The organism is Bradyrhizobium sp. USDA 3364 (assembly GCF_054056355.1).
In genome coordinates this window covers 904804-1020146 of record NZ_JBSRYG010000002.1, presented here as the reverse complement: position 1 = coordinate 1020146, position 115343 = coordinate 904804, and the positions used below count along the sequence as shown (strand labels likewise).

Sequence of the window (115343 nt, the reverse complement as noted above, 5' to 3'; positions counted from 1 at the left end):
CTCGACGGTGTGACCTATGAAGCTTCCAGCACCTCCGGCGGCCTTGGCACGTTGGCAAGGATGCTGGAGGGCAAGGTACGCACCATGAACTACCGCACCATTCGTTATCCCGGCCACCAGGTGATCATTAAGGCGCTGCTGAGCGACCTGAATCTGAAGAACCGCCGCGATGTGCTGAAGGATCTGTTCGAAAACCCGCTACTCGCAACCATGCAGGATGTGGTCGTCATCTTCGTCACGGTCTGCGGGTGGCAGGACGAGCGTTATGTGCGGGAAACCTATGCAAACAAGATCTATGCCGGAGTTGTTGCGGGGTGCAAACTGAGCGCCATTCAGATCACGACCGCGGCTGGCATTTCCGCCGTCTTCGACCTTCGGCGCAGGAGAGGCTGTTAGCAAAGGGCTTTGTCCGCCAGGAGGAGATCCCTTTGTCGGACTTCGTCAGCAATCGGTTCGGTCAGGTTTACAATCTGGACGCGGTACCAGCGAGGCAATCCCGATGAGGCATTCGCGTGTCGTCAGCTCCGTTACGGGCGCGCCGCTAAGTCGCCGGGCGCTCCGCTTTGTTTCCGCAGCAGCGGCCAAAGAGCTACTTAGGCTCAGTAGGTGCCGGCTTTTTGCTCAGTAGGTGCCAGCTTTTCCTATTGGACGCCGCCTTGTACGGTCACTTTAAATGCTTCTACCGAGAACTCCGTACTCGACGGTGATGACGCACCGTTGCCGGACGAGCAATACCTGCACCTTTGCCACTATGCAGAAGGCGGTGCGAGATCGCAGCGTTTTAAGATCAAGCGCGCTACGAGCAATCGAGCAGGTCTCCGACCAGATGCTTCGGGGCACCGACATTCGAGGCCTCCAACAGATCGCAACCTCAACCTTTGTGGCTGCGCTTGGAACTCCAGCTTGCCCTATGCAGGAGCGCCTGGACCGATCGGATCAGCGATTACTTCGGCAGCTTTCAGAAGCTGACGCAGGAACTGGGTGCGCGCAGGTTCAAAACAGACGTGCGGCGGTTGGGACTATTGTTCACACCGAGGGGCTCAGCTTCAAAGAGCGCTTCTGCCGGCCGAGCAGGATCGCCGCGACATCGCTCTGTAAAAAGGAGACGCTGAAATTCCCACGAAGGCGGGATTGACGCATTGCGCCTGATTCTTCGACGGGACGAGGATCAAAATCAATATGGCTTCCGCGGCTGGGGGCGAGAGGGTAACGGCTCCAAGCATCGACGCTCTTCGGCTAATGGAAGAAAATGATCGTCATCGCAGCGTCGCGCCACGATCAGCTCAAACGCAAAGGTTATCGATGGCCCCATCAATGGCAAGCGCTTTACCCTCTACGTCCAGAATGTGCTGGTCCCCACCCTGGCAAAGGACGAGATCGTCATTCTTGACAACCTCGGCAGTCACAAGGGCAAACCTGCCACGGTGCGATCCGTGCTATCGGACCGCATTTGCTCGTCGTCCCGCCCTACAGCACGGATCACTATCCGATCGAGAAGGTCTTCGCCAAGCTCAGACAGCTACTCCGAGCGGCGGAGCCTCGCGAGGTCGAGGCAAGCTGGCGGAGGTCGGCGAACTCCTCGATCTCTCCTCAAAACAGGAATACGCAAATTATATCACTCAGGCTATGTTTGCGTATAGGAATATCATACTCTCAGACTACGAGGTCGGCTGCTCGCCGACCGCGACACGGGCGACACTGCGCCGACCGTTGACGCTGACAGGCACCTCCCCCTCAACCATCGTACGATGAACGACGCGAGGTTGGTCGCCGTAATCCATAGCCGCATAGTGCATCGTGGCGCGGTTGTCCCAGATAGCAACATCACCCTGCTTCCAATTCCAGCGCACAGTATTTTCTGGCGCAATGATATGGGACTCAAATAGATCGAACAGCCTCTGGCCGTCATACTTCCGAACGTCAACAAAGTATTCCCAATAAGAGCCGAGCAACAGCGTGCGCTCGCCGGTCTCGGGGTGGACACGTACGACGGGATGTTCGGTCTCGAACCTCGCCCCAATAGTGGCATCATCATAAAGATTCTTATCGGCTTCGCTAGGGCGGGCAAATATGACCACGCTGTGAACAGCCCAGAGGTCATCGGCAAGCCGTTGCAGCGGTCGCGGCAAGTCCAGATATGCGGTTGCGGTGTTCGACCACATCGTGTCGCCACCAAGTGGCGGTATCACAACGCCCCGCAGCACCGAAATCTTGGGATAGGCATGTCGGCACGACCAATCCATGTGCCAAATGTCGGCCCGGAAAGGTGGGCGTACGGAAGCAATCTCGAGGGTCGAGATCGTTCCCTTGTTAGCACCATAAGTCGGGTTCGACGCGAGCTTCCCAAAACGCTTAGCAAAGCGCTCCTGCTCGACGTCGTCAAGATGACCTTGGTCGCGGAAGAAGATGACCTTGTGCTCAAGCAGCAGGCCGTTTATCGTAGTTATGATCTCGTCCGGCAGATCGCCCGATAGCTTGATGTTCCTGATTTCTGCGCCGATGCGCGCCGCGCGTTTGACGACATCGGTACGCGGAATGGAATTATCGATTAATACCCTTTCACTCATTGTGGCAGTCTCCAAGATTGCGGTTTCTTTTTTCGCCTGACAAAGCTATTTGTTGTCACAAGAAAAGCATTGAAGGAATTGTCGGACAAGTCAGGCCCCCCGCCCCTCGTTAGGCGCTTAATTCATGTCGCCTTCGTTTGCTAATGGCCAATGTTACATGTTTCAATTGCCACCACACCTACCTCTCCTGGTGGGCCGATCTCACCTGATCGATGTCGGCACCGTCTCACAACCGGAAGGTAGTCTCTATAGACCACGCGCGTGTTGGAAGAGGAATGAACAGAGGGATGTTGGAGGTCTGGGGTCAATCCTTCCATCTTTTTGAGGCTGGATCGTGGTCGAGTAGCTCAGCCATTTGGCTTTCGCCCTCACAAATCCGGGCATTCCCCTTTCCTGCACCCCAGCCCTTCCCAAGAGTAACCCGCGTCACATCCGAGCCTGCGCCCATGTGCCAGTGATGCCTGGAGTTGGCAGGCGGAAGCGGGCCGTGAGGGTCTCGAACTCCAGCAAACCCATGCGCCGACTTTTCTGACTGCGCCATCTCAGACAACGCGGCCAAGTCCGACGCACTTGGCGGTAGAGAAGCCGCTGACCGCTGGATAATTGTGCGGCCTGCCATGGTAGCCGTAGTGCCCGTGCAGCACAGCGGCGAAGCTAACGATCGGTAAACGAGCGGATGAGCATCCGAGAGCGCTGGACGACATTGCCCGCGACCTAAACGTCGATAGTTCGGGGGCGGATCGCGTACTACGGGCAATACATGCGCTCGGCGTTATATCCGATGGCCCGCTACATCAACCAGACAATCTGGTTGTAACGAAAGTACAAGCGCTTCCGCCATCGGTTGGGGCGCGCTCGCATCTTCCTGGAGAAGATCGCTCGCGGTAACCACAGACTCTTTGCTCACCGGCAACTCGGTATTGGCGGCAAGCTTGTCTGATGGGAGCCGGGTAAGCTGAGAGCCTCCCGCCAAGGTCCTGCGGTAGGCCGGAGGTGAAATCCCTCCGGCCTACTCACCCGACGGTGCCGGTCCTAGCCAAAGGGCAAGACCGATACGGGACGGTGCTGGATCTACGTTCGGGACGACCAGCCGTTTGGCGGCACGGACCCGGCAGCAGCGATGTTCTACTACTCACGCGACCGCAAGGGCGAGCATCCGCAGCGGCATCTGGCCCGGTATCCCGGCATCCTTCTGGCCGACGCCTATGACGGGTACAACCAGCTCTATCTGGTCGGGCGCCAGCCCGGGCCGATCCGGACTCGATGCATCACGGCTACTACGGTACTCGGCGCGCAGGTACACGATGCCCATTGCACGCCTGAAGCGCAAGAACACTTCAAAGTGGTGACGAGAGGGACCTTACTGACGTGCGTAGTCATGCCGCTCGAGCGGACAGTGCTGATGCCGGCGTCCAATTTCGGCAGAAGTTCGTCCAGCCGATAAGCCGGCTGAACGGCGACGATATCGGTCATGCTGAACAATCTGCAGATAATTCAAGGCCCAATGAGTCGACGGCTGGCTCTGTTTCAAGACCAAACGTCGATACTACGATGCTCGAGAGAAGCCACAGCGTATCAGGTCTTCAACGATTCAAGAGTCAACGACGCCAGTATGGTTCGGTCGGTTGCGCGTCAGTTTGGATGGAAAGACGTTCAACTTGTCGACGACGATTTCGGCCGGTCCGGCAGCGGGGCCGTCAGAATGGCGTCTAGAGAAACTACTTGGGCGTTCTTCTCTACGATCGTGCGGACACTCATCATGTCGTGGATCATCAGTGGTTCTGTGTATTGTTGGTGCCAGCAAGCCGATCCTACTTAGTACCTTATCGATAAACCACAAAGAGTCCGCCAGCTATGGTGCGAGGCGCGCCTGCGGACGGCTGTGCTGGCAATCAACTCACACGCGTTGTGCATGCCATGCTGCAGACCGAAACCGCAGGCTCTCCGGCTGCCGCCTTCGGAAGGTCTCCGCGATCATTTGTAGTATAGAGTTCCAAGCCTCGGGGGAGACCTGACTCGGGATATCATGTCTCCCAGTCCAATAGTTGACATACAGCTCCTCGCTCATGGACACCGCTTCAGTAACAGCGAGATAGACACAACTTCCGAAGCCGGGATATTGGTTGAGGAGCGCCTCGTAGGTTCCCATCTGCCCCATGAGTGTGGTACGCGCCCGTCGTATGGCAGGTGCCATGTCTCGTATGCGATTTTCGATCTCGAGTTGAAAGGGATCCGTCTCGAGATCTGCGAGCACCTGCGCTATTGTGAAGAACCCGCGAGGCCGCAAGATTCGCATGCTCTCGCGAAGCGCTTCGCTAGCGTTCGTCAGATGGAACGACGTGCTGTAGCAAACCCAATCTATCGAATCATCGGCCAGCTTCGTACATTCTCCCGACGCATTTATCCAATGTACGGCTGGATAAGTCGGACCTAGCCTTTGCCCGACCGCAACCATTTGACTCTCAGGTTCGACGGCATAGCCTGAAAGTCCCATGTCAGCTAGGACATAGGCAATCGCGCCCGTACCCGCGCCAATATCCCCGAAGACCGGATTTTCGGTCAGGTGCTTCACCTGATCAACAAGCATCTGAAGCAGTCGACGTGAATAGGGCGGGAAAGCAGGATAGAACTCGGCTATCTCAGAAAAGCTTCCAAACGACGGCGTATTAGCAGCTTGCATCATCTTCTCCATCTCGTTGATCGTCGTTAGGGGGCAGCGGACGCACCAAACTTCGAGTTGTTGTTACGTACGCCCTACCTTTGCAAAGAGTACCGTGGCTGACCTAAGCGCGCCCGATTGCGACATGCGACGAGCCGAAGCATCGACGAGAGTGTTCGCAATTTTACGTCATGATGCTGTTGCATGCCGATCTCTTTGCTGGTGACGGTTTGACCGCGCGCCGCCTATCGAACAGTTAGTTGGCGTCCTTTGTTATCGAGATCAATCACCAGCGTTGGTAGTTGATCTCAGAGGCCGGCGTAACCACGCGTTTGGCTGGTTCTATTCTGCAGACTTCATGGCGCGCAAATTCCCCATGCCTTCCGTTCCACGCGTCAGTCATCACACTGCGCAGCACTTACTTTACGGATTGTATCCGGCGGGACGTGGAGCCGGATCGCTCCCGGTGACGTCTCGGTACCTGCGTCGTCCCCATTGGAATCGACACCATCCCTCCGACACCTCATCCAGCGAACTGATATCCGTCGGTCCACCCCAATCCCGAACGAGGTCCTCATTCCAGGTATTCAGCCACGCTGGATTAAAAATTGTCTCTGAGTAACGAACGCCGTGATCCGGTAGAAGAGTTAGAACATTCTGCGAGAGTTCCTGAGCTGCGAGCCACTCCGCAACTGCAAGAGCAGCGCCACTAGATGGCCCAACAAGCATCCCGGTGCGTCGATGGAAATCGTGGACCTTTTGCACCATTTTCGGCACCGGCATCCAATGGACCTCATCGCAAAGCTTGAAGTTTACATTGCCCATGGGAATTCCTGCTCCCATCGCCAAAATATTCTCAAACGTTTCCCTGCACATCTTGCTAATCCGGCTAGCTTGGGCGCCAAAAATCACGCTTCTATTGTGATCGACAGCAACCACCCTCAACCGCGGATTCTCGCGTTGCAAGACAGACGCGATTCCAAAAAGTGAGCCGCCGCTGCCGACCGTGCCAACGATCACATCGATCTTTGGTTGTGAAAGGAGAACTCGCTCGGCGATTGGCCTATAAGAGAATGAATTCAACGGATTTGTATACTGTTGCGGCCAAAAGCTATCGGGAACCGTAGAGCGCAACTCGGCCAGGACCTCTAGGCGGGCTTGCTGAATTCCACCCTCGCAGTTCATGCTGGCGCGAACTGTATGCAGAACCGCGCCCAAATTCTCCAATCGCCAGCGAACGATTTCGGAGATTGGACCGGTAACCAGCGTGAGGCGCAGGTCATACAAGGAACACACGATAGATAAAGCTAAAGCAAACGTGCCAGAACTACTTTCAATTACGTGTCCGCCGGAGCACAATTGTCCGCTAGCCAGAGCGGAATCTAGAATGCACTTCGCCGGAGTGAATTTCATAAGATCGAACTTTGCAACGATGAGGTTGTGCGCGACCTGTACGAACGTTGGGAAGGAAAGCGATTCGACGATATTTGGGATGAACGACTTTGTAGGTGGATTCATGCTTCGCTTTCCTTTCTCTATCGGACGAGATAGCCAGATAGCAGAATTCCCAGCCTGCAATCATTTTGCTCGTTTCGTCCTGTTTGGCGCCGATGTTTATTGCGATGTGAGCCAAGCCAGGCAGGATCACGATGGTGTGACCTGTCGTGACTCATGCTCTTTCGTAGCCTCGCTATAGCGGTTTCCCCAGACTTGCCGATACACCTCCCGCGGCCTCAAGAAATCAAAACTTGTGCCACTTGGGCACTTGGGGCTGAGGAAAATAACTTCGTTTCGTCTGGCAGAGCTAGACAGTCGATTGGCTCCGTCCCCAAATCGGACTGCCTTCACGCGCTGCTGTCGGGCCGCCTTTTCTTTGCAAAGCTCCTCAATATCGGCGCTGAGCTGCATAGAGCTGGTCCCGGTTGTCTGAACAGAATCTCCGCGTCGAATAAGTGGAGGCTCTGCCGGGGTTAGGCCGCCATGCGGATTGGCAGCGGGTTGAAGTAGGCTTGATCCGGTGTGCCGCCGTCAAGGCTCGAATGTGGACGTCGGGCATTGTAAAAGTCCAGGTATCGGCCGATCGAGGCGCGGGCGTCGGACACGCTGTCGTAGGCCCGCAGATAAACCTCCTCGTATTTGACGCTGCGCCACAATCGCTCAACGAACACGTTGTCCCGCCAAGCTCCTTTACCGTCCATGCTGATGGCGATGCCGTTGCTGGCGAGCACGCCGGTGAAGGCCGAGCCGGTGAACTGCGAGCCCTGATCCGTGTTGAAGATTTCAGGTCTGCCGTGACGCGCCAAAGCGTCCTCCAGTGTCTCGACACAGAACGCCGCCTCCATCGTGATCGAGAGCCGCCACGACAGAACCCGGCGGGTCGCCCAGTCCAGCACGACAGCGAGATACACGATGCCGCGCGCCATCGGGATGTAGGTGATATCCATTGCCCAGACCTGGTTCGGGCGCGTGATCTCCACGCCGCGCAGCAGATACGGATAGATCTTGTGCCCGGGCTCAGGTTTGGTGGTGCGCGGACGACGGTACAGCGCCTCTATCCCCATCCGCCGCATGAGCGTTTTGACATGCCGGCGGCCGACCTTGCACCCCTCGGCAGCCAGCAGGCCTCGCAACATTCGCGAACCGGCGAAAGGGAACTCCAGATGCAGCCGATCAAGCCGTCGCATTGTCGCGAGATCGTCGGGCGACACCGGGCGCGGCAGATAATAGACGCTGCTACGGCTGATCTTCAAAACTTCCGCCTGCCTGGTGATCGACAGATCGTGCTCACGGTCGATCATCGCTTTGCGCTCAGCAATCCCGCCTTGGTGAGCGCTCCTTCTAAAAAATCGTTCTCCAGCGTCAGTTCTCCGATCTTAGCGTGCAGCGACTTCACGTCGATCGCAGGCACGGCGGGCGCGGCGCTGCCAGGTCCAAAAACTCCGGAAGCTCCACCCTCCAGCTGGGCTTTCCATGCCGTAATCTGATTGGGGTGAACGTCAAAGTGCTCGGCCAGTTGAGCTATCGTTCGGTCGCCCTTGACAGCGTCCAGCGCCACCTTCGCCTTGAAAGCCGGTGTGTGGTTCCGGCGTGCGCGTCTCGTCATCGTCTCTCCTGATTCGCGGGACAATCTTGCCCGCCGTCAGGCAGAAACTCCACTTATCGCCCTGTTCAGATTTACGGAGCCGGCTCTCCCGCGTCGATGCCCTCCGTTCAGACGGCGTAGCCATGCACGTCAACAAAGTTCATGCCGTCTTCACAATCGGTCGCGTCGCAAACGACCTCGGCGAAGAACTGGCTCTGGGATGTGGCTAACGGAATGGACAGAGGATGGCGTCACCTGGTTTTATGGCACAGGTGACGATGGTGTCATGGCGTTCACCGACTTCGGCATCGAAAACCTGATGGAACTCATCAGGATACCCAAGGAAAACTCCGAACGCTTCAAGCGGTGAAGTCCGGTGGGTTCACTCTCCGCGGCATAGCTCGGATGGATAAGTTGAACAGTGATACGGACCGTATCTAGCCGGAATGGCCGCGCCGCGTTGTCGGGCTTCGGACCTCGCCGTCCACAACCGGACACGGCTGGCCCACGGTCCGTCTTTATTCCTTCTGGAGCAGGAGACGGCCTGATGCTCAGGGTCGATGGTGAGACTTGCCGACCCTGAATTGACGACTAGGAAGGCGCAGATGGCGCTGGCACGCTCGTTGCTTCTGGGATGCAGCAGGTGAGAAGGCACGCAAACAGGTAAAGATGAGCAAGGCTATCGTTCCCTTTTGCCCATGCGACCCGCTTCCGACAGAGACACGAGTCCGCATACGCGCCACGTTTGGCAATGGCTTTGGAAGGCAAAATGGTGCTGCGCATGGAGTGTGACCGTCAACTAGGAAATCAAGATTGTCCATGAGAATGAATCGATCTACATCCCCATGCATCGGGTGGAAATTCCCGGCAGGATCCTGCTGGAATTGATCGATGTGCAGACCGGCAGCTATCCCGGCGAAGATGATATCGTCAGGATCGAGTCGGATAGTGTGATAGATTATCGGCCGGGCCATCGTAGTTGTCTGCGGCGGAGTGAGGCATTGGGCTTGTTCTTGGCTCTCGCGCCGACAAGCCAAATGGGGTTCTGAAACGGTACGCATCGATAGAATGTTCTGAATGTCGAATATTTTGAAACTGCTGCAACGCCTGAACGGCCGCAAGAAGCCTGCCGCGACGGTCATGGCCGAAGCTGAGGCTGCATTGCCAGAGCACACAACGTCGGGTCGCATCGGCGCAACTGAAAGCTCGCCGCCGCCGTCTGAAAGAGCGGACGAGACGCCAGAGGTGTTGAGCTTCGCGCGTAGCGGCTCAGGCGTACAGTTCTTCAAGAGCGGGTTCGCTTCTCAAGAGCCTTGGGGCGTATGGACTATCGACTCTCAATCCCGGCTTCAGAGTCCGGCTCGCCAGCATGAGAGCGCTGAATTGTGGATGCACTTCCAAGTTTTCACGCGGCCGAAGGGGCGGCCGAGCGGCTTTCGCCTCAAGTTCAATGGACGAGATATCGGTGAATCTTCGCTTAACCATGGAAAATGGGGCGAGGTCTACGAGAGGACATTTGAAGTGCCAGCCGAAGTGATGGATGAGGCGGTGGCTAACGTCGAGCTCGAGGTTCTGCGCCAGCGTGCACCAAACGAGGGTTCCCCAAAGGATATTCGCCTACTTGGGATTGGCCTGCAGTCTGCGAAGCGGACAACATGCAACAGTTCGGATGATTACCGAGCAGCGTTCTGAGGGGAGGGGCACATGGGCGGCGCGATTAGAAATTTGTATGATATCACCCAATTCTTCAGCGTCTTTGTTGAAACAGGCACCAATCTCGGACATACGACTGCTTTTGTTGCAAAGCACTTCGCCAAAGTTCATACGATCGAGCTTTCGCGATCTCTTCATGAAGACACAAAGAGGAAATTGTCACATATCCGAAACATTGATTTCATTCATGGAGATTCTGCGGAGGTGCTTCGTGATCTATGTGCTACGATCGAGGAGCCGGCCGTTTTCTATCTTGATGCACACTGGTCCGGCGGCGTGACGGCTCATGGTGATGAGGAAGTCCCATTATACCACGAACTGGCGTCCATTGCTCGTCGTCCGTTCTGCGATCTCATTATCGTTGATGATTACAGGCTCTTTGGCAAGAAAGGTAAGACGGGCACAATTGGACACGTCCAATATCCACCTATCGAGTTTGATTGGCGAAATATTACCGTTAAGGGGTGCCTTGAATTCTTCCCTGAGACCCAATTTTGTCGGGAATTCGTAGTCCGTGACGATCGCCTTTTCTTATTGAAGCGCCAGCAGAACGATCCGCGCACACCAATCACCTTACAGGATCTAGGTGTTTAGTCCCAAGCTTTGATGGTGCATTCTTGTCTCACGATTCGAAGGATGCACTATGGGCAGGTTTTACAGGCTGCGCCACCACGACGGATGCAGTCCGTCGGGCAATACAAAGTGGTCTGACCTTGCCCCACAGGCTTAATCCAGTTTGAAGTTCGCTCTGGCCCAAGACGAGGACCAGAGCATGAAGCGCAGCCGCTTTTCGGAAGAGCAGATCATCGGGATTCTGAAGGAGCACGAGGTCGGGGTTTCGGTTGCCGATCTGTGCCGCAAGCACGGCGTCAGCGACGCCAGCATCTACAAATGGAAGGCCAAGTTCGGCGGGCTGGAGGTGTCAGAGGCCAAGCGGCTGAAGACGCTGGAGGACGAGAACACACGGCTGAAGCGGTTGCTGGCTGATGCCATGTTGGACAACGCGGCGCTCAAGGACCTCGTGGGAAAGAAATGGTGACGCCCGCGGGAAAGCGGAAAGCTGTCGCCCATCTGCGGGAAGCATTCGGGATGAGCGAACGACGGGCGTGTAAAGCCATCGGCTGCTGCCGCATGACCATGAGATATCGGACGACCCGGGCGGACGACGCCGGCCTTCGCCAGCGCATGAAGGCGATCGCCCAGGAGCGCCGCCGCTTCGGCTATCGGCGCCTGCACGTGCTGCTCAAGGGCTATCTGATCAACCACAAGAAGCTGTTCCGGCTTTACCGGGAGGAGAAGCTTGCAGTGCGCCGCCGTGGCGGCCGCAAGCGGGCAATCGGGACCCGAGCCCCGATGACGGTGCCGATGGCGCCGAATGACCGCTGGTCGCTCGACTTCGTATCGGATCAGCTCACGGACGGCCGCCGCTTCCGCATCCTGACCGTGGTCGATGACTGCACCCGCGAGTGCCTGGCGCTGGTGGCTGATACCTCGCTCTCGGGCAGCCGGGTGGCGCGGGAACTGGACCGGCTGATGAACGAGCGTGGCAAGCCGAAAATGGTGGTCAGCGACAACGGCAGCGAGCTGACCAGCAACGCCATCCTGACATGGGCCGATCAGAGCCGTGTCGCATGGCACTACATCGCGCCGGGCAAGCCCATGCAGAATGCCTTCATCGAGAGCTTCAACGGTCGGCTGCGGGATGAGTTGCTGAACGTGACGCTGTTCTCGTCGCTGGCCCAGGCTCGCGTCGCACTCGGATGCTGGCGGCCGATTACAACGATGCACGACCACACTCGCAGCTCGGATGGAAGACGCCCTCCGAGTTCGCCTTCACCTGCCACCCGCGCCGGGACCTCGCGCTGCGCTATGCCGAGAGCTCCGCGCCAGCTCCCGTCACTACCACCGCCCAACCGGGCAAATCCAACTGCCAGCGCGAACTCAGGACTGGATAAAACTTGGGGGCAAGGTCAGGTCAAGAGAGCTGAGAGCACTCGCCAAGCGTTACGGATCAACCAGAAGACTGTCGCGAAGTGGAAGCAGCGCGAGACCGTCGCCGATCGTTCGACAGACCCCAAGGAAGCCAAGTCGACAGTCCTTTCCATCGAGGAGAAGGCGATCATCGTCGCTTTCCGGCGGCATACGCTGTTGCCTCAAGGCTTATCCGATCGGCCATTTCCACATCGATATCGCCGAGCTCCAGACTGCCGAAGGCAAGCTCTACCGTAAGCGTAGCTCTGCGGCCCTTTTGAATGGCGCTTGACGCCTATTTTGTTCGCGTGGCGCGTCGCCGCGGTATCCATGTGTCGGACAACGCGTTGACGGCGGCTTCGAGCGCCTTCCGGTCGACGACGTTGGGATTGAACCGCTCCGGGTCCCAGAGGCGCATGTGTTCGTGCTCGGGAGGGCCGGGATCGCTGATGGCGGCGAGGTATTCGGCAAATCCTCCGGCAGCTGACCACGGTTGGCTCTGCGCTCGGCCGTCCTCTTCTCGCAGGTTCTGGGATTGACGCGATCCTCGGCTGCTTCGAGGACCATGACGGCCTCTTCGATGTCCTCCAGAACAAGCTGCAGCTGATCAGCGTCCAGCTTTTCCGATGACCGACCGAACTGCGCATCTTTTGCAAGCTTGAGCAACCGCTCGAGCCTGGCGCAGCGATCCAGTAGAGCCGCGGCAAAGACGCGCAACTCGGCCGGATCGCTCGGCAGCTCATCAGGCAAATCACTCATTGGCCCAAGTCTGCCATGCTTCGCGCCACGAGGCAGCGAAGATTTGTATCTTTACGCAAGCGCTTTCGGCTGCGGGGTCCGAAGCGCGTGCATCTGCGTCCAATCCATGCCGGCCACCAATGCTGACAGCTGGGCTGCATTCATCCGCATCACACCGGCCACGATGGGGGGCCATTTGAAGCTGCTGCCATCGAGCCGCTTCCAGTACATCACAAGGCCGCTGCCGTCCCAGACGACAATCTTCACTCGATCGGCGCGCTTCGCACGGAACACCACCGCCACGCCCTTCATCGGGTCATGGCCCAGCGTCTCCTTCGCCAGCAGCGCGAAGCCTTCCGCTCCTTCCTGAAGTCGACAGGCTGCGTCGCCACGTAGATCTTAAGGCTCGCGTGTGGCGTCAGCATGAACGTGTCCGTCGGAGCGCAATGAACACATCGCTCAATACAGCAAGGCCAGGCGCCCCGCGCACCTCCACGCGCGCGCCCTGGAACTCAACCGTCACAACGGCGGCTTCCGGCGACCCGGAGGGGTCTGCGGCCGCAGGCAACGCCGTTTCCGACATCACCGGCACGAACGACAGCGTGTCCGCCGACGCCGGCAGTGCCAATTGGCCCAAACGCGCCCGGCGCCGCCAGTCATGCACCTGCTGGGGCCGGCAGCCATGACGACGGGCGACGTCTGTGACAATCGCCCCCGGCTCGAGGCTTTCCGCCGCAATCTGCGCCTTCAAATCATCCGGCCAGCGCTTGCGACCTGCGCCTGCGAACACTTCAATACGCGGCGACAACGGTCGTCTTATGTCGTCAGAATGGTCGTCCATTGTGAGCACCCTTTCAGAAGATGACTCTTCTAACGGTGCTCTCAAGACTCCGCACAAACAATCCAAAGGGCCTCGGCGCTACGCTTACGCTCTACCTCTATGTCGCAATCGATCGCACCAGTAAGTTTGCCTTCGTGCACTGGTCGAGAAGACAGGAAGAACTTCATCCTCGGAATAGGGCCTGTCATTGCGACGGCTCTTGAAGCTTTGGTCCCGCCGCCCGAGACGTTCAGATCCGGGCAAGACTTTTGCGGCCCGGATCGGCTTGACTCCTTTACAAAAGTCGACGGGCGGGAAACAGAGAAATGGGGCGTACCTTGCGCATGGGCGAACGGATTTTACGTCGACTTTTGATTGTTGTGTGTTCGGCCGTCGTACGTTGGGCGAACCACTCCTCACGCGCGGCATAGCTTTCTAAGTTTCAGGTCCAGCTACCGATGCCTAAGGACTGCTGAGCGAGCACACAGCGCGCGGACCAAATATCGGAGGAGGCGCTCGCGCTACTGGTCTGCTTCCCACCTAGTACCTCTGCACGCTGATTTTGACCGATCGAACTCTGGATCAGAGTAGATCCGGCAGTTGGTCGGGATCAACGAGCAGTTCGATGCTGCGGGATGTCCTGGGTTGCCTTCGGATGAAGCCGGCCCGCTCGAGCGTCAGCACCATTTGGTGAACCGATGGTGGGCTGACGCGGAAGTATTCCTGCATGTCGGTTTTGGCCGGCGACCGGCGGTGCAACCGCGTGTACAGGTGGATGTAGGCCAGATGTGGGCCCTGCTTGGCGGTGAAGGTTTTTCCCGAGCGGCTCACGTCGGCCATCCGATTCAACTGTGATCTGTGCCTCAACGCGAGGAGGCACGGATGAATGTACGCTATCGGGTCGAACTGAGCCAAAGCGAGCGCGCGGAACTGATGCAGCTTACGTGCGGCGGCAGCCGGCGGCGCGCAAGCTCAAGCGAGCCCAGATCCTGCTGGCAGCGGACGCCGGCCTCAGTGACGAGGACATCGCCACAAGTGTCGGGGTTAGCGGCTCGATGGTCTACCGGACCAAGCGGCGCTTTGTCGAAGGCGACCTGGAGCGGGCGCTGAGCGAAGAGCCGCGTCCCGGAGCAGAGCGCAAGCTCAGCGGCAAGAAGAAGCCCTGCTGGTGGCGACCGCCTACTCGAATCCACCGCCCGGCCGCGCCCGTTGGACGCTGGAGCGGTTGGCGGACGAAATGGTCAAATGACCACGCATGAGGACCTGTCGGGCGAGACGGGGCACCGCCGTCTGGCCGAGAGCGATCTCAAGCCGTGGCGCAAGGACATGTGGTGCATTCCCTAGGTCGATGCCGACTATGTCGCCCGTATGGAGGATGTGCTCGATCTCTACGCCGAAGCGCCCGATCCGAAACGACCGGTGGTCTGCTTCGACGGGAGCCCGATCCAGCTCATCGGCGAAGTGCGCCAGCCGATCTCACCCAAGCCAGGCCAGCTCGAACGCTACAACCGCGAGTACCGGCGCAACGGCAACGCGAACCTGTTCGTGATGTTGGATGTGCACCGGCCCTGGCGCAAAGGTCACCGAACGGCGTGCCGCAGAAGGACTTCGCCGCCTGCATACGCGAGCTCACCGACCTGCACTATCCCCACGCGCCGAACGCATTCGCGTGGTGCTCGACAACCTGTCGACCCATTCGCCCGGCACGCTCTACCAGACCTACGCACCCGCCGAAGCACGACGCATTCTGCGCCGGTCGGAGTTCCACTACGTCCCCAAGCATGCCAGCTGGCTCAACATGGTTAAGATCGAGATCGGCGTCCTGGCCCGCCAATGCCTCGACCGACGCATCGACAGCCACGCCCGGCTCGCCGCCGAAACCGCGGCCTGGCAGAAGCGGCGCAATGCCGAACGCGCCCGCATCAAATGGAAGTTCACAACCAAAAAAGCCCGCGCCAAAATGGGCCGCGCCTCCCCCAAAACCCGCTGCCAAATTAGGCCGAGCTCAAAGAGTCAAAACCTCCGTGATGAGGTACTAGAGGAACTGCTCCAGTGGGCGACGGAGCCCGTTTCATGCGCGATTGTAACCATGTCCTGGGTAGCCCTTTGCGAATCCCCTCCGCTGCTGTACTCCTGCCTCCTTCGCATTTGTAGGCTCATGCAGCTCGCGATTGAGACTCAGGGGGAGCACGTCATTCAATTGAAGGATGACCTTCGATGGGTTTTCCGCCTGCTGTCATCGGTCCGCATTCACAGAGTCCATTGGATCACCAGGAAAAGGTTGCGTCCAATTAGCAAATTTCAATTTTCCGAAGCGGAGATCCGCACTATCCTTCACCGCCAGTGGATGGTGGAGGCCTCGGATGTTGGATGCGGCTACCACGCACTGATACGCGCAGTGCTTGACGAGGTCTGCAGGAATCTCTCACCATACCAAACTGGTGTTCGCGCCTATGTTGCTTCGAAAATGTTGGAAGCAGCCGCTAGGCAATCCGAGCGGCATCGAAGTTCGCGTTCGCAGGATTTAGGAAGAGTACATCATTTTCATTTCGCTCTTGCGTGAGCGATTATATTGCGATACTATATATACTAGGTATCCGTTGGTCGAAAATGCCCGGCGGATCCGGGAACGGAAGTCGAACTGATCCTGTAACTTTCGGGAGAATGCCCTTGCGCTCTCCCAAGAGCGCAAACGATTTCATATCACGTACAAGTTGCCCGAAACGTTCATGACGTGAGCAAGCGATACGTGCAGAAGGCGTGCCGAATGCGCAATCATGACCCTCGGGGATCCGTACAAGCAGATTGCGCGCATAGGCCATATTCATGTCATCAGCCACCCGATTGCCAGCACGGTTGTTTGCCGACCGCTTTGTACACCCTGCACTTGAGCGTCCAAGGGTGCGATCTGTCGTAGTTCTGCATTCAATGCGGTTCTAAGCAGAGCATCGTTCAGGAATTCCCTCGCTGCGGCGCTCTACATTGCCCGAGTCGATCCTAGGCTTGATGTTAGGATTTATCGTCCCGCTGCATTTCGCGTGCAAACCTGCGCAACGCAGGGCTTTTTTGTGCACTTTTGCTGCTCCTTTTGGAGCGCCGTCTGGTCAAGCGCTTTGCGTTTGTTTGCCGCGCCGGAATCTGGCCACACTCGGGCGCCGGTCCGAGTTTCCCGTCATCGAAGACGATCCGTACGACAATCCGGTCGTTTATCTGTCGCGCCCCCGAAGGGGTTGTGCCAGCGTTGGGGACGACATGCTTCGTCACCAAGCCCCGGGACTTGAACATGTCTTGACCCTCGGATTCCATGAGAGTATACTCGGTATATCTTAATGCTTAGCATCGTCGCCATTGCAAGTTGAAAGGGCAACACATGAACGCCTCTCAAATATCTCCGGACTCTGGACAATGGTCCATGCTGTCGCTTGCAGATGAGGATCCATTTCCCGCTTACGAAGAGTTGCGAAAGCGTGGTGAGATCGTCTGGGATCCCGGAATGAATTGCTGGCTCGCGTTGAGCTATGGCGTGTGCAGAGCAATCGAAACGGATGAGCAGAACTATCGAATTCTGCCTACCGATGCACCTCGTTGGACGTTTGAGATTAAAGGCGACATTCCTGAAAATCCCGTCCAGATTGGTTACGTTGTCGGAGACGAGCATGTGCGTATGCGGCAGTTTTACTTGAAATTTCTGAGCCCAGCGCTCATGCCGAAGTATCGAGTGGAACACGTCGTACCAGTCATAAACCACCTGATTGATCTCTTTGTAAAACGGGGTAGCGCGGAGCTTGCATCCGAGCTTGCCCTCGAAGTGCCGAATCGGGTGATGGGTTCACTCTTTGGACTTTGTTGGAAAGACGAAGAGCTCATGGCCGAGATTTCGCGGCTGCACGACGACATCGTTCCTTGTATTGGCAGGAAGTACGCCGACGAGGATTTGAACCGGAAGGCAAAGCTTGCGTCCGCCAAGCTGAATGAAATTTATCGACCCCTAGTGGCTAAACGAAAGGAAGAACGCGGCTCCGATTTTATTAGTCAGGTCTGGACCTGCGCTCAGGAGGAATACGGTCAAGACGTTAGCGAAGACCATGTGCTTGCCCTCGTAAGAGAATTGGAGCTTGGCGCGGCCGACACGACGTCGAACGCGGTTGCCAATGCGATTTACTTATTCCTGTCTGACCCCGTCATGCACAAAGCCGTGTCGGAGGATCAAGGCGCCACTCTCAACCTATTTGTCGAAGAGGTATTGCGCCTCCTCGGATCGGTTCAGTGGCGGTTCCGAAAGGCCAATCGGGATGTCTTCATTGGGGGGGTGACAATCAAAAGTGACGACGTGATCTGTCTCCTGCACGCAGCTGCGAATCGTGATCCAGAGCACTATGCGTGCCCGCACACGATGGACTTGCAAAGGAAGCCGCCGACTGACCACCTGGCCTTCAACGTCGGGCCGCGTATCTGCTTGGGCATGCACCTCGCGCGACTCATGATACGTGAAACGTTGAAGACGCTATTCACCCGTCTTCCGAATGTGCGTTTGGATCAAGGCAAGGAACCCCCGAGATTCCGCGCTTTCTCGCACCGCTCGTTCGGGCCATTGCATGTGAAATTCTAAGGAATTCGAACTTATGAGATTGATAGTGCAAGACCAACTGGGTGAGACAATCGAACTGAATGATGTCTCAGCGCCAACACTAATGATCGCTATTCGAGATGCAGGCCTTGATCTGACGGCGCAGTGCGGTGGATGCGCATCGTGTGGAACTTGCCATGTATACGTTGACGACTTTTGGGCCGCAAAGCTCAAGCCGAGAAGTGAAACCGAAGACGAGATGCTGGACGTGGTGGAGGGCCGCCAAGAGAACTCCCGGCTTTCTTGCCAGATTGAGCTGACAAGAGAGCTAGACGGTTTAACTGTGACGTTGGCGCCTGGCTCCGGTTTTGCCTGAGGTAGCGCAGGCGGAGAAATGCGCCAGCGACGCTCGGCGCGACGACTGTATAGCTTTCACTACGAAAGGCTGGCGGATGGGGGACGCATGGCATCTACGACTACGAGATCTCACCTCTCTGAACTCGAACCTAAATCCCCATCGCTGGCTGTTCATCATCGGCAACGAGGATATTGGGCGCAGTTCCGTGCGCATACGACGAAGACCGCCTGATTGACGCATGCGCGCGGGCACGGCGCGCTCTATGATGGCGTTGCGTGAAGGTCAGGCAGCCTACTGATCGGCGGGCTTGTCGACTTGACGCAGGAGCTTCCACTCCCAAGGCAGAAGTTCGTGCAGGCGCGAAGCGGGAAGATCGGCGATACGGGCGAGAACGTCGGCGAGCCAGGCGTTGGGATCGACGTCGTTGAGGCGACAGGTCGTGATCATCGTCAGCATGCTGGCGGCACGGTCGGCGCCACGCTGGCTGCCGGCGAAGGTCCAGTTGCGCCTTCGTGACCAATTGAACGACGTCGGTCGCACTATTCCACAACGGCCCGCGAATCAGCTTGAGTGCCGAGCGTGAGCGAGACCACAGCTTCCGACCGACATCGAGGTGCTGCAGGCGCTGGTTGCGGCGGCACGCGCAGAGCGCGACGCGGCGATCGCAAGGTGCGAAAATGCGATCGCCGAACACGACCAGGCGCTGTCGCAAATGCATCGCCTGCGGCATCTCTCGCGCCAGCTGCAACGCGCGCAGTTCGGTCGCCGCTCGGAAAAACTCAATCCTGAGCAGTTGCAGCTGGCGATCGAGGACATCGAGCAGGCCGTTGCCTGCGATGAGGCGGCCCAGGACAGGAAGGACGAAGCAGGCGCACGCCAGCGCCGCGCCGGCCGTGGTGCGCTTCCGGCCCATCTGCCGCGTATCGACGTCACGATTGCGCCGGAAGATACCAACAGTCCGTGCTGCCGCGCGCCGATGCAGGTGATCGGTGAGGAGACCTCACGGCGACTCGACCTCATCCCGGCGCAATTCCGCGTGATCGTCACCCATCGTCCCAAATACGCCTGTCGGGCCCGCACGGATGGCGTGGTTCAGGCGCCGGCACCGGAGCTGCCGATCAAGGGCGGGTTGCCGACCGAGGCGATGGTCGCCCACGTGCTGGTCGCCAAATATGCCTGGCACCTGCCGCTGTATCGACAGGCCCGCTGCCGGCGCAGCGCATCGACATCAAGCGCCCGGTCCTAGCGTTTTGGGTATGCGGCCGCGGAGCTTCGTCCGCTCTGGCTTAGGCTGCGCGAGATCATCCTGACCACGAGCAAGATCGCGGTCGACGAGACCACAGCACCGGTGCTCGATCCCGGCCGCGGCCGCAACAAGAAGGGCTTCTTCTGGGCGATCGCGCGCGACGATCGGCCGTGGGCCGGAGCCGATTCGCCGGCAGTGGCCTACGCGCCCGGTCGCGGCGCCGTCCATGCGTCCTCAAGCTGCTCGACGGCTATCGCTGCATCGTGCAATGCAACGGTTATACCGTCTACAAGACCATTGCTGAACCGCGCCTGACGCGGCGATCACGCTCGCTTTCTGCTGGGCTCATCTGCGGCGGCGCGTCTTCGACGTTGTCCAGGACGGTCCTGCCCCGATCGCGAGCGAGGCGCTCGAGCGTATCGCCGCTCTCTATGCCATCGTGTTCGTGGCAACGCTCGACAATGACGGCTACCGAAGTATCAATCGATCGGCTTGACGCCATGCTGGCGCGATTGCAGATCTCCGGCATCCGCGACCAGCTCGACAATCTGCTCGACTAGGCGGCGCGCGCGCGAACCTGTCGGCGCGTGAGACGCTGATCCTACTGTACGAGGGCGAGATCGCGCGCAAGGATCATCGCCGCATCGAGATGGCACTAAAACTCGCACACTTCCCGGCCGTGAAGGACCTTGCGGACTTCGACTTCGAGGCGCAGCCGTCGATCGATCCGAAGCAGATCCGCGACCTGGCTGCGTCACGTTGGATCGCCAACGGCGAGAACGTGCTGCTGCTCGGCCCGCCGGGCGTCGGTAAGACGCACTTGTCGATCGCGCTCGGGCGCGAGGCGATCCTGGCCGGTTACACGGTGCAGTTCACCTCGGCGACGACGCTGGTCGTTGGCCTGGCCAAGGCGTATGGCGAGCGGCGCCTGGACGAGAAACTGCTCGCGCTGCCGGAGCCAAAGCTGTTGATCGTCGATGAACTCGGCGACCTGCCGCTGGAGCCCGACGGGGCGCATCTGTTCTTCGAGCTGGTCAGCCGGCGCTACGAAACCGACGCCATGCTGATCACGTCGAACCGCGGCGTTGCCGAATGGGCACCGTGTTCGCCTATCCGCTGGTCGCCACCGCGATCCTCGACCTGCACCTGCACCACAGCTACGTGCTGACTATCCGCGGCGACAACTATCGGCTCCGTGCCAAGTGGAAGAACGGCCTCATCAAGCCGACCGCCGCTGATGCAGAGGCTGGCAGCCCTCATAACTCTCATGCGGTTCGGGCTCGCAGCAAAGTCTGGCCGACCTTGCCGACGTGAAGTCGGCGGGCGATTCTATTACTGCGGTCCCGCCGGTCGACTTGTTCCTCGCCAGCTTGCGAGCGGTTTGGAGAGAGGGCTCATCTCGACGGATACCGGCGGATCCTCTAAGCGAAGCGAGGTCGTTGCCGCCTTGATCCGCTCGTTCAGGTGTCCCCACAGCTACGGGGGCGGTTCAAGCCGAGCCGTGGCGAGCCGTCGCCGGGCTCCTGAGGAGGCTGAAAGTGCAATATCCGGGCGCGTACCCACGCTAAGCTGCTGCGAACGCTTCAGCGCCGTCTCAAATCCTGGCGCAGCGAGCAGGCAAGTGCGCTGCTGTTTGGATCGGCACATCATGCTACGCAGTTCGATGAGACATCGGTTGCGCGGTGAGAGCGCCCGCATCCGTGCGGGGGAGGCAGGTCGATACGCAACCCCGGCCAGCTTCACGACCGGCCTCCCCCGTACCGAGCGGGTGTCTTCTTGGGAACAAAATAAATGCGGCGACGATCACCTCTTCGGGATCATTCCTCCATGAGGCAATACGAGGTCTCACCTTCGCCGCCGCCCGTCATGAGTCAGTTCTCTTTAAGACCCATCACGTACCAGTGCGTTCTGGCTCGATTCCGACACGCCGGATGACGGGCGGGAGAGGATTGCTCGAAACGTACAGGGCTCGCGACCAAAGACTGCAACGTCGCGCCGCTAAAGGGTGGTGCACATCTCGTTTCGGTCTGGGCTCGCAAAGCTATTGAATCTCGCCATATCGCGTGACCAAGCAAAGAAAGCCAAAATTTTGATCGATACCTTGGTACCGGTCGTACCAATATGAAGCGGTTGGATCACAGGTCTTCGGATGCTCTGGATAAGTGTACGTTTCGTACGAATGTTTCGGACCAATTGTGAAAGTTATCTGTCAACTTTGATCTCGCGAGCGGAGTGGAACCTCTCGCGTATATTCTGTTTTGGAAAGGCCGGGGGGGCGAAGATGGTTCGTCGCTGGTTAGCGACTTGTCCACCTTCAAGTTTGGAGGAACTTTTATGCAAATGGCGAAGACTCTTTTACTCGGTACGGCCGCGAGTTTGATCGGGCTGGGGGCGACGCAGGCAGCTGATCTGCCCGCAAAGGCAAAAGCGATCGAATACGTGAAAATATGCTCGTCGTACGGCCCGGGCTTCTATTACATCCCAGGCACTGATACCTGTTTCAGGTTCGGCGGTTATGCACGTGCTTGGATGGAGGTGAACAATAACGGGATGGGACTCAACCCGGATTACGGAGCGGGTGGCGCAGCGAACCGTTATAGCAATGGCTACACGTTCCGATCTCGTGAATTCACGATCGTTGATACCCGTACTGCAAGTGAGTACGGCACGGTTCGTACCTACGCTGAAGTTTTGTTTCAGTGGACGTCGGGTACCTACAGCGGGGCTGGCAATGGCTCGACCGTTTATCAGTCTATCGGTGGCGTCTCCGCACCAAACAACGCGAATCCAGGTGCGGTAGCTTATGGTGCGGTCGGTGTGTGGACCGCCTTTCTCCAGTTCGCTGGTTTCACAATCGGTAAGGCAACCTCGCAGTTCTCTACGCCATGGGCCGAGTATCCCGGAAACTACGCTGAACTTCCCGGCAGTAGCGCTTATGACCAAGTCAACCAGTTCAGTTACACCGCTGATTTCGGTAAAGGCATCACGCTTTCATTCTCAGCACAGGATCAAGTACAGCATGATCAAACTGCCGTCTGGAACGTGAGTGCGGCATCGGCCGCGGGTATCGCCACGGGGACATATGGTGGCAACGACCTCGCGGGTACCGTGGCTCCAGACCTTGTTGCGGCCCTTCGTGTTGATCAGTCCTGGGGACTCTTCCAAGCGTCATTAGCTGCCCACGACAATCATGCGGCCTACTATGGTGCTACTGAGCTCACCGGTCATCCTGACGATAAGTGGGGCTGGGCTGGTCAGTTGGCGCTTTCCATCAAAAACATACCAACGGGTCCCGGTGACTCGATCAATCTCACAGGCGTGTATACGAATGGTGCTTCACGTTACAACTTCCAAGATGGTCTCCTGAATGTCTACGCTAAGTACGGCAGTTCGAGCTTGCCGGGTGTTTACCAGAGCGTCGGAATTGCTGGTGTTTCCGATACTGTATTTGTTGCAGGCTCCGGGCAAGAGTTGACCACGACGTATGGTTTCAACGGCGCCTTCAATCACAACTGGGATCCGCACTGGACTACGAGCATCTTTGGCGGCATCGGCTTTGTGCGCTATAATAGCACCGCCAAAGGCTACATCTGTGGAGCGTTCGTTGCCAATCTCGCTCTTTCCAGCGGCATGGGGGGCTGTAATCCCGACTTCAGTTACGGGATTGTTGGCACAAAAACTGCTTGGACTCCGGTCAAGAATCTGACCTTTGCGGCAGAGCTCGAGTACAGCATGCTCCACCAAAATTTCGCGAGCGGAAGTACGGTGGCTCTCCCGCTGCAATCGGGCATCGGAAAGCCGGCTGCCTTGTATGAACTGAAGGACCAAAGCAGTATCGGAGCCCAGCTTATCGTCACACGCACCTTCTGAGACACCATCTAATTCGCGACTAAAATCTCAGCTATAGACTTCGACTTGCCTCCAAGAAGGCCTCCGGTATGACCCGCCGGAGGCCTTATTGGGTTCCAAATACAGTTCGTCAGAACGGCGTGGAACTGGTGACCTGCCACTGAATTTTCATCCAGCGGCAGTTAGAGTCTCGCGGTTTTGCCACCCACCCAAAAAGGCGGGGCCGATCTTTCTGGTGTCGCGCGCCATGGAAAACTGCCCCCTCGGCGTCATGAGGAATTGCCCCCTCCTTGGATAGCCGAGGAGAGAGCGAATGAACGAGGAACGAATCACGGAAGGCTCGTCGTGGATTGATCCACGGGGGCAGGTGATGAAGACGCCGGATGACGTGGCGGAGATGTTGCGCCTGAGGACGTGCGGGTGGGGTCTGAAGCGGATTGCGCGGCAGCTGGGCTGTAGCCATCACACGGTGAAGGACTACGTGGCGTCGGGCGGGGTGAAGCGGTTCCAGTCGCCTGAGCGCCCGAAGCGGCTTGACGGCCTGGAAGGCTGGCTGCGCGAGAGGTTCATTCGGCACCGCGGCAATGCGGATGTGGTGCGCCAGGACTTGTTGGCCGAGAAAGGCGTGGCAGTCAGTCGGCGAACGCTGCAACGCGCCGTGCAGCCCTATCGTCAGGCGCTGAAGGCCGAAGCGCTGGCGACGACGCGGTTCGAGACGCCCCCGGGTCGGCAGCTACAGATCGACTTCGGCGAGCGCCTGGTCGAGATCGGCGGGGTGAAGATCAAAGCATTCGTGTTCGTGGCGACGCTCGGGCATTCGCGGCGGCTGCATGTGCGTGCGTTCCGGGCCGAGAAGCAAGAGCACTGGTTCGCCGGGCTCGAGAGCGCATTCACGACCTTCGGCGGCGTGCCGGAGGAAGTGCTGATGGACAATCCACGCGCGCTTGTGGTGCGCCACGACGCGGTGAGCCGGTCGGTCCAGTTTAACGACAAGCTCATCGCGTTCGCGAAGCATTGGGGCTTCCGTCCTCGTGCCTGCGCGCCGTATCGGGCGCGCACCAAGGGCAAGACGGAGAATGGCGTCGGCTACGTGAAGAAGAACGCGATCGCAGGGCATTCCTTCGCGAACTGGGTGGCATTCGAGGTGCATCTCGCCGAGTGGGAGCGTGAAGTGGCGAACGTGCGTATCCACGGCACGACCGGCGAGGCGCCGATCGCTCGCTTTGCGCGTGACGAGGCACACCGGTTGAAGCCGCTCGGCGGGCAGCCGTCGTTCGGATTGTTGCGCGAACTGACCCGCGTCGTCGGCAACGATTGCGCCGTCGAGATCGACACGAACAGCTACTCGGTGCCGTGGCGGCTGATCGGCGAGCGCGTGGCGGTGACGGATGCGGCCGGCGAGGTGCGCATCCGCCATGGCATGCGGGAGGTTGCGATCCACAGGCAATCGGAGGGGCGCCGGCTGCGGATCGTCGATTCCGCCCACCTCGACGGGGTTGCTGGTCGCAATGGCGCGGTCTGCCGACCGGCAATCGCGGCACCGACAGTGCCGGCGCCTTCTCCACTGCCCTCGTTGTTGCGTCCTCTTGCCGAATACGAAGCAGCAATCGGAGGGAGCTTCTGATGGCGCGCACAAAGAAGGCTACCGAAGCACCAATCGATCGGCTCGACGCCATGCTGGCGCGATTGCAGCTCTCCGGCATTCGCGACCAACTCGACAACCTGCTCGACGAGGCGGCGCGCGCTAACCTGTCGGCGCGTGAGACGCTGACCCTGCTGTGCGAGCGCGAGATCGCGCGCAAGGATCATCGCCGCATCGAGATGGCACTAAAACTCGCACACTTCCCGGCCGTGAAGGACCTTGCGGACTTCGACTTCGAGGCGCAGCCGTCGATCGATCCGAAGCAGATCCGCGACCTGGCTGCGTCACGTTGGATCGCCAACGGCGAGAACGTGCTGCTGCTCGGCCCGCCGGGCGTCGGTAAGACGCACTTGTCGATCGCGCTCGGGCGCGAGGCGATCCTGGCCGGTTACACGGTGCAGTTCACCACGGCGACGACGCTGGTCGCTGGCCTCGCCAAGGGCGCATGGCGAGCGGCGCCTGGACGAGAAGCTGCTCGCGCTGGCGAAGCCAAAGTTGCTGATCGTCGACGAACTCGGCTACCTGCCGCTGGAGCCCGACGCGGCGCATCTGTTCTTCCAGCTGGTCAGCCGGCGCTACGAAACCGGCGCCATGCTGATCACGTCGAACCGCAGCGTTGCCGAATGGGGCACCGTGTTCGCCGATCCGGTGGTCGCCACCGCGATCCTCGACCGCCTCTTGCACCACAGCCACGTGCTGACCATCCGCGGCGACAGCTACCGGCTTCGCGCCAAGCGAAAGAGCGGCCTCATCAAGCCGCCCGCCGCTGACGGCCCTCCGGTCGGCTCCGCCTCCCTCCGTCCCGTCAGCGGCGGAGCCAACCTTCAACCGACACCATGAACCCGAGGGTGGGGGCAGTTCTTCATGACGCAAAGGGGGCAGTTCCGGATGGCGTTTGACATTTCTGGGAGACCTTAATCGGCCGTCGTTCCAGCATGGTCCCAATCCAGAGGGGACTTTCAAGGCTCATTTTGCGAGCTTGATGGTATGCATCCCACGAGCGCCGTCTAACGTCACGCGTGTTAATTCGCGAAGCGTTTGACCTTATGTATGGTCCGGCCGTGCGTTTGCGAGAAGATTCGTCGAATTGGCGGCAGCGGTCTTGCATCAATGTATCCGGCCTCTGATTGGAGCGTTGTGCCCCGGGCCATCATGGATATCAGCGCACGTGGTTCTGATTAGTCTACAGGCCACGGGCCATTAAGGTCACCAGTATTCGCACGCGCTCGGAAGACCGATCCTCCCTTGGTTTTGTCTAAAATGGTCGCGGAAGAGTAATGATGGACGCACGAGGCTTTTCAGGCAGGCACTTGCTAGCCAGCTGCCGCCTGAAGTTCGAAATTGAGAACAACGTTCTCGTCAGCGGGCTCGACCGAGCAGCCAAATCATCGGCCAGCGAGCACGCAACGAGTTTGCCGCCAAAACCACGCCCGTCGATACCGTCTCGTAGGCAACAATCGAGCAGGCGCTAGCCCGACAACAAATCTGCTGCCGCGCTCCGAGCGATATGGACCGTGGTCAAATCCATAGTGGCCAAAATCGGAGCAAACGAAGTGCAAATAGACCACGAAACCAGGGGCGCCAGGATATCCGACGACGGACCCCAATCGAGATCTCTGCCGAAAACCAATTTTCGCAGATTGCGACAATCGGACGGTCATTGTGCCGTGAATAACCTCAGTTTGGTGGGAGTTCCAGGCAGTGCCGACCAACCCGAAGATCGCAGATCTAGCGCCGAGCGCGCCCGAGGTCACGCCATACGACGAGCAGCACGCCATTATCTACATGCGTCTGCTCGATGCCGAACCCGATCATGGGGATTGGCGAGACGTCGTCCGCATTGTGTTTGGCATTGATCCGAACCTCGAGCCGGATCGCGCGCGCCTCACTTTCGAGAGTCATCTGGCTCGCGCCAAGTGGGCGCCGCGTCACAGTTATCGTGATCTCCTGCGCCCCGGGTGGACGAACGGTGAAGAGTGAAGGCATCTGATCGGCACGCGAGTTTTTCAAATCGCAAAAGTAGATCATTCCATCGCGTACCTGCATCAGTATTGACTAATCGCCTGAGCACAACCAGAAATCGCCACATTTGTCGGGCCGCAATGTCTCTTTGCATGCGTGCGCGCTGAGAGCATCTGAAAAGAGCAGGATGCCAGGTGCTGACTGGAGATCAGAGGATGCTTATCCTGACGCCAAGGCAGTAGAAAGTGTGGAGATGGCCTCGGAGTGGCTACGCCGCGATCGCGAGTATCAAAAAGACTTTGGGGCCTTAGTCAGCAGCGAACATTCCAGCGTTACGGTGGATCTGTTCCGTCGGAAGTGGGGGCTGACGTTTTGCGGCTGATCCGCAAAAGACGTTCGGCGAGCAAGCCATTTTCTGGGCGCCCGAAGCGCTGTCGACCGTGCTACCCGTCCGCGTGGCTATTGGCTCGGCGGCGTCCAATCGGTATGACTTGGATTTCGGCAAACTGGCTGGCAGCGAGCTTCGTCATGCGTCAGATGGATGGCATGCCATCGTGCCGCTCGGCGGAGCGAAGCATCGCCTCTGGTTAAAGGAACTTCCGTCGAGCCGCTCATTGATTGCCATTGACCTGCCGCTCGACCGCAACTTCGACATCCATTTGCAGGCAGCACACCGATTTTGGCGAGCGCTTGAACGGCGCCCCTCGGACCATTCCCTCTTGCTCTGTTGATCCCGACCCGGCGTCGGCTCATCCCCGCCATGCGCGCAGTCGATGGGCAGCTGGAAGGAAACAGCTATCGCAAGATTGCGCACGGTCTGTTTGGCATGCATCGCGTTCCCAATCAAGGCTGGAAAACACATGATCTGCGTAGCCGGACCATCCGTCTGGTCCAGACCGGGCTGCATCTCATGCGGGGCGGCTATCGCGCGTTGTTCCATCGCAAGGGGAGAGACGACAGATCCTAGGCTCTTGGCTGATCGGATAGCTGCACGAGATGGAAAGCTGCATGGCTCTGTTCGGACGAACTGGAGCTAGTAGCAGTATCGGTCGATCACGGCAGGGGACCTCGAATGAAGGATGCTCGATCGCGGGATCTCACTGCGGTGCGGACGGAGAGAGTCGATCGTATTCTTGAGCAGCTCAACATGCATCCACCCAAGATGGCCTGGTGGAGCGAAGTGCAAGACTCGCTTCGAGGCCTTGCGGTTGGGTGCGGGTTTTCGCGCTCGATGAACCTTTTGCGGACCAACGGACGTGGAAATCCCTTCGTGGAGGTGATCGAGCCATCGGTTGGCGCAGATGTGCAATGCGCTGGAGAGACTAAAGTCGTTAGTCATGGCCGTTAGTCGTCGAACATTCGCCGCCGCGTCTTCTACGCTCGTGTGCGGACACGCGCTGGTGCAGCAACGGCTAATCGCGCCGGTCTCGAACCCCGTGGTTGCCGGCTATTTGGCCCGTTGGAAGGCCCCGAGCGGGCGGTCCAAGCATCAAGGCAATCGCGGTGCGCGGGCTGACCCACTTAATGTAGCGTTCGGCTCTGTCTCGGCAGAAGGACTGGCTGAACTTGCGGATCGTTGCCTCGACGATGGCCAAGTGATCGCGCAGCCGCGCGCCGCGCTTTCCAGCTGCGCCAAGGAGCCGTCGATGACGGGCGCCGCCCGCCGGGCATCCCGTCGGAATGCGTGAACCTCGCAATCGATCCTCATGGGGCGCTCCCGCCGCGGACCACAACCGGCACGGCGCTAGCTAGCCTGTAGGACACTCGAAACCCACGTCGTCGACGGCTGCCCGGCGGCCGTAGATACTCGCGAGATTATGCCCAAGCGCGCGGCAGACGACGTCCCGTCGCGCAGGCAGATCGTCGCGCTCGCCCTGCATGATTTCGCCAATAGGGTCGTGTTCCAGGTGGTACGCTCGCACGCCGTCAGTACGGGCTCGCTGTAGATGATCATTTCGTATGAGCTCAGGATTGTCGTCCTTGGGCTCTCTTCCCCTTTAGCGCGAACTGGAAAAAGGAACAATGCGGCCGGAGAAGGCAATTCAAGTTGTTCGTACGTTTCGGACGAAAATGAACGCGCGCGTTCTGCACGTCAGGTGTACCGACCAATCTCCTTCAACCTTGGGGTCCGATGAGTTTGAGAACAAGCCAATGATACCTCAACACGCTGAGCTTGTCTGAACTCACGCCCTACGACGAGCAGATCCCGGTTACCTATATGCGTCTCCTTGACGCCGAAGCCGATAACGCGGATTGGCGCGAATTGTGGTTTGTATTGACCCCGCCCTTGAGCCGGATCGCGCGCGCGGGGGTCCCTCTAACTGGCCTGAGCTCTGCAATCTCCTCCCAATATTGGTAGTGGCTATCATTGGTGTACAGCGAGACCGAAGTGTGGTCTCCAGAATGAGAGTTTATGCCTCGTATCACGCGAGCCGGGTGGTTGCGCGGACGCAATTTACAGCAAAATCGACGGCCGATTGCCGATCGTCCCGTGGGGACGCTCTTCGTTGTTGTCTGCGCCAATCCTCCACTCATCCCGTGCGTTCGTAAGACTGGTGAACCAATGGATGTCGAAGCGTTCGGCCCGGAAGCGGCCGTGGACGTCCTTTACGAACATTGCTGATTGACCACAGGTCAAGATCGCGCGGCACGAGCTCGCGACCTTGATCGAGAATCGTCACCGACAAATTGGCTCCGCCGATGCGAAGACCGTTCCATTCTGAAAGGCTACACGACATGGCTGAGTAGTCACTTCGTCGAAGGGCATCCGATCGTTAGGACTGGCCGCGACGTCGTTCTCCACTTCTATCCGGGGATACAAATGTTGTGCTCCGGTCAACTACCGGTGTTGGCAATTGATCTGGACGACGGAGCATGTCACCTATCGATGACGAACGTCGGCCGGTGGAACCGGCTTACTCGTGGGGTCACACCGGTTTCCGGGCTTGCGTGGTACGCGGCACAATGAGGATCAGCTCGAAGAGCTTTGGGCATCGGGTCGAGCCTCGTGGGTCAACGCCAGGAACGCTAGTCCTCTGGTTTGGAGCGCTCGTGACAGCCAGCCTCATCGTCAAAGAAGATATTGAGCACATCCATGCGGCCTTGCCGCGAGGACGCTTCGCAGGGGCAACGGTCCTGGTTACAGGCTGCGCGGGCTTCCTTGGATATTACTTCCTCCAGTACCTCACGCGAAAGCGTCCGAACTCGACCTGAAGCGGATCATCGCGCTCGACAGCTTTCTCCTGCATCGGCCGCAGTGGCTGATTGATCTGCGTGCGGAGTGTCCGGAGGCGCTCGAGACACCTGCGTTCAACATCGCCACAGATGACCTTCGAACAGTCGACGCCGCTGACGCAGCCGACTACGTCATCCATATGGCCTCGATCGCTTCGCCGACATTCTATCGGCAGTACCCGGTCGAGACCATCGACGCGAACATCTGGGGACTGCGGCGGCTACTCGAATTCTATCGGGGTTCGGATCGGCTCAAGGGGCTGTTGTTCTTTTCAAGCAGCGAAATCTATGGCGATCCAGCGAAGGCCGCGATCCCGACTGACGAGGAATACCGCGGCAATGTCGCGTGCCTGGGCCCGCGGGCCTGCTACGACGAATCGAAGCGTTTCGGCGAGACGATGTGTTACGTCTTCTCCAAGACGTACGGCATGCCCATCACTGTCGCCCGCCCCTTCAATAATTATGGACCCGGCATGCGCATCGACGATCGCCGGCTGCCGGCCGATTTCGCGCGATGCGTGATCAATCGACGCGATATTGTCATTCTTTCCGATGGTAGCCCGACCCGCACGTTTTGCTACATCTCCGACGCGATCACGGGTTATCTCCTTTGCCTTCTGCATGGGAAGTACGATTACTTCAACATCGGGGTCGACAGGCCGGAGATCTCCGTCCACGGCCTTGCCGAGATCTATCAACAGGCTTCGCTCGAGCTTTTCGGACGCCGCGGCGCGGTCGTCTTCGAGAGGAGCTTAGACGCAGAGTATCTTGTCGACAATCCAATCCGGCGCCGCCCCGCGATCAAGAAGGCGCGGGACATTCTCGGGTACTCTCCCAAGATTCTCGTAAATGAGGGCGTGCGCCGCTACCTGTCCTTTCTACACGACGAGTTGAGGAGGTAATGCGCATTGCAATTGTCGGCTCCGGTTATGTGGGCCTCGTCTCAGGCGTGTGCCTCGCGGCGAACGGACACGACGTGACCTGCGTCGATCTGCGGAACGATGTCGTCGCGCAGCTTAACGTCGGCGTGCCGCATATCCATGAGCGTGGCCTCCCTGAACTGCTCAAGTCAGTGCTTGCATCGGCCCGCTTTAGGGCCACCACCGACCTTCACGCCTCGCTTGAGACGGCGGAAATCGCCTTGATCGCCGTCGGCACACCGTCCGAGAACGGCGCGATCGATCTTAGTGCCGTCCGGCAATGCGCTCGCCAGATTGGCGCTTATCTCGCGACCATTCCTCATCATCTGTCGGTCGTCGTGAAGAGCACCGTCATCCCCGGCACAACGGACACGATGGTGCGCCAAGAGCTCAAGCACTCGTCCGGGAAGAAGCTCGGGACATTCGGCTTGGGTATGAATCCAGAGTTTCTTCGCGAAGGAGAGGCGATAGAGGACTTCATGGAGCCCGATCGCATTGTGATCGGTCAGGAGGACGAGAGGACGCCGAATCGCGATAAAGTGCGGGTGAACAGCCGCACGGCCGAAATGATCAAGTACGCCAATAACGCAATTCTGGCCACCCAGATATCCATCGTGAACGAGCTCGCAAATCTCTGTGCTGCGGTAGACGGCGTCGACGCCCTCGACGTCATGCGCGGCGTCCATCTCGACAAACGCTGGTCGCCGATCACTCCCTTGGGCCGGCTCGCCCCACAGATTCTGACTTATCTCGTTCCGGGCTGTGGGTTCGGCGGGTCATGCTTTCCAAAAGACGTAGAGGCGCTGCGCACCCATGGCGAGAGCCTTGGCTTCCCGATGAACATGCTCAATGCCGTTCTTGACGTGAACGCCGCGCAGCCGGGCCAGATCGTCTCTACTCTCGAACGGAAGTGCGGGCCTTTGTTCGGTCGACGAATCCTGGTTCTCGGCCTCTCCTTTAAGCCAGACACTGACGACATCCGCGAATCCGCCTCGATCAAGATCGTTCGTGATCTTCTGCGGGTCGAAGCGGACGTTAAGTGTTACGACCCGCTCGCGATGGAGAACTTCAAGTTTGCCATCGGAATCGCTGCGAACCGCATTCGCTTCTCGTCTAACTGGCGGCGCGAGGTCGAGTGGGCCGAGATCGTCATCATTGCGACGCGGACGCAGGAATACGGCGAACTAGCCTCGTTGTGCGTCGCCGGCAAGACGGTGTTTGACGCGCGTCGACTGATCAGCGCAGCCGCTCTGCTTACAGCGGATTATCTACCATTGGGCGCCACCTGAATTGAATCAGGCGTCGTCTACCAACCGACCCTATATCGGGAACCTCGTCAGCCCTCGAGCTTCGCAGCGTCGATCGCGGCTTTCTTGCCCGCGTCTTCTGCGCCGAAAGGTCCGGCGCGTGGCTGCGGGTTTGGCGACAGGATTCCGACAGATCAGTACCTCAGTGTCTACGCATGCGGGCACGCTCGGAAGCCTGCACAATCAGATTGTGCAGACCGGTAAGAGCAGTTGCCGAGGTGCACTCGTGGATCAGGGAGTCTCCAGCCAGCGCCCGCGGAGGTCGTGGGTGTGCTTGAGAATGGCCAAGCCGGCCATCAGTCATGGCAGCACCAGCCGCCTCTCCGTCTCCTCGTAAACCGCCCCAAGTTTGTCTTGCCCATGTCGGTACGGAGATCGTCACGACCATTCCAACCACATCGATGCGCCCCTGCGTCAGCCCATCTCGACTCTATGTTAGCCGCGCGAAGACGAGGAAATCACTTAGAGCAGCTTTCAAAGGTTAGGGAAGAGACCAGAAAAAATGGATTGGGGTAAGACGAGTATTGGGCTGTGCCTACCTAGCGGTCGCTCTTTGCGGGCCGTTTGAGGAACTCAGCAGGCTCAACCTCGAGCTTGTCGGCAAGTTGACCTATGATTTTGATACTGACGTAGTACTCGCCCTTTTCGAGCAGGCTTAAATAGCCCCGGCTTATCTTTGCCTCGAAGGCAAGCTCGTCCTGCGACCATCCCCTCGCATTGCGCAGACGGCGCAAATTTGTGGCGAATGTTTCCCGCAAGTCCATGCGGGAAAGGATGCCGCTTGCTCGATATACTGCACCTCGATATACTTGACAAAATGACGCCTCACGCTCGTTGTGAACCGGAACTGCGTCTCTCTGTTGCGCGCGCGTAAGATCGTCCGGACCCCACCACTCAACCGTCGCTGATCCTGGTTCGGATAGTTCAGTGCTGTTGCGCCGTGGCGCGTGGATCTGGTGACCTGCCGGCGACTTCTCGATCCGGAAGCCGCCGACGCGGACTGGAAAGGGGTTGATCGAATCGTGCTGCATATCGATCCAGGTCTCGGCCAGTGCGCGCTCGCGAACCGTTCGTCAGCCATTTGGCGGCAGCAAGATGCATGGCTAACCGGGGTTACCGCGGCTTTCTTCAGGGCGCCGCGACCAAACAGCAAACTTTCTCACGTGGAGTTCGAAATCGAGAACAATGTTCTCTCCAGCCGACCAAACCGAGCAGCCATCATCGGCCAGCGAGTGGAGGCAACAGGTGCGTCAACCAAACCACACGTCGATTTCTACTTGGGCAACGAGCGAGCAAGGGCCTGCAGGGCGCAAATCTGCTCATCTCGCTCCAAGCGATATGGACACGTCAAATCAACACCGGCGAGGTCGGAGCGAGCGAAATCGAAACAAGCGACGGAAGAGGCCCCAAAATATCCGATGGACCGCCTCCAATCGATGTTTCTGCGAGGAACATTTTGTACACCAGGGCAATCAATCCGGTACCAAGATGCCGTGAAGCGGGCTACCGTCACTCAGATTTCTATAGAGTTTTTCAGTTTGCTAGGAGTTCCAGGCAGTGTCGGCCGATCCTAAGATCGCAGATGTGGCGCCCAGCGCGCCTGAGCTTACGCCATACGATGAGCAGCACGTGGTTACCTACCTGCGCCTTCTCGATGCACAGGCAGATAATGCAGATTGGCGCGAAGTCGCGCGCATTGTGCTCGATGTTGATCCGGTCCTTGAGCCGGATCGCGCGCGCCGTGCTTTCGACACTCATTTGACTCGCGCCAAATGGATGGCGCGTCACGGCTATCGTCATCTCCTGCGACGCGGTTGGCCGAAGAGTGAATAGGCGACGCACTTGAAGCGGACGTGATTTCTACCGAGCTCTAATCGCAAAAGTTGATTGTTCCATCGACGGATTAGATCAACATTGAACAATTGCATTAGCACAACCAGAAATCGTCACAATCGTGGGCTGCAATTTCCTTGCATGAACGTGCGGGGAAGAAAAGTACGATGGCAGCCGCTGACTGGAGATCAAAGCAAGCATATCCTGACGCCAAGACGGTAGAAGCGGAGGACATTGCCTGGGAATGTCTACGTCGCGACCTCGAGTATGAAAGAGATTATGAGGCCCTGACCAGCAGCCAACGATCCGACGCGACGACGGATCGCTTCCGAAGGAAGTGGGGGCTTTCGTTTCGCCGGGGATCCGCGAACGGCGTTCGACAAACAGGCCATTTTCTGGGCGCCCGAGGCGTTGTCGACCGTGCTGCCCGTCCACCCTGTTATCGGTTTGAGGTCGTCCAGACGGTACAACTTGGATCTCGGCAAACTAACGGGGAGCGAGCTTCGTCGGGCGCCAGATGGATGGCATGCCATCGTGCCGCTCGGAGGCGCGAAGCACCGCCTTTGGCTGAGAGAACTGCCATCGAGACGCTCAGTGATTGTCGTCGATCTCCCGCTCGACCGCGATTTCGACATTCGTTCGCAGGCGGCACAGCGCTTTTGGCGAGCGCTCGAACAGCGTCCCGTCGGCCCTTCCCCACGTGCTCTGCCGATCCAGACCCGGCATTGGCTCATCCTTGCTCTGCGTGCAGCAGATGGATGGGTGCAAGGAAACAGCTATCGCGAAATCGCGCAAGGCCTGTTCGGCGCGCGTCGCATTCCCGATCGAGGTTGGAAAACAAGCGATGTTCGCAGCCGGATCATTCGCCTGGTCAAGAAGGGGTTACGTCTCATCCGTGGCGGTTATCGCGCATTGCTCCGTCACAAGCGCAAAGGCAAGTACGATAAGTCCTAAGCTCTTGGCTGATCGGTTCGTTGCAGCCGCGGCCCCGACAATGCCGCCTCGCAGGTAAGCTCGTGAGGGCATCATTGCGCGCGGTTTCCTTTGGGCATTACTTCAGTTCGATGTTCGCGACCGCGGAAGGGTTATAGAACAATGTAAAGTAAAGGGGCAGGCTGGATTGGACCATTCGCCGCTCGAACGATCAGCTTCGGCGACGTTGAGCTTCGGTGTCTGTGTCTATTCATCTAGTTTGTGGTATCGCCTGATGCGATGTTAGGCGGCTTCTGCAATTGCTGCCTTTTTACAGAGCCGAGCCACCCAGCGGCAGAAGGCGCGAGCGATTTCGGGATTGTCACTGCGATCGACCGCATAGGCCCGATATTGCATACCGCTTGGCGCGCGGGATCCTGGTATCACGTGCAGTGCTCCCGCGCGCACGAGATCACCGACAATGATTTCAGGCGCAACCAGGAGGCATTTTCCGGTCATGACGGCCGGCAGGGCAAGGTAATTGTGATCGTATCGTGCCCCCGACTTTATGTCTCTTGCGGTCAGGTTCATCGCCCTCAGCCATGTGGGCATTATGTCAGGCCGCGATGTGATGTTCAGAAGTGGCATTGAACGCGCAATCGACAGCGTTTTTCCTGCGACGTGACCTGGAGAGCCGACGCATACGAGGGTCTCATTGTAGATTTCCCAATCGTCGGCCGGTTCAATGACGGAAAGATCTCGGGTAATCAAGATGTCGAAACTGTCGGAAGATGTTGGCGGAGACAATGAACTGATCACGTCCACGATGACGCCGCCCGTTTCAGCAGAGAAGGCCTGGAGGTTTGGAATCAGAAAGGAGCAGGCGAAGGTGGAAAGCGAAGTGCGGACCACAATTCGATTGGCATCTGGTTGGCTCCGGCGACGCATTCTCTTGGCGGTAAAGCAGACAGTATCGAGCGGTTCGGCAACGGTGTTCACGAACAGCCTTCCGAATTCAGTCAATTCGCTGCGCCGGCCTCGCCGTTCCACGAGATCTGTACCAAAGTATCCCTGCAATACAGCTAGGTAGCGGCTGACCGAACTCTGTGTCGTCCCCAAGACCGTCGCCGCGCGCGTAACGCTTCCTTCGCGGGCGATGGTCACAAACGCCCGGATTGCATTGAGGGGCACTTCATCGTGCTCGGCAGCCATCTTCCACTCCGCGAGGCTTCTGGAATGTCCGTTCGTCGCCGGGGCAGACCATTCTCAGAAATAAATGCTGCATCACATTATTCGATGCGCATAGCCGAATTACTGCTTAATCGATGATATCTCGCGCATAATCCACTTTTTTGGTACGGTCCGTACGGTTTGGCTCAGTTCTTTCAGTTAGCTGTTGGCGGCAAGGGTGCATCCTCAACCCCTTCGCGAGCGTGGTCGGCGCGATCACTGTTCTGCCATTGAGCAGCTGGCGCATCTCGTGACCTTCTACAGGAAAGCCGCTCGATCAAATTGTCCCAACAGCATCAGGATCGCGCCAGAGCGCAGCTCGCGCGCCGCCTATTGGTTCGAGATCCTTCAGGACAGGGCGGCGCAGCCCGCAATGATACGAGCGCAGGCGCGGGGGAGGTCCTCGAGCGACGAGGCATTGGGAGCGCGGATGTAGGGCGTGGCCATAAGGCCGTTTCCCGGCACCACGGCCACGGCGAAACGGTCCGAGCAGATGCATGGCGACGCCGACGAACAAGATTTCGTAGTCACGATATTGTGCCGTCAACTGCCTCGACAGATGGTCGAGTTCCGCCAGGCAGCCATCACCGGCGGAACCCGCGTATCATGTCAGCTCGTCCATCCCCTCGGCGAACTCAACCACTTCCAAAAAGCGGGGGGTGAATACGCACCCCGCGACGCCCCGGTGCAATACCGAAAGGTCCTTCCGTTGCGTTCCGCAGGTCCAGGGCGTTAGTCGATCCTCACCGGATTCTCGACGTTTTCCTGAGATCGTCGAGCGCTGGAGGCCGGTTACGTCGTCGCGATCGGGATTTTTTCAGCGCAGCTGCATCGTAGCTGATCGTACGGTCGCATACCGGGTGTTAAGGCTGCACGAAGTCTTTGTCCTGCCAGCAAACTCGTTAGTTCGCTGGGGACGGAGCTTGGGAGGCCGCGATGAGCTTGCGGACGAGGCCGAAACGCCGCAGCGTAGCGCGGTTGAACGCGCCAATTCACTCGAAGCCGTCGAAGCCAACGTCGCCGGTATGGAAATGGTCCCGGATGTCGATGCAGTCGAGCCAAAATCGGGCCCGCCATCCCATTCGTTCGCGGCTCTCTCCGGCTTCGATTTCCCGGCCACAGCCGTCCGCTGTATCGGAGCACGCACGTGGAGCTTGAGATTTCAGCTCTGGGCATCATCATCGGACGCACCCCATCGGGCGATCCGGTTCGGTCGATGAATTCGATCCGTCAGATAGAACAGACCAAGCAGTGTGTTCGATAGCAGGTTCGCCAGGGCGAATACGTACACACACCAGAACGCCCGGAAGATGATCGGGCGGCAGGTCGGCGCCGCTTCCGATAGCCAATATTTGTCAGTGACGAGGTAGACGTAACCAACGACGTAGAGCACTAGGGTCAGGAAGGCCATGTAACCAAACAGGAACGACAGAAAGCGACGACGACTCAGGTTCTCGAAATAGGTTTCCGTATTTATCGTGTGCTCGAGCCGAACAGGCGGTTCGCCAGGCATGGGGTCATCCATCTCCTGCTTGCCGAAAGTCGCTACCGCGGCAAGCGCCGCGATGAAAGCCGCTCGACCGCAACTTCGATGTCCGTTTGCGGGCTGCTCATGGATTTTGGCTGGCGCTGGAACAGCGCCGTGTCGGATGGCCCCCTCTCGCTCAGTCGAGTGGCACCCGGAACCGGCACATACTTGGCCTGCGTGCCGTGGATGGATGCTCGAAGGCAACAGCTATCGCACGATCGCTGAAGGCCTGTTCGGCAAGTCTCGCATGCCCGATCGAGGCTGGAAAACACACGACCTCCGCAGCCGGACCATTCGCCTCGTCCGGATGGGACTGCACCTGATGCGAGGCGGTTACCGTGACTTGCTTTATCACAAACGCAAAGACCGGGACGAAAACCAATGATTTCACCGATTGACCAGCGGTTGCCGCGGACTCTTGATGTTCAGCCGCCGCGCAAGCGGCGGAAACACCGTCCGGAGCACCATCGCGTCCTCGTACAGTCCAGCGTACCGATGCGTGCGATACGGTCGCGCATGGCGCTCGACAAGAGCATCGCTGCGGCCAATTGGCTCGACATCGGTCAGCTTTCCGAAAGCTAGGTCTGCCATCCTGGCGCCGTGGGGATATCGCTCGGGGCTGATCTGCGACTGAATCAAACGCAAACATCGTCAAACGGAGTTTTGAGATGGTTCGAATTCATGATGCGCTCGACACGGCAACGGCAATACATCAGGCGCTGCCCAGCAAGATGAAACCATAAACCAGCACGCTTTTGACCAGCAGCTGGACGAGATACCGCCGGAGCCGGATGAACCAGCCGGCGCAGGTCCCGCCCATTCTATTGCCTCGGACGAGGTGGCGAATGTGGTCAACCAGCAACCTGACTTGAAGCTGGTCGTCGTTTCGAACCGCGGTGCCGAGTTCAAGCCCGACAACCCCCAGGCCGGCGGGCTTGCTGCTGCCCTCGAGCCGGTCGTTGAACGCTCCGGCGCCGTCTGGATGTTCTCATCGAAGGTCTGCGGCGACGGGAGTGACCGGCCCCTGCCACTCGAGGACATTGGTACAGGTCAGATCGCCAGGCTCGATCTGCCGGCGGCGCATTTTGCCGGCTACTATCGGGATTATTCGAATTCGACGCTGTGGCCGGTATTGCACTCCCTGTCCGATCGGATGTCGCGCACCGAGAAGGGTTACGACAGCTATCGGCAGACGAACGATTTCATCGCGCGAGCGGCGTTCAACCTGCGGGATCGGGATGCATTCTGGGTGCATGACTATCATTTATTTTCGCTCGGAGCCGAGCTGCACAAGCTTGGCATTGAGCGGCCAACCGGCTTTTTCCTGCACACGCCGTGGCCGGCGCCCGACATGATAGCGCGGGTAGCCAACCATCGCGAGCTGATGAAATCGATGCTGGAATACGATCTGCTGGGCTTTCAGACGAATCGGGACCTGAACAATTTCGTGGCCTGCCTGCAAACCCATTTTGGATTGGAGAGCAGGGATGGTGTCGTGACCACAGCGCGAGGCCAGACGCGACTTCAAAAATTTCCGATCGGGATCGATCCGAGGCAGTTCGCAGAGTATCTCGCTGCAGACCTCTCTCCTGAAGAGCAAAAGAAAGTCTCGTCACTATTGCAAAGCTTCGAGGGATCCAAGTTTGCGATCGGCGTGGACCGGCTTGATTACACCAAGGGTATCGACAAGCGGGTCGAAGGGCTCAATCAGCATCTAAGGACAGAGCCGCACAGCATCTCGCTGTTGCAGATCGCGCCGCCGTCACGCGACGACGTCGAGGAGTATCAAAACTACAGGGCGGACGTGGTGAGCGTTATCGACCAGGTCAATGACGACGAGCATGGCACAAGCGAGTGGAGACCGATTCACTTCAGGAATGAGCTATTCAGCCACCCTGCACTCGCGCGGTTTTACCGCGCCGCCCATGTCGGCGTCGTGACCCCGTTGCGCGACGGCATGAATCTCGTGGCGAAAGAATATGTTGCGGCACAAGACCCGAAGGACCCCGGCGTGCTGGTCCTATCCCAGTTTGCGGGCGCAGCTGAAGACTTCAACGAGAACGAAGCACTTCTGGTGGATCCGAACCACCCTGAAGAAATCGCAGCCGCTATTTCGAGGGCGATTCACATGCCGCTTGAGGAGCGTGTCACCCGCTGGCGCTCGATGATGGACAAGATTGAATCCTATACTATCCACGACTGGGCGGCGGACTACGTTAGCGAACTGGACAAAAGCCGCGTCACTGTTCCGGCTGATCAGTTCCACCATCTCGGCCTTGGCTGGACCAACGAAGCTCAAGTGCCACTGTACCGGACAGATGCCGAGACTTTGACTGCACTGAGGCATACGCAGGACAGACTCTGGGTCCTGCCGGAACCGGACAGCTTGACCTAGTTCTGGTCGCCTAACAGTCCGGTGCCGAAGAGGGACCGACGGGGCGAATAGCACACGGCGGATTGCGCTTCTGTAGCAGACGAGAGGCACAATACAGGTCTGGCGGCTGGCGCGGTGCTTTCGGCCCGCGCTGGCCCGCATGATGAACGGAACGTCTCAGCGGATCCTTGCAGTCACGAAACGGAGATCGCCATGCGCACTGCCCTCAGCTTGATCGCGATCTGGCTGCTGATCAACGTACTGCTCTATGTCATGCTGACGCGCGTCGACAAGTCTGCCCGATGAAATAGCTCGGAAGATTATACCTCGCATTTGGAGGCGTTCCGACGGCGGGCGGCGAGCGGTCCTCTGTTCCGGTACTTGGCCGCAAAAGATCAGACGGTGCTGTCTGACACTCGGTCCTGCCGACATCGCCCTGTCTGCTTGGCAACCAATGTCGGCAAGCGGACATCGTGGTGCACCCTAAACGGTGGAAACTTGCGGCGCTTTGGTCGGCATGCAGCTTGCAGTAAACGCTCGGCGAAATAGCGCGAGCCGAGCCATGTCATGCGTTGCGTACTTTCCGCAGCTTCTGCTTGACGCGCCAGGCTCGCGTGGCCGCTCGACCTCACCCGGAGCAAGTCCATGAACACGTCAGTCCTCTCCGCAGCGCTGCTTTCGATTGCCTGCTTCACCTCCGCTGCGCTTTCACAGGAGCGTTCACTTTCAGAGGAGCGAAAGGCTGCGGCGGTCACCGAAGATCCATTCCTCTGGCTCGAGGAGATCGAAGGACAGGGCTCATTGGCATGGGCCCGCGCCGAGAATGAGAAGACACTCGGGGTACTCCAATCAGATCCTCGCTATCACCGTTTCTACGAACAGGCGCTCTCAATCTTGCAGGCCAAGGATCGAATTCCATATGTCTCCCTGGGACGTCACGGGTTGGAGAATTTTTGGAAAGATGAGGACCATGTGCGCGGCATCTGGCGGCGCACCACGCTTGAAAGCTATCGTCGCCAGGACCCTCGGTGGGAAACGATCCTTGACGTGGACGCCTTGGCGGTTGCCGAGAACAAGAACTGGATCTTTCAAGGCGCCAGCTGCCTTCCGCCTGACGAGCGCCTCTGCCTGATCAGCCTGTCCGACGGCGGCAAGGATGCCGCATCCATGCGCGAGTTCGACCGCGAGGCAAAGAGCTTCGTTGCGAACGGCTTTTATCTTCCAGAGAGCAAGCACAGCGTCAGCTGGGTCGATCGGGACACGCTCCTTGTTGCAGGCGACTGGGGCGAGGGCTCTTTGACGCAGGCCGGCTACCCCTTTGTTGTTAAGGAGCTCAAACGCGGTCAGCCGCTCAGCGAGGCGCGCGAGGTCTTTCGCGGCGAGCCGAACGATGTTCGGGCGGTGCCCCTGGTGCTTCGAGGCAATGAAGGTCATGTTCATGCGACCGGGGTCATCCGAGCGATCGGGTTTTTCGAGCATGAGTACGTGCTCTTCCGCCCCGATGGGCTCGTCAAACTCAATCTGCCGAAGAAAGCGGAGATCGTAGGCCTTGTGAGTCATCGCCTGCTTGTGAAACTTGACGAGGAGTGGACGCCATCAGGTGATCTCAACTTCACTGCCGGCTCGCTGATTTCGTATGACTTGACCGAATGGAAAGCGGATCCGCTGCGCGCCAAAGCCTCGCTTGTCTTCAAGCCTGGGCCTCGTCAGGCCCTGAGCGGGCTTAGCTTTACAAAGAACCTGTTGATCCTGACGATCCTGGATAACGTTCAAAGCAAAGCGTTCGTGTACAAGTACGATCAGGGAGCGTGGTCGGCGACACCGATCCCACTGCCGGAACATACCAATGTCAGCGTGACAGCCGCTTCCGACGAGGCGGACCAGGCCATGTTCGCCGTCTCAAGCTATCTCAGGCCAACGTCGGTCTGGTTTTTTGATGCCGAAACTCAAAAACTCGAGGAATTGAAGACGACACCGACTGCCTTCGATGCCGCCAAGCATGTCGTAGAGCAGTTCGAAGCGATTTCGCGTGATGGCACGGCAATTCCGTATTCTCTGGTGCGGCCGAAAAACGCGAGGTTTGATGGCGCCATTCCGACCCTTCTTTATGGCTATGGCGGGTTCCAGGCTTCGCTTCTGCCCTCATATCTAGGGCCTGTGGGGCGGCTCTGGCTCGAACAGGGCAATGCCTATGTCGTTGCAAATCTGCGCGGGGGCGGCGAGTTTGGCCCGCAATGGCATCAAGCAGCCCAGCGGGCGGCGAAGCAGACGACGTGGGATGACTTCATCGCCGTTGCGGAGGACCTGATCCGCCGCAAAATTACAAGTCCGCGCCGGCTCGGCGTCATTGGCGGCAGCCAGGGCGGGCTACTCGTTGGCACCGCAATCACCCAACGTCCCGAGCTCTTCAACGCGGCGATCATTCAAGTGCCGCTGTTTGACATGCTTCGATACACCAGATTGGGCGCCGGCGCCTCCTGGATCGGAGAATACGGCGATCCGGCTTTTCCCGAGCAGCGCGCGTGGATCGAAGCCTACTCGCCCTATCAGAAACTGGTGCCGGGCAAGCCATACCCCGCGCCTTTAATTCTGACTTCCACCAAGGACGATCGTGTGCATCCCGCGCACGGCCGCAAGGCTGCAGCAAAGCTCGCCGCCCTGGGCCAGCCTTACTTCTATTACGAGAACATCGATGGGGGGCACAGCGCGGCGGCCAACCTGATCGAAACGGCGCGTCGACTGGCCCTTGAATACACCTATGCATCGAGGCGGCTTTTGTTCTGAATAAGCCGGCGGACGGGCCAATCGAACCAGGCTCCAGACCATTCACGATCCCTGGTTACCGCGCCCGCCGGCTGAATCATCGAGCCGAGTTGCGGGGCGATACACACAACCAGCCAATCGTCGGACCTGAGTTGCAGAGTTTAACGGGACTGGACGAATTGCCACAACGCTGGAGGTGTTCGAACGCAAGCCCGCAATTTCCAGTTCGTCATGCAATATGGTGGGGCCAGGCGCTTGCCCCTGAAGGGTCGGCGTTTTGCTGAGCCAAATTGACCCATCAGTTCGCGTTCTAAATCTCAAGCCGGTTTTGGCTTTGCTTGAGAGATCGCGAAGCGATGAACTCCGCACCGAATATGGAATCTAACTGTGCCTCAGGGGCACCGGATCTGAAGGGGTATGTGCCCAGATCGACGGCTGGTCGACCGGCTAGGCAGGGAGCCAGGTCGTTTTGAGTTCGCCGTGACAGGGCCAATACCTAGGAGGTGTCGTTCGTGGCCAGTTCCGGCGGTGAACGACGGCGGTCGTCGATGCCTGAGAAAATTGGCCCGCAGTGCAGGGCTCCACAACAGCTGTCCCAGTGGGAGGCAGGAAAGAAAGATGCGCAAGCTACCGATCCTGAAAAGCCTCCATCTGTTTGAGGCAGTCAGCGAGTTTCCAAGCTTCTCAAGGGCAGCCGAGCGGCTAAACATGACCACCGGCGCGGTAAGCTACCAAATGCGCCTGCTTGAGGATTGGTTCGGCAGGAAACTATTCGTGCGCCATAGTTCGGGCGTGCGGCTGACATCCGACGGCGAACAGCTCAAGCGCAGCTGCGCGAGCGCGTTCACCATGCTCGAGAAGGGATGCTACGAGCTACGAAGGCGCCATGCAGGGCCGTCCGTCGTGGTTGGGTGCTCGACCACGTTTTTGTCGCACGGCCTGTTGCCCCGCATCGGTCGGTTCCGCAAACTCTATCCGGACATTGACCTTGTCTTTGAAACCGAAACCGATCTTGACGCGCTCGCTGTTGGTGCGTTGGACATACTGTTTGTCGCCGGCCCACTGAAGCGGCCGTTTCCCGACCGCGAGGTGCACGCTTCAAATGAGATGATTGGCCCGGTCTGTGCGCCAGCTGCGCTCGAGGCCATCAAAAGCCCGGAAGATATTCTGTCGCTCTCTCTGTTGCACGAGGCCGACAGGCTGGACGCCTGGAGCGAATGGGCCAGCGCAGCTGCAATATGCTTGCAAGAATCGCGCAAGGTCGTGTTCGATACATTTTCTTTGACTATGGAGGCAGCAAAAAGTGGGCTGGGAGCCGCAATATCCTCGCAGATTCTGGTCAGAAGCAACCTTGAGAAAGGAGAGCTGGTGGCTCCATTCGGCTTCGTGCCGGTCAATCGCTCAATCTACATGTTTGTCAACGGGCAAGCCCGCAATAGCGCGGCTGTCAAACAGTTTGAGCGCTGGGCGCTGTCAGAACTACTGAGCCGGGATCATCAGCCATCGGCTTTTGAAGCTCCAACCCGGCAGATCAAGCAAGCCGCTCAATCGAAGCTTCCCGATCGGCCCCTGCTGGCGTCAAGTCGTTGATGACCACCATGGCCTACAAGGTGCCGACTGTTTGAGCGTAAGGCGCCGGAAATCCGTGGCGCGCAGCCAGAAGACCAAGGATTGCAAACACATCGTCGACATAGGCGAGCCCGTTCGCGTACTTCGCATGCTCTGGTAAAGGGCCTTCCTTTTCCAAAATCAGAACCGGCGCGGACTGATGATCCCGCCCAAGCCTCTCGATGAGCGCGGCTCGTGGCCTCGCCCAGGAAATCCGACGAACGTCGAGCCTCGCAGCGCGGCTTGGAAACGCGGACAGCAACCCGTCCAATAGCAAGCATTGCCAGCAATAGAACTGTCGTCCCGGCAAGGCCGGATCCTCAAAAGGGTGTTCTAACAGGAACAGCTGATCCCATGGCATGGTGTGGATCCCTGATCTAGCGATCGGCGGGGCATGAAGCTTGAGAATCCCTTGATCTGACCACCGCGAAGGTCGCAACGGCGAAGGCAACAAATGCGCTCGCCGCACATAGGAGAACGATCGTTCCGAGAGCAAGCCGATCACCTAGAAGCGACAAGGCAATGCCATTTCCTGCAACGCCGCTATAGGTGCAACATTGAAATAACCCGGAGAGGCGACCGGCGCGGTCCGGAGCCACTGAAGACACCATGTGCGCGTGAGCGGCAGCCGCAAATATCTGGCCGAAACCAAGCATCGCGCTGCTGGACGCGATCACCAAGGCCAGGCTGGCATCGAGTGACATCATTGCAAGGCATGCCGCAAGCAGCATCGCGGCTCCGGCAATAGTTGGCAAAGCGCCTAGCAGGTCGTAAATCGGCTTGACGGCCAGCGCGCCCAGCAAGGCCAATGCGCCATTAGCCATGACGATCGTCAGTAGTACGCTTTTGTCGAGAGCCCCGTCAGCTGTGGCATGTATCGCAGGATAGACGTTGATGATGCCGGCGCCGAGGTTGAGCAGAAAGACAGCCAAGAATGCGGGATAGAGGGGTGCCAAGTCCAGCACCGTTCCGGAGGGGCGCGCCTCAAGCACTGCTGGCGTCCTTCTGAACTGCTGCTTGATGCCAAGCAGCACGATCAAGGACAGGATGATAGCGGATATGTTGAAGGCCAAAACGCCGGGCAAGTGCAATTGGTCGGACAGCATGGCGCCTGCAAACATTCCCAAGAGATAGGTGAGCCAGTCGATATTGGCGATATTGCGCAGCACCGAGATCATGCCGTCTTCCGATGTAATACGACGAAAGAAAGCAACCTCCGCAGACAAATAGACCGGCTGGACCAGGCTCAGGACGGCCATTGCGGCATAGCTCTGAAAGGAATCGGCTCCGTCGCTGCCGAAGATGGCGAGCAGCGCGCATATGCGAACAGCATTGACGATCATCATCGCTGAGATCGGATCGCCTCTGTCGACCAAGGGCGACAGGAAGAGGCTGCCAAGCATGATCGGCGCAAAAGTGACCGCAATGCCGAGACCCGCGGCGCTCATGCCGGATTGCAGAAGGCCGATCAGGATGCCGATACGGAACGCCCAGCCGCCGATCTGAATGATCAAATGCGAGAGGTAGACAAACTGCCGTGTGCTCGCCCCGCTCATTGTCGACTTAACTCATCGAGGATGATCGAGCGGATATCGCTTGACTCGGAAGGGAAGGTGGATGGCATAGGTCTTGTGACGCGACATCGGTGTGACGAGCCCGCAAGCCACGACGAACGTTCTCGCAATATGACGGCTTGGCAAAAGGCATCTTATTTACCTATATACCTCCCTTTACCTCATGTGGCGTTCGGCCATTCGCAACTATGCCGGCCAAGGCGCTTGTTTGCCGGTCAGCCTGAGTTGCAGCGCTTGCCGCAACAGCATCCGCTAGACCCGCCGGAGCTTTGAGGTGCAACACCCATGTCCTTAGCGATCCTGTCTCACGTCGCTCGGGCTCGATGGCAAGAGTGCTCTGAGCCGCTAGCTCACGTCGCCTTCGCGGAAGGTGCAGAAGCTCGGTCCCGCCGCGAAGCCAGGTCAGCTTGCAGGCTTTTCTCGATGTGCTCACGGGTGAGGAGGTAGTCTGGATCTCCCCCGATCTCGACAGCGACCGTCGCGTGGTTCAGTGACATATCTGGCCGGCCCTCGTTGAAGTACTCGATGGCGAGATTGTTGTGGGTCGGCGCATGCCGAGGGTTGAGTTCCAGGGCTCGAAGATAGTGTGCGATGCTCTCGTGCGCCTTGCCAAGCTCGGAATAGGCGAGGCCGAGATTGCTCTGTAGGTCGGGGTTTTTGGGACTGATCTCGGCCGCCGCTAGATAGGACTCCAGAGCAGCTTTAGGCCTGTCCTGCCGCATCAAGATGTTGCCCTTCTCGAAATGAGCTCGCCATTCGTTTGGCTTGATGACAAGTGTCCTGTCGAGATCGGCCAGCGCGCCAACGGCATCCCCCATTCTGCTGCGAAGTGCGGCCCTGTTCAGGTGAGCCTCATAATAGGGTGGGCAAAGTTCAATGGCGCGCGCATAGGCCTCCAGAGCCTCAGCTTCCCTTCCAGCCACTTTCGAAAGCAGGTTCCCCAGGTCGTTGTGATACTCTCCATAGTTGGGATCATACGCAATGGCCTCACGCAACTGCTTCTCGGCCCGAGGAAGTTCGTCGATGAGTTCATAGACCTGGCTGGTGTTGTAGACCAGAATCGATTGATGAAGCCTGAAGCGCTCGTCGCCATACGCCTTGAGCATCTTGCCAAGGCCTTCGGCGCAAAGCGCGAGGGCTTCGTCGTACTTCTGCTGTTTGGCCTTGATGTAAGCATAGGCGTTCTCTGCAAACACCTTGATGTAATCATACTTGTCGTGCCCCCTGAAATCCCGCTCGATGGTCTCCAGGTTCCTTAACGCGTACTCTTCGGCCAGCGTGAGGTTGACCGGCTGCTGGTAGCGTCCATACGTCATTGATTGGGCATACAGAACCGTTGGCGTGTATCGGCTCTTTGGGAACGTTTTGTAGAATTCGTCCAAATAGGGAACTGACACCCGCCCGCAGCCGAGTGAGTACAGCACAAAAGCCGCGTTGATGAAGGCGGCATTCACGCTGGCATCCCCGGAGCCGTAGGTGCGAAGCGCAGGGTCGGCGAAAATTTCCCCGAAGTATCCAAACCAGAGATCGTACAGGCCAATGCTCTGGAGGATCTGACTTGGTTCTGCAAGCAGCTCTAGACGCTTGTACTTGTCCCGTACCGATAGCGCATGAAGCATCACGAGAGGCGCCTTGCCTGCCAGATAGCGCTGCAGGCACGCGTCGTGCAGCTGCTCGTGTAGATGATCTGCGGTCGCCGGCTCGAAGGTTGCATAGTTTCGCTGCGCGATCAGGTCAGGCGTCGTGCAGTTGGATTCGATGTATGATTTGAGAAGGCTGTGGCGTTCCCCAGTATTGAGGCTGGCCAGATAGAGATCCACGGTCGCGGTCGGGTCGAGATAGCCGACAACTGGTAATCCTGCCGCTGTGCATTTGCTCAAAGCCTCTGCAATCAACGGGTTGCCGCCACTTGCCTCATAGATCTGCCGGTGCTTCTCCGCGGGAAGATCCGGATCAAAGGTTGGCCCCAGCTCTTGCGAGCTATATCTGCCGAAATGAACCTCGCTGGCGTCGGGGAAATAGAGGCGTTGTTCATAATCGATCAGAACGAACCGAAACAGCCGCGCATCGTCGTCCAGCCTGACGAGCAGCTTGATCAGGTTCTTGGCCGAACCGGACAGGGCAGCCGCCCGATCGATGACGATGATGTGACGCTCGTTGAGCTGTCGGGCGCAGTTGATCAGGAATTCGGCTAGTCCGACCAGAAGCTTGTTTTGATATTCATGATGATAGAACCTGGTGCGCTCCTCCTTGCTCGAGGTATTGGTGAGATCCTTCGGCACGGTAAAGGCGTCGCTGTTTAGGAGAGGGAATAGCCGCTTCAACGATTGTTGTGCCGCCTCAACCAGTTTGGGCCTGTTTTCTTTGGCCCACCTTAGTTCGGCGTCAATGAGCGCTTGTAGGCCGGCAAGATAGCCGCCGGTCCGCCAGTCGCCGTCAGTGATAGAGAAATTAGAATTGGAGCTTGTGAGTGCCGATTTGATCGTCGGCAGCGGCGCCATGCCCGTTTCCGCCTTTAAAATCGTAATCGCACTGACCTCGACGGATGCCGATATGGCTGAAACCACGCGCTGCTGGATCAGATCAACCATTTTACTCTCCCGAATTGTCGCAAAAGAGGGTGGCCGAAACGACCACCCTCCGATGCCGCTATGCTCTCATCAGGTAGATGCATCCAAGGCATCTGCCGCACCAACCTAGAGCGTACCCGTGTACGGAGTGGTGGTGCGGATCGTGGTCTTGATCTCAGCGATCTTCTTTTTCATCACGTGTTCCTTTCCTTCTCTCGCACGCCAGACCCAAGCGAAAGCGCGGCCGGCCGTGCCGGACAAGAATAGTAAATTTCTGCACCAATCCGCAGCGAGATTCCTTGGCAGTCGCTGTCAAAAAGATTGAACGCGCGGCTCGGATTCGCTGCCCATTCCGTTTGCGATGCGTTCGGGTATCGCGATCTCAGGATCGGCAGCCATGCGCCGGCTGGTGGCGGGGGCGTAAGGATGAGCCTCGTCGCAAGGAGTGTCACGAGGATAGGCACCTTGTACGCTCCGCTGATGCACGTGAATCTCCTAGTGTCGCTGGCTGATGATAGCCTCGCGGTCCCGCACAGGACGTGAACTGGTGCATGTATCCGTTGTGAGGCTGCCGGTGACGACAGCATGTGCTTCGATCTGGGCTTTCATCGGGTGCCTGCGCCCCAAGCTCCCTTCGCAGAGGGAGCAGCTGGCGCCAACCCATTCAGGAAGGCTTCCGGTGAGACAATGGCGCGGTTCAAATATGACGTTAGGGAACGTGGCATGGGCCAGAACCGGTCGGAATATGGACCTCGAATCCGAGCCGCCCTACCAGAAGTCAGAGTTTCAGCGCTGCCCGGCTTCCCAATAAGGTGCGAGGGCGCTCCGATAACCGATTTGAGCTTCCGAAGAAGTTTGACTGATCGCAAGGCACGCTCGCGTGATGCGATCAGTCTTCCCTGCCTTTAGCACGTGTCCAACTGCGTGCCTTTGGTGCCATCGATCGCCCAGGATTTGTACCCACTCGCAAATGACGAGCGACATCGATGGTCAAGCAGATACCCGCACTGACCGGTATCCGGTTTGTCGCGGCAGCAGCGGTCGCGATATCTCACGGCGGCAGCCTGTTCTTGCAGGGGCCCAGCCTCGGGCTCGACATCAGCGTCGGGACACTCGGCCTGCTCGGGATGTCGGTCTTCTTCACGCTGAGTGGCTTTGTCATTCAATACAACTATGTTAGCTCGATTGTGAGCAGCCCGCGGAAAGCGATCCCGGACTTTCTCGTGGCGCGCATAGCGCGAATCTACCCTCTTTTTGTTGTTCTGTTTCTCGTCGAATTACTGACCGGACCGATGGTCTGGCCGCGGCTCCTCGGAACCGAGGCGCCGGCCGAAGGATTCTCAACGCATCTTGTCCCGTTTCAACTCGGGCTGGTTCAAACTTGGTTTTTCGCAAATATCGCCGGTGAAGCTCCCGTCTGGCAGTACGAGGAGGTCGGCATCGTCTCCTGGTCGGTGAGTACCGAGTGGTTTTTCTATCTCGTTTTTCCGCTCGTTTGCCCTCTGCTTGCGCGGATCAGAACTGTGCCCGCCGTGGTTGTTTGCGCCGTCGGAGCCGTCGCAATCGAGCTTGGCATCGACCTTGCGGTGCTCATGTTGCAGGGCCGCATCAACCTGTTTGCGCTTCATGCCTATGGAACGGAAGCGGCTCTGCCGAACTGGAAGAACACGCTGATCCTCTGGATCGTCTACTTTTCGCCGTTTTGCAGGGTGTGGGAGTTTGTTCTGGGCTGTTGCCTGGCGCGGCTCCATGAAGTGTGGTCGGCGCAAGATTTTAAACCATCTCGCGCTCTGCTCGACATCGCGACAATTGTTGGCGTCGGAGCGATTAGCTGGGTGTTCTGGTTTACCGCCCACAAGCCGCCATTTGGGGCTTCCATGAGCCTGTTCGATATTGCGCGCAACAATATCGCCCTGGCGGCGCCGGTTGCGCTCATCCTTGTCGCGGCGGCTCAGCCCAGCAGCACTGCAGGACTTCTGTTGTCAGCAAGGTGGCTTGTCTTTCTGGGCGAGGCCAGCTTTGCCCTCTATCTTATACACATCATCATCTTCCGGCGTTTTCCGGTGGTGCGTTGGGAAACGGCGAGTCAACTGGTTGGCCATCTCGGTGCACTCGCTCTTGCTTTCGGCCTGGCGACGTGCGCCGCGATCCTGTTGCATTTCGGCTTCGAGGTGCCGGCCCGCAGGCGAATTCGCGGCGCCTATCAGGCGGCCTCGACGGAACAGCGCAGGCTCCTGGCGCGATTGGCAACTGTCGGCTTTGCCGCACTTGTTGGTGCGGCGGCCGTGTATGCACTGCGGGGTGCGGCCGGGAATGCCATCACGCAATCGGGTATTTCGGTTGTTTCCGGTACGTATGGCGGCAATTGCCGCTGGATGTCAGCGCGCGGCAACGCCACGGATGCGCTTGCAGAAGCGTGTAATGGTAAGAGCGAGTGTACGTTTCGTACAGAGGCGGCACGGATTGCCGATCCTGCGCCGGGTTGCGCAAAGGATTTTGCCGTCGCCTGGTTCTGCAAGGGAGACCGCAGCATTCACTCCAGCTCGGCTCCGGATGCGCATGCGACGTCGTCGGCCCTGCGGCTCTCCTGTAAGAAGGTGGCGCGCGATGATTGAGCCGCAGGCTGAACGGCCATCCGAATCCCGCTCCCCTGAAGGGAGGATCTCCGACGTCAGGGTGTTACTGTCGGCCGCTGCACAAAAGAGTCAGCATCTCAGCCATCGGGCAAGAAAGTTGCGGACGTGACTGCCGCGGCGGACGAGCGTCGTTTTGCCGCCCATCTTGATGGCTGCGAGACTCTTCGCTAGATCACGAAGGTTCACTGATGGAGATGCCGCCGTGGCAATGGGTATTGTGAAGTGGTTCAATTCCAGCAAAGGTTATGGCTTTATTCGGCCGGAGGACGGAAGTGCCGATGTCTTCGTGCACATCAGTGCCGTGGAAAAGGCCGGTTACATCACCCTTGAGGAGGGGGCTCGGGTCAGCTACGAGCTCAAGGCCGGGCGCTCGGGCAAGACGTCAGCTGAGGATCTTCGGGTTGGCTGATTGAAGCGCACCTCCGGGCTGCCCTCTGCAACTTGTGATCTCGCACCTGTCCTGCGATGCCTTGTATCTGGTGAGCCGGGCGGTCCTTCACGACCGTCGCTTCCAACTGAGGCTTTGCCGCAAGCCCCGTGGCGGCTTCAATCAAGGCATTGCATCGCCGATGGCACAGCAGTTCCGGATTCTGCCCGCCTTGGAGCAGTATGGACCTGACACAATATCCTCGGTGCCATGAATGGTCCGAACCGTACACACCCGCCCAGCGGGCCAGGAGGTGTACGCCGCGCATGTCCTTGTAGCAACTTGCTGCACCGGCCGACGCAAAGCTTGTGCTGTCGATTCTGAAGGAGCTCACCGAGGCGAGTTCGTACGTTATGGACGATACGAGCCTGCCTGCGGCATGCTGATAGCGTGCCCGCTCGAGGACTCCTCGCGCATCAGCTGGCGAGCAATCCCAGGACGCCGGCGCTCGTAGTTAGCCAATATAGTTGAGGTTAACGGCGGCATGTTGTTGACGACGTTTTCCTGATCTTGTCCCATTGGACGGGAACTGCACACACAGCCCATCGGAGACACGGCAAGTGTCCTTCCAGCTGACCGTCCTGAAAGTGCTGGCCGGTCAGCCCACCGGGCGGGCCTCTGTTGGTGAAGTCCGACGCGCCGTGGAGATCCTGATGAACAGCGGCCGCGACTGGACCGATCGCATGAAGCGGTTGGCCGAACATGCCCCGGATCTGAATATCTTTTCGGCGAAGTTTGTCATTCGTGACGCTCTCGGCTGGGAAATCACGCAAGAGGGGCTGCAATTCCTCTCTACGCTCGAAAAAGCGGTCGCCGATCAAAGAGAGCGGCCCCAATCAACCATCGATCCCTCGTCCAACGAACTCCATGCGCATGCGTTGGATGCCGCTATGCCAAATGCTGCTCCCTGCGATCGTCGTCGCAGGTCGCGGCGGCGCCGCAGGAAGGCCCGGTCTGATCGGCGTACAGCATGAAGTGGCTTGACGCCAACTATCGCCCGTCCCCTACCCAAGATGGGTGCGGCATTTGACCCGTAGTGCTGAGGAGATGCGACAAACAAGTTTGAGGCGGCGTAACATGCGGGTACGTGATGGGCGAGCGGAAGCGAAGGCGAGAAGCGGCTTTAAACGGCCCCTGTCCGTGCGGTTCGCAGAAGACCGCCCGCAATTGCTGCTTTAACGGCAAAGACTGGCGAGCGGCAAAAGCTGGAATCAAGCCTCGTCCGAGCCCGCTTTTCTTTCCCTGAGCGAAGGCGAATTCCGACACCACCTGAAGGCAATCGATAACAATCTCGGAGAGCAGACGGCCATCGTTGTCGACTCATTTTCCAAGTACCTGAAGATGGGCGAAGTCCCGGCCCCGCACTATCCCGGGCGCATTGCCATCATTCTACGGCGCGAAAAGCGTCGCTGATCAGTTCCTGGATGCCGGGGCGAAGCAGCAATGCACCAGAGATGGCCCGGTCTGTAGAGCTGTTGACGACAGTCCAATCTTGCTTCTCGGCGTGGAGGCGGCATAGACGCAATTGATCCTCGATCGAAGCGTCGCGCTGGTTGCCTGATGAGTAACGGGCGTAGAGCGCGACCTTCATGACGTCTCCCTATTCCGGGAGACGGTCACGCTTCCGTCTGACTGTTTCCGCTTGGACAAAGTCCCATGCGGCCTGCCGAGCAAGCAGGCGCACCAGATTGACCAGGCGCGGATCGGATTTCGATGTGGCCACGGTTACAGCCGGGGCTCCGGGCGCCGTATCGGTGACCACGCGAAGTTTTTCGGCTGTTGTTCCTCTTGGTCGGGCCACCGCGGCGCCCCTGTCGTTGCGCGTATCGCTCCGCATCGTGACAAGATGGCGAGTTGCGGCCGCAACGCGAGGGAAAATATCCAGCGATATCAGTATCTTGCGTGGTGGTCGTGCGCTGATCCGAGATGCGAAGCGTACCGGATCGGGAAATCGCAAATTCGAGCGCACGGAAAATATTCTCGTGATTGCCTCTGCTAGATGCAATCTGTTTGATGGCCACGCCGGACAACACACCGACCTTTATTACTGCTGCTGACGTCACAAGAGACCGTCGCAGTCTTGCGGCTAGCCGAAGGTTCGGCTATATATCCAGATATGCCAGTGAGGCGATCCGTGAGCAATCATGCGCAGAAAAGGGCGATCGAAAATTACCGATCCCGGCTGACCAAGCGCGGTATCGTGCGGTTTGAGCTCCAAGCCCTCGCGACCGATCGTGATCTCATCAGAACGCTCGCCCGGAAGTTGACCGAGGAAGGGCCGGAAGCCGGGCATCTCCGACGCGCCGTGCAACAGGCCGTTTCTGGCGAGCCACCGAAGCCCGGTGGCATCTTGAGTGCGTTGCGTCGCTCGCCGCTCGTTGGTGCCGATCTCGACCTGACGCGCCCCCGTGAAGAAGGGCGTAAGGCCGATCTGTGACGCGTTATCTTCTCGACACCAACATCATCAGCGACATCGTCAAGCCAAAGCCGTCAGAGTCACTGTTGGCCTGGATGGGCCAGCAGCGCGATGAGGATTTGTTCATTGCTTCGCTGACAGTCGCCGAAATCCGACGCGGTATTCTGGAGAAGCCGCACGGCAAGAAGCGCGATGCGCTCGACGCCTGGTTCGTTGGTCAAGAGGGACCGCAAGCGCTGTTTGCGGGGCGTATTTTGTCGTTCGACGACAAAGCAGGCCTGGTCTGGGCGCGGCTGATGGCGGAAGGGAAGGCCGTCGGACGGCCTCGCAGCGGACTCGATATGATCATTGCCGCTGTCGCGGATGCCAATGACTGCGTGGTGGTGACGGACAACGAAAAGGACTTTGCTGGACTTCAGATCATCAATCCATTGCGCGGCGACTTGTAGGGGAAATGCATGACAGGAGGAGCGCCTGGTTTCCATTGAACCGCGATCATCTCACTCACGCCGTGCGGGAACGATTAATGAGCTCCTGAAGACTCGCGACGCCTTATCTGCACTTGGCGATCTATGGCGGAAGCGGCGGAAGTTTCGCCAGGGCTCAGCCAGCCTGCGCGCACTCGATGTTCTGCCGCACTATCCGGTGCTGACCGTCAAGCGTCTGGCCTCGCTTCTCAGCATTACGGTGCCTGCAGCCTCGCAAGCGGTAGAACAACTGGTCGAGCATAAAATCTTGAACGAGCGTACCGGCTATGCGCGCAACCGCGTCTTCACCGCGCCCGACGCGCTATCGATCATTAACCGCCCTTCGGCGAAGAACCGATTCTTTCCGGTGCGGACACCTGACGGCCGCCATGCCAGGCTAACAATCGGTGGCGCCGCGAGTTGCGGCTTCGGCCCCGCCGTCGGTCATGCCGTCGGCTCGGACTTCCGTGAGGCGCCAAGCGATCTTCCATGGCACGCGATCCCGCAAATGCTCAATGATCACGCCGGAGAAAGGGAGCTTCGGTAGATGGTCGAGGTGCTTCTCCGAAGGACTCTCAAGAGAGTAGTTGACCTTGCATCGATACACAGCATCACGAGTGATGCGCTCATAGCGATGAGCAAGGACGATTATCAGGTTCTCCGTGGCGCGGCGACGCGCGCGCGGCTCGACAGGAAAGTGCGTTTCACCTTCCGCGGCACCGATGTCGTGGACGTTCTGGAAAGGGTTTGCAACGAAGTGGGCTTCCCGGCGACGATCCGCGTCGACCAAGGCAGCGAGTTCGTGTCGCGTGACGTCGACCTCTGGGCCTACCAGCGCGGCGTCACACTGGACTTCTCACGTGCCGGCAAGCCAACCGACAACGCGTTCATCGAAGCCTTCAACGCTCGCTTCCGGGCCGAATGCCTCAACACGCACTGGTTCCCGTCCCTTGCGGACGCCCAGGAAAAGGTAGAGACTTGGCGCAGATACTATAACGAAGAACGGCCCCACGGGGCGATCGGCAGCTGACCGCCGATTTTGCTGCAGAACCATGTCGGCGCCACCAGCCCGCCAACGTGATCAAGGGCGAAAACTCTAGTTCTGGCTGGTCCAAAGTTCGGTCTCGCTACACCTCCTCGGAGTGCGCTTCAGACGGCGTCGACGGCCTTCCGGAGCCCTGCGGATCCGAGCGCGTTCAAGATCTCTCGCTGGCTACTGTCCAGCGGGGGCCTTGGTGCCTGCCCGTGAAGCCACGCGCAGCGCCAAAATCTACTGGGACGGCGGTAGCTGCCTCCTGATGGAAAATCGTCTACTACGATACCGCCCTTGCGACTTGAAGGCGAGGAGGGAAGGCGCTATGTTAAACAAAATCGAGCTTTGTTATACAAGATCAACCGATGCCGAAAATCAGCACCAAGAAACCCGCGTCCCGCGGCAAGCGTTCCACACTCGGCCACAAGACCAAGATCGGTAAGCTCGGGGTTGGTGCGGCCTCGCGCGTTACCGCCATAATGAGCGCGGCAGAGCATTCGGGGCTGCTCGGAGAGAAGAGGGCGCGGATCGCTGGGCGGACCAGCCGGGAGCTGATCCAGCGAGCGAAACAGCAGACCGGTATCGCCGCGGACACGGATCTCATCGAATTTGCGCTCGCGAGCCTCGCGCTCGACGACAATTTCAGCGAGACGTTCCGGAAGACGATGGGTTCGGTCGAGCCCAACCTCAAGCTCGGCTTCTGAGGTGGCGGAATTCGATTTCGCAGCGGCGCTTCGTTGGGCGCGGTTTGATCCTGGCGCGACATTGGCGAGGCGGGCCGATCACGAACTTCCATTCCTTGGTGATAGGCCCGAGGCGGGTCAGGAGCTTCTGCTCGACACCTGCGTCTACATCGATGGACTTCAGGGGCGCGCACCAAGTATCGTCGCGGACCTATTGGACGTTCGGCACGCCAACCACTCGACTGTCGCCATCCAGGAGTTGATGCACACAGTCGGGGTGCTAGATCCCAAACATCCTGGGACGCGCGCGGCTATCGAGCAGATCGGCGCCTCAATCTCGAGCATGCCGTCCCACCGAATCTTTGCTCCGGATGTGGAGATTGTTGGCCGCGCCGCGCTCCTCTCGGGCATGCTTTGCCGGCTGCAGGGCTATCAGAAGGACGACAAGTTGCGTGCGCTTCAGGACAGCGTTCTATTCCTGCAAGCCCAAAAAGCCGGGTTCACTGTTCTCACCGCCAATGTCGCGGATTTCGATTACCTGCTGCAACTGATACCCCTAGGTCGCGTGTTGTTCTATCGGACGTGAGTTCGCGACTTTGCCGACCAGAAAGGCACACGTAACCTGTCAGTTCTTGTGCGACTAGCAGCTAATAAGAGTACATCAATCAATATCGGCATTAGTTCTTGGCAGCAAGTGCCCCAAATGCAGATCCATACTGTATTCGTCGATGCGGGCTTGATTAATCGCGGCGAAGGGATCCGCGGCATCGGCAAACGACCTCGACGCATCGAACCTGACGGCTGTTTCCTCAATACGAGAGAGGGCCCGCCCGAATTTACCGGCACGGGCGGCGGCAACGGACCGCACCAGGTCATCTGCGGAATAGCCGCAGATCAAGTTCTCCGCAAAATCGGCAACAACGAAGAGCGCTTCAGGTCTCGCGAGGTCGAGGGCACTGCCAAATCTGTAAGATCTCGCAGGTCCACAGCCTCGATCTTCGCGGCCGCCTCTACTTGGCGAGCGAAACGAGGCTGTCCGGGCGGCTCCGTGGCGTCGGATGACTAAAACCTTCGCCGCGCCCGACGCGTCCACCGCGGCCGCCGCCCTCCGCAGTGCATCGTCTTGGCGGCCATCGAGCTAAAACCACTGGACACTGCCGGGCGCTTTCCGAAGGTCGATGGGCTTGCCGCCGCAAGGTCGCGTCGTATCGACAGCAACCACTGCCACAGATCGGGCGCCCCTGCGTTATTCCATCTCAGGAAGTGGCAAGTTCACCCGCTATCGGAAAAGACGGTGACCTGCCACTGAACTTTCATCCGGCAGCGGTTAGAGTCTCGGTAGCGCTTGTGGCGAGACCGAACTTTGGACCACCCAGAACTAGAGTTTTGCGCTTCTTTCACGGTGGCGGGCTGGTGGCGCCATCGCGGTTGTGATGTTGTGCCGCTTTCCGCTCAGGAGCCGTAATCGCCGCCATCGGCTCGACGCTCTTGCGATCGCATGGCATCATCAGCTCGGTGCAGTAATCGCGAAGCGGTTTGGCTCGTCCCACATGTCCGATCACGCTCGCAAGGCCCTCAATATATGCCGAAAACCGCGACGCCACGTCCCCCGATTTTGTCAGACCCATCTCAGCCTCGCCACGCTGAAAAGTGGAGTCTTCTCAAATATATGATTTCTGTCGACAACCGCCGCGACACTCTGACTCAGTAAGACTAGGCCTACTGCGTCACTTTCGGGGGAAGCAAATTACGTGGAGCAAAGACGCAATGTTCTGGAATATTTTTCGGCGAGGTACCCAGATTGGGGCGCCATGAATGGACAGCAGGTTCACAAGCCCCGCAAGCTACGATGGTTTGCGAGAGCGTCCTGATTGATTTGGCTGCCCGACAAGGGAGCGGGGTGGCACTCCAAGCACGAGCTGGGAGAGATAAGGAATGTCGCGCACGGCCCACCGAACCGTTAGCGCGACGGCAACAATCATTGTCCCGAGAAATGCAGCCGCGGCCGACCTCATCGTGGCGTCCCAAGATTCTCCATACTGTATCGAATCCATGAGACGGAATACCGTACCCTGGATCAAGTACAGCACCAGCGTGCTGGGTCCCAGTTTCGCGGCGATAAAGCGGACCCCCCGATTTGAACGACCAATATTCCAGGATCGAAGCAGGACCTTAATCATCACCGCTGAGGCAGCTGCGGAGCCAAGAAACATCAGAAGCACATTTTTTGCCGACTGCAAATCCTGGACCAAAACGAGATTGTTGTAGACATAAGTGTCCTTGCCCCAGATCGGAAAGCACATCATAGCCGCAATTGTGACAGACATAACCAAGAACGGCCTGTGAGAGCGCATTATGCTCGTCCACCGTTCTCTCGACATTGCAAATGAGAATCCCAGGCAGAAAAACGGGTACGTATACTTTATGAGAGGGAATATGGAAAAGGTCAGAGGTGCAAGGACCACCAGAATGACCGATACGAACAAGGCCCATGGTGACGAATGATTGAAGATCGAAATAGTTTTAGCGAGAAGAAAACAAATGAACGCGGCCCAGACGAACCAGTATGTGCCGGCGAAATCATTCAGCAACTGCAAAACGTTGTCTGGTGCGCTCGCCAGTCGGGGAAACATGGTCAACTTTAATGTCGCCAGGAGAGAGAACCAAAACAGCATAGGCACCAGGAGCTGCATCGCGCGATCGCCCATGGCTTGCATGAAGGACTTTTCCAGCAGCGCTCGGCAGGAAAGATAACCGCTTATTCCCATAAAGAGGGGCATGTGGAACATGTAGATCCATTTGAAACTTGCCGAATCCCAGAACCCTTCATTTCGATAGAGGATATATTGGATCAGGTGACCGACGATCACTAAAATGATGAGCACTCCTTTGGTGAAGTCCAAAGCGAGATCGCGATCGTGTGCTGTCTCAGGCATAATCTTTGCTGTTACATGATGTATCAACATCTCGGCACACTTTTCCAATCAGCCGAATCCATAGCTCGCCACAAATCCTGTCCGACGACGGCGGAGACAATTGCTACGGAGAGTCGACGCTCCAATAGCTGACTTTGCGATAAATACCGAAAGGAAAAGGGCGAAACGAGCTATATGATGGTTTATCGATTTCTTTCCCACCAACCTTGCTTCAATCGCTTCCCAGATCCGGCGGGCACTTTGCACCATGCACCGAGCGGAAGTACGGGAGTGGTCGGATCTTTGGCGCACCACGATACGGTCGCGACCGCCGCTATTGCAGGAACGAAAAAGATTGCAGCTCTCGGCATCGACATTGAGCCGAATGAACCTCTGCCGGAAAACCTGATCGCATTGATTGACACTCCTAGCGAGCGACGGATGTACGATCTACATACGCTCAAGCGGCGCGATCTCTTCGTTTTGAAAGAGGCGGTGTATAAGGCGTGTTTCCCGATGGATCGCCAATTTCTTGAGTTCCAGGACGTGGAAATTGATATCTTTGCGCGATCAGGGCACGTGTCCAAGGCAAATCGCACGTTTTCGCTCGAGTTACTTATTTCTAAGAACGTGATCGGGGTGGCGTATTCGCGGCCGAATGAGGTGGAAGAGCCTCTCGAAGGTCAGCACTCACTCCCCTAAACCAATCGATGCCCTAGACTAACCCGTTGGCGCGTTCCTTGATCCGATCGGAAAACCGTGCGGCTGACGTAGTGCAAGGTAACGCAGGCGACTAGCACTTGCTCCTGTGTGTAGCCATTCGCTCCGGCCTATCTCGGAGGTATTGCTTGCCGTTGCCAAAGTGTATTGAACCCACGATGTCCGCATAACAAAAATCGCCCGTTCAGCACTTGAGCCGCTGCTTTCTTTCCATCGTTCTCTACTTTTCGGCTCGCTCGTGCAGTGCTGGTTGAGCCCGCGAGCTGGCGAGAAGGGCGCTGAAGCTTAAATCCCGAGCGTCGCCTTGGGTTTGGTCAGAACTCTGTTGCGACGCGCATATAGATTTGTGCAGTCTCATCAATCAGGGCCAAGCTTTGATTAAGTCACGGCAAGAAATTGCGGTCGCAAGCACTGTCTTCTCGATAAATTTGCGGCTCACGAGGTGTTCTTGCGAAAGGCAACGACGATTGCCTCTTCCTCAATCGATCGGACGGCCTTGCAGTCCATCGGTGCATCGTGCACGAAGCCGCCTTCACGCTGCTCGGTGATGGTCTTCTGATTGGGACCGTCGGGCGAATTATTTAATTCTTTGAGTGAGCTTTCGATCGCTGTATCGCCGCTCGTGGCGTGCGTAGCCGTGCGCTCTCATAGAGTGTCTGGCCCACAGGTCCTCCCGCATGGCGGATCAGAATAGCTGAATTTCCGCGGTCTGGGACCGGACATCATCCGCCTTGTTCTCCATCTTTTCGAGAAATCTGAGAGCCCGTTGGTATTCGATCTCGCACCACGCAAGCTCGAATGGTTCCATCAGTATCTCTATCCACACTTCGGCAAAGGCTGCCATTCCGACGAAAAATAGAATTCGCGGCCTCCTGATCAGCTATCAGTTAACGAAGCCGGCGAAGACGAATGAGTTGTCGCTGTAGCCAGCCGCACATGCAGCTAAGAGGATCGTGATCAGTGACCTGCCACTGAGTATTTCCTCCAGATGAAGTTAGAGTCCGGCCTGAAGAGGGACGGACAGATGAAGCGAGCAAGGTTCACGGAAGAACAGATTATCGGCGTGTTGAAGGAGCATGAGGCTGGAGCGAAGACGGCCGATCTGGCTCGCAAGCACGGGGTCTCCGAGGCGACAATCTACAACTGGAAGGCCAGATTCGGCGGCATGGATGTCTCCGAGGCCAAGCGGTTGAAGGCGCTGGAGGAGGAGAACGCGAAGCTGAAGAAGCTCTTGGCCGAGCAGATGCTCGATGCGGCTGCGCTGCGCGAGCTTCTTTCAAAAAAATGGTAGGGCCCGCTGCCAAACGCGCCGCGGTGGCGCATCTGGAGGCCAAGTTGGGCCTGTCGGAGCGGCGGGCCTGTTCGATCGTGGGCGCGGACCGGAAGATGATCCGCTACCGCTCTCGTCGGCCGCCAGACACCGAGCTTCGCGCCCGGCTGCGCGAACTGGCCAATCAACGCCGCCGGTTCGGCTATCGGCGGCTGTTTATCCTGCTGCGGCGGGAGGGCGAGTGTTCCGGGATAAACCGAATCCACCGGCTCTATCGGGAGGAAGGGCTCACTGTCCGTAAGCGTCGAGCCCGCCGAAAGGCCACAGGCACCCGGGCGCCGATCCTGGTGGAAGCGAAGCCGAACGCACGCTGGTCGCTGGACTTCGTCTACGACCAGTTCGCCAACGGACGGCGCTTCCGCGTCCTCAACATCGTCGACGACGTCACCAAGGAATGCCTGGGCGCGATCCCGGACACCTCGATCTCCGGTCGGCGGGTGGCTCGGGAACTGACGACGATCGTCGAGCGGCGCGGCAAGCCGGGCTCGATCGTCACACCGACAACGGCACCGAGTTCACCTGCAATGCCATGCTGGCCTGGTGCAAGGAAACCGGTATCGACTGGCACTTCATCGCACCGGGAAAGCCGATCCAGAATGCCTTCGTCGAGAGCTTCAACGGGCGCATGCGCGACGAACTGCTCAACGAGACCCTGTTCTTCGAACTCGAAGACGCCAGAACAAAGATCGCGGCGTGGGTTGCTGACTACAACGGTGACCGCCCGCACTCTTCGCTGAAATACCTCACCCCGGCGGCCTATGCTGCCACATTCACCGCAACGGGCGATCGGCTGCGCAACCCCGACCAGCTCCGCCGATCGCCCGTTGCTCCACCTGCGCCAATCGGCGTACAAAACCCCGAGACTCTAATTGCCACCGGATGAAAGCTCAGTGGCAGGTCATCAGCGGCTCAATCGAACCTTGGTAAAGATTAAGCACCTCAAGGGGAGCACCTGACGATACGAAAGTTTATGGCGGACGTTCGCCTCGATCGCACATTTGGTCCAACGGCTACCCGAGCAGCAAAATAATCCGACGGGCTTCGTACAGGGCGTTCGGGTAGTGAGATTGCGGCGACATGCCCGCTATCTTGGCCTCAAGACGAGGTCGTTAGGAGCGGGTGGCAGTATGTCAAGCGCAATGATAGGAATTGCTTCAGGCCCCGCGGCCCCTGCGCTATGGACGTTGAATGAGATCGAGAGCGGAAAATCGACGTCGCTTTCCCGATCGTCGGCTCGGCATTGTGATAACAGGCCGTGCGGCAGTTGATGATCTACCGTCTGATCCGTTCGATTTCGTATCTCGAGAGCCCAAGTCGTCGTTGTTCACAAAGCCATAAGATGAAGCGGCAATGTCAGTGATGCTCCCCGACGATGATAATTTATCAGGACGGAACCGGACAGATCTTGTCGGTAAATAGCAAGCGCCAATTCAGCTACGCAGCATTAGAGATGCTTGTAGAAGAAGGTCGCCGAGCGATATGTTCCGTCAGGGGCGAGCACACAGCCGGGTTTGATACCCACCCGCTGCCATCCCTCGCTGGCGTAAAGACGCTCGGCAGCAGTACCTGTGGTAGTGCTGAGCGTCAACAACGTCTTTCCCTCCTTTCGTGCTAAGTCGCTGACAGCCGAGATGAGCAGGCGCCCGATGCCGCGGCGGCGTGCACTTCTGTCAACCAGGACTTTGACGACTCGGGCGCTATGCAATTGGTTCTCAGAGGCAGCAGGTATCATCTGGGTTGTGCCAACAATCTGACCTGCGCCATCTTCCGCAGCTAGTAACACGCATCCATTGCAAATGACCGCGTCGGCGACGCTACGCCAGTACACCAGCGCACGTCGTCGAGTTAGGGGTGGCAGAAAGCTGACCGAATCGCCTGGGGGACACAGTCAACGAGGATGTCGGCGAGACGTTCCAAACGCTTATCCACTTCGTCGGCGCCGATGCGCCGCACCTGGATATCGTCCGTCATCTGATTTCGGACAGAGCGAGCCGATCGCCCCCGGCTAGGTCTGACGGTGAGTTCATTGCCCAACGCCACGGCAATAGCGAGTTTCCACAGAGCGACATGCTCTTGAAGGCAAAAAGGGTGGTCACGTGCCGCGTCGCCCAACCCAACCGAAGCTGGCAAATGACTATGGTGGACTACTCCGCCAAGCTGCAATGCTCAGCCGCCCGCTCGAAGCGCCTGGACCGGAGGTGGGCTCCGCATCACGACCCAAATTTATCGCAGAGCTCCGCAGCACGAAACAAATTCAACGCGGAGGTGAGAGTCTTGTCGTGCGGGAACAGCCTCCGAGCGGACTTGACCCGCGCGTCATGGTCCAGTCCAGATATCGTCTGGCCCTCTAAAAGAAGCGCCTCGGAGAATCTGCGAAGAGCAGGGTGATACCGGTCAAGGGCGGCCTCGCTGCGCCGATTGGCACGCGTCATCATTTCAATGAAACTCTCGTCGTTTTCTGAGGGGCCTGGGTGGAATCGCACGGCGAGCGTCGGGCTCGCAGCAATCGCGAAGATTGCTCAACGGCGCCCTTCATTCTTCGGCTATTAGAATTCGTTGACGTGAGCGATAGGATTGCTGATTGCGCAGATCAAACGCTCGACGTCGAAAGCGGAGAACATGCCCGCAATCGGCCAAGTTCGGTAGTATGCAGGCTTAATGTGCGCCTTTTAACGAGTCCGAGCCGCCGCATTATTCGTCGCGTCATCAATTCGGCGCCGGTCTTCTTCAGACTGATGAGGGCATGTACCGCTGCCGGCTGGGAGCGCCGTCGCCAAGGACGGCTCAAACGCCGGTGCATCGCCGACCCTCTTGCTGCTCCTCCGAGGTGGCATGCTGCACCTGCGACCAAACTGTTAGGTTGGATGGGTCACAATTGTGCGGGTCCACGTAGCCTCACGTCCAAGATCCTGAGCAGACATCCTACCACAGCAAGCTTTCGAAAAGCTGACGAAGCCGCAGCGTAGCTGCTCGCGATCGGGCGGCTCGAAATTGGCACCGATCTATTCCGTCACGCCTACGTCATCGGCCTCCCCACGGCATAATGTCGAGCCGAGCGCGCCGAAGTGACTTTGGATCAACGACATTCTGAAGGTGAGCCGCGTGACGCCCTCGGATGGTCAGCAGTGCCAGCCTTCCGGCCCGGTAGTTGTGGGGCGGGCACCCTGGCTATCCTGCTCGCAGACCTACGGCGAGGCGCTCTGTGCCGCGAAGCCGATGCCTGACGATCGCCCTGGGCGTTGAGCCATGAAACCCTGCGCCGATGGGAACGGAGATTCATTGGCTCCGCTGCCGAAACATCCTGCGCGTGATCAAGTTCGACCCAGGCAATGCCAGTCGTGACCTGGCACAGCCTTGTATTCGGACCCGTCGAACATGGTCTGTTCGTAAAATACAGGCGAGCAATGTACCTTGGACTCTGGCATCGCTTACAAGTTGATAAATGCGGGTTTCCTGGATACGGCCGGCGAGCCAACAACGCGCCGAAGTGGTGGTCGGAGGCGGTCGGCAGACGGCAACTGCACATGTCCGTTCAACCTGAACAATCGCTCGTTCTGGAGCGATTAAGCGAGACTGGCTGATCCGGGGCATGGTCGCATCGATCAAGGCTCGAGGCCGTGCTCCCGGAGAACCTTATGCATCAGCTCGCCTTTGATCTCACGCGCGATCTCGCTGAGGATCTGGGCTCCGACCACCCGCTGGGCATCGACATCATCCGTCAGGCCATGCTCCGCGAGGCGCTCGTTCAAGCGCGTGGGAAACTCATCTTCGAGCGCATCGGCAATCCGGTCCCGCGCCGCGGCATGATTATCGGGGGCGATCCGCCTCACCGCCGCATCCCAGGGCTCCCAGCGCGTTGCGAGAAAATCCGCAAAACCCGTCGCTTCCTGTTGCCGCACCGACGTCTCAGCCCTGGCGACGTCGTCCGCCGTGACCTCAGCGAGATTCAAAAAGCGCATATCGGGGGCGATGTGGCGCAGTTCAAGCCGATCCCGTAGCTGGGTCTGATAGGCAAGATAGACCTCGATCTCGTCGATATTGGCCTCCGGGTCGGCACGACGCAGCGAGCTGACCGTCTTGCGTGCGATGTCGTCAAGCGCCTCCAAACGAAACATGACTCGGCCGTGTTGGAGCAATTGGTCGAGCCGATTGTCATAGAGTCCGTCCTTGACATCCGCGTTCAGGCGTGCGGTCTGCATGCCGTTCCAGGTCAAAGTGATGCGGTCCTCGCAGGATGCAGTCGCTCCATTGGCCAGCTCGAAATACTGCTTGCGCAGCTGCGGCCTCATCGCGGCTTGTAGCAGACTCTCGGCCACCTGGTCGCGGAACGCCTGATGACCATAGTTCACGGTGCCCGCGAGCCTTTCGAGAAAGAGTGCGAAGTCCTGCGCACCCGGCTCTTCGGCGAAGCCCTGCCACGTGTCCACTGCGCCGGGCTCGTCCGCGAGCCAATCCGCGACAACCTCGCGCAGCAGAGGCGGCTGATGTTCCACCGGTTGTAGCGGCATCGACAGCAGGACCTGCGGGCCGGCATAATCCGCGCCACGCGTGACTGACGCCAAATCGGCCAGCACCGGGGGCGGTATCGGATTAGACCGCAGGTCGATGCTGGACACGCTGCTGAGCTGCGTCAGCGCGGTCGCGGGCAGGCCGGTCAGCTGATTATTGCTGGCGCCGAGCATTTCAAGGCTGACCGGAAGCGTCTCGGGCAGATTGGTCAGCTGATTTTCGCTGACGTCCAGGTATCCAACTCTAGCCGGAATCTCGGGCAGGCTTGTCAGCTGGTTGTCGCTTGCGTCCAAGTAGCGCAGTCTGGCTGGAAGATCGGGCAGGCTCGTCAGCTGATTTTCGCTGACGTCCAGGCGGCGGAGCCTGGCTGGAAGGTCGGGCAGACTGGTCAGCTGGTTATTGCTGGCGGAGAACTCCTCGATCGTGGCGGGAAGGGCGGGCAGATCGGTCAGCTGGTTGCCATCGACCATCAAGCTGCGGAGCCTGGATGGCAGCTCTGCCGGCAGGCTGGTCAGCTCGTTGGCCATGAGGTGGAGGTTCCGCAGCCTGCTCGGAAGGGCGGGCAGGCTAGTCAGCCGGTTGTCAGAGGCGTAGAGGTCCCGGAGTCCGCCCGGAAGCTGGGCCGGCAGGCTGCTTAACTGGTTACCGATGACCATGACGGTCCGGAGCCTGGGCGGGAGTGAGGCTGGCAAGCTGGTCAGGGACAATGACGACAAATTCAGCTCGCCTCTGACATCACCCTCGTCCCGCCATGCCCTCGTCCGGTTGACCCCCTCTTGCCGATTTTCGTGTTCGCCCTGCCCCTCTTCCGCTGCCCAGCTCGCCAGGACGCGGTCCTGCGACGAGACGAGGTCGGCGGCGGCCGCTCCTGTGGCCCACCGAGTCAAGGCTGACGCCCACAGGGTCAGGCATGAGGGGGACTGCCCGGCGGCCCCAGACGTTGGCTCGGCGCTTTCGGATTCGGAAGCTATGCCTGCGCGAGGCTGGGCCCGTTCTGTATTCATTGAACTCCATGAATGTTTGGACTCAGCCGATTAGGCAGCTCTATCGGCTGGATCGAGCCGTTCGCATGCTAGGACGCTCAGCTGTCGATAAGCTGACGAGCGTCAGGTTATCCGCCATGAAGCTGTTGACAAGCCACTCTTCGTTCGCACGGTGGGGATCCTGCGCTGTCGCGCAGCTGCGCAAATATTTCAATTCGAAAATTCGCAGCTTCGGACTCGAGAATGCTGCTCAGGCGGGAGCATAACTCCGTCCGACGAAATACTCAGAAGGCAGGTCATCTTCAAACCGTTTTGCTGGTTGGAAGCTGACTGCTCCTTTTGATGTCCGTCTATGACGCTTTCTGAGACGCTCTCTGTTCGACCACTTGCGAGCGAGTGGTCAGCCGCGTCGGCGTTGTCGGCCGTGTCCATCGCCTTACTCCTTGCTTGCGCGGTCTTCCATTCGGCCCGCAGTTGCTGTCCATATGCATTCACTATGCTTCCATCTGCGAACGGTATTTCCACTCGATCGTGGCACGGACTGGAACTGCTCAAACAGTTAATCTTGGGTTCCTGCGTGCTGGAAAGCGGAGCTTCACTCGTTCAGCAATAGAACATGGCTCCGAACGCAACCGGGTCTCTCCGGAGTCCACACAAGCCGACATGTCGGTTTTCTTTTCGTTCTTCCAGGACCCTCGGCATGTGAACCGAAGCTTCTATTCGCAACCGCTAACGCCGGATTGGAGGACCGAGGTAACTTCCCCGCCGCCGCGTGGATCCCGCGAGGACTTGGTCTCGGAGATCATCGGTCCGTACTATGCGCACTTGCCGACGTTTCTGAGCGCCAGCGCCGGAGCAGAGGCACTCGAAATGGCGATCGCCGCCGTATGGTCGCAACAATGGCCACGGCTTGCGGATGGAGTTTTCGTTCCTAACCGCCCAGCTTGGAGTTCGTCCTCGGCGCAGTGCAAGGTACGACGTTCAAGTAGCGTTTCCTGAAACTGGTGAGGGGGGCGCTAGGCCCGAATGGGTCGACGCTGCTACCGACGACGCGAGTGCTGGCGAGGTTACTCCTCTTCGTCGATTCCTGTGGCGCTATGGGCGCGACATGAAGAATCCGCGGGATCGTTTTCAACTGCTCGTCGAGACCTTCCTAGTTTTGGGGAGGGGGCAGGCACTCCCAATGGTGGCTGCGATCAAGGTCTTCGATGAAGTGCCCGAAGAGACCGATGGAGCGATATTGAAGAATGACATCTTAGGCTTCGACACGAACTCGCTGTCGATCTGTCCGCCGGTATCGTTCCTCGACATGCTTCGTCTGCTCGACATGAAGGGTTCGGATTCCGCAGTCGACGTCTCCGAAATCGAGCAGCGCTTCGGACGGCTTTCGGCCGCCGAAGTGGCGGAGGTCGTCAACTTCGCGGCGGCAAATGGCAATCGCCTCGATCGATTGCGCGATCCGATCGTCGGGTGGACCGTCGCTCGCGCCGACGGTGAGATCGTCAATTCTGTCGCCACGACTCCCTTTCGGATGAGAAGACTCATCGCGCGTCCGATCTAATAACCGCGCGCGCCGTTGCCGATCTTCCGGGGCCAGACCTCTCTCGCTTGTTCGCAGTCAGCCGAACCTCCGAAGCAATGGCGACGATTATCGACGTCGCCGTGCGCCGCGACCTCGGCGAGGGGGCCGTCGAGATCTTGAAGCGGGCACCGGAATTCGCCATACGATCCGTGATCGACGCTGTTCGCAAAGGTGAGCTTCACCAGTCGTGGCGTCGACCAGCCGCCAATTCCCGGAACGCACTTTTGGATCTCGACCTGCTCCAACACGCCGCAGGCCTTGCCGACGTGCTGACGATCGCACGATTGACCAATCTCAAGCACAGCATCGTCACGCTTGGAAGATCATCGGAAAATTGGTCGACGCGATGGAATTCGCTGCAGCGGGACGTCCCGGAACAGGGTGTCCTCGACATCGAATCCGACCTCCTCGTTCACGCGCTCGAGGAGGCTAGTCAGGCGAGTTGGAATCTAATTGGGGCGATACTTCCCGCACTGCGCGCGACGATCAACGCCGGGCCGCTCGGCGGCAACGCGCGACAGACCCTCGACAGATCGCTGCCGAGCATCGGCTATGACAACTGGGTTATCAATAGACGGATATTGCTCGCTCTCCACGCGCTTCAAAAGCGGACCATCGTCAACAGGCCGATGTTGTCGAGCGCCGGCCTAATCGATATCGAAGCAGATTTCGTCTTCACAGGACCGAGGGAAGAACCGAAGCGTCGAACAGGCTTCTTCTGGTGGCTCGACTGACGGGATCGGGCGATTTGCCGGTGCGGTTCCGGCGCCTTGGGTGCAGTTTAGTTCTAGGGACAGCCTCCGGATCGAACGCTGAAGTCTGTCGAACTCGCAAGTTTGGCGGTCCGCCTTCGATGGCGGGCGCCTTGATGTCGGGGGTGATCTCGTTTTCCAGCTTCATGGCGGAGATCGGGTTTTCGCGCGACCTTGGGACGAAGTTGCTTCAGCGGAACCGGACCATGGGCGACGAGGGGAATGATCGCGATCGGCGTGATCGCGATCCCCGCAGTGCGATGCGCCAACATGATTGGCACCGGAATGATCAGCGTCGGCCGTGCCAGTGTCGGGATAGGGGGCGCTGGCCTGCTTTAACCCCTGGTGGCCTAATTTGATTTTTGGAGTGGCCTGTTTGGTTTAAGCGAATGGAAAGAATGGCTTAGCTGACGTTCTCGGTAGGACTACCGAGCGGCGATCACGGAATGTTCTCACCATCTCCGGGCCTTATGCCGCTATAAAATTCAATATGCAGTTTGTGCCAGTTTCCGCCCGGGGTTCTCCGTGGGTGAACGGAGTTCCTATCTCAATTGGGCGCATGAGATTGACGGCTGCCGCGAGCTTTCCGCAAAATGGGGGTTCCGTCAGGGCAGTCGGGGATTGTCAATGAAGGACATGAAGGCGCACTTGGAGAAGCTTCGGGTTGAGGCTGAGGAGTGCGAACTAATCAGCAAGCTCGCGACCAACGCGACCAAGAAAGAGCTGTTCGCCAAACTGGCGACTCACCACCGCGCGCTGGCCGACGAGGTCGAGCGGACGATCAGCTCTAGTCCCATTGGCTAATGCGCTCCTAGGAACCTTGCATTTCCGTGACAATTAGACTCCCCGTTCCGGGCAGGGAACCGAACGAGGGAAAGGGAGCAATGGGTTCGAAACGTCGCCGTGTGAAGCAGACAAATTCACTTGAAGAAAGACTTTTAGAGCGCGCTCGACAGCTACACCAACAGGCCGCAGCGCTCTCCCCAGGTATCGAGAAAGAAGCGCTGCTGAAGCTTGCCCGACAAGCTGAAGCTGGCGCGAGCATGACCGAATGGCTCCGCGCTCCCGAGGTCCTATCGTCGACCTAGAAGGGATTTCGAGTGAAGGGATTATTGATCGCCGCTGGCATTATTTTTGTTCTGTACGTCATCGACCAGCACTTCAATCACGGCCAATACACCGATGCCGTCCAGCGCATGGCGGCTCAGATGAGGCATTCCTTTGGATTGTAGGCCGCCTCAGTTGGCGGCCTTTTTGTTTGGTGGCACTGGACAGGGCGGCGGATTCCTGTGTCCAACTCCAAATCCATTGTTGGCGCAAATCGCTCTAGGCGGTGTGGACTCTAAGGATTCCCTTTTGAGGGCAAATCAGATTCAAGGCTTGTTTTGGGAGGCGGCCTTGGGTGTGATGGATCGTTTGGTGTTGAGCGACGCGGCTTGGGAGCGCATGGCGCCGCTCATCATCGGCCGGCCTGACCAGAAGGGTTCGACCGGACGCGACAACCGGATGTTCGTGGAAGGGGTGCTCTGGATCGTTCGCACCGGCTCTCCCTGGCGTGATCTTCCGGAGGCGTTTGGGGATTGGAACAGCGTGTTCCGGCGCTTCAGTCGATGGAGCACCAAGGGTGTCTGGTTGCGGATCTTCGAGGCGATGTCCGATGATCCGGACTTCGAATATCTGATCGTCGATTCCACCATCGTCCGGGCGCATCAGCACGCCGCCGGGGCGAAAAAAGGGGGTCTGAAGATCAGGCGATCGGCCGCTCGCGCGGCGGCTTGAGCACCAAGATACATATGGCCGTCCGAGGTTTGGGATGCCCCGTGCGGTTCACGCTCACCGCGGGCCAGAAGGGCGATGCACCGCAAGCCGCCACCTTGATTGAGGGATTGCCCGCCGAGGTGGTCATGGCCGATACGGCCTATGACGCCGATCACTTGCGCCAAGCCATCGCGGCCAAGGGCGCGCTCGCCGTCATCCCCAACAACCCGTCACGTGCACTCAAGCATCCGCTCGACAAGCATCTCTATGCCCAGCGGCATCTCGTCGAATGCTGCTTCAGCAAACTCAAGCAGTTCCGCCGCGTCGCAACGCGCTTCGAAAAGACAGCCCGAAATTACCGAGCCGTCGTCACTCTCGCTGCAATCGTCCTATGGACACGATAAGTGTCCACACCACCTAATCCGTCGTTCATACGTAGCCAATCACCGTAGTTTCCCGGAATCCAACAGTGTTGTTGAAAACTCTAATGTCCCCCTTGCCGGGGCTAGATTTCAGCACGGACCGATATTCAAACCGGCAAGGGGCCGCTCGCGTGAGGCGGCCCCTTTCGATTCCGGTGGCCTGTTTTGTTCCCGCGAGTGGCCTATTTCGGCCAGTACAGGCTAGGGCATGCTGCCGGTGCTGCCGAGCAGCAGCATCAGCACGCCGATCGGGACAAGAGGGCACCGCAGCGGGCGAGCGGGCCTCGTCGACATGTCGACGAAGCCGCTATCACGGCTTCGGTTGACGCACGCAAGAAGACCATTGTCTGCCAGGTCGCCGTTGAGTTGGCCGCTCCAGCCGACGGCATTCGCGTGAGGCGGCAGCGAACCAGTTGGTCCGGAGCGTTCGCCGATCATCGGTAGCAGCCGCACTGAGAAGACCGCTGTGATCATGATCAGCATCGTGCCGCCGAAGTAGAGCAGCACCGGCACAGGGTAATGCCGATGGTGCATCACGGCCCTGGTTCCGTCTCCCTGCTTCCGGCTGCGGCTCATCGGACGGCGGGACTGCGGGCGGGCTCGACCATCCGCCTTAACAGTTTTCATTTGTTGCTGGTTTTAGGGTATTATATGCCCCAATTTATGCACTGAGTAATTTAGAATTGTATAATGCAGAAGGGCTGAGTTTGCCGCGCCACGTGCTTGCGCCGCGAGCGGCCCTACTGCCGAGATCACGCCGGCTGCGAAGGTCAGGCCAATCGATAAGATCATACCGGCGAGCGCGGCAGCCGCGAGGGCCTCGGTGCCGATGTGGCCGATCCAAGCCAGATCCGTCGCCATCATCGCGATCTGTGCAAGCTGCGTGAGTGCGATCGGGGTCGCGAGTGTCGCTGTTGCGGCGAGTTCTCCACTGAGGTGGTGGCAAGCCCCCCATTTGGCCAATCGGTGAGGCCAGGATGATCGGTGCGTGGCGTCCCCAGTCTTTCTCATCGAATGCCGCCGCTCCGGATTGCGCGCCTCCGCCAATTGACCCGCTGATGCGAAATTCGCGCGATCACGGTCGCGTCATCGGCACTCTCATTGCTGATAGCATATTCTCAATCGATGACGCCCCGCTCAAATGCTGAGAGCGTTTTGGCCGGCAAGGAAGGCAGTCGCTGTTATGAGCGTTGTGCTTGCGACGTCGACTGTCTCGCTTCAGACGCCGCTTGTCTCAACCGCAACGACAGAACGTTTGCAGCGAGTGAATGCCGCGAGATGCGCATCATTCCCCAATAGAAAACTGTCAAGCGGATTTGGCATGTGGGTTGCTTGAGAGATGCGAGAAGATCATGCGGCCATGATGTTTCTCGAGCAACACATTCGGGTTTTCAGATGAAGCTTTCCGGATCGGTTAATGTCAGAAGTCTCTGCAGGTGCGCTCCACAGCGCGCGCTCCTGCATGGCGACGTTTGTTACCTTCAGGTCGCGTTTCGAACGGTCACCATCCAAGCCCTCCCAATGAGCACGGCTTGAACTCTTCTATCGGTCATCTCGGGCGAGCAGCCGTTCACTTGAAGCTGAGCGACAACGACGCATCGGGGCTTGCGCTGGCAGATGATTGAGCTGATGCAGGATGATAGGGATCCTGAGCAATTATTCAGGCAACGGGACGAGCTCAGGATCAAGTTGCTTCGTGCCCAATCGGTCATAGCCGAATGTAAGGCAGAATTGGCGGAGCTTGAGCGGAGGCTTGACTGTCTATCAGTGTGGGCGCCAACCGATGAACGCCAGCAGAAATCTGCGGCAGACACTGCGGCGCGTAAGGCGCGGCCGCGCAAATCTTGGAGCGTCAATGATCCTGTCGACCCGCTGGCTGCCACGTTCACGAGTCAATCCTGGGACCGTTAAATGCAACGGACGTTCGTGAACCCGGAGGCTCAAAGCCTTCAATATCTATCGTGTTGCGAACCGACTGCCGAATGGATGTCAAGATGCGGCTCTTCTATCGGCTTCGTTTTTTGTTGTTCGCGGTGCTTTGTCCGGCGGACGCGCTTTTGATTGGTCACGCTGACAGAGGACGTATCGTCCGCGGTTCCGACGGGACACCATGTTTGCGGATAGGGCGCTCACGCGGAGTTGTTCAATCTCTTTGTTAGAGAGCTAAGCCAGAGTGCTTAATCGGCCGTGATCGCTCGCCAAGATCAAGGCACGTCACGCCCCCGTGATCGGGAAAGCTGACCAGCCTCATTTGGCTCCCCCTGGATGTTGATGAGAGTTGCTTGACTATGTTCCTCAGGGGCCTCGAGCAGGGGCTGATAATGGCAATCACCTGAGCTCGCGGATGCTAAAAAGAGGGTTCGAGGAACGTCGAAAGCCATATGCGGACAGCGATTTCGTCAGCTTCTCGAAAGCTTGTACGAATACGAACTAACGTGGATAGGCTTCGAGGTGAGGATTGTGCGTGGACTCGCATGATTTCGACGCGTCTGGTTCTGCAGTTTCAGCACCGGTGCAGAACGCCGATCTGGAAGAGCAGCAAGCTCGGGCCGAACAAGACGCGTTTGAGCAACAGCTGGATGCAGCGCGGATGGCCGATAGCGGCCGCCTTCACCGGCATCCCGGCCGCAAACCGCCGGCCAATGTGTCTGGTACGGATCGCGATTACATTTGGGCCATGATGGAGGGCGTCAGCAAGCGCCGAAAGCTGTCACACGCGTCGACCGAGAAGTATACTCAGATGCTCTACAAGGTGGCAGCTTACCTGGGCGAGAGAGGCCAATCGCTCGAAGGAAGTGATAACAAGACGTTGAGTGAGCTTTCTGAGAGGGTGTTCCAGAAGAACAAGCATGTAGGTGTTGCATTGCAGGCTCTCCAGGAGCAGCGTGGCGGGGTTGGAAAGCGTAAACGTGGCGCGTCCATGCTTCAACCGCCTCGCCGCTTGCCAAGCGACTATTAGACCAAACGAGGGATCGCCGCAGAGCCCTTAGTTTGCTCTGGCGGCCGATTTAATTTGCGGCGACCCACGGCACGTCTAGCCGTTATCGAGCGTATCACCTTGGCTTTCAGCCGGCTTTGCTTCGATCGCCATGGCTCAACTGGATGGCTTTTCGCGCACAGTACTCCTGGAGCTTTAGATGACGATGCATTTGTAGCGCAGAGTATGTTCCCTGTCGGCACGTGATCAGCTCTCAGTTCATGACTGAAGACGTCGATGGCGGATTGCAGGCTGATTTTGTAAGTCTTCCTACCTAAGCCGCAGGTGTGACCCGCGCGCAAGCCTCTCTCAGCTATGAGCTGATCGGCGAAATCGCGTGCCCCCTTGCAGGGTCGTTCATCGCCCCTTGCAGCAATGCTGCTGCGAGCGCGTAAAACTCTATGCAGCCTCTGCGTCTTATAAATGTCATCTTGCGCGGCGAGTGAGGCGAGCCGCGGCGGATCGGTTCGCGTGTGCAAGTGTTAGGCCGCATCGATCCACGCGGCAAAGAGACGAGGTCGATGACACAGCCTTTTCGAGCATGCAGTCTGTTATCCATCATTGCCTGCATCATTCTCTGTCCGGCCGCCAACGCGCAAGATCGTCGCATCGTTACCGAACCTATTGCACCACAGACGGTGTGCGACCGGCCCGTGCCGTCCGGCAAGCAAGATACGGTCACTTTGCAAGATGCCATCGACCAATGTCCGTCGGGGGCCGCCGTATATTTAGGGCGGGGCGAGTTCCGGTCGGGTCCGCTCGAAATGAAATCGGGCGTGACGTTATGGATCGGACGAGGCGCCAAGCTCATCGCCATCCCCCAACCAGCTGCTTACGATAAGGGCCGCGGACAGTGTGGTCGCATCTCCGGCAAGGGCGATGGTTGCCGGCCGTTCATCAGCTTTTCCAAAACCCGTGGCGGCGGAATCTACGGGGACGGCATCATCGATGGTCAGGGCGGTGCAACCCTGGTCGGGAGCGCCGAAACCTGGTGGCAACTGGCCCGCCGCGCCCAAGTCGAGGGCGGCAACCAAAACGCCCCGCGCTTGATCCAGATCGATCATGCGCAAGACATCACGTTCACGGGTGTCACCTTGCGCAATGCACCCAATTTTCATATCGCGATGAACCGGGTCGAAGGTGCCACTTTTTGGGGCCTCACGATCGATGCCCCAGCGGACGCCCGCAATACCGACGGTATCGACCCTGGCGCGAGCCAGGATGTGACCATCACCCGCAGCTTCATCCGAACGGGAGACGACAACGTCGCTATCAAGGCCGGCGATAATGGCTCAAGCAGCCATATCTCCATCATTGATAACTATTTCGGCTGGGGGCACGGCATGTCGATCGGCAGCGAGGTGAATTCCGGGGCCAGCGACATACTGGTGCGTAATCTGACGCTGGACGGAACGACGTCTGGTCTGCGCATCAAGAGCGATGTCAGTCGAGGTGGCCTGGTCGAGCGCGTGACTTATGAAAACGTGTGCCTGAGGGGCAACCGCTGGCCGCTGGCGTTCGATGCGAAATACGATCCGCGCGCGCAGGGCTCGAGGATTCCGGTCTATCGGCAGATTGTTCTGCGCCATGTGCGTGGCGACGATGGCGCACTGGTGATGCGCGGCGTAGACGAGCGGCATGTCCTTGACGTGAAACTCGAGGATGTCCGATTTGCCAGTTCCGCGATCTGGCAGCTCGAACATGCAAAGGTGACCGCCGATCACTCTGACGTGTCGCCGCCGCTGCCGGGGCAAGCTGCAGAGACGTTGTCGCGCGGATCGGACACTTGTTCTAGGGCATTCCGAGACGTTAACCGCTAGGCGCCACGACTCCGGCGCCGGCAGAGGAGAGCCCGCATCGATAGGCTTGAACTGGCGAGATTGCGGAAGGTGAGCCTAATGGCCCGCGCCCGTTGCGCGATTGGTTTGCAAAGGCTGACATCGCGAGAGTTACGCACAGGTTCTGGTTCGGCGAGGAAAGTATCGACCATCCGCGAGGCTATAGCGCGGCGGCGCGTTACATCGACTGCATCGGACGCGCCGCAAACGCCACCAAGGGAAGATCAAATGCGAATGTTCCTGACGTCCGCCGCGCTTCTGGCTGGATGTTTCTGCATCCCGGCAGCATACGCCGAGGCAATATCGGTGTCGCACGCCGCAAACGCGGACTATCGCTCCGTGCAGCAAGCCGTCGACGCGTTGCCGGCGCAAGGCGGGGAAATTCGGATCGCGCCGGGGACCTATCGCGAAAAGGTCAAAACCTCCAAATCCGGTATTCATATCGTAGGGACTGGCGGCAAACCGGAGGATACGGTCATTGTGTATGGCGACGGCGCAATCAATGCGGGAGGAACCGCGCGTTCGGCTACACTGGATGCCGCTGGCGATGACGTCCGGATCGAAAATCTGACTATCCAGAACGACTACGCGCTCAATCCAACCAATCCCCCATCGCAAGGAGTAGCGCTGTCCGTTACGGGAGACAGGGACGTCATTACGCGCGTCCGCCTGCTCGGCGCCCAGGACACGCTGTTTGCCGGCAAGGGGCCGAACGGCCGAATGTCACGACAATACTTCTCGGAGTGCTACATCGAGGGGCATGTCGATTTCATATTCGGCAACGCCAAGGCCTACTTCCGGAACTGTGAGTTGCATGGCATCGCCAATCAGGCCGTCGTGTATACTGCCCAGAGCAAAGAGGCGCCGGAGGAGGACAGTGCTTACGTCTTCGATCATTGCAGGCTGACTGCCGAGCCCGCTGCGCGCTACGTTGCGCTTGGCCGGCCTTGGCGTCCGTATGCCACTGTGGTCTTCCTGTCGACGAAGATAGATGTACCCATCATCGCGGAAGGCTGGCGTGAATGGGATCCGGGCAAGACCAACGCGTTGAGGACGAGCTATTATGCTGAATACAAATCCTCAGGAATCGGGGCCAATCCCTCTGGCCGCGAGCCTCACTCCCATCAACTGACGGATCGCGAAGCTGCGAGATGGTCATTGAAGGTGTTCTTCGGGGGTGCCACAGATTGGCTGCCGAGCGAGCCGTCGGAATGAAACAGGAGTCGAGCGACGCCGAAATCTGGATCGGCGCACGCCGTCTGGTTCTACGCTTGCCGCGCAAGGCTCTCGGCCGATGACCGACGCCATCAGGCAGGAATTAAGCCTCCTGCAGCCAAAGCCCGCTTCACAGCTTCAGGCCGTGGTCGTTGAGCACCTTGTCTCTCAGGGCGCCCTTGATCTCGCGGGCAATTTCCTTGCGAACCGCGGCACCCAACTGTAGCTTCGCGTCCTCGACAAGGTCAGATCCGACCCCGATCAAACCTTTGTCGGTGAGCTGTTGCTGCGATGGCAACGCAGCTGCCGGCACCATCGTCGCTACAACGATTGGAACGGTGGCGGATAAGCAAGGCAGTAGCGGCTTCGCTATAGAGCGCAACGACGACCAGCAGAGCCTTTTCGGCCGAGTAGCGAGAAATGAAGGGCGGCAGGCGATCCGAAGGGCCGAGTTCACGCCGACATTCTCAGATGCCTGGGCAGTGCTGCCGAACTGGTCATTGCGAAGCTTGAGCGGTTCACCCGTAAGCTGGATTGCTTTGCTCACCCCGTGGCAAACGAGCGCCCCTGAGGGTTGCAGCGATACTCGTCAGCTAATCGACAGGTAAGCCTGCTAACGGCAGAACGTTGCCCGTAAACGGTCCTGCCGGACTTATCTGGTCAACGAAATGGCCGCAAAACTCGCAGCAGTATCGATCGATTTGCCGCGCTAGGGCTTGTGTGAACCCGTGCTTACTTTAGTCGGACGGGGACTCAGCGCACGTATAGCGGTTATCGAGTGACATTCGCGCTGTGCAACCGCCTGCTTCGCAAGCTTGAGAAGCAGGCGGTATTCTTGATTCTGGAATGGAGAAATTGATGGACGCTGGGCAGGCACAGTGGAATGCAGGTTCTTCCTCGGGGCTTTCCGAAGGGGCGGACCAGGAAAGCTACCTCGGCGGCTTCAACCGCGCCGTGGCGAATTTGGTCGAAACCGTGACGGGCTATCGGACCGCGGCTTCCGCGCGCGCGCAGATGCTGGACAATTGGGTTGTCGAAGAGGGGCAGGGCGAAGCCGAGAATCGGCGGCAGGGGCGCACACGAATCAGGAATACGGAGAACACAGGCTCGCGCTCGCTCGACTTATCGTGGCTCTCGCTGACCACTCTGCCCAGCGCCCTGCCGCCAAGGTTGCTAGAACTGCGCGCCAGGCACAACGAGCTAAGCAGCCTGCCCGCTATGTTCACGCCCGGTCTCCAGCGTCTTCTCATCAGCCATAATCGCTTGACCAGTTTGCCGGATGGTCTTCCGGCGACCCTCTCTGAGCTGGAAGTCGCTGACAATAGATTGACGAGCCTGCCGGTAAATCTTCCGGTCGGACTCGAGATCCTGAACGCGAACGACAACCAGCTAACCAGCCTGCCGGACGCTCTCCCGAGCGGGCTCACCTCGCTCGCGCTCGGTGGCAATCAGTTGACCGATCTGCCCGAGTCCCTCCCGTCGCGGCTCATTGAACTCAATGTGAGCAGCAATCAATTGGCCAACCTGCCTGACCCACTTCCGAGCACACTCCAATCGCTCAATGTCAGCGGTAACCGGCTGACCAGCCTGCCTGAAAGTCTTCTAGAGGCTCTTATACCGATGAATAGCCTCTACTACCCGCATATGGCGAGCTTCGAGTTCGGGGATAACCCGCTGCCGGACGCCGTTCTCGCTCATCTGGCGGCGGCTGAAGCGCTACCGCAGCTTGCGCAGCAATCCCTGCATGAGGCCGCCGCACACTGGCTCGCAGACGATCCGGTCGCGCTGGCCGAATGGCAGCACTTCGCGGATGAGCCCGGCGCCCAGGACTACGCACGGTTCCTGGAGAGGCTACGAGGCACTGTGAACTACGGCAATGACGCGTTTCGGCAGCAAGTGGCTGATGATCTGCGGCAGGCGGCCGCCAATGCGGGATTGCGCGAGCAGTACTTTGCACAGGCTTTCCGAGGCTAACACCAGCTGCGAGGATCGTGTTACGTTGCACTGGAACGGTATGCAGACGGCGCGCATCACCGCTGACGTTAAGACCGGGCTATATGACAACCGGCTTGGCGAGCTGATCCAGTGCGGCCGTGTCGCGTTTCGCCTGGAGGCGCTGGACGAGATCGCGCGCGACAGGGTCAACGCGCTTGCTCGCGGCAACCCGAACGCGGACGACGTCGAAGTCTACCTGGCCTATCAGCATCGGCTGCGCGCGCCGCTGGAGCTCAGTCACGTCGCTCCTGACATGCGCTTCTTGGCGGTCGCTGACGTAAGCGAGGATGATGCGACGGAGGCGCTGGACCTGGTCCGGAAGCGCGAAGCAAGCGAGTTCACCGATTTCATGGCAAGCCGCTGGGAACCCTGGGACACGGTGCTCAAGCGCATCGCTCCGGACGAACATGCCGCGATGCAAGACCGAGTGCTCGAAGCCATGGGCGAGGAATTTCAAAGCCGCCTCGGTCAACGACTGGCCGAGCATGGTCTGCTGGGCGACGCGGATGCCGAGCGGGTGCTCGGAGCGCAAGTCCGAAACGAGCTCGCAGGCAAGATCAAACGCGAGGTCATGGACCGTGTGCTCGCACAGCGTGGCCTCGAACTATGAGACTCCCAACCCGCCGCAGAGCTGTTTATCATTGCTCTGCGGCAGTACGTAAGGATCGATCGTGAAGGGTCGCCCATCGCTGCGGACGTGCTGTTGCACCTTGGAAAGTGCGCTGCCGTCGATCTGGGCCCTTCGGTCTTGCCGAGCGGCAAGAATTCCGCGCGCGAGGCGAGAGTGTATCTAGGTCCGGCCGAAATCCGCTATGGGACGGGAGCTCCATCGGTCGAAAAGCTGTTGAGGAGATCAAGGCGCGCAGCGGTGAAATCATCAGTTCCGAAGGCGCTGCCGCAGCCAACAAGCTTGGTTTGACGAGGCAGCTAACTGTTCGGCTAGTTTATTTGACTTCGGGTGCTTCCCGCGAACTCCATCTTGGCAAGCAAGTTGTGGAGTTCAAGCATGCACCGCGTCGGCAGCTTACGATGGCCAAGCCGTCGTGCAGGTGAGGTCGTCCGCGCGCGCTCCAGTGGGGCGGTCTCGATACTGCACGGGAAGCCTTACGGTTCCTCAGGCAAAAACTGAGCCCGATTGAAGTGAGCGAAGTCTACCGAATCTTCATTGCCGACTTGGCTTGCAAGGCCTAATCCGCGAACTGTGGGCTGGATAAACCTTAAACCTATCTGATCCCGAGAGGAGCTCGGCGTTACTGTTGCGAGGGCGGCCTGCATATCCTCTGGAGAAAAATATTTGGATCGTTTGAACCTCAACGCACTCGTTGCCACTGGCGATAGCATCTCGTCTTCAAGGGCGGAACGTCCCCTTCGAAGGGCATTCGGCGAAGTCCGCCGTTTTCCGGACGACATGGATCTCACATACAGCATTCGAACAATGGCTCCGGACTGGTGAAACAGGTTAGGATGATTCGGTCCCTCAGAATCGCACTCAAGCAAAGTGGAATTTCGACGCGCGAGAATGCCTCCCGGTCTGCGTCGAGGAAAAGACGTTGTGCGTCATCAATGAGCGCCTGCAACAGGACAAGCTCAGCGCCAAAGTTGATGCCAAGGACGACAAGATACTCGTCACGTATTATCTGTCGGAGACTGGTAGAGGCTGTGTGAGCCCGGCCGTGATGTTTGAATTCGGCGCACGATCGACAGGCGATCATTGTCATATCCGTCGACCAATTCTCGGCCGGCGAAGAGGTTCGGCAAAACTGGAGCGACCCCGTCCTGTCGTCACGCGGGTGACGATACGAAGGCGGTGTTGCGCGCAGCAATATCCTGATCTCGTCAGCTTTTGGAAAGGTTGCGGCTACAACAATCAGATAATCTGACCCTTGCTGAACGAACTGCTAGCTGGCCGTAATCCAGGAAGTGCGGATTGTTGCAGGGGCCATGCAAACATGAGGAGAGCAGGATGGATCCGGTTGACCCATTCTTCGATTCAGGAGCCTGGATGCGCGAGTACGCCGCCCTTCAGGGGCGGACTGGGCAGCGAGCGGGTAGCCCAAGCGAGCAGGCTGACTTTGAAGGGCGGCTGCAGGACTTGACCCTCGTTCCGTCTGATCAAAGGAATTCAACTTCGCCTGATCGGCCTCCCGCAGCAGGTGGTCGAGCAGTGCGGAGGGACGATTTCGGCGGTTCGATGCGGGCGCCGCCGCGCTCCACTTCTAGGGAGAGTGCGCTAGGCGGCACGCGCCGGAGCGTAGACATTCCCAGCTTTCAGCTTCCCGCTTCGTCGCAAGTGCCGCAGTCTAGTTTGCGAGATGATCTGTTCAACAGCACACGTTACAGCTTTCCGGACGCAGAGTCTGCCGCGTCGGCCAAGAGCGGAAAAAGCCGCGGATTATGGTCACGCTTCAAGTCGGGACTTGGCAAGGCGCTTGGCGGGAGCAGCAGCGGAAAGTCGTCGCGAGACGCGGGGCAATCTGACGTCATTTCGACGAATCTACGAATTGATTACGCCAGGCAGCCGGGCCGGACGCGTGGGGTTTCTCCGGCCGATGAGGAGCTCATTGAGGATTTCCGAAACAGGGCGGCGGGTAATGTCAGCGACGGCACGATCAAGAACGCGGCAGCCGATTTGCGCCATTTGAGCGCGCGCCTGAGCGACGCCGGCAGGCCCTCGATTGCCGATCGAATTCGCCGCGAACTGGAGAATGCGCAGCTGGAAAATCCCGATGTGGAAAACCACCAGCTGGAAGCGGAGCTCGACGAGGACGTCGACGCCTACGCAAAGGACCGCGGCAGGCGCATCAAGGCGGCCCTGAAGAAGCTTCGTGAAGTCGGTGCCGGAAACACCTTGGCGGCCGATGTCCGCCGACTAGCCCCTCGTGCTGAGGACGCAAGCTTCATCCGCATGTGGGCGGCGGCGGAAAAGGCAACCGGCAGGATCGATCCCAAGACGATCGATAGGCAAACTCGCCGCATGTTCAGACTGAGTGAGTGGCTGCAGACGCACGACAGACAGCCGATCGCTGACCGACTGTCTACCCCTGGGCTCGCTCAAGACGTCGAGGAATACAAGCAAGAAACCAAGGACAGCAAGATCAACGCTGATCTGCTCAGGCTTGGACTCTACCAGCAAATCCTCGAGGCGAACAGGGCATTGGGATTGCCGCCTCCTGAGGACCCAGGTCAACCTTCTGCGGAAGCTGCTCGGCAGGCCCATTCGCCACAGGAGCTTCCCGCAACGCCAGCCACACCGAGCGCTGGGGCCTGGGGGTGGCCTGGTGAGCAGATCCACGGGCCCGCCTCACCAATGCCAGCGCCGCACTGGGCCGCGCAGGCTCATCCGCCATTCGAGCTTCCGGCCACCCCGAGCCAGGGAGCTTGGGCATGGCTTGGGCAACAGATGCAAGAACCTGCATCGCCTTCGTCCGTGAGGCCTCGATCGTCAAACATCTACGGCGGTCTCGAGTCCTTCGTTGATCTAGATCCACCCACACCGCACGACTTGCGCGACGATGCGCGCTCTGCGCCAGCACCTGAATTAGCGGCCGCTTCGTCGTTCGCGGGCCCACCGGGGGCCCCTTCGGAGCTGCGGGATATAGGAGCGATCGTTGGGGTGGATTGGCGCCACGGTTCCCAGGCGGCGTCAGACGTGTTGATCGATGTGTTGGGCAACATCAATCTGCTGCCAAACCAGTTCGGGCCAAGTCAATTTGCGATTAATGGGGAGCGCTATTCGGCGACATTTGGACCGGGCGGTCACAGGGATATTCGCCTGATCCATCACCCGCGGGTTGGCGGGATGAACGAAGCCGGGCCATCCCGGCCGCTGCATCGCCCACCGCCAATCGTAAGCGCAAGACGCCCCGGGGAAGGCGCAGTCGATCTTGGCTATCTGATCCGGGGCGGCTGGGAGCATAGGGAGCGGTTCCTGCCGCCTTACCTCGTGCGCGTTTTGGAGGGCGAGCGCATCATGCCCGGTCCCGGGCGGCCGACCTATTTCGAGATCCGCGGGGTGCCCTACAGGGGCGAGCTGGTGGAAAGCGAAGGACGCCAGCGCGTTCGCGTCTATCCCGAATCTCGGTGAAGAAACAAGTTGGCTGCAATTCCAGATGCTCGTCGGGCAGCTCGCGCGAGGCGTTCCATCACGCGGCGCTTGACCGGCCATGCACCCAATTGATGTAGATCGCAGAGGTGAGGCGTGAGTACACGCCTGATGTCGAGGGCGATGTTGGCTCTGTCAGTTTGCCAAGCGGCAACCTCGCCGCTTGTCGGTACATCAGGCCCGAGCCTGGCTCGGAAGGTTTCGAAGCGACAGTCTCTCAAGCGAGCGCGGCGTGAACCCGATCGAGTCAAGCGATCCATTCAACACGGAAGTTTGGATATAAGGGTACGCTGCTCTGCTAGATCAGCATCGGTGAGAAAATAATCCGGCAACATGCCTGCGGGTCAACAGCCCCGCAGAAGGGGGGCGGCGACCGCGGCGCCGACCAGGGGGAAGGCTTTCTCCTCCAGGCCTTCCAGATCGCGGCCCTGTAACTTCCAACTAGCGGACCATTGACTGCCAATCAGCCGGCACAGATAGTTCCAATCTTCCGGATTCGGAGATTGGCATGTTCGATCGGTTTGTGGAGCGACGGGCGGAAGAAGCCCTTTCTGATACGCCGGTGGTACTGATCGTAGGCCCGCGCCGTGCCGGAAAGACCACGCTTGTTCGAAAAATGGGAGAAGCCGGGCGGACCTATATCACGCTCGACGATCAAACGATCCTCGAGGCCGCCCAGTCCGATCCGGCCGGCTTCATTCGCGGCCTTCGACCGGGCTATCATCGACGAAATCCAGCGCGCCCCTGACCTGCTGCTGGCCATCAAGAAGACGGTCGACGAGGACTATCGGCCGGCTCGCTTCCTGCTCACCGGCTCGACCAATGTCCTGACTTTGCCGCGGGTTGCCGACAGCCTGGCCGGCCGGATGGAGACCATCCAGATGCTGCCGCTCGCAAGGGCTGAGGTCGAAGGCCGGACCCCGACTTTCTTGGAGCATCTCTTCGCAGGAAAGCTCCGGCAGCAGAACGGCGCTTGCCATAGTCAGAAGAAAACCAGCGTAGACACCAGCAGATTGAGGGCGTGCTCGGTGTGAAGCGTATGTGTGACGCTTGTCGGGTTGTGGATGTATGACAGCCCGGCGCTTGCATAGATGCCCGGGGCGAGATGGGCAGTATATGTGCCCGTGATCGCCAGGGTATCGCGATGCGCAAGCTGGCCTTTAGCCAGGGCAGCATCCACGGCGAATTTGCTCCAGGTCGTGTTGCTGGCGACAAGAGCAATCAGATCCTTGGGACGACTATCAAACGGCCCTTTCGTATAAAGACGAAGCTCGTAATACTGGCTGATCCTGTTGAGGTCAGGCGGAGCTGCCATGACAGAGAATCCGCCATAGAGTCCGCGAGACGGCGACCCAGTGGCATCAGTTTGCCAAAATTGCCGGTCCGCAGCGATGTACTGGAAATTGTTGCCGCTCACTCGCTGTTGATCCGGGTCCGCCAAATTCTTGTAGCGGCTGGTATTGAAACCAGTGCCGGCCCGGAGCCATGTGTCGGGCGATCCAGGAGCGGCCTTGCTCCTGTAGCCGATTTCATCGATGAGAAGCGTGCCCGCATTGGCCGTGCTCCAGTCCACGCCTGCGGGATTCTCCCTTATCTCGGCATAGGGACCATCCGGGCTGATCGAACGCTGCACTGAAATCTTGTTGTAGAAACGATCATCAAAATTGTACTTCAGGTTGACCGCCGGCGTGGGCGCGGCATTGGTGCTCACCCCTGCCTGGATCAAGGCGAACATGTTCGATCCGGTCATCCCTCCGAACAATGTGCCGGTAAACTCATTCTGGTTTCTCAGGTACCCAAATTTGAGTTCGAGCTTCCTGTCGAGGAAAGTCTGGTAATAGGCGAGCGTGTTGAGCCCCACTCTGTCAGGCCCCGGGCGATCCCACGTCCAGTATTGCTGCTCGGCTCCGACGACAATCTGGCCATCGGGAATGCCAAACCGGCTGAGATCGTAAGTGACGATCAAGAAGTTCGCCGAAGCGAAGGTCGGGTTCTGGCCCATGTAAAGCTGGTTTGCGATTGAGCTTCTCGCTGCATTTGGCAGCTGATTATCTACAAACGTGTTGTGTGTCCAACCGATATAGCCAATGCCGACATCTGCCAGCGCGGACCGAACGCCGCCTTTCTCCTGATCAATCGTATCTGCAGGGCCAGGTATGGCGAGCCACAACCCTTTTTCACGCAGATTGTCGTACCTGGCGAAGGAATCGATGGGCTTTTGCGTTCGCGTCTGAGCAAATCTATCAACGCTGCTGCGCTTTTCGCCAGACGTATCGGCACGTGCCGCAGACCACGGGCGCCGAGGCCGGATTGCTCGACGCATCATCCCGGTCTGCAACTTTATCGCCGGGCCGGAAGCTTGTCTGCTTTCGCTGGCTTGACCTACAGTGCCGTTTCCGGGATCGAGCTCGTGCCCGGTTTGTGCCCGCGCGGAGTTGCCGAACAGCCAAGCCGCCAGCGAAACTGCGATAGCCCGTCTACAACGTTTGCCGATTGGCCAAAACGTGAAAGCAGATGCCAAGGCGGCGGAAGATGTTCGAAGCGACGTCACCGCAAGAAACCAATCACGCATAGCGTACTTCAGGTCCGTGTCAGCCAGTCATGATTGGAAAGAACTGTCGCCTGATTGGCCGAGAGTGGCATCCCAACATTTTCGCTCCCGAGGAGGGAGTAGATGATCTGCTCTGCAATTCACTTGCGCATCAGGCCGGAGGGCCGAAAGAGAGCAGCGCGCGCTGGTGCGGCGAGAGGTTTATGACGAATGCCTTTACCCTCGCTCTCACTTTATGAACACAGCCTCCCTGCTCGCCGTGGGACAGAGTGGGCTGACGTTGGCGGGTACCTTGCTGGAAGACCCCTTTACTGACGAAGTGGCAGGCACCAGGAAGCAAGTCCCGTGGGGCACGAGCCACGGGTTCATGGAGTTTTGTGATTCCGTTGGGCCAGGCAATCGACTGGATCTGCGACCAGCCGCCTCTGGAATGTCCGCGCTCGTAGATCGCACGACGACGCCCATCCTGTTGGTCCCAGGTGTATGGACAAAACAGCCTTCGAGCGGCTTGGGTGGAGGCGGGCGAGCAGCTGGCTCCGTAAGAGCTGTTGGGACGGCCGAGTCTGTCTTGCATAGCGGGTCCTTCCCGTGCGCGGCTTTCGTTGATCCCGCTTTGCATGCGCCCGTGATCTCAATCAACCTGCTGAGATTGGTAGTTGATCGTGCGCAATGGTTGCCCTCCCTATGAGGAATTGACGTTCAGCCGTCGCTTAAGCGGCGCGTCTTGAGTGAAGCGGCAGGTCCTTCAAGGCGCGCAGGAAGCAAAATGGGCAGGCGGCCGAGGAGGACCGCGAAACATGACATTATCGGCAGTCGGAACCTCTGGAGCGCGCGAACACCGCAAGCGCTCGGATCGGCGAAGCAAACCGGTCGAAAGAAGAATGCTAGACGAGGAGCGATGGTGATGATTGACGATGCGGTCGTTTCGGATTTGCGACCGCTCTTGCGAGGGCCGTCACGACGTATTTTCTGTGTCTTGGTGCTTCTCCTTGTCCTCGTGGGCTCCAGTGCTGCTGGCGCCTGGCTTTGGGCTGACCTCTGGGAATTTGGCGGGACGCCGGAAACTCACCAAGTCGCTTCAATCATGAGGTCTTCACTGGATGACAGAGCTTCCCTATCCGAAATCAAGTGGGCACAGCTGAAGGCTAGCGATGAGATCGCAGAACTGAACCGCAGGATCGATGCCGCGCGGGAGGACCTCAAGGGGATCTTAGATCAGATCAGCATGCTGACTTCGCGGATCGAGGCGCTGCGGAATTCAATGCCTGTCGCTTCTACGCCCTCCGTTTCGGCCCCGCCGTCCGCCCAGGCTGCTTCGAGCCGGGCCAAGAAACGGCTCGGGCAGTCCACACCACAAGGACCTGTTTCCGTTGGAGGGGCGCCAGTGATCGCAGCACCAAAGGCAAGCGCGCCTTGACGTCGAAAGGCCGCGTTTTCGTTCCGCGCCAGCTATAGCGCAGTCAATCGGACCGACTCGCCCGCTTTGATCAAGCCGAAATCAAGCCATGCGAGCACATAGGGGTTCTGAGCGCATTCGATCGGCCGCGTGGCAACGTAAATCTTCGATCATCCGCCCGTTGCCTGACGCAAAAATTCCGTATGTCGTCGGCAGTGAACGTGCTGGCGGACGCGCTGCCCCATGGCGAGAAGCGACTGGTCGAGATCGCGAGGGCGCTCGCCTTGCGTCCGAAGGTCCTGCTGCTCGACGAGGCTTCGCCCGCCACTGAGCTCCGACAAACTCGAGGAGATCTGCGCTAATGTTTTTTCGCGCATCTGGAAGGACGTCGCGCCGGGCAAATGCTACACGGCGTCGAATCTACGGGAAGGGCAGCGAACTGGACGCGGCCGTTCAGTGCAAAGGCAAGCGCGATTGGCCACCAACCAACGGACCATTTCCGAATTGACGCGGAAAGTCGGGACGCCAATTTAATCCCCCTTAGTACCCACCTTTGCAATCACGGCAGAGAATGCCGTCCATATAACGGATCACGTCAACGCCAATTCGCCAAGCATGCCGAACAAGGGCCCTTCCGTGTAACCGTCTTCGGATGGAAAGAGCTCGCCTTCCGTCTCAATGGCTACCCTGAACCGCTCGACACGCACTTCGACATTTATACGCTTCGTCAGATGAAGCGTAGTTGCCCGGCGAGATCGTTACGCAGGACCTCGCGGGGTTGCGTAGCACCAATCTTGTCAGCGCTTCCAGCCCAACGTAGGTCGCGACTAGTCAGTCCGATCCACTGGACAATCGGCTGACCGAGGCGGTCCTCCGAGCGCTCCTTCGCGATGCGCATATCCGTGGCCTGCTAATAGGGGGCGCGGTCGAGGTAAGCATCGAACGCGGCAGCAACAGCGCGAATGACAAAACGGTGCTCTGGTTTGACTCGGACGAAACCCTCTTTGATGTCCAGTATCCCGTCTTCGGCAAGCGTTTCCAGGCGGTCGGCTGAATCAAGAAAAGGAATTGGATCAAATCCGTGGGCGGCGCAGATTGCCGGCACGTCGGCCTGCAAGTCACACATCAGCCGCTCGATGATTGCGGCCCGAAGGCGGTCTTCGGCGGTGAGGCAGTGGCCCTTTGAGGTTGCCAGATGGCCAGCACTAATCCGTCGGGTATAGGAACTGGTTGCCGTCTCGTTCTGCACGTAACCATCGCGCAGACGGCCGATGGCTGACGGACCAAAGCCGATCACTGTGTTACACGTATCGGCCGAATAGCCAAGCGAGTTGCGGCGCAGCCGGCCGGTTTGCTGCGCGTGCGCGAGTTCGTCGTCCGGGAGGGCGAAATGGTCGAGCCCGATTTGGCGATATCCGGCGGAGACCAGCGTATCTGCCATGGCTACAGCTTGCTCGGCGCGCGCAACATTGTCGGGCAGCGCCGCCTCGTCGATCTGGCGCTGACGTTTCATGTAGGAGGGAACATGGGCATAACCGAACACCGCAAGGCGGTCGGGCCGCATGGTCAAAGCCGTCTTCGCTGAGTTCACGCAGGATTGCACGGTCTGATGCGGCAATCCGAAGAGCAGGTCGAAATTGATACGGCTTATTCCATGCTGGCGAAGGCGTTCGACGACAAAAGCGACCTGCGCTTCGCTTTGGAGACGGTTGACCGCCCTTTGAACTACGGGATCGAAGCTTTGTACGCCGATGCTCGCGCGGCTGACGCCCGCTACTCCCAAGGTTTCCGCCATCTCGGCCGTGAACGCGCGGGGGTCGATCTCGACGGCGAGCGCGGTCGATTTGCTGAACGCGAAGCAGCGGCGCAAAAGCTCCATCAGAGCCAAGAAATCGGCCGGTGAGATGGTAGCCGGCGTGCCGCCGCCAAAATGCAGGTCGCTCACTGGAAGACCGTGAGGCGTTTGCTCTGTGACCAGACGAATTTCCTCACGTACCGTCAGCAGGTAATCGCGAATCGGCCGCTCGCTGTGAGTGAGGCTTGTTGGGAAGCCGCAATACCAGCAGATCGACCGGCAGAACGGAACGTGAAGATAGAGCGATACGGATTCGTCTGGCGGCAGCCGCCGCAACCACGCCTCACAGGTCGTGGCGCCGACCGCAGCAGAGAAATCCGGTACCGTTGGGTAGATGGTGTACCAGGGCAGGCGAGCATCGCAATATTTGTTCAGGAGTGAGGTCTGCAACGCTTACCTTTCCGCGCTGATACGCTATCAGGCTGATGGATATCCTCTGCTCTGTCTTTGCGTTAAGTCAAAAAACACTGCCCTGATCCTGAAGCTCGAGACCCTTCTTCGATGTAGCTGCCAGGACAGCCTGCGAACTGGGAGCGGTGAGAAAGTCAGGCGCCAGCCATCATTTGCACCCGGTAAGAGAACAAATGGCTCACATGAGCTCGGCCGCCCGAGCTCGATCCGCCCAATCATTGTGCGCAGGAATAATCATTCATCGGAGCGCACATTGCATTCTCCAACGCAGGGGCTCTTGCGACAAAGACAGGATCCAAGGCGTTGCCGGCGGCGAACCAGTCGGCCTCAGCCTTTCAACGTGTTTTCGGTGGAAAAGCTGATGTGGATGCCCCAGGCGTTCGATCGAGTCAGGAAATCACGCTAAATCCGATTGGTAGTCCGCGCCACGCTGGGCCGGCAGCACAGGGCCAATCGGCCAGGAGGGCTCATGAACCTGAAAGCACCCGCGGCGGGCGCCGCGCATCAGCCTATTCTCCATTGCCCGAACTGCAATCATGAGATTCACCTCACCGAATCTCTTGCTGCTCCCCTGATCGAGGAAACTCGCCGACGTTTTCAGCGACAATTGGCGGACAAGGATGCCGAGGTCGCCCGCAAGGCCGAGGCCTTGCGCCATGAGCAGGAGCAACTGGCGAGACAACGCGAACAGATCGAGGATCAGGTGGCCGCGCGCCTGGCGGCCGAGCGCACCGAACTCGTCGCCATGGAAGCGAAGAAGGCTCGGCAGGCCGCGGCGGCCGAGCTGCTGGCAAAAGCTGCCGAAGCGGCCGAGCTTCGTCAAAGCCTGGAGGCCAACAATGCCAAACTTGCTGAGGCGCAGCAGGCGCAGGCTGAACTGATCCGCAGGCAACGTGCCCTTGACGAAGAGAAACGTGAACTCGATCTGACCATCGAAAAGCGCGTGCAGGCCTCAATCGCGGATATCCGGGCCAAAGCCAGGCAGGAAGCGGACGAAGCCGCCCGCTTTCGAGTGCTCGAGAAGGATCAAACGATCGAATCCATGGCGCGGACGATCGAAGAGTTGAAGCGCAAGGCTGAGCAGGGCTCGCAGCAATCCCAGGGCGAAGTGCTTGAGCTCGAGCTCGAAGAGCTGCTTCGCAGCCGTTTTCCCACTGATACAATCGAGCCGATCGGCAAGGGAGAGCTGGGTGCGGACGTCGTCCAGCAGGTCAACGGTTCAATCGGTCATCCTGCGGGCCTCATCCTTTGGGAATCCAAGCGTACGAAGGCATGGAGCGACGGCTGGCTCGGGAAACTGCGCGACGACCAAAGGCGGTGTGGCGCAGATGTGGCCCTCATCATTTCACAGGCGCTGCCGAAGCACGTCGAATTTTTCGATCTGATCGACGGTATATGGGTTGCTCATCCCCGCTGTGCTGTTGCGGTCGCGATCGCGCTCCGTCAGGGGCTGATTGATTTGAGCAGTTCGCGCCTGGTGCAGCAAGGCCAGCAAACCAAAATGGAGCAGGTGTACCGGTATCTGACCGGCACCAGGTTCCGCCAGCGGGTAGAAGCTGTCGTTGAAAAATTCAACGACATGCGAGAAGATCTCGACAAGGAGCGCAAGTTCATGGGCCGACAATGGGCCAAGCGCGAGACGCAGATCCTCTCTGTCATCGAATCTACCGTTGGCATGGTCGGTGACCTTCAGGCGATCGCCGGCAAGGCGATGCCGGAAATCCCGAGCCTCGATGCACCGCTGCTGGAATGCTCGGCCCAATCGGAGCGCAAAGCTTTATAATCAAAAGCGACGCGGAGTTGAGCTTCTTTCAGCTTGATTTCCCGCACCCCGTTCGAACTGACAGGTGGGGGTGCTACGCCGCTGGGCTCGCGCAACAGATACTTTGCCACACGCTTGCACGTAATGGTAGAGAACGCGCCAACGGGTCTCGGCGTCGATGTTGTTTTCTTGCGGCAGAAGGGCTCGTCGAGGAGCGATAGTCGCCGCTTCTCGCCGCGGTCATGCCTGCCATTGAAGCTTCACAATCTGCCGCATCTTTGTCAGTCACGCCTGTTCAACTTGCGCAGACGGGATTTGAGCCCATTTGCAATGGTTTCCGCGACTTGGGCGGGAATTACTTTCGGAAGAATACCGTGTTCCGAGTTGCCTAGTCGTGCAGGATAAAATGGTACTCGCGAACGAGGACCGGGAAGGAATTTGGCGCGGCGCCTCCGCGAAGATGCATCGAGCAGAAAGCTCTTCTGGCTGGGATTTTCAGACAAGGAGTGCCGGTTGATGAAACTCAGGGGGCGAAATCGTACAACGTGACGCAGCGTGAGTTTCAATAGCCGTCGAACCGGCGTGAAAAACATTTTGCACTCCACGTCATAAGTATGGATGAGCCTCAATTCCGCCACGCCGCTTGTCTCATTGCGCCAAGCATCGTCACGGATGTACTGATGATGTTGGGGCTGCCCCGGCGCACTTCCAACCCCGGCAGGTGCGTCGGGGCGCTTTAATTCGGTCCCACCATTGTGAGCGCTGCGAGTTCACCAATTCCCAACCAGGCTGCAGGCTGTGCCGGAATCGTAAAAAGCGGGCATTGTCACCCTTCGCGCTCGCTGGCACGTCCAGGTCCGACAGATACGCATCTGTTCTGCTTCTGGGCATTAGGTCGTTCGTTTTGGAACCGTTCCGGCTGTTGTCATGAGCCCTGATGATCGCAACGAAAGCCCCCAGCAAAGGCAGATCGAACAGCATTTAGGTGCGAACCAACTGCACGCCGGCAATGAGAAGAACCGCCACGAGCATGAACCTGATAGCTGTTTGGCTCAGCCGTTTCAGGCCGACAACCGTTCCTGCGACGGCTCCTCCTAGTGCAGCGATTGCGTAAATGGCCGAATCCGAACACGGAAGCTGGCCTGTGAAAAGAACTCCGACGAAGCCCACTGTGGAGTTCGCCAGGATGAACGGAGGCGACAGCAGGGTGACTTGCCTGGCTGACGCCCAGTTCAGTGTCATGAGCGCGGGCGCCAGGAATACTCCGCCGCCCACGCCGGTCAGACCAGAAACCAACCCGATGACCGCCCCAATGCTTACGCTTCCCCAGGGCGGAGTTTCGCAAGCGCGATGGGCAACGCTCCCACGCCGAACAATCATCACAGCGCTCGCCAAAAGGAGGACAAGACCGGTCAACGTCCTGTAAACGTGCTCCCCGAGCACCAGCAAGCTGCCGGCAAGTGCTGCCGGCATTGATGACAACAGAAGCGGCCGGAGCGCTATCCAGTCGATGACTTTGTTGCGGTTTAAGAACCACGTGGAATAACTCGCGACAACAATGTTGAGGCCAAGCGCCGTCGGGCGCATCTCTGTAGAAGGCAAGCCGGAAAACGCCATGAGGGCTAGGAACGCGGTTCCACCCGCCTGACCAACCATTGCATAGAGCAGCGAGATAATCGCGAAGAACAGAGAAAGCATACTTCATCTACCCTGCGAAAAGTTCTTCGCCTGCCTTGCACCTAGCTCCATGGAGTTCGAATTTGTCTTTCCACGAGGGAAGAAGTCCAAGCGAGCGCTTAATCGGAGGCCGCGCGCCGCACCTGGCACCGGCTAAGGTTTCTAGACGATTGCCATTTGTGGGTCGGCTTCTTCAATTGCCAGCCTTGGTACTTGACCAGGATGTGAACGTGGTACGCCAGCGCCTGGCTGTTTGAAAGGCGCTTTGGGGGGGGCGCCGCGCCGAGCGGCACTCTTTCCAGGCCGCGGGAGGTTTGCGCAAGTGGCGCTGTCGCGTTTCCTCCAGATGTCGCCATTGCTCCAAGCGCGCGTGCGCCGAACCGGCTCTCTTCTCTTGAATTTCTTGTTTCGAGGATTGATTCGGAGAGGTCCCCAGTTGGTACGACACTTGCTGATCCGCTGCTAGGTCCTCTCCCTTATGGAGATGCGCATGCAAGGCGTCCTCTGCAGCCGGCAGGTCTCGTTTCGGCGCGTGTCTGCCGTTGCGCGCCTGGCGCGCGGATCATCTGTGCCTTCAATTCAGGTGCGCTGGACCTCTCTAACGCCCCTGATCAGGCGAGGGGCCGTTATATCACGCGGTCACCTGATGGCTCGGCTCTTCCGTGGTCGCCGATCGCGTTTCCGACGCCGTCGAAGGACGGAGGATCCGCGAAGAATCCGCGACAGCAATTCGCAGGATGGGGAAGAAACTATAACCTTTCCGTCGGGAGGAAACAGAAAGCCGATGTCGGAACTGCGAAGGTCGATCCCGGCGCCGTTAAGTTGGCCAACGTGCGCCATTTCGCCCGAATCGCGAAGCTCAACGTTCAGGATATCATCGTGCTCGATCTTGAGGCAAAGCCACGCGTCTTTCGGGCAGCACGGTCGCTCCTTGGGTAGAGACGATCTTGTCATTCATAGCTGGTTGGTGTCGCCAGTTGGATATCAAGGGTCATCGGGTTTGCCATGGCCGCCCTATCAAAAGCGATTCAGCTTTGGGGCAGCATCGAGGGCACAGACCATCGACACGCACGACAATGCGGTAATCGCCTGCTTGGCCTGCTGGTCATCGGCGAGCGAAATCAATCGGATGGAATTCGACGACGCTTCGGTCGTGGAGTGCCGTCCGGTGTCCGACGAGGATAGCGGCCGGACCCCGGCGCATGACAGGACCATTATCGCGCCGCAGTTGGCGGAAGGCGACATATTCGGGAATGGCGTCTGACGCAGCGCGTGCTCCAGACTTCACAAAGAGCAAACCTGAGAGTTCAGCTCATGGAACGGAATTTGGATCCGCCTGAAACATACGCAAGCGAACGCAGCGATGGCGAGCCGGACCGGCGTGCCGAAGCGCCCATCGTGGATCTTTTTAGCTTCACCGAGTGCGCAAACAAGACGCATTCGCTGAGAGCGTTGTTCGATCTTCTTGTAAACCGTGCCACCGAGGAAGGATTCAGTGAAGTTGCTTACGGAGCCCTCAACTTCGTCGAGCCGCTTCGGTTGGCTGAATATCCACCGCCGACTGTCGCCGTGAATTGGCCGCCGGCCTGGTGCGATCGATACTTCAAAGGCAAGTACCACACCATCGATCCGGTAGTCCGGCGGACGCCGATGCATTCGCGTCCGTTTCTGTGGGACCAACTCGCTGACCATTATCAGCTTCTACCGGACGAGAGACGCGTATTGGAGGAGGCTAGGGAGGCCGGCCTGAAGCATGGCATGAGCGTGCCTCTATTTGGCCCGTTGGGCCAAGTATCTGTGGTGTCCTTTGCATCTCCGTCCGACGATGCTGATCCTCGGAATCGCATCGGTCATCTTAATGCCCTGGCTTCGCTCTTTCACAGCGCCTATGGCGAGATTGCTCGACCCTCTAATGGCGGCTGTGGGAAAAACATTGCGTTATCGCAACGGGAGATCAGTTGCATGCGGTGGGTGGCAGAAGGGAAATCTTCCTGGGAAATCGGCATGATCCTAGGAATCAGCGTTAATACGGTCAATTTTCATATCAAGAATGCGATGCGAAAGCTGGGTGCGACCAGCCGGATCCAGGCGACCGCTATCGCCATTCGCCTCAATATTCTCTGAGATCCCATCCTCACTGCCAGGAAGTGCGATTGACGCCAAGCCCTGGCAAGGCTCATGTCATTCGAACAGTGCTTCGTTGAGACAGGCGACGTGAAACTCACGTTGCGTGAGGTTCTGGAGTTCGACGACGCATGTCAAGCCGACTGGTTTGGTGCCCTCGGGTGTGCCTGCGGTCTGCTCTGCCAGCCAGTGATCTAAGCCTAGACGAGCTTGAGCCGGTTCCGCGGGCTGGTTGCGAGGCGGTAGGGCAGCATTTCGAGAAAGAACCCCGACCGTTAGTCGGGGCTCTCGATTTGACGCTTGCGCGCGTGGGGTTCGCTATTTTGCAAACGCTGGGCCGAACTTGTAGTTGAGCCGTGCCGTGACAAGATCGATGTCCTGGTGAACGCGATCGAAGCCGACGGCCGCGGGGAAGCTTACGTTGCTGCCCTGCATGAACAAGTGATCATACTCGAGGCCAACCGACCAGTTCGGCGTCAGGCTGACTTCGGCGCCAGCGCCGAGCGCGCCACCCCAGCGCACATCGTTCCTGCCAAGCTCGGTGCCAGTGGCCACTGAGTTGACGTGATAGGTGTTGCTGGTCACCGCCGCACCGCCCTTGGCGTAAAGCAGCACGGCATTGAACGCGTAGCCGACGTGGCCCGTGAGCAATCCAAATGCATCTGTCTTGGTGCCAATGGTGTCCGCTGGGAAGGCACTGCTGACATTGGAGCCGCTGAAGTCGGCCCAGTTTCCCTGACCTTCGATGCCGTACACCGTTTTGAAGATCTGCCAGCGATAGCCGATCTGGCCGCCGACGGTGCCGCCGGTCGAATTATGGCAGCCCTCGGAAGTATCGCCGTTGAAATCCCAGCAATTGTGACTCGATCCCCAGCCGCCATTGAGACCGATATAGTAGCCGCTCCAGTCGTTGATCGGGGCTACGACCGGAAATGGGGGGGCCTTGATGTTGACAGGCTGCCCGGCGAGGTCAGCGCCGAATGCGGGAGCTGCAGCGCCGAGTGCGATGCTTGCGGTCAGAATCAGCAAATTCTTCATTCCAGTGTCATTCCTTTTGATGTCCCCCGGCGCCGTGCGTCTTAACAACATGATTGCGAATTGCTGTAACTGAGCCACAACATTCCTTCGAAAGAAATGAGTCGAAACGCACGGTGCGTTAGGTTGTGAAGCGCCCTAACTTGCGACGCCTCGGCGAAAATGCAGCGACATTGATAGAGCCCCTCGTGGCACCTTTACCTGCAGGCGATGCGATCGTGATGGCACTGTGCGACGCAATGCTGCGAGCGCATTTGCTGAAGCACCGTCCAACCAGGTTCCTGGCGATACCTCCGGCTGCGCGTCGTTCAGCGGGTTTCGTCATGAGCCGCACAGATGAAGGCGTCCTTATCGGGATGAGAGTTGAATATATCTTGAGTCAGGAGTCGTGTGGCGACTTAAGATTGTGGTAACGTCGGAAATGACCCATCAGAGCCATTGATCGATCGAAATTCGGCCATCCTGAATATCCGGGGCGGTATCTGGCGCGCTGTAACTGGCTCTTGCCGCGACAGGAAAGCCAATCGAGCTGGTGCGCCGCCAAGATCATCTGCCGCAGAATGTTGGTCACCGCGCCGGATGAAGCCCGCATCGAAATTGCCGAGACGCATGCCAAGCTGCCAGATACGGTGCGCATTGTGTCACGTCGGGACAGCGCGTGCTTGTCGCGCCTTCGTTGCCGGTGTGCTCCCGTTTCTATCCTACTGGTGTGGGGACCACGAGAGCTGTACAAGCAGGGCTCCCCGACGCAGTCGTCGGTGTAGAAGATGAGCAGAGAAAACTCAGATCGACCACGACCTGCCCCTTCGGGAGTTGACGATACCGTCCCGTTCCTGCCGATAACAAGGGTACCGGCCAGCTGGAGGGACGAGCCTTACTGTTTGCTCGGCGACGCCAGCTCCGCTCGTAAATTGCGTATCGCTTCGTTTGCCAGATGCAGGGTATTCCGTTCGCCGGTCCTGATCGAACACTCCAGTAATGCTTGCAAGCGGCGGTGAAGGAACGTCTTGAGATGATGCGCCAGAACTGGGTCCTTCTCGACAAAGCGCCACGCTTTTTCAAATGCGATGCTTACGATAGCCTCTGGCGTTTGCACCTGGCCGGATATGACCTGATCCATCTCAAAACTCCTCGACTCCTGGCACAAGGTAAAAGTCTCGTCCGAAGCGTACCGACGAGCTGCGGCCTGTCTTGAGTGGCAAGAAGTCGGAGCCACAGCAAAAATGCGTGTCGATCTGCTCGCGGCGTTACAGCGACCTTTTTATAGTGCGGTTTGTTGAAATCCGGATGACCGAATGTCGAAGTGCCAGCGCGAGTCGGACGATTCTGAATTGGCTGAAGAGACCCTGCGTTGACATTTGCCTCTTTGCGCCGCGCATCTTGTTGCGCGCCGTTCGCCCTTCGCCGTTCGCCGGAACCACACTCCCAAGAGTCAGTCAAACTACAGCCGTCCTACGGAGCAAGCCATTCGCTAGCTTCCAAACTGTCAAGGCTAAGAAGTGTTCTGGGTGATGTCGTATGCGCTCTTTATGTCGCGTCCAGCTGTGTGGCTCGTTCTCGACAATCCGTTCGCGTGCTTCCCGACATGCGTCAACAGCCTGGCCGCATCCGCGGGCTCCTGCGCACGCCACCACGTTTGTGATACGATTCGACTCCGGATGGAGCGCACCAAAGAAACGGCACAAGCTATCGCGACAATTGCGTTGATCTGCCAGGAGCTCGTTCTGGCGACGAAATATCAGGTGGCCCGCAAATTTAGAACAATGCGGCTGCGATCAGGGAGCTAGCTTATGCTGCCAAGATCCGAATATCGGAAGGCGCGGTCAACCGTGCGGTGCCTCGCACGAATATCTCGGATCATGCGTCCCCCAATCTGCCCTGGAGTAAACTGCGAGCGTGTAACATGCCATGATCAAGCGTTTGAGGTGCAGTCCAGCGGAGATCGGATGAATGTCTCGCTCCTCGAAGCGAAATGATCAGCACGTGGAAGCGGCTCACTCACCTAGCGGTGAGCCACAGTCTCGAAGCGGCCTTATCCGTGGGCAGGAGGGCACAGCCACGGTCGGCACAGCAATGAAGCTTTCACTGAGCGGCCGTCAATCGCAGAGGAGCGAAGCGGCCCTCAGCCCGCCGCACGTGCCAGAATCAATCTGGCAATCCGCATCTGGTTGGCCGGAGTGCGCAGTGCAGGCGGTAAGGCGGCCACTGCCTGATCGAGAAGGCGCCCCAAGATTTGAAGCTCTTCTGGATTGTAAACGCCATGGTCCCGTCTCATTCGCGCTGCTCGCCCGCCGCCAGGATGGCCACCGGTGCTCGTATCGCCGAGCTGGCCGAGCTCCAGTTCCGCTGATATCATCTCGTTCGTGAGTGCGTTGAGCAGCTGGATTGCCTCGAGCTCATTGCTCCCTTCGCGTACGAGAGTTGCCACGATATCGAGTTGTAGGTCGATGCGATCCTCAAGGTCCTGCATGCGTGAATTCGAAGGGTCAAGTTCCACAGTGTTGCTCCACATTAATTAGACGAGATTGACATGTAGTTTTTGTGTGTGTTCCCGTTTGCGAGGCAGCCGATGCGGCGCGCGACGGAATTTCCGCTGCACAAGACAACTCGCGCATGTGCAACCAAAGAAAGGGACGGGCTGGTCTCGCAGAACGACCTGAAGGAGGTATGGTCGCTATAGAGCGCTGTGCGCTGCGTGGTAGAACGCCCGTCTTTGATTGAGCTATCGAGCCGGCGTACTCCAAGCTAGCGGACCTCGCAGGAACGCCGTTGGCATAGGCGGAACCCACCAAACAGCGTGGAGCGGATGGGCGGCATGAGAACCCCGCGATCAAACGGCGTAAGTGGGCGGCTAGTGTTATCGCATGGCCTTTCGCGTCGCCGAAATCGACGTCAGTACGCGCCGCTGACACCAGCGCGTCCTTTTTGTGTTTAAGGAGGTTAGATGGCTGACGTCGCATTGCTTGAGAATCGCAACACCGCGAAAGTAACGGGGCTGTCCACCTGATTAGGCCGACAAGCCTTGCCGAGGCTGGCGCAAGAGCCAGTGCGGCTGCCTGGCTTCTATGCGACGCACGCATGCAACCCGGCCAATGCGCGTGAGAAGCACCTAATCTTCGGGGACGCCTTCAGGATGACGAAACTGCTGTCGGCTACTTCGAATGAGGGCCATAGGGTTCGGCGAGCCATCCGGCTGAAGCTGGACCGCTGGTGGCGCGATTTCAAAGGTCGAGGGATATCGTTGGTGATGTTGGCGCGAAAGACTTGAGCCGGCCTGCGACTTGGCAGAAAGCAAAGGGGGTCCATAGTCACACGAGCTTCGTCAAAGGTGCTTTCCGGAAATCGGTGAGCGACTATGGTGCATTTGGCTGAAATCCGTAAAATCGAAAGTTTTGATGGGATGCATCCAGTCCGCGGATAGTGCGCGCGACTATCCTTGACCTGCTCTGGACGACGCACAAGACAAGCCCGCATACGGGTTGAGCCACTTTGTCATGCCAACGCTATTCAACATGTCAAGTCGCTGCCGACGACATCGGCTGCGCGGCCGGCAAAGTGATGCTTGAGGTCGCGCCTATATCCTTATGAGTTTGGGATCTCCCGTCGAGCAAGAAAGAACGCCTTGATCGTATGCCAATGGGCACGTACGGCATGGGGCCGGGCATCCCGCAGTAGCGAAGTTGAACAGACATTGTCAGCCAAAGCTATCGATGACTTCGGCTCTGATCGCGCTCGCGGTGTATAGTGAAATGTCGAGCGGAAGGCTCCCGAATGCAAGCTGGCAGAGTAGGTAGTTGGTACCTGCCTCTTCCATCTGGTTAAGAAGCTGCTGTCGGGCGGAAGCTGGCGTTCCGACGACGCACAATTGGCTCTCCAGCGCTGCATCGAACGACAGCGGCAGGGTCGGCGGTGTCGGAGTGGCGTTTAGCTCGTAAAGGAACTTAAAGCTATCCAGCCATTGTCCATAAGCGGTTTCGGCAGCCGCATGAGCGTCTCCGTCAGATCTCGCAATCACGATCATACGAGCCAACCCCAGGAATGGCTCTCGATCGTCCGCGGCTGTGCAGCGCGCTCGACGGCAACGAAAAGCATCCGTAATGCTTCGGACAGCAGAGGCGGGGCCGACACATGCCAGATTTGCACCATTTGCTGCGGCCCATTCCGCTGATTCGGGCCGATTGCTGGCGATCCAGGTCGGTGGATAAGGTCGCTGAAGAGGCCTCAAAGTTAAGGGTACACTGTTCAGCTCAAAATGGTGTCCTTGGTAGGATAACGTATCGCCCTTCAGTGCAACATTTAAGATTTCGCTGGCTTCCATATAGCGGCTTGGCGCCGCGCCTGCGCTGATGCCGAAATAGCCCCATTCGATCGGCTGGGAGCCGCGACCGATACCGAGTTCGAGCCTGCCGCCGCTCAACTGATCAAGCATGCAGATCTCTTCGAACACGCGCAATGGATGATAGAGGTTGAGCAACAGAACAAGCGGACCAAAGCGAAGCCTGCGGGTGCGCTGCGCAAGACTTGCCAGAAACAGGTTCGGCGAGGGCCCTCTGCCATGAGGGGTGCAGTGGTGCTCCGCCAGGTGATAAGCGTAAAAGCCCAGAGAATCACACGCCTCCGCCAGCTTGAGACGATCTTCATACTGTCGCGCAATATCGCGACCGTCGTCGTCCAAGTGGTCAAAGATTGCGCATGTCAGTCTTGAGGGAAGGCCGCTTTTCACTCGATCATCTCCGATTCTGGAATGGGAGTCCTGGTTGCTTTGTGCCTTCGGCCTCAAAGACGTGGCGTGCATCACTTGGCCGATCTGGTTATTCTGCGGGAGCTAACGCTCTGGGCTTGCGCCATGCGGCGTGAGCGTGAGAACCTGCATATTGGTTGCGACTACTTTGATAGGAGTTCGCGAAGTGCATCCACGCCAAGCATGTGCTCGACCAGAAGCTTCTTTAGCTTCTCGTTTTCCTCTTCCAGCGCGTTCAACCGCTTGGCGGCCGAAACGTCCATGCCGCCGAACTTGGCCTTCCAGTCGCAGATCGTCGCTTCAGAGATCTTGTGTCTGTGAGCTAGATCAGCCGGTCTCGCACCAGCCCCATGCTCGTTCAGTATCGCCATAATTTGCTCTTCTGTGAATCTCGGTCGTTTCATCTGTCCGTTCCGTTTTGCACAGCGTTCCATCCTTCACCAAATGGATCGGCGGCTGTGCCCGAAAGCAGACGTCCAGGGATGCGCAGTCCGATAGGAGAGCTGATCGAAGTCATGTCGATATATTCTCAATGTTGTAACTCTGCCCGATTTTCGTGGCGCTATGCCTGAATTGCCGGCTGCCGGGATCAATGTGAGGTTGTTATCGACAATTCGCTTCACAACGAGCGGTTTGGCATCAAACTGGCCGGTGGTGGGATCGCGCTCGCACAGACCTTAAGTCTGACGCAAGTCGCTTGGGAGCGGTCGAGGCGCTGGCAGAATTGACGAGGAACGCGCTGGCGAAACAGCGATTGGATAGCAATCGCGTTTCGCGCAATGTGAGGTCGCCGGAAGTTGCGAAGTACAGTTGCATTTGTCAGCATGCGCGGTCGACGGGAGATTGCCGTGGCGGTTTGGTTGTCATGGCTGTTGTCGCATGAGCGGAACGGCCGGAACTGCGCAGCATTCCCGATCAGACTGTTGCGGATGTCTGACAGTGAAGCGTCGCAAGAACTGGCCTTAATCGGAATGCTATTTGTCTACCATCGGACGTAGCTCCTCCTCTACGTCGACGTCTGGTAATTCTGCGAGCGCTGCAGCGAGGGCGATAAGCGCTCCGAAAGCCGCGAGCACAAGAGAGCTCGCGAGTATAACGGCAGCAAGGTCCTGATGTCGTTTCATCATCTGTGTCGTGGCTGGGTTGGCGGAGAACGGCTGTGGATCGCGTCGATCAGTTCTGGTCGAGCACTTCAACACGCCCGTCGAGCCAGCGGTAAACCACAAAGCCTGGGCCTGCATTGTCTCCCTTGGTATTGAACCTGACCGAACCAGCGGCTGTTTCGATCGGTCGTGAACGGAGTTCGGTTGCGACCCGCGCAGCATTGAGGGAACCGGCCCGCTTCACCGCCTCTGCCCACGCCTGAACTGCGGCATAGGCGTAAAGTGTGTAGCCTTCGGACGACAGCTTGGAAGCCTTGAGTTTGGCCACGGCGTCGGCGGCATTGGCATTCGTTGCTACATCGGGCATGAAGGTAAATAGCGTGCCGTTTCCCGCGCTGCTGGTGATGCCCCAGAATTCGGAGGTCATCAACGGGTCGTTGGCCATGACGGTAAGGCCGGCCTCTGCTTCTGATGCCTGACGGATGATCAGCCCAATCTCGGTGTGATAACCGCCGATATAGGCGAGGCGTACCCCGTCCTTCTTCAATCTAGAGATCAGCGCCGTATAATCCTTTTCACCGGCTATATAGCTCTGCCGAATGACGTGTTCGCCGAATCCCTGAAGCTGTGCCTCAACCGCATCGGCGATACCTTTGCCGGCGGTGCTCTTGTCGTCGAGCACTGCGATCTTGTCACTATGGTAATGTCGGTGAATGTATTCAGCCGCAACGGTGCCCTGCTGGTCGTCGCGGCCGCAGATCCGAAACACGGTCTGGATGCCGCGTTCCGTTAGCTGAGGATTTGTCGAACCAGGTGATAATTGGATGATACCTGCTTCGGCATAGACGTCGGAGGCTGGGATGGACGAAGACGAGCAAAAATGGCCGACGACCAGACGCACCTGAGCCATTGCGAGCTTATTTGCAACGGCGACCGCTTGCTTGGGGTCGCAGGCGTCATCAGCGACACTCAGTATCACCTTGGTGTCGGGAAGCAGGCCCGAAGCGTTCAACGCCTCGACAGCCGCGGCGGCGCCGTTGCGCATCTGCGCGCCGAACGCCGCGCTGCTTCCGCTCATTGGGCCGGCCACGGCAATATGAACGTCCGAAGCCCGCGCAGTCGAGGCGAGGGCACAGAAAAGGAAGGCTGCACCTGCAGCTGGAATGTAACACCTATTCAACACTGCAGAACTCCTAGTGCTCACCTCGATCTAAAGCCCAACTGTCTGCGGCCAGCACGGGCCCGCAGGTACGGATCGCCAATCGAAGCATGCGTCAGCTCGGGCAACGACCATGGCGGAGCCTACAATTTGACGTTACGTGCGATTCAAGTCTTCCTTGAACGGGCGCTTCGCTCAATGCATCAGAGAAAGCGGCGGATCGCCGAGACCCTCGCAGAAACTCCGACCGGTGATTGGTGAAGCTGCCCGGGCATCAAAGCCTGCGGATCATGCCGAACCGCCATGATGATCGAGCCGGTCAAGCGGACCGGTCAAGCCGTCCGAAGCCGCCTTAGTGATCTCAATATGGCTGATCCTCCAGGCCGGAGAGGGCAAGATCGAGATATTGCATGAGGCAGGGATCCCAACCAGCCAAACTGCGTGGGGCGCTTAGGCGTGCGAGGACCTTCAGGATCGTCGAAACCCGAGAATCCGCTCCAGCGATTTCGCCGATCAGCAGGCGCGCGGCAATCGCGACGGCTTTCGCGCGCTCGCCGCAAGGGTGTTCGCCTCTATCCATACAATCACGGAGGTCGTCCCGAATGCGTCGCCATCGCTCCTCGCGCTCTGCAGCCAACTTGCATGTGCATCGGGATGTTTGACTACCTGTCTCAACCCGCGACATGGCGTCCAAGGCGGCAGGTAGCTCATCCACGCTGACCTGAACGTCACTGTCGGTCGTCATGTTGCGCAATCGATCTCGCAGCAGCGTTGCTCGAACAACTTGAAGCTCTATACGCTCCAAATGCTTGCGCAATAGGTCGGTCAGCGAAGTCGTGCCCTCCATAGCTTTACGAATCTCGTAAAGGGAGAAGCCGAGCTCACGTAGCGCCCGGATCTGATGAACCCGCTGGACGCTTTCGCGGTCGTACATCCGATGGCCGCCGTCCGTGCGCTCTGAAGCGGCTAACAGGCCGGTGTGTTCATAATGATGCAGCGTGCGTACCGTCACTCCGGTCGCTTCCGCAAGTTCGCCAATGCGCCATCGACGCCGTCTTGGTGTAGCTTTGCTCATGTTGTTCAATTTCAAAGCCTACAACCTGACGTCACGTTGGATTCAAGCCATTTCAAAGCTCTAGCTGGATCGTCTTCCATTCCAGCGCAGGAGTGGTGACTATCCTTAGAACGGCGCGCGATCAACCCGGAGGGGAAATGGTGATCAACAGATTCGTTAAACATGCCAGCTGGGTGTTGCTGGCCGCTGTACGCTCCAGGATGAGTTTGGCGATCGCCGTTCGATTTTCCTGAGTTCGCATTGATGGCGGCAGCGCGGAGACCGCCCTGTCAAAAAGACTTCCTAAGACAGAAAGTTCTTCGGGATCGAATACTCCACTGTATTGCTTCAACGTACGGCTCCTTGTTCGTCATGCGTCGGCATAGCGCACCTCGTCAAGACGTTTGGCCGAGGTGCGGCCAAAAGAAGTCAGATCGGCGGCGCAGAGAGACGAAGATGCGATGCGCTCTCGGGTGATGCGACAGAGCAACACGCGCGTGCGATGCCTTGCTTGGACGGAGCGAGTCCAACATTCATATGCACAATCAATCGGCACTGCGTTCGCTGTGGTGCTGGGTCTCCGACGAGTCCGGACCGTCCGCTCATGGAGCGCCACGACCGATTCCCCGCGTTGATGTGATTGGCCGCCGAGCCGATCCTGCCGTCTCGAGGGTGGCGCGGCCGCAAGCGGGCTTGCAATGCGCCAGCGTAGCTTTGGCGCGAGCACGTAGCGACCTCTCGGTCTCTCAAAGCCGGGCTAATGCTCGAGCGACCGCTTTACGTCGAGCCCGTCGCCGGTGCGAGAAGGACGGCCTCGGGCTTGTGACGGTCGCCAACTAAGAGCGGCTTTGACGAGAGGCAATGAGTTCGAGCGAGACGATCCGAAATTGCACGCGTTGGGACACGGTCCGGGTGCCGGGTTCGCTCACCTTTGCTAACGTCCTTACGCTAACGGCGAGACCGATCGTACGAAGGGGCCGGCATCATCCGCTGCTCCGAAGCGCTAATGCTGAATGCCTCTTCACGCGCAGTTGCTATGCGAGCTGCCTCCTGGAGCAATATCTCTCTCAGCCAGATGCTTTCTGGATTGCTGTTATTAAGGACTGGCCATTGGACCGCCTCGGTGAAGGTGGGGAATGGCTGGGGAAGCCTGGCAATCCGAAGCGGCGCGGTTCTTTGAAAATGCTTTGCGAGCCTTAAGGGTATGGTCCCTATGCGGCCTGTGCCCACTAGCAGGGGTGGGATCATGCTGAAGCTCTGCACTAGAATATCGATGCGCCGATTGAGGCCGAGATCGAGTAACAAGGAATCCTCGACGAAGCTCTTGCGTGCGCCTCCGAGCTTGACCGCAACGTGGCCCATCGACACATACCGATCAAATGTCAACCGCCTCAGTAGGTGACTATTCGTGTGGCAGCCCACGCAAACGAGACTCTCCTCGAACAAGGCCGCTCTGGGGTGTGTACCGGACATGAATAGTTCCGGCAGGATGACAAAATCGACCTGGCCGCGCCGAAGTAGCTCATCGTGTTCATCGGTGAGCGTCATCAGTTCGAACCTGACATTGGGTGCTTCTCGCGCGACGCGCTCCACGACGTGGCGGAAGAATACGACGGTTATGAAATCTGACAGGCAGATCCTGAACCGCCGGTTCGATCGGGCAGGGTCGAAGGCCTCCCGCGCGATAATCGAGTGCTGAATGTGCATCAGCGCCTCACGAACGGGAGCGGCAAGTCCCTCCGCGCGTGGGGTCAGGACAAGTTCTCGTCCTCTCATTACAAACAACTCGTCACCAAAGTAGGAGCGTAGTCGAGCGACAGCTGCACTCATAGCGGGCTGGCTAAGGCTGATCTTACGTGCCCCTGCAGTCAAGCTGCGCTCGGTCATTAGAGCATCGAGCGCGACGAGAAGATTAAGATCCAGTCCTTTGAAGCGCATATCTTCTTGTCCGTCGCAAACGTGCTTGCGGTGTATAAACGACCGGCCGCGGCCACGTCTGAGGCGGTCTCACCGGCTGGTCCGAACCGGTTTCGTCCCACCTTGCGATCGCGAGAGGAAGGTCGCGGAATCATCGCAACAATGGACAGTTCGGCCGTTGGCGGACATCAGAGGCCGGAAACCGTTACAAGCCCGTAGCTCATGGCTCGCCGCTCCCGCGCGCCTCGTAACAAGACCCGGTCTTAACTATTGGCACCAGTCCAAGTTTGTTCCGCCAAAGCCGTGAGTTCGGCTGTACGCCCGGTCGACCGCCGCTTAACGCAGCGCGAGCCAAGGCGGGCAGCCTACAACCTCACGCAGCGTGGGATTCAAGCGAATAATTGAACGTGCCGGACATTTGCTCACCAATAAGGATCATGGCCCGCAGCAACGCTGGGCGTCGACCTGTATCGCCGGTATCCCAACCTCAGCCGGAATATTATTACGCGCTCGACCTGCCAAGCCCTCGGAGCGCTTCGTTATCGAACGTCAGGCGTCTGCAACATCGCGCGTCGAGAAATGGAAAGCGTCGGCGGAGAATTAATGGCGTGCCGCAATACTCGAGACACGGCCGGAATCGCCTTATGCTGAACTTAAAATCGCCTGCGAGTAGATGTCTCGAGATGCTCCGATGCGATGTTGGACGCCTCTTCCAACAATATTCGCCTCATCCAAACACTCGCTGGGTCGGTGTTGTGGAACGCAGGCCATTGCAATGCTTCGGTGAATGTGGGTAGAGGCAAGGGTGGTGCGACAATCCGCACGGGCATCCGCTTTTCGAAGTGCCTAGCGAGTCGCAAAGGCATCGTGCCGATACGGCGGGTGTCCAATATTATGGGTGGGATAAGGCTAAAGCCTTGCACTACCACCTCGATCCGTCTCTTTAGGCCGTGTTCAAGTAAAAACCATTCTTCCAGGTTGGGCCTCAGCGTCCGTCCGAATTTCGCCGTAACGTGACCCATCGAAAGGTATTTTTCGAATGTCAGTTGTCGTGACAGCTGCTTGTTCGTGCGGCATCCCACGCATACGAGAGTCTCGTCGAACAGCGTCGCCTTGGGATGAGCGCTCGACATAAACAACTCCGGCAGAATGAGAAAGTCGACGTCGCCCCGGCGGAGCAACTCGTCGGGCTCATCCGAAAAGGGCAGCAATTCAAAGCGCACAGCCGGGGCTTCCTGTGCGATACGGTCCATAATTCGTCGAAAAAAGACGATTGTCATGAAATCGGAGAGAATGACCTTGAAGCGACGGCTGGACTGAGCAGGGTCGAACGAATCTCGCGAAATAATCGAAATTTGAATGTGGAAGAGGGCCTCACGAACGGGACCCGCGAGCGCTTCCGCGCCCGGTGTCGGGACGAGCTCTCGACCGCGCATCGTGAAAAGTTCATCGCCGAAGTAGGTGCGCAGCCGCGCGATTGCCGCGCTCATAGCGGGCTGGCTCAGGTTAATTTTACGCGCCGCGGCGGTGAGGTTGCGCTCGGTCATCAGAGCATCGAGCGCAACGAGCAGGTTTAGATCGAGTCCTTTGAATCGCATCTTTTGAGTCTATCCATCGTATGGATGCATTCTATCGAAACAATCGATTTTACCAAACTGCGGGATGTTGGATAGCAAACATCAGTTTAGAAGATGGTCGGAACACCAGGATGGCTGTCGGTCGTGCGTGGACTCTGGACAACCCCTTGAGCACGAGCGGCTGCTTGTCGGCTTCTTGGGCGGTTATTCAACGCGAAGGCGTACGAGTGGCGTCGGTCTTGACCAGCGCAACCCGCGTATCCGTTGCAACGCGAGCGCTCGGTAAACCTTCGTATGTGTATTCCAACCCTTTCCATATCGGCGGTTTACCCGCGTACACTTGAGGGCCGGATCAGCATCGCCCTAGTGTCGCGATACAGCGGCAGGCGCAGATTGCGGATGCCAAATAGATCTTGCGACAGTCGTTGGCTCGACTGTCAATCGCATTCGGGGCGTGTCGAAGATGCATGAGAACCAAGTTGATCTGGTGTCACTGGGACGCTCCCTCAACGAGGTGGTCCGCATCGATGGTCAGGTCACTAGCGGCAAAGCGCCGATGGCGGCCATAGACGAGGCAGAAGGGGTTCATGGTGCAGATAACATCTGCACGATCAAATCGCCCCGTCCGTACGCTTTCGGCACAGCATTCGGTCGGAATGGCAAGCCTCAATGGAGCGATCAGCTGATCGCACACAAAGGCGCCACCCCAAGCGATCTGCTCCGGCGCCGGGCGCGCAAAGGAGAGCCGGCATCCAACAAAGCGCGACGGCGCATTCTCGATCGATCTGCGTCCGGTGAGTGAGTTTGTGTGACAGACCCCCTTCTTGAGATTACTCGCGTAGGAAAGCCTACCATGAACATTGTCGCATCTCGGGCCACGGAAGCTCCTTCCGCGCGTACGCAAGTTCATTGGAGCGTTCGCTGGGAAAGCGAGCTGCGGCTTACCGAGCATGCCGAGCTCGCCGAATTTTTTCGCAAGAGTTACGGGCCGACCGGTGCTTTCAATGCGCAGCCATTTGAAGGCAACAGAAGTTGGGCCGGCGCTAGGCCTGAGGTCCGCGTGATTGGTCGCGACGCCCATGGTGTAGCTGCTCACGTCGGACTACTGCGCCGCTTCATCAAGATTGGTGCAGTCGATCTACTCGTGGCCGAACTTGGGCTGTATGCCGTGCGGCCGGATCTCGAGGGACTGGGAATCAGCCACGCAATGCGGGTGATGTATCCTAAACTGCACGAACTTGGAGTCCCGTTCGGCTTCGGCACGGTCCGGCCCGCGCTTGAGAAGCATCTTACCCGACTGGTGCAAAGACAGGGCCTCGCCACCCTCATGTCGGGCCTTCGCGTCCGCTCCACGCATCCGGATGTCTATCCCAATTTGTCGCCGATCCGCATCGACGAGGTGATCGTGGTGGTGTTCCCGGTTCAAAGCGCGATCAGCGAGTGGCCCGCCGGCGCGATGATCGATCGGAACGGGCCCGAGCTGTGAAGGAGCTTGTCCCCGTGTCTGCCGTTCCTTGCGACTACGCTGATGTGAGCGGAAGCTTCCCCGTCTATTTGACCTTTGACGACGGGCCAAATCCATTCTGCACGCCAGAGGTTCTCGATGTGTTGACGCAACATCGGGTGCCAGCGACGTTCTTTGTGATCGGTACCTACGCAGCCGAGCAGCCCGAGCTCATTCGGCGGATGATCGCGCAAGGCCACGAGGTGGCGAACCACACGATGACGCATCCGGATCTGTCCAGATGCGGGCCGGCTCAGGTGCGCGGTGAGGTGCTAATGGCCAGCGAGGCGATTCGTTCGGCGTGTCGGCAGGCCGCGCCCAGGCACATGCGGGCCCCCTACGGCAAATGGACCGAAGAGGTGCTCGCTACGTCGGCGCAAGCTGGCCTTACGGCTGTGCACTGGTCGGTCGATCCAAGAGATTGGTCCCAGCCCGGGGTGGACAGAATTGTGACTTCGGTACTCGGAGCCGTTCGACCGGGTTCGATTGTTCTCCTGCACGACGGATATCCTCCTGATGAGGACGTGACGTGCGCTGATGCAACTCGGCGAGATCAGACGGTTAGAGCGCTCTCTTACCTGGTTCCAGAACTACAAAGCCGCGGCTTCGTGATCCGTCCCCTCCCTCAGCTTCACTGAACAACAACTGGCACCCTATGGACCTGCTCGCTGCAACCAGCGCCGTCGCGGTTTCGTCTTACGCGCTGCTCTCGACCATCTACAAAAGCGCCCAGGCGCTGTATGCGCAGCGGGCGAATACTCCATCGTTGCGGAACGATCTAGGACAATCTGCGCTGGCTCTGCCAAGTGTGGATATTATCGTACCTTGCTTCAACGAGAAGCCGGACACGCTCGCCCAGTGTTTGGATTCGCTCGCCAGGCAAGACTACGAAGGAGAGCTGCGGGTCTATGTGGTCGACGATGGCTCGGCAAATCGCGACGTTGTGGGGCCTGTACATAAGATCTATGCCAACGATGCGCGCTTCAGCATCATCTTGCTTGCCAGGAATGTTGGCAAGCGCAAAGCGCAGATCGCCGCAATACGCGGCTCCTCCGGTGACTTGGTACTTAACGTCGATTCGGACACGATACTGGCCGCTGACGTGGTCACCAAGCTTGCGGCGAAGATGCGGGACCCCGACATTGGTGCCGCGATGGGCCAGTTGGTAGCGAGCAATCGCAACGATACATGGCTGACCAGTCTGATTGACATGGAATACTGGTTGGCGTGCAACGAAGAGCGCGCGGCGCAAGCTCGCTTCGGTGCGGTCATGTGCTGCTGCGGTCCATGTGCGATGTATCGTCGCTCTGCCCTTGCCCTGCTGCTTGATCAGTACGAAACGCAATTCTTTCGCGGCAAGCCGAGTGATTTCGGCGAAGATCGCCATCTGACGATTCTCATGCTCAAGGCGGGATTTCGAACCGAGTATGTTCCGGACGCGATTGCGGCAACAGTTGTCCCTGACACTCTCGGGCCATACCTTCGTCAGCAGCTGCGCTGGGCGCGCAGCACCTTTCGCGATACGTTTCTCGCATTGCGTCTGCTGCCGGAACTCGATGGCTACCTCACACTGGACGTTGTCGGGCAGAATCTTGGCCCACTGCTACTCGCCGTTTCAGCACTGGCTGCGCTTGCCGAGCTTGCAGTCGGCGGATCTGTACCCTGGTGGACGGGCCTGACCATCGCGGCGATGACGATGGTTCGGTGCAGTGTAGCTGCACTTCGGGCGGGGGAATTGCGATTTCTCGGCTTCTCGCTCCACACACCGATAAACATCTTTCTTTTACTACCACTCAAAGCGTATGCCCTTTGTACATTGAGCAACAGCGATTGGCTGTCGCGCACGATCGTCAGCGAGCCGACTGAACGAGATGAGCGGGCGGTCCTGCCGGCGCCGAACAGTGCAGCAGGTCCTGTGGCTACAGGGGTGGCTTCTGGCACAATTCCGAGGCCGGTGGCTCCTCACCGTCCATCGCGCTTGGCGGCGCCGGGGAGTACTTGCGGTCGGAAACAATCGAGCGGGTATAAGTAGGTCGATCGGCGCATGACTGTGTACAAGAACCATCAATTACTGGAACGCGAGCTCGCTGTGGATGATCCATGGCATCTCGACAGCAGTGCGTTCGAGCAGGAACGGTACGCGCAAATACTCCGGATGTCGTCTTGCAATGGGGGTGTCGAGCATGCCCTCGAGGTCGGATGCGCAGCCGGGGCATTCACGGAAATGCTTGCACCGCGTTGCCAACGCCTAACGGTGGTCGATGTCATGCCGCAGGCGATCGAACGGGCGCGCCTGCGGACCGGGCATCGGTCACATATAAATTGGATAACCTGCAATATTCAGCAGTTTTCGACCACAGAGAAGTTCGATCTGATCGTCGTCGCCGAGGTTCTCTACTATCTCAGTGACGTTTCCGAGATGCACGCGGCGGTCCGCAACCTGGTGAGCATGCTTGCCCCAGACGGCGCTCTGGTGTTCGGGTCCGCGCGTGATGCCACCTGTCGACACTGGGGTCATGCCGCTGGTGCCGAGACGGTGATCTCTCTCTTCAAGGAGAGCCTGTTGGAGGTGGAGCGTCTGCACTGCCAAACCACATCGGTCAACGAAGACTGCTTGCTCGTCCTGTTCCGGAAGTCGGGGCAGTCGTTAAAACACTCAATTGTCGGTCATTAGATCAGGGGGTCGTATGCGCATCTGCGGCATCAAATTAACACATGACGGCGCAATTGCTCTCGTCGAGGACGGGCGGCTCGTCTTTTGCACCGAGCAGGAAAAGCGCGGTAACAACGCACGCTATCAATCCATCGACAACCTCGATGATGTCGTGCGTGTGTTGGCGGAGCATGGTCTTGATCCGCGAGACATTGATCAGTTCGTCATCGATGGCTGGGATGGAGAGATCGAGTCGCGGTTCCAGGTCCTTAGTGGGGCGGTGCCGATCACGCTGAAAGGGGGGCCATATGTCGAGCGTCATGCTGAGGGCCTTCTTGATTCCGTCGAAGGCTTTGGCCTGATCCTCGGCGACAAGGTCTTTCCCTATAAAAGTTTCCCGCACGTCACGGGCCACGTTGCGTCAGCCTATAGCACCAGCCCCTTTGCCAGTACCGGAAAACCCGCGTTCTGTCTGGTATGGGACGGCTCCATCTTTCCCCGCCTTTACTATGTCGAACCTCGCGGCGCGCGGCTCGTGGCATCCCTGTTTCCCATGATTGGCCAGGCCTATGCTGCCGCCGGCCTCCACTTCGGGCCTTACAGGCAGCCGAGCCGCACCAGTTGGGATTTGGGCATCGCCGGCAAGCTGATGGCGTACATCGCGCTTGGCTCTGTCGACGAAGGCGTTGTCGCAGTTTTTCAGGAGCTCTACGAGAAGCGCTTTGCCGCCGACACGGAGCAGGCTCGTCGCTACCGCGCAGACATCCACAATCCGGAAGCACTACTTTCGGCCACGCACGAGTTTTTCGAGGCAAGCGCATTGCGCCTTACGGGCAAACGAGCGGAGGACATCCTTGCCTCGTTCCATATGTTCCTGGAACGTCTTCTGGTTCGGGAAATCGCGATGGTTCTGTTGCAGCACTCCTCTCTTCCGGGCGCGCGAAATCTATGTGTGGCAGGAGGGTGCGGTCTCAACATCAAGTGGAATAGTGCGCTTCGCGCGACGGGCCTGTTCGATGAGGTGTGGGTACCGCCTTTCCCGAATGACAGCGGCTCGGCAATAGGTGCTGCTTGCGCGGCGATGGCGGCGCGAAATGGGTTTGGACCGTTGGAATGGTCTGTTTACAGCGGTCCGGCTCTGCAGGCCACCGAGGGGGTGTCGGAATGGGAGGCCGAGCCGTGCAGTCTGCGTGAGCTTGCCGCCATTCTCGCCGACAACAAGCCGGTTGTGTTCCTGTCCGGGCGCGCCGAGCTGGGTCCGCGAGCGTTGGGCGGCAGAAGTATTCTGGCGGCTCCGACGTCACCGGCTATGAAGGATCATCTCAACGACATCAAGTGTCGTGAGCACTTCCGACCGGTGGCGCCGATCTGCTTGGAGGATCGCGCGCCAGAGATATTCAACCCAGGTACGCCGGACCCCTACATGCTGTTCGATCATCAGACGAGGGCGGAATGGTGCGACAAGATTCCCGCTGTCATCCATCTGGACGGTTCGGCGCGACTGCAGACAATCTCCCGCAGCTCTCCACACAAAGTCGCTGAGCTTCTCGTCGAATTCGAGCGCCTTACGGGGCTTCCGTTGCTCTGCAACACGAGCGCGAACTTGAACGGGCGTGGATTCTTTCCGGACGCCGCGGCGGCCTGTCAATGGGGGCGCGTTGAGCATGTGTGGTGTGACGGCCAGCTTTGGACTAAGCCGGTCATAAGGAAGCAACCGCCGGCCAAACGGCTGCAGTCGGCCTAAGATGAGCATGTCCACGGTAGCAATCGACCTTGCCGGCGTCAGAAAGTCATTTGGCGGCAGAATTATCGTCGATGACCTGTCGTTCTCGGTTGCCCGCGGAGAGTGCTTTGGTCTACTCGGGCCAAATGGAGCCGGCAAGAGCACGATCGCCCGTATGCTCCTCGGCATGATCTCGCCGGACGCAGGCAAGATAATGGTGCTCAATGAACCTGTACCGGCGCGCGCTCGTGTCGCACGCATGCGGATCGGTGTCGTACCGCAGTTCGACAACCTTGAGCTTGAGTTTACCGTACGCGAGAATCTGCTGGTGTTTGGTCGCTATTTTGGCATGAGCGCCCGCAAGATCGAGGCCGTCGTACCGCCGCTGCTCGAGTTCGCGCGGCTCGAAACCAAGGCGGACGCACGGGTCTCAGAACTGTCGGGTGGCATGAAGCGGCGACTGACCTTGGCACGCGCGCTAATAAATGACCCGCATCTGCTCGTGATGGACGAGCCGACGACTGGTTTGGATCCGCACGCCCGCCACCTGATTTGGGAGCGTCTGCGAGTTCTACTGGCGCGGGGCAAGACGATTCTCTTGACCACTCACTTTATGGAAGAGGCCGAACGCCTGTGCGATCGGCTGTGTGTCCTCGAGGGTGGACGCAAGATCGCTGAAGGCAAGCCAGATGGGCTAATCGACGAGCATATTGGCTGCAACGTGGTCGAAATCTATGGAGGTGATCCACATCAGCTCCGCGAGCTGATCAGGCCCCATGCGCGGCACATCGAAGTGAGTGGAGAGACGCTCTTCTGTTATGCGCCATATCCGGAGCAGGTCCGCGTGCAACTGCGGGGGCGAGCGGGACTTCGTGTTCTGCAGCGCTCCCCAAATCTCGAAGACGTGTTTTTGCGGCTGACCGGGCGCGAGATGGAGAAGTGAGCGATGGGTGAAAGTTATGCGGCGGTGATGCCCACTAACGCGTACAACTGGATCGCGGTATGGCGTCGGAACTTCCTAGCATGGAAGAAAGTTGCGCTTGCATCGATTCTCGGCAACCTCGCAGATCCCTTGACCAATCTGTTTGGCCTCGGCTTTGGCCTTGGGCTGATCGTGGGGCGCGTTGAAGGGACGTCGTACATCGCGTTCCTGGCGGCAGGCATGGTCGCGACCAGTGCCATGACGTCCGCGACCTTTGAAACCATGTATGCAGCCTTTGCACGCATGGACGCCAAGCGTACCTGGGAAGCAATCCTCTCCACTGAGCTCACGCTTGGCGATATCGTTTTGGGTGAACTGGTGTGGGCGGCCAG

86 protein-coding genes and 22 pseudogenes (2 of these 108 only partly in view) are annotated in these 115343 nt (G+C 58.6%); 69 read left to right on the top strand and 39 right to left on the bottom strand.

Annotated elements, in window-relative coordinates; all coding sequences use genetic code 11:
• Positions 1–503 (top strand): annotated as a pseudogene (locus ACVILL_RS04910) (saccharopine dehydrogenase family protein) (it extends 584 nt beyond the left edge of the window).
• A gap of 1155 nt (positions 504–1658) precedes the next feature.
• Here the strand turns inward: ACVILL_RS04910 and ACVILL_RS04905 are convergent.
• Positions 1659–2567, bottom strand: a complete 909-nt coding sequence (locus tag ACVILL_RS04905; protein WP_456728090.1) for a TauD/TfdA dioxygenase family protein — start codon at positions 2565–2567, stop codon at positions 1659–1661.
• Positions 2568–3587: 1020 nt separating this feature from the next.
• On the opposite strand from ACVILL_RS04905, the pseudogene ACVILL_RS04900 reads away from it, so the two are divergent.
• Positions 3588–3822 (top strand): annotated as a pseudogene (locus ACVILL_RS04900) (IS66 family transposase); the annotation flags it as partial.
• Between the two features lie 642 nt (positions 3823–4464).
• Here the strand turns inward: ACVILL_RS04900 and ACVILL_RS04895 are convergent.
• The 3 genes from ACVILL_RS04895 to ACVILL_RS04885 all read right to left on the bottom strand — a co-directional run bounded on the left by ACVILL_RS04895 (position 4465) and on the right by ACVILL_RS04885 (position 8329).
• Positions 4465–5259, bottom strand: coding sequence for a class I SAM-dependent methyltransferase (locus ACVILL_RS04895; protein WP_456728089.1), 795 nt, complete (start codon positions 5257–5259; stop codon positions 4465–4467).
• Between the two features lie 390 nt (positions 5260–5649).
• Positions 5650–6744 carry a pyridoxal-phosphate dependent enzyme gene (locus tag ACVILL_RS04890; protein ID WP_456728088.1) on the bottom strand — a complete coding sequence of 365 codons (1095 nt, stop codon included), beginning with the start codon at positions 6742–6744 and terminating at the stop codon, positions 5650–5652.
• Between the two features lie 452 nt (positions 6745–7196).
• Positions 7197–8329 (bottom strand): IS3 family transposase gene (locus ACVILL_RS04885; RefSeq protein WP_456728087.1). Its coding sequence is split into 2 segments (ribosomal slippage): positions 7197–8074 and positions 8074–8329, totalling 1134 coding nucleotides; the frame shifts between segments, so codons are not numbered across the junction.
• Positions 8330–8528: 199 nt separating this feature from the next.
• Between ACVILL_RS04885 and ACVILL_RS04880 the strand changes: the two genes are divergently transcribed.
• From ACVILL_RS04880 to ACVILL_RS04855, 6 genes and pseudogenes are all read left to right on the top strand, one after another.
• Positions 8529–8678, top strand: a complete 150-nt coding sequence (locus ACVILL_RS04880) for a hypothetical protein (protein WP_456728086.1) — start codon at positions 8529–8531, stop codon at positions 8676–8678.
• 436 nt (positions 8679–9114) lie between these two features.
• Positions 9115–9255, top strand: a pseudogene (gene cpsB, locus ACVILL_RS04875) (mannose-1-phosphate guanylyltransferase/mannose-6-phosphate isomerase); the annotation flags it as partial.
• A gap of 130 nt (positions 9256–9385) precedes the next feature.
• On the top strand, positions 9386–10000 hold the full coding sequence (locus ACVILL_RS04870; RefSeq protein ID WP_456728085.1) for a hypothetical protein: 615 nt from the start codon (positions 9386–9388) through the stop codon (positions 9998–10000).
• 12 nt (positions 10001–10012) lie between these two features.
• Positions 10013–10615 (top strand): hypothetical protein, encoded by a 603-nt coding sequence (locus ACVILL_RS04865; RefSeq protein WP_456728084.1) that lies wholly within the window; start codon positions 10013–10015, stop codon positions 10613–10615.
• 178 nt (positions 10616–10793) lie between these two features.
• Positions 10794–11976 (top strand): annotated as a pseudogene (locus ACVILL_RS04860) (IS3 family transposase).
• Positions 11943–12242, top strand: a pseudogene (locus ACVILL_RS04855) (IS481 family transposase); the annotation flags it as partial. The pseudogenes ACVILL_RS04860 and ACVILL_RS04855, both read left to right, overlap by 34 nt.
• Before the next feature lie 215 nt (positions 12243–12457).
• Here ACVILL_RS04855 and ACVILL_RS04850 read toward each other — a convergent pair.
• From ACVILL_RS04850 to tnpA, 3 genes and pseudogenes are all read right to left on the bottom strand, one after another.
• A pseudogene (locus ACVILL_RS04850) lies at positions 12458–12751 on the bottom strand (transposase domain-containing protein); the annotation flags it as partial.
• Between the two features lie 51 nt (positions 12752–12802).
• Positions 12803–13093 (bottom strand): annotated as a pseudogene (gene tnpB / locus ACVILL_RS04845) (IS66 family insertion sequence element accessory protein TnpB); the annotation flags it as partial.
• A gap of 55 nt (positions 13094–13148) precedes the next feature.
• Positions 13149–13571 carry an IS66-like element accessory protein TnpA gene (gene tnpA / locus ACVILL_RS04840; protein ID WP_456728083.1) on the bottom strand — a complete coding sequence of 141 codons (423 nt, stop codon included), beginning with the start codon at positions 13569–13571 and terminating at the stop codon, positions 13149–13151.
• Between the two features lie 171 nt (positions 13572–13742).
• Between tnpA and ACVILL_RS04835 the strand changes: the two are divergent.
• Positions 13743–13948, top strand: a pseudogene (locus ACVILL_RS04835) (transposase); the annotation flags it as partial.
• A 184-nt stretch (positions 13949–14132) separates the two neighbouring features.
• Here the strand turns inward: ACVILL_RS04835 and ACVILL_RS04830 are convergent.
• Positions 14133–14390, bottom strand: a complete 258-nt coding sequence (locus tag ACVILL_RS04830; protein WP_456728082.1) for a LexA family protein — start codon at positions 14388–14390, stop codon at positions 14133–14135.
• A 42-nt stretch (positions 14391–14432) separates the two neighbouring features.
• Between ACVILL_RS04830 and ACVILL_RS04825 the strand changes: the two are divergent.
• The 3 genes and pseudogenes from ACVILL_RS04825 to ACVILL_RS04815 all read left to right on the top strand — a co-directional run.
• Positions 14433–15528, top strand: a pseudogene (locus tag ACVILL_RS04825) (IS630 family transposase); the annotation flags it as partial.
• A 1434-nt stretch (positions 15529–16962) separates the two neighbouring features.
• Complete coding sequence (locus ACVILL_RS04820; protein ID WP_456728081.1) at positions 16963–18159, top strand: cytochrome P450; 1197 nt, start codon at positions 16963–16965, stop codon at positions 18157–18159.
• 25 nt (positions 18160–18184) lie between these two features.
• Positions 18185–18493: a 2Fe-2S iron-sulfur cluster-binding protein gene (locus ACVILL_RS04815; RefSeq protein WP_456728080.1), complete on the top strand. Its 309-nt coding sequence runs from the start codon at positions 18185–18187 to the stop codon at positions 18491–18493.
• 273 nt (positions 18494–18766) lie between these two features.
• Here ACVILL_RS04815 and ACVILL_RS04810 read toward each other — a convergent pair.
• A pseudogene (locus ACVILL_RS04810) lies at positions 18767–18985 on the bottom strand (transposase domain-containing protein); the annotation flags it as partial.
• A gap of 202 nt (positions 18986–19187) precedes the next feature.
• Here ACVILL_RS04810 and ACVILL_RS04805 point away from each other — a divergent pair.
• The 11 genes and pseudogenes from ACVILL_RS04805 to ACVILL_RS04755 form a co-directional block, all read left to right on the top strand.
• Positions 19188–20036: pseudogene (locus tag ACVILL_RS04805) on the top strand (IS66 family transposase).
• 7 nt (positions 20037–20043) lie between these two features.
• Entirely contained in the window at positions 20044–20217 is a 174-nt protein-coding gene (locus ACVILL_RS04800) for an IS66 family transposase (RefSeq protein WP_456734166.1), read from the top strand.
• Positions 20183–21035: pseudogene (gene istB / locus ACVILL_RS04795) on the top strand (IS21-like element helper ATPase IstB). The gene ACVILL_RS04800 and the pseudogene istB (ACVILL_RS04795) overlap by 35 nt, the downstream one beginning before the upstream one ends.
• 1020 nt (positions 21036–22055) lie before the next feature.
• Positions 22056–23591, top strand: coding sequence for a porin (locus tag ACVILL_RS04790; protein ID WP_456734165.1), 1536 nt, complete (start codon positions 22056–22058; stop codon positions 23589–23591).
• Between the two features lie 292 nt (positions 23592–23883).
• Complete coding sequence (gene istA / locus ACVILL_RS04785; RefSeq protein WP_456728079.1) at positions 23884–25194, top strand: IS21 family transposase; 1311 nt, start codon at positions 23884–23886, stop codon at positions 25192–25194.
• Positions 25194–26052 (top strand): annotated as a pseudogene (istB, locus tag ACVILL_RS04780) (IS21-like element helper ATPase IstB). The gene istA and the pseudogene istB (ACVILL_RS04780) overlap by 1 nt, the downstream one beginning before the upstream one ends.
• Before the next feature lie 861 nt (positions 26053–26913).
• Positions 26914–27192 carry a DUF2285 domain-containing protein gene (locus tag ACVILL_RS04775; RefSeq protein ID WP_456728078.1) on the top strand — a complete coding sequence of 93 codons (279 nt, stop codon included), beginning with the start codon at positions 26914–26916 and terminating at the stop codon, positions 27190–27192.
• Positions 27193–27361: 169 nt separating this feature from the next.
• Positions 27362–27556, top strand: a complete 195-nt coding sequence (locus ACVILL_RS04770) for a transcriptional regulator domain-containing protein (protein ID WP_456728077.1) — start codon at positions 27362–27364, stop codon at positions 27554–27556.
• Positions 27557–27665: 109 nt separating this feature from the next.
• A complete protein-coding gene (locus ACVILL_RS04765; protein WP_456728076.1) occupies positions 27666–27905 on the top strand; it encodes a hypothetical protein in 240 nt (79 codons plus the stop codon).
• 29 nt (positions 27906–27934) lie between these two features.
• Positions 27935–28141 carry a DUF2285 domain-containing protein gene (locus ACVILL_RS04760; protein WP_456728075.1) on the top strand — a complete coding sequence of 69 codons (207 nt, stop codon included), beginning with the start codon at positions 27935–27937 and terminating at the stop codon, positions 28139–28141.
• A 1200-nt stretch (positions 28142–29341) separates the two neighbouring features.
• Positions 29342–29481: pseudogene (locus tag ACVILL_RS04755) on the top strand (DUF2285 domain-containing protein); the annotation flags it as partial.
• Positions 29482–29629: 148 nt separating this feature from the next.
• Here ACVILL_RS04755 and ACVILL_RS04750 read toward each other — a convergent pair.
• Positions 29630–29773: pseudogene (locus tag ACVILL_RS04750) on the bottom strand (integrase core domain-containing protein); the annotation flags it as partial.
• 547 nt (positions 29774–30320) lie between these two features.
• Here ACVILL_RS04750 and ACVILL_RS04745 point away from each other — a divergent pair.
• Both ACVILL_RS04745 and ACVILL_RS04740 read left to right on the top strand, forming a co-directional pair.
• Complete coding sequence (locus tag ACVILL_RS04745; RefSeq protein ID WP_456734164.1) at positions 30321–31310, top strand: NAD-dependent epimerase/dehydratase family protein; 990 nt, start codon at positions 30321–30323, stop codon at positions 31308–31310.
• The gene (locus tag ACVILL_RS04740) at positions 31310–32617 is read left to right on the top strand and encodes a UDP-glucose dehydrogenase family protein (RefSeq protein WP_456728074.1); all 1308 of its coding nucleotides are present in this window, start codon (positions 31310–31312) and stop codon (positions 32615–32617) included. The genes ACVILL_RS04745 and ACVILL_RS04740 overlap by 1 nt, the downstream gene beginning before the upstream one ends.
• 557 nt (positions 32618–33174) lie before the next feature.
• Here ACVILL_RS04740 and ACVILL_RS04735 read toward each other — a convergent pair.
• Positions 33175–33666, bottom strand: a complete 492-nt coding sequence (locus ACVILL_RS04735) for a helix-turn-helix domain-containing protein (protein ID WP_456728073.1) — start codon at positions 33664–33666, stop codon at positions 33175–33177.
• A gap of 526 nt (positions 33667–34192) precedes the next feature.
• Between ACVILL_RS04735 and ACVILL_RS04730 the strand changes: the two genes are divergently transcribed.
• From ACVILL_RS04730 to ACVILL_RS04720, 3 genes and pseudogenes are all read left to right on the top strand, one after another.
• Positions 34193–34468, top strand: a complete 276-nt coding sequence (locus ACVILL_RS04730; RefSeq protein WP_456728072.1) for a DNA -binding domain-containing protein — start codon at positions 34193–34195, stop codon at positions 34466–34468.
• Positions 34469–34635: 167 nt separating this feature from the next.
• Positions 34636–34764, top strand: a pseudogene (locus ACVILL_RS04725) (transcriptional regulator domain-containing protein); the annotation flags it as partial.
• A gap of 298 nt (positions 34765–35062) precedes the next feature.
• A complete protein-coding gene (locus tag ACVILL_RS04720; RefSeq protein ID WP_456728071.1) occupies positions 35063–35422 on the top strand; it encodes a DUF2285 domain-containing protein in 360 nt (119 codons plus the stop codon).
• Positions 35423–35683: 261 nt separating this feature from the next.
• On the opposite strand, the gene ACVILL_RS04715 is transcribed toward ACVILL_RS04720, so the two are convergent.
• Both ACVILL_RS04715 and ACVILL_RS04710 read right to left on the bottom strand, forming a co-directional pair.
• Positions 35684–36592: a LysR family transcriptional regulator gene (locus tag ACVILL_RS04715; protein ID WP_456728070.1), complete on the bottom strand. Its 909-nt coding sequence runs from the start codon at positions 36590–36592 to the stop codon at positions 35684–35686.
• 1180 nt (positions 36593–37772) lie between these two features.
• Positions 37773–38123, bottom strand: coding sequence for a hypothetical protein (locus ACVILL_RS04710; protein WP_456728069.1), 351 nt, complete (start codon positions 38121–38123; stop codon positions 37773–37775).
• Positions 38124–38328: 205 nt separating this feature from the next.
• On the opposite strand from ACVILL_RS04710, the gene ACVILL_RS04705 reads away from it, so the two are divergent.
• From ACVILL_RS04705 to ACVILL_RS04690, 4 genes are all read left to right on the top strand, one after another.
• Complete coding sequence (locus ACVILL_RS04705; protein WP_456728068.1) at positions 38329–38523, top strand: DUF2285 domain-containing protein; 195 nt, start codon at positions 38329–38331, stop codon at positions 38521–38523.
• A 462-nt stretch (positions 38524–38985) separates the two neighbouring features.
• Entirely contained in the window at positions 38986–40533 is a 1548-nt protein-coding gene (locus ACVILL_RS04700; protein WP_456728067.1) for an alpha,alpha-trehalose-phosphate synthase (UDP-forming), read from the top strand.
• A gap of 624 nt (positions 40534–41157) precedes the next feature.
• Positions 41158–43296 (top strand): prolyl oligopeptidase family serine peptidase, encoded by a 2139-nt coding sequence (locus ACVILL_RS04695; RefSeq protein ID WP_456728066.1) that lies wholly within the window; start codon positions 41158–41160, stop codon positions 43294–43296.
• Between the two features lie 597 nt (positions 43297–43893).
• A complete protein-coding gene (locus ACVILL_RS04690; protein WP_456728065.1) occupies positions 43894–44865 on the top strand; it encodes a LysR substrate-binding domain-containing protein in 972 nt (323 codons plus the stop codon).
• A gap of 13 nt (positions 44866–44878) precedes the next feature.
• On the opposite strand, the gene ACVILL_RS04685 is transcribed toward ACVILL_RS04690, so the two are convergent.
• From ACVILL_RS04685 to ACVILL_RS04675, 3 genes are all read right to left on the bottom strand, one after another.
• On the bottom strand, positions 44879–45244 hold the full coding sequence (locus ACVILL_RS04685; protein ID WP_456728064.1) for a DUF3088 domain-containing protein: 366 nt from the start codon (positions 45242–45244) through the stop codon (positions 44879–44881).
• A 16-nt stretch (positions 45245–45260) separates the two neighbouring features.
• A complete protein-coding gene (locus ACVILL_RS04680) occupies positions 45261–46439 on the bottom strand; it encodes an MFS transporter (RefSeq protein WP_456728063.1) in 1179 nt (392 codons plus the stop codon).
• A gap of 368 nt (positions 46440–46807) precedes the next feature.
• Positions 46808–49048, bottom strand: coding sequence for a tetratricopeptide repeat protein (locus tag ACVILL_RS04675; RefSeq protein WP_456728062.1), 2241 nt, complete (start codon positions 49046–49048; stop codon positions 46808–46810).
• 965 nt (positions 49049–50013) lie between these two features.
• Here ACVILL_RS04675 and ACVILL_RS04670 point away from each other — a divergent pair.
• From ACVILL_RS04670 to ACVILL_RS04655, 4 genes are all read left to right on the top strand, one after another.
• Positions 50014–51642, top strand: coding sequence for an acyltransferase family protein (locus tag ACVILL_RS04670; RefSeq protein ID WP_456728061.1), 1629 nt, complete (start codon positions 50014–50016; stop codon positions 51640–51642).
• A 223-nt stretch (positions 51643–51865) separates the two neighbouring features.
• Positions 51866–52072 (top strand): cold-shock protein, encoded by a 207-nt coding sequence (locus ACVILL_RS04665; protein ID WP_456728060.1) that lies wholly within the window; start codon positions 51866–51868, stop codon positions 52070–52072.
• A 578-nt stretch (positions 52073–52650) separates the two neighbouring features.
• Positions 52651–53064, top strand: a complete 414-nt coding sequence (locus tag ACVILL_RS04660) for a hypothetical protein (RefSeq protein ID WP_456728059.1) — start codon at positions 52651–52653, stop codon at positions 53062–53064.
• 116 nt (positions 53065–53180) lie between these two features.
• Positions 53181–53336, top strand: a complete 156-nt coding sequence (locus ACVILL_RS04655; RefSeq protein ID WP_456728058.1) for an SEC-C metal-binding domain-containing protein — start codon at positions 53181–53183, stop codon at positions 53334–53336.
• A 150-nt stretch (positions 53337–53486) separates the two neighbouring features.
• Here ACVILL_RS04655 and ACVILL_RS04650 read toward each other — a convergent pair.
• A pseudogene (locus tag ACVILL_RS04650) lies at positions 53487–53681 on the bottom strand (recombinase family protein); the annotation flags it as partial.
• Positions 53682–54224: 543 nt separating this feature from the next.
• Between ACVILL_RS04650 and ACVILL_RS04645 the strand changes: the two are divergent.
• The 6 genes from ACVILL_RS04645 (at position 54225) to ACVILL_RS04620 (ending at position 57275) form a co-directional block, all read left to right on the top strand.
• Positions 54225–54527, top strand: coding sequence for a hypothetical protein (locus ACVILL_RS04645; protein ID WP_456728057.1), 303 nt, complete (start codon positions 54225–54227; stop codon positions 54525–54527).
• On the top strand, positions 54524–54955 hold the full coding sequence (locus tag ACVILL_RS04640; RefSeq protein WP_456728056.1) for a PIN domain-containing protein: 432 nt from the start codon (positions 54524–54526) through the stop codon (positions 54953–54955). Before ACVILL_RS04645 ends, ACVILL_RS04640 begins: the two co-directional genes overlap by 4 nt.
• Before the next feature lie 196 nt (positions 54956–55151).
• Entirely contained in the window at positions 55152–55520 is a 369-nt protein-coding gene (locus ACVILL_RS04635) for a hypothetical protein (RefSeq protein WP_456728055.1), read from the top strand.
• A complete protein-coding gene (locus ACVILL_RS04630) occupies positions 55521–56003 on the top strand; it encodes an integrase core domain-containing protein (protein ID WP_456728054.1) in 483 nt (160 codons plus the stop codon). It abuts the gene before it with no gap.
• A 368-nt stretch (positions 56004–56371) separates the two neighbouring features.
• Complete coding sequence (locus tag ACVILL_RS04625; protein WP_456728053.1) at positions 56372–56710, top strand: hypothetical protein; 339 nt, start codon at positions 56372–56374, stop codon at positions 56708–56710.
• 1 nt (position 56711) lies between these two features.
• Positions 56712–57275 (top strand): type II toxin-antitoxin system VapC family toxin, encoded by a 564-nt coding sequence (locus ACVILL_RS04620; RefSeq protein ID WP_456728052.1) that lies wholly within the window; start codon positions 56712–56714, stop codon positions 57273–57275.
• Between the two features lie 75 nt (positions 57276–57350).
• Here the strand turns inward: ACVILL_RS04620 and ACVILL_RS04615 are convergent, their stop codons facing one another.
• From ACVILL_RS04615 to nolL, 3 genes and pseudogenes are all read right to left on the bottom strand, one after another.
• Entirely contained in the window at positions 57351–57587 is a 237-nt protein-coding gene (locus ACVILL_RS04615) for a hypothetical protein (RefSeq protein ID WP_456728051.1), read from the bottom strand.
• A gap of 529 nt (positions 57588–58116) precedes the next feature.
• Positions 58117–58317, bottom strand: a pseudogene (locus ACVILL_RS04610) (IS701 family transposase); the annotation flags it as partial.
• Positions 58318–58533: 216 nt separating this feature from the next.
• The gene (gene nolL, locus ACVILL_RS04605) at positions 58534–59655 is read right to left on the bottom strand and encodes a nodulation factor fucose acetyltransferase NolL (protein WP_456728050.1); all 1122 of its coding nucleotides are present in this window, start codon (positions 59653–59655) and stop codon (positions 58534–58536) included.
• Between the two features lie 147 nt (positions 59656–59802).
• Here nolL and ACVILL_RS04600 point away from each other — a divergent pair, with 147 nt between their 5' ends.
• Both ACVILL_RS04600 and ACVILL_RS04595 read left to right on the top strand, forming a co-directional pair.
• On the top strand, positions 59803–60306 hold the full coding sequence (locus ACVILL_RS04600) for a 4'-phosphopantetheinyl transferase superfamily protein (protein WP_456728049.1): 504 nt from the start codon (positions 59803–59805) through the stop codon (positions 60304–60306).
• Between the two features lie 1042 nt (positions 60307–61348).
• Positions 61349–62537, top strand: a pseudogene (locus ACVILL_RS04595) (IS3 family transposase).
• A 561-nt stretch (positions 62538–63098) separates the two neighbouring features.
• Here ACVILL_RS04595 and ACVILL_RS04590 read toward each other — a convergent pair.
• The 3 genes from ACVILL_RS04590 to ACVILL_RS04580 all read right to left on the bottom strand — a co-directional run bounded on the left by ACVILL_RS04590 (position 63099) and on the right by ACVILL_RS04580 (position 66690).
• On the bottom strand, positions 63099–63437 hold the full coding sequence (locus ACVILL_RS04590) for an N-acetyltransferase family protein (RefSeq protein ID WP_456734163.1): 339 nt from the start codon (positions 63435–63437) through the stop codon (positions 63099–63101).
• A 62-nt stretch (positions 63438–63499) separates the two neighbouring features.
• Positions 63500–63625, bottom strand: a complete 126-nt coding sequence (locus ACVILL_RS04585) for a hypothetical protein (protein WP_456728048.1) — start codon at positions 63623–63625, stop codon at positions 63500–63502.
• A 1631-nt stretch (positions 63626–65256) separates the two neighbouring features.
• The gene (locus ACVILL_RS04580) at positions 65257–66690 is read right to left on the bottom strand and encodes an NEL-type E3 ubiquitin ligase domain-containing protein (RefSeq protein WP_456728047.1); all 1434 of its coding nucleotides are present in this window, start codon (positions 66688–66690) and stop codon (positions 65257–65259) included.
• A 1564-nt stretch (positions 66691–68254) separates the two neighbouring features.
• Here ACVILL_RS04580 and ACVILL_RS04575 point away from each other — a divergent pair.
• From ACVILL_RS04575 to ACVILL_RS04560, 4 genes are all read left to right on the top strand, one after another.
• Positions 68255–68707, top strand: coding sequence for a hypothetical protein (locus ACVILL_RS04575; protein ID WP_456728046.1), 453 nt, complete (start codon positions 68255–68257; stop codon positions 68705–68707).
• Between the two features lie 77 nt (positions 68708–68784).
• Positions 68785–69462: a hypothetical protein gene (locus ACVILL_RS04570; protein WP_456728045.1), complete on the top strand. Its 678-nt coding sequence runs from the start codon at positions 68785–68787 to the stop codon at positions 69460–69462.
• Positions 69463–70107: 645 nt separating this feature from the next.
• Positions 70108–70284 carry a hypothetical protein gene (locus tag ACVILL_RS04565; protein ID WP_456728044.1) on the top strand — a complete coding sequence of 59 codons (177 nt, stop codon included), beginning with the start codon at positions 70108–70110 and terminating at the stop codon, positions 70282–70284.
• Between the two features lie 594 nt (positions 70285–70878).
• Positions 70879–71642 (top strand): IS5 family transposase gene (locus ACVILL_RS04560; RefSeq protein WP_456728043.1). Its coding sequence is split into 2 segments (ribosomal slippage): positions 70879–71214 and positions 71217–71642, totalling 762 coding nucleotides; the frame shifts between segments, so codons are not numbered across the junction.
• Positions 71643–71861: 219 nt separating this feature from the next.
• On the opposite strand, the gene ACVILL_RS04555 is transcribed toward ACVILL_RS04560, so the two are convergent.
• Positions 71862–72197 carry a hypothetical protein gene (locus ACVILL_RS04555; protein ID WP_456728042.1) on the bottom strand — a complete coding sequence of 112 codons (336 nt, stop codon included), beginning with the start codon at positions 72195–72197 and terminating at the stop codon, positions 71862–71864.
• Positions 72198–72299: 102 nt separating this feature from the next.
• Positions 72300–72671 carry an MATE family efflux transporter gene (locus tag ACVILL_RS04550; RefSeq protein WP_456728041.1) on the bottom strand — a complete coding sequence of 124 codons (372 nt, stop codon included), beginning with the start codon at positions 72669–72671 and terminating at the stop codon, positions 72300–72302.
• A gap of 1453 nt (positions 72672–74124) precedes the next feature.
• Here ACVILL_RS04550 and ACVILL_RS04545 point away from each other — a divergent pair.
• The 3 genes from ACVILL_RS04545 to ACVILL_RS04535 all read left to right on the top strand — a co-directional run bounded on the left by ACVILL_RS04545 (position 74125) and on the right by ACVILL_RS04535 (position 77690).
• Positions 74125–74619, top strand: coding sequence for a hypothetical protein (locus ACVILL_RS04545; RefSeq protein WP_456728040.1), 495 nt, complete (start codon positions 74125–74127; stop codon positions 74617–74619).
• Positions 74620–75158: 539 nt separating this feature from the next.
• A complete protein-coding gene (locus ACVILL_RS04540; RefSeq protein WP_456728039.1) occupies positions 75159–76457 on the top strand; it encodes a glycoside hydrolase family 28 protein in 1299 nt (432 codons plus the stop codon).
• A 246-nt stretch (positions 76458–76703) separates the two neighbouring features.
• Positions 76704–77690 (top strand): pectinesterase family protein, encoded by a 987-nt coding sequence (locus tag ACVILL_RS04535; RefSeq protein ID WP_456728038.1) that lies wholly within the window; start codon positions 76704–76706, stop codon positions 77688–77690.
• Between the two features lie 130 nt (positions 77691–77820).
• On the opposite strand, the gene ACVILL_RS04530 is transcribed toward ACVILL_RS04535, so the two are convergent.
• Positions 77821–78237: a hypothetical protein gene (locus ACVILL_RS04530; RefSeq protein ID WP_456728037.1), complete on the bottom strand. Its 417-nt coding sequence runs from the start codon at positions 78235–78237 to the stop codon at positions 77821–77823.
• 311 nt (positions 78238–78548) lie between these two features.
• Between ACVILL_RS04530 and ACVILL_RS04525 the strand changes: the two genes are divergently transcribed.
• The 6 genes and pseudogenes from ACVILL_RS04525 to ACVILL_RS04500 form a co-directional block, all read left to right on the top strand.
• Positions 78549–79664, top strand: a complete 1116-nt coding sequence (locus ACVILL_RS04525) for an NEL-type E3 ubiquitin ligase domain-containing protein (protein ID WP_456728036.1) — start codon at positions 78549–78551, stop codon at positions 79662–79664.
• A gap of 25 nt (positions 79665–79689) precedes the next feature.
• On the top strand, positions 79690–80295 hold the full coding sequence (locus ACVILL_RS04520; RefSeq protein ID WP_456728035.1) for an NEL-type E3 ubiquitin ligase domain-containing protein: 606 nt from the start codon (positions 79690–79692) through the stop codon (positions 80293–80295).
• A 21-nt stretch (positions 80296–80316) separates the two neighbouring features.
• Positions 80317–80916: pseudogene (locus ACVILL_RS04515) on the top strand (DUF6088 family protein).
• Between the two features lie 319 nt (positions 80917–81235).
• Entirely contained in the window at positions 81236–81565 is a 330-nt protein-coding gene (locus ACVILL_RS04510) for a hypothetical protein (protein WP_456728034.1), read from the top strand.
• Between the two features lie 425 nt (positions 81566–81990).
• Positions 81991–83769 (top strand): hypothetical protein, encoded by a 1779-nt coding sequence (locus ACVILL_RS04505; RefSeq protein WP_456728033.1) that lies wholly within the window; start codon positions 81991–81993, stop codon positions 83767–83769.
• A gap of 526 nt (positions 83770–84295) precedes the next feature.
• Positions 84296–84761, top strand: a pseudogene (locus ACVILL_RS04500) (ATP-binding protein); the annotation flags it as partial.
• An 8-nt stretch (positions 84762–84769) separates the two neighbouring features.
• On the opposite strand, the gene ACVILL_RS04495 reads toward ACVILL_RS04500, so the two are convergent.
• On the bottom strand, positions 84770–86359 hold the full coding sequence (locus ACVILL_RS04495) for a carbohydrate porin (RefSeq protein ID WP_456728032.1): 1590 nt from the start codon (positions 86357–86359) through the stop codon (positions 84770–84772).
• A gap of 1476 nt (positions 86360–87835) precedes the next feature.
• Between ACVILL_RS04495 and ACVILL_RS04490 the strand changes: the two genes are divergently transcribed.
• Positions 87836–88096: an ATP-binding cassette domain-containing protein gene (locus ACVILL_RS04490; protein WP_456734162.1), complete on the top strand. Its 261-nt coding sequence runs from the start codon at positions 87836–87838 to the stop codon at positions 88094–88096.
• Positions 88097–88644: 548 nt separating this feature from the next.
• Here the strand turns inward: ACVILL_RS04490 and hemN are convergent.
• On the bottom strand, positions 88645–89979 hold the full coding sequence (gene hemN, locus ACVILL_RS04485; protein ID WP_456728031.1) for an oxygen-independent coproporphyrinogen III oxidase: 1335 nt from the start codon (positions 89977–89979) through the stop codon (positions 88645–88647).
• A gap of 490 nt (positions 89980–90469) precedes the next feature.
• Here hemN and ACVILL_RS04480 point away from each other — a divergent pair, with 490 nt between their 5' ends.
• Positions 90470–91783, top strand: coding sequence for a DUF2130 domain-containing protein (locus tag ACVILL_RS04480; RefSeq protein ID WP_456728030.1), 1314 nt, complete (start codon positions 90470–90472; stop codon positions 91781–91783).
• A 960-nt stretch (positions 91784–92743) separates the two neighbouring features.
• On the opposite strand, the gene ACVILL_RS04475 is transcribed toward ACVILL_RS04480, so the two are convergent.
• Positions 92744–93460, bottom strand: a complete 717-nt coding sequence (locus ACVILL_RS04475; RefSeq protein ID WP_456728029.1) for a sulfite exporter TauE/SafE family protein — start codon at positions 93458–93460, stop codon at positions 92744–92746.
• Positions 93461–94568: 1108 nt separating this feature from the next.
• Here ACVILL_RS04475 and ACVILL_RS04470 point away from each other — a divergent pair.
• Together ACVILL_RS04470 and ACVILL_RS04465 are read left to right on the top strand one after the other, a co-directional pair.
• Positions 94569–94703, top strand: coding sequence for a hypothetical protein (locus ACVILL_RS04470; protein ID WP_456728028.1), 135 nt, complete (start codon positions 94569–94571; stop codon positions 94701–94703).
• A gap of 134 nt (positions 94704–94837) precedes the next feature.
• Positions 94838–95563 carry a LuxR family transcriptional regulator gene (locus tag ACVILL_RS04465; RefSeq protein ID WP_456734161.1) on the top strand — a complete coding sequence of 242 codons (726 nt, stop codon included), beginning with the start codon at positions 94838–94840 and terminating at the stop codon, positions 95561–95563.
• Positions 95564–95881: 318 nt separating this feature from the next.
• Here the strand turns inward: ACVILL_RS04465 and ACVILL_RS04460 are convergent, their stop codons facing one another.
• The 10 genes and pseudogenes from ACVILL_RS04460 to nodD1 form a co-directional block, all read right to left on the bottom strand.
• Complete coding sequence (locus ACVILL_RS04460) at positions 95882–96601, bottom strand: outer membrane protein (RefSeq protein ID WP_456734160.1); 720 nt, start codon at positions 96599–96601, stop codon at positions 95882–95884.
• A gap of 871 nt (positions 96602–97472) precedes the next feature.
• Positions 97473–97718, bottom strand: coding sequence for a hypothetical protein (locus ACVILL_RS04455; protein WP_456728027.1), 246 nt, complete (start codon positions 97716–97718; stop codon positions 97473–97475).
• Between the two features lie 1002 nt (positions 97719–98720).
• Positions 98721–99068 (bottom strand): NolY, encoded by a 348-nt coding sequence (locus ACVILL_RS04450; RefSeq protein ID WP_253624362.1) that lies wholly within the window; start codon positions 99066–99068, stop codon positions 98721–98723.
• Between the two features lie 1224 nt (positions 99069–100292).
• The gene (locus ACVILL_RS04445; RefSeq protein ID WP_456728026.1) at positions 100293–101321 is read right to left on the bottom strand and encodes an LLM class flavin-dependent oxidoreductase; all 1029 of its coding nucleotides are present in this window, start codon (positions 101319–101321) and stop codon (positions 100293–100295) included.
• A gap of 164 nt (positions 101322–101485) precedes the next feature.
• A pseudogene (locus ACVILL_RS04440) lies at positions 101486–101743 on the bottom strand (transposase); the annotation flags it as partial.
• A gap of 769 nt (positions 101744–102512) precedes the next feature.
• Positions 102513–103520: a branched-chain amino acid ABC transporter substrate-binding protein gene (locus ACVILL_RS04435; protein WP_456728025.1), complete on the bottom strand. Its 1008-nt coding sequence runs from the start codon at positions 103518–103520 to the stop codon at positions 102513–102515.
• A 442-nt stretch (positions 103521–103962) separates the two neighbouring features.
• Positions 103963–104676, bottom strand: coding sequence for a MerR family transcriptional regulator (locus tag ACVILL_RS04430; protein WP_456728024.1), 714 nt, complete (start codon positions 104674–104676; stop codon positions 103963–103965).
• Between the two features lie 121 nt (positions 104677–104797).
• A complete protein-coding gene (locus ACVILL_RS04425) occupies positions 104798–105007 on the bottom strand; it encodes a hypothetical protein (protein WP_456728023.1) in 210 nt (69 codons plus the stop codon).
• A 596-nt stretch (positions 105008–105603) separates the two neighbouring features.
• Complete coding sequence (locus tag ACVILL_RS04420; RefSeq protein ID WP_456728022.1) at positions 105604–106593, bottom strand: LysR family transcriptional regulator; 990 nt, start codon at positions 106591–106593, stop codon at positions 105604–105606.
• 632 nt (positions 106594–107225) lie between these two features.
• The gene (gene nodD1, locus ACVILL_RS04415; RefSeq protein WP_456728021.1) at positions 107226–108170 is read right to left on the bottom strand and encodes a transcriptional regulator NodD1; all 945 of its coding nucleotides are present in this window, start codon (positions 108168–108170) and stop codon (positions 107226–107228) included.
• A gap of 442 nt (positions 108171–108612) precedes the next feature.
• Here nodD1 and ACVILL_RS04410 point away from each other — a divergent pair, with 442 nt between their 5' ends.
• The 8 genes in view from ACVILL_RS04410 to ACVILL_RS04375 are tightly spaced (at most 51 nt apart) and all read left to right on the top strand, a layout consistent with a single transcriptional unit that may run on beyond the window.
• Positions 108613–108951: a hypothetical protein gene (locus tag ACVILL_RS04410; protein ID WP_456728020.1), complete on the top strand. Its 339-nt coding sequence runs from the start codon at positions 108613–108615 to the stop codon at positions 108949–108951.
• A 51-nt stretch (positions 108952–109002) separates the two neighbouring features.
• Positions 109003–109635, top strand: a complete 633-nt coding sequence (locus ACVILL_RS04405) for a NodA family N-acyltransferase (RefSeq protein ID WP_456728019.1) — start codon at positions 109003–109005, stop codon at positions 109633–109635.
• Positions 109632–110291, top strand: a complete 660-nt coding sequence (nodB, locus tag ACVILL_RS04400; protein ID WP_456728018.1) for a chitooligosaccharide deacetylase NodB — start codon at positions 109632–109634, stop codon at positions 110289–110291. Before ACVILL_RS04405 ends, nodB begins: the two co-directional genes overlap by 4 nt.
• Before the next feature lie 17 nt (positions 110292–110308).
• Positions 110309–111685 carry a chitooligosaccharide synthase NodC gene (gene nodC / locus ACVILL_RS04395; protein WP_456728017.1) on the top strand — a complete coding sequence of 459 codons (1377 nt, stop codon included), beginning with the start codon at positions 110309–110311 and terminating at the stop codon, positions 111683–111685.
• A gap of 12 nt (positions 111686–111697) precedes the next feature.
• Positions 111698–112327 (top strand): nodulation methyltransferase NodS, encoded by a 630-nt coding sequence (gene nodS, locus ACVILL_RS04390; protein WP_456728016.1) that lies wholly within the window; start codon positions 111698–111700, stop codon positions 112325–112327.
• 13 nt (positions 112328–112340) lie between these two features.
• The gene (nodU, locus tag ACVILL_RS04385) at positions 112341–114050 is read left to right on the top strand and encodes a nodulation protein NodU (RefSeq protein WP_456728015.1); all 1710 of its coding nucleotides are present in this window, start codon (positions 112341–112343) and stop codon (positions 114048–114050) included.
• Position 114051: 1 nt separating this feature from the next.
• Complete coding sequence (gene nodI / locus ACVILL_RS04380) at positions 114052–114972, top strand: nodulation factor ABC transporter ATP-binding protein NodI (protein ID WP_456728014.1); 921 nt, start codon at positions 114052–114054, stop codon at positions 114970–114972.
• A gap of 3 nt (positions 114973–114975) precedes the next feature.
• Positions 114976–115343: the 5' portion of an ABC transporter permease gene (locus ACVILL_RS04375; protein ID WP_456728013.1), read on the top strand. 421 nt of this gene lie beyond the right edge of the window; only the first 368 of its 789 coding nucleotides appear in the window; it begins with the start codon at positions 114976–114978; the stop codon falls past the right edge of the window.

Excerpts from the sequence above, each read along its gene's own strand:
- ACVILL_RS04460 (WP_456734160.1), bottom strand. The coding sequence starts at position 96,601 with ATGAAGAATTTGCTGATTCTGACCGCAAGCATCGCACTCGGCGCTGCA.
- ACVILL_RS04865 (WP_456728084.1), top strand. The coding sequence starts at position 10,013 with ATGGGCGGCGCGATTAGAAATTTGTATGATATCACCCAATTCTTCAGC.
- ACVILL_RS04880 (WP_456728086.1), top strand. The coding sequence starts at position 8,529 with ATGTGGCTAACGGAATGGACAGAGGATGGCGTCACCTGGTTTTATGGC.
- ACVILL_RS04830 (WP_456728082.1), bottom strand. The coding sequence starts at position 14,390 with ATGGCCGACGTGAGCCGCTCGGGAAAAACCTTCACCGCCAAGCAGGGC.
- ACVILL_RS04675 (WP_456728062.1), bottom strand. The coding sequence starts at position 49,048 with ATGGTTGATCTGATCCAGCAGCGCGTGGTTTCAGCCATATCGGCATCC.
- ACVILL_RS04705 (WP_456728068.1), top strand. The coding sequence starts at position 38,329 with ATGCTCGAAGGCAACAGCTATCGCACGATCGCTGAAGGCCTGTTCGGC.
- ACVILL_RS04695 (WP_456728066.1), top strand. The coding sequence starts at position 41,158 with ATGAACACGTCAGTCCTCTCCGCAGCGCTGCTTTCGATTGCCTGCTTC.
- ACVILL_RS04820 (WP_456728081.1), top strand. The coding sequence starts at position 16,963 with ATGCTGTCGCTTGCAGATGAGGATCCATTTCCCGCTTACGAAGAGTTG.
- nolL (WP_456728050.1), bottom strand. The coding sequence starts at position 59,655 with ATGTTGATACATCATGTAACAGCAAAGATTATGCCTGAGACAGCACAC.
- ACVILL_RS04630 (WP_456728054.1), top strand. The coding sequence starts at position 55,521 with ATGGTCGAGGTGCTTCTCCGAAGGACTCTCAAGAGAGTAGTTGACCTT.
- ACVILL_RS04625 (WP_456728053.1), top strand. The coding sequence starts at position 56,372 with ATGCCGAAAATCAGCACCAAGAAACCCGCGTCCCGCGGCAAGCGTTCC.
- ACVILL_RS04430 (WP_456728024.1), bottom strand. The coding sequence starts at position 104,676 with ATGAGCAAAGCTACACCAAGACGGCGTCGATGGCGCATTGGCGAACTT.
- ACVILL_RS04455 (WP_456728027.1), bottom strand. The coding sequence starts at position 97,718 with ATGGATCAGGTCATATCCGGCCAGGTGCAAACGCCAGAGGCTATCGTA.
- ACVILL_RS04770 (WP_456728077.1), top strand. The coding sequence starts at position 27,362 with ATGCCAGGTGCTGACTGGAGATCAGAGGATGCTTATCCTGACGCCAAG.
- istA (WP_456728079.1), top strand. The coding sequence starts at position 23,884 with ATGAACGAGGAACGAATCACGGAAGGCTCGTCGTGGATTGATCCACGG.
- ACVILL_RS04670 (WP_456728061.1), top strand. The coding sequence starts at position 50,014 with ATGGTCAAGCAGATACCCGCACTGACCGGTATCCGGTTTGTCGCGGCA.
- nodS (WP_456728016.1), top strand. The coding sequence starts at position 111,698 with ATGACTGTGTACAAGAACCATCAATTACTGGAACGCGAGCTCGCTGTG.
- ACVILL_RS04740 (WP_456728074.1), top strand. The coding sequence starts at position 31,310 with ATGCGCATTGCAATTGTCGGCTCCGGTTATGTGGGCCTCGTCTCAGGC.
- ACVILL_RS04680 (WP_456728063.1), bottom strand. The coding sequence starts at position 46,439 with ATGAGCGGGGCGAGCACACGGCAGTTTGTCTACCTCTCGCATTTGATC.
- ACVILL_RS04600 (WP_456728049.1), top strand. The coding sequence starts at position 59,803 with ATGGTTTATCGATTTCTTTCCCACCAACCTTGCTTCAATCGCTTCCCA.
- ACVILL_RS04735 (WP_456728073.1), bottom strand. The coding sequence starts at position 33,666 with ATGCAGCACGATTCGATCAACCCCTTTCCAGTCCGCGTCGGCGGCTTC.
- ACVILL_RS04410 (WP_456728020.1), top strand. The coding sequence starts at position 108,613 with ATGCATGAGAACCAAGTTGATCTGGTGTCACTGGGACGCTCCCTCAAC.
- ACVILL_RS04570 (WP_456728045.1), top strand. The coding sequence starts at position 68,785 with ATGGCGACGATTATCGACGTCGCCGTGCGCCGCGACCTCGGCGAGGGG.
- ACVILL_RS04405 (WP_456728019.1), top strand. The coding sequence starts at position 109,003 with ATGAACATTGTCGCATCTCGGGCCACGGAAGCTCCTTCCGCGCGTACG.
- ACVILL_RS04710 (WP_456728069.1), bottom strand. The coding sequence starts at position 38,123 with ATGCCTGGCGAACCGCCTGTTCGGCTCGAGCACACGATAAATACGGAA.
- ACVILL_RS04495 (WP_456728032.1), bottom strand. The coding sequence starts at position 86,359 with ATGCGTGATTGGTTTCTTGCGGTGACGTCGCTTCGAACATCTTCCGCC.
- ACVILL_RS04540 (WP_456728039.1), top strand. The coding sequence starts at position 75,159 with ATGACACAGCCTTTTCGAGCATGCAGTCTGTTATCCATCATTGCCTGC.
- nodD1 (WP_456728021.1), bottom strand. The coding sequence starts at position 108,170 with ATGCGATTCAAAGGACTCGATCTAAACCTGCTCGTTGCGCTCGATGCT.
- ACVILL_RS04475 (WP_456728029.1), bottom strand. The coding sequence starts at position 93,460 with ATGCTTTCTCTGTTCTTCGCGATTATCTCGCTGCTCTATGCAATGGTT.
- ACVILL_RS04905 (WP_456728090.1), bottom strand. The coding sequence starts at position 2,567 with ATGAGTGAAAGGGTATTAATCGATAATTCCATTCCGCGTACCGATGTC.
- ACVILL_RS04450 (WP_253624362.1), bottom strand. The coding sequence starts at position 99,068 with ATGCAGGACCTTGAGGATCGCATCGACCTACAACTCGATATCGTGGCA.
- ACVILL_RS04655 (WP_456728058.1), top strand. The coding sequence starts at position 53,181 with ATGGGCGAGCGGAAGCGAAGGCGAGAAGCGGCTTTAAACGGCCCCTGT.
- ACVILL_RS04760 (WP_456728075.1), top strand. The coding sequence starts at position 27,935 with ATGCGCGCAGTCGATGGGCAGCTGGAAGGAAACAGCTATCGCAAGATT.
- ACVILL_RS04890 (WP_456728088.1), bottom strand. The coding sequence starts at position 6,744 with ATGAATCCACCTACAAAGTCGTTCATCCCAAATATCGTCGAATCGCTT.
- ACVILL_RS04870 (WP_456728085.1), top strand. The coding sequence starts at position 9,386 with ATGTCGAATATTTTGAAACTGCTGCAACGCCTGAACGGCCGCAAGAAG.
- ACVILL_RS04565 (WP_456728044.1), top strand. The coding sequence starts at position 70,108 with ATGAAGGACATGAAGGCGCACTTGGAGAAGCTTCGGGTTGAGGCTGAG.
- nodU (WP_456728015.1), top strand. The coding sequence starts at position 112,341 with ATGCGCATCTGCGGCATCAAATTAACACATGACGGCGCAATTGCTCTC.
- ACVILL_RS04525 (WP_456728036.1), top strand. The coding sequence starts at position 78,549 with ATGGACGCTGGGCAGGCACAGTGGAATGCAGGTTCTTCCTCGGGGCTT.
- ACVILL_RS04715 (WP_456728070.1), bottom strand. The coding sequence starts at position 36,592 with ATGGCTGCCGAGCACGATGAAGTGCCCCTCAATGCAATCCGGGCGTTT.
- ACVILL_RS04895 (WP_456728089.1), bottom strand. The coding sequence starts at position 5,259 with ATGGAGAAGATGATGCAAGCTGCTAATACGCCGTCGTTTGGAAGCTTT.
- ACVILL_RS04550 (WP_456728041.1), bottom strand. The coding sequence starts at position 72,671 with ATGAGAAAGACTGGGGACGCCACGCACCGATCATCCTGGCCTCACCGA.
- ACVILL_RS04435 (WP_456728025.1), bottom strand. The coding sequence starts at position 103,520 with ATGAGCGGAAGCAGCGCGGCGTTCGGCGCGCAGATGCGCAACGGCGCC.
- ACVILL_RS04690 (WP_456728065.1), top strand. The coding sequence starts at position 43,894 with ATGCGCAAGCTACCGATCCTGAAAAGCCTCCATCTGTTTGAGGCAGTC.
- ACVILL_RS04585 (WP_456728048.1), bottom strand. The coding sequence starts at position 63,625 with ATGACGGACGATATCCAGGTGCGGCGCATCGGCGCCGACGAAGTGGAT.
- ACVILL_RS04790 (WP_456734165.1), top strand. The coding sequence starts at position 22,056 with ATGCAAATGGCGAAGACTCTTTTACTCGGTACGGCCGCGAGTTTGATC.
- ACVILL_RS04535 (WP_456728038.1), top strand. The coding sequence starts at position 76,704 with ATGCGAATGTTCCTGACGTCCGCCGCGCTTCTGGCTGGATGTTTCTGC.
- nodI (WP_456728014.1), top strand. The coding sequence starts at position 114,052 with ATGAGCATGTCCACGGTAGCAATCGACCTTGCCGGCGTCAGAAAGTCA.
- ACVILL_RS04685 (WP_456728064.1), bottom strand. The coding sequence starts at position 45,244 with ATGCCATGGGATCAGCTGTTCCTGTTAGAACACCCTTTTGAGGATCCG.
- ACVILL_RS04575 (WP_456728046.1), top strand. The coding sequence starts at position 68,255 with ATGAAGAATCCGCGGGATCGTTTTCAACTGCTCGTCGAGACCTTCCTA.
- nodC (WP_456728017.1), top strand. The coding sequence starts at position 110,309 with ATGGACCTGCTCGCTGCAACCAGCGCCGTCGCGGTTTCGTCTTACGCG.
- ACVILL_RS04420 (WP_456728022.1), bottom strand. The coding sequence starts at position 106,593 with ATGCGCTTCAAAGGACTGGATCTTAATCTTCTCGTCGCGCTCGATGCT.
- ACVILL_RS04470 (WP_456728028.1), top strand. The coding sequence starts at position 94,569 with ATGGAATTCGACGACGCTTCGGTCGTGGAGTGCCGTCCGGTGTCCGAC.
- ACVILL_RS04480 (WP_456728030.1), top strand. The coding sequence starts at position 90,470 with ATGAACCTGAAAGCACCCGCGGCGGGCGCCGCGCATCAGCCTATTCTC.
- ACVILL_RS04580 (WP_456728047.1), bottom strand. The coding sequence starts at position 66,690 with ATGGCCAACGAGCTGACCAGCCTGCCGGCAGAGCTGCCATCCAGGCTC.
- tnpA (WP_456728083.1), bottom strand. The coding sequence starts at position 13,571 with ATGGACGACCATTCTGACGACATAAGACGACCGTTGTCGCCGCGTATT.